80 protein-coding genes and 21 pseudogenes are annotated in these 92,110 nt (G+C 41.1%); 45 read left to right on the top strand and 56 right to left on the bottom strand.

Annotation, left to right across the window (positions count from 1 at the left end; genetic code table 11):
- A pseudogene (locus AB3Y94_RS12835) lies at nucleotides 1-447 on the bottom strand (RepA); the annotation flags it as partial.
- A gap of 118 nt (nucleotides 448-565) precedes the next feature.
- On the opposite strand from AB3Y94_RS12835, the gene AB3Y94_RS12830 reads away from it, so the two are divergent.
- Both AB3Y94_RS12830 and AB3Y94_RS12825 read left to right on the top strand, forming a co-directional pair.
- Nucleotides 566-1,741 (top strand): IS256-like element IS1310 family transposase, encoded by a 1,176-nt coding sequence (locus AB3Y94_RS12830; protein WP_003561746.1) that lies wholly within the window; start codon nucleotides 566-568, stop codon nucleotides 1,739-1,741.
- Between the two features lie 819 nt (nucleotides 1,742-2,560).
- Entirely contained in the window at nucleotides 2,561-2,842 is a 282-nt protein-coding gene (locus tag AB3Y94_RS12825; protein WP_060463346.1) for a putative quinol monooxygenase, read from the top strand.
- Nucleotides 2,843-3,162: 320 nt separating this feature from the next.
- Here the strand turns inward: AB3Y94_RS12825 and AB3Y94_RS12820 are convergent, their stop codons facing one another.
- From AB3Y94_RS12820 to AB3Y94_RS12810, 3 genes are all read right to left on the bottom strand, one after another.
- Entirely contained in the window at nucleotides 3,163-3,429 is a 267-nt protein-coding gene (locus AB3Y94_RS12820) for a hypothetical protein (protein WP_024855818.1), read from the bottom strand.
- A 527-nt stretch (nucleotides 3,430-3,956) separates the two neighbouring features.
- Complete coding sequence (locus AB3Y94_RS12815; protein ID WP_011373852.1) at nucleotides 3,957-4,877, bottom strand: IS30-like element ISLsa1 family transposase; 921 nt, start codon at nucleotides 4,875-4,877, stop codon at nucleotides 3,957-3,959.
- An 80-nt stretch (nucleotides 4,878-4,957) separates the two neighbouring features.
- Nucleotides 4,958-5,131: a hypothetical protein gene (locus AB3Y94_RS12810; protein ID WP_367296553.1), complete on the bottom strand. Its 174-nt coding sequence runs from the start codon at nucleotides 5,129-5,131 to the stop codon at nucleotides 4,958-4,960.
- Between the two features lie 243 nt (nucleotides 5,132-5,374).
- On the opposite strand from AB3Y94_RS12810, the pseudogene AB3Y94_RS12805 reads away from it, so the two are divergent.
- Nucleotides 5,375-5,617: pseudogene (locus AB3Y94_RS12805) on the top strand (transporter); the annotation flags it as partial.
- 48 nt (nucleotides 5,618-5,665) lie between these two features.
- On the opposite strand, the gene AB3Y94_RS12800 reads toward AB3Y94_RS12805, so the two are convergent.
- Together AB3Y94_RS12800 and AB3Y94_RS12795 are read right to left on the bottom strand one after the other, a co-directional pair.
- Entirely contained in the window at nucleotides 5,666-5,851 is a 186-nt protein-coding gene (locus AB3Y94_RS12800; protein ID WP_042253819.1) for a hypothetical protein, read from the bottom strand.
- 36 nt (nucleotides 5,852-5,887) lie between these two features.
- On the bottom strand, nucleotides 5,888-6,571 hold the full coding sequence (locus AB3Y94_RS12795) for a type II toxin-antitoxin system death-on-curing family toxin (RefSeq protein WP_052415599.1): 684 nt from the start codon (nucleotides 6,569-6,571) through the stop codon (nucleotides 5,888-5,890).
- Nucleotides 6,572-7,818: 1,247 nt separating this feature from the next.
- Between AB3Y94_RS12795 and AB3Y94_RS12790 the strand changes: the two genes are divergently transcribed.
- The gene (locus tag AB3Y94_RS12790; RefSeq protein WP_042253662.1) at nucleotides 7,819-8,604 is read left to right on the top strand and encodes a ParA family protein; all 786 of its coding nucleotides are present in this window, start codon (nucleotides 7,819-7,821) and stop codon (nucleotides 8,602-8,604) included.
- Between the two features lie 3 nt (nucleotides 8,605-8,607).
- The gene (locus tag AB3Y94_RS12785; RefSeq protein WP_011669001.1) at nucleotides 8,608-8,847 is read left to right on the top strand and encodes a hypothetical protein; all 240 of its coding nucleotides are present in this window, start codon (nucleotides 8,608-8,610) and stop codon (nucleotides 8,845-8,847) included.
- A gap of 226 nt (nucleotides 8,848-9,073) precedes the next feature.
- Here AB3Y94_RS12785 and AB3Y94_RS12780 read toward each other — a convergent pair whose 3' ends face one another.
- Together AB3Y94_RS12780 and AB3Y94_RS12775 are read right to left on the bottom strand one after the other, a co-directional pair.
- Nucleotides 9,074-10,003, bottom strand: coding sequence for an IS30-like element ISLpl1 family transposase (locus tag AB3Y94_RS12780; RefSeq protein ID WP_003561810.1), 930 nt, complete (start codon nucleotides 10,001-10,003; stop codon nucleotides 9,074-9,076).
- Nucleotides 10,004-10,317: 314 nt separating this feature from the next.
- On the bottom strand, nucleotides 10,318-11,694 hold the full coding sequence (locus tag AB3Y94_RS12775) for an FAD-dependent oxidoreductase (RefSeq protein ID WP_024855732.1): 1,377 nt from the start codon (nucleotides 11,692-11,694) through the stop codon (nucleotides 10,318-10,320).
- A 274-nt stretch (nucleotides 11,695-11,968) separates the two neighbouring features.
- On the opposite strand from AB3Y94_RS12775, the pseudogene AB3Y94_RS12770 reads away from it, so the two are divergent.
- The 3 genes and pseudogenes from AB3Y94_RS12770 (at nucleotide 11,969) to AB3Y94_RS12760 (ending at nucleotide 14,686) form a co-directional block, all read left to right on the top strand.
- Nucleotides 11,969-12,403, top strand: a pseudogene (locus tag AB3Y94_RS12770) (DDE-type integrase/transposase/recombinase).
- 882 nt (nucleotides 12,404-13,285) lie between these two features.
- Nucleotides 13,286-13,777, top strand: a complete 492-nt coding sequence (locus AB3Y94_RS12765) for a helix-turn-helix domain-containing protein (protein ID WP_141639496.1) — start codon at nucleotides 13,286-13,288, stop codon at nucleotides 13,775-13,777.
- Nucleotides 13,778-14,257: 480 nt separating this feature from the next.
- Nucleotides 14,258-14,686 carry an IS3 family transposase gene (locus AB3Y94_RS12760; protein ID WP_225350461.1) on the top strand — a complete coding sequence of 143 codons (429 nt, stop codon included), beginning with the start codon at nucleotides 14,258-14,260 and terminating at the stop codon, nucleotides 14,684-14,686.
- 159 nt (nucleotides 14,687-14,845) lie between these two features.
- Here the strand turns inward: AB3Y94_RS12760 and AB3Y94_RS12755 are convergent, their stop codons facing one another.
- From AB3Y94_RS12755 to AB3Y94_RS12740, 4 genes and pseudogenes are all read right to left on the bottom strand, one after another.
- Complete coding sequence (locus tag AB3Y94_RS12755) at nucleotides 14,846-16,051, bottom strand: NAD(P)/FAD-dependent oxidoreductase (protein WP_002825823.1); 1,206 nt, start codon at nucleotides 16,049-16,051, stop codon at nucleotides 14,846-14,848.
- A gap of 359 nt (nucleotides 16,052-16,410) precedes the next feature.
- Nucleotides 16,411-16,995 (bottom strand): annotated as a pseudogene (locus AB3Y94_RS12750) (recombinase family protein).
- Between the two features lie 90 nt (nucleotides 16,996-17,085).
- Nucleotides 17,086-18,015 carry an IS30-like element ISLpl1 family transposase gene (locus AB3Y94_RS12745; RefSeq protein ID WP_114894114.1) on the bottom strand — a complete coding sequence of 310 codons (930 nt, stop codon included), beginning with the start codon at nucleotides 18,013-18,015 and terminating at the stop codon, nucleotides 17,086-17,088.
- Between the two features lie 326 nt (nucleotides 18,016-18,341).
- Nucleotides 18,342-18,995: a metal-dependent transcriptional regulator gene (locus AB3Y94_RS12740; protein ID WP_367296552.1), complete on the bottom strand. Its 654-nt coding sequence runs from the start codon at nucleotides 18,993-18,995 to the stop codon at nucleotides 18,342-18,344.
- A 123-nt stretch (nucleotides 18,996-19,118) separates the two neighbouring features.
- Between AB3Y94_RS12740 and AB3Y94_RS12735 the strand changes: the two genes are divergently transcribed.
- The 3 genes from AB3Y94_RS12735 to AB3Y94_RS12725 all read left to right on the top strand — a co-directional run bounded on the left by AB3Y94_RS12735 (nucleotide 19,119) and on the right by AB3Y94_RS12725 (nucleotide 22,069).
- Nucleotides 19,119-20,714, top strand: a complete 1,596-nt coding sequence (locus AB3Y94_RS12735; protein WP_215680417.1) for an Nramp family divalent metal transporter — start codon at nucleotides 19,119-19,121, stop codon at nucleotides 20,712-20,714.
- Nucleotides 20,711-21,142, top strand: a complete 432-nt coding sequence (locus AB3Y94_RS12730; protein ID WP_045353756.1) for a universal stress protein — start codon at nucleotides 20,711-20,713, stop codon at nucleotides 21,140-21,142. Before AB3Y94_RS12735 ends, AB3Y94_RS12730 begins: the two co-directional genes overlap by 4 nt.
- A gap of 151 nt (nucleotides 21,143-21,293) precedes the next feature.
- Nucleotides 21,294-22,069 (top strand): IS5-like element ISLpl3 family transposase gene (locus AB3Y94_RS12725; RefSeq protein ID WP_367295374.1). Its coding sequence is split into 2 segments (ribosomal slippage): nucleotides 21,294-21,618 and nucleotides 21,618-22,069, totalling 777 coding nucleotides; the frame shifts between segments, so codons are not numbered across the junction.
- 415 nt (nucleotides 22,070-22,484) lie between these two features.
- On the opposite strand, the gene AB3Y94_RS12720 is transcribed toward AB3Y94_RS12725, so the two are convergent.
- A complete protein-coding gene (locus AB3Y94_RS12720; protein WP_024305871.1) occupies nucleotides 22,485-23,054 on the bottom strand; it encodes a recombinase family protein in 570 nt (189 codons plus the stop codon).
- A gap of 207 nt (nucleotides 23,055-23,261) precedes the next feature.
- Nucleotides 23,262-24,138: pseudogene (locus AB3Y94_RS12715) on the bottom strand (IS30 family transposase).
- A 70-nt stretch (nucleotides 24,139-24,208) separates the two neighbouring features.
- Here AB3Y94_RS12715 and AB3Y94_RS12710 point away from each other — a divergent pair.
- Nucleotides 24,209-25,261: an IS30 family transposase gene (locus AB3Y94_RS12710; RefSeq protein ID WP_367294742.1), complete on the top strand. Its 1,053-nt coding sequence runs from the start codon at nucleotides 24,209-24,211 to the stop codon at nucleotides 25,259-25,261.
- Nucleotides 25,262-25,434: 173 nt separating this feature from the next.
- Here the strand turns inward: AB3Y94_RS12710 and AB3Y94_RS12705 are convergent, their stop codons facing one another.
- Nucleotides 25,435-25,944, bottom strand: coding sequence for a restriction endonuclease subunit S (locus AB3Y94_RS12705; RefSeq protein WP_367296551.1), 510 nt, complete (start codon nucleotides 25,942-25,944; stop codon nucleotides 25,435-25,437).
- A 93-nt stretch (nucleotides 25,945-26,037) separates the two neighbouring features.
- Here AB3Y94_RS12705 and AB3Y94_RS12700 point away from each other — a divergent pair, with 93 nt between their 5' ends.
- The 3 genes from AB3Y94_RS12700 (at nucleotide 26,038) to AB3Y94_RS12690 (ending at nucleotide 27,633) form a co-directional block, all read left to right on the top strand.
- Nucleotides 26,038-26,958, top strand: coding sequence for an IS30-like element ISLsa1 family transposase (locus tag AB3Y94_RS12700; protein WP_367296550.1), 921 nt, complete (start codon nucleotides 26,038-26,040; stop codon nucleotides 26,956-26,958).
- Nucleotides 26,930-27,358 (top strand): restriction endonuclease subunit S, encoded by a 429-nt coding sequence (locus AB3Y94_RS12695; protein ID WP_367296549.1) that lies wholly within the window; start codon nucleotides 26,930-26,932, stop codon nucleotides 27,356-27,358. Before AB3Y94_RS12700 ends, AB3Y94_RS12695 begins: the two co-directional genes overlap by 29 nt.
- A 185-nt stretch (nucleotides 27,359-27,543) precedes the next feature.
- Nucleotides 27,544-27,633: a putative holin-like toxin gene (locus AB3Y94_RS12690; RefSeq protein ID WP_021353390.1), complete on the top strand. Its 90-nt coding sequence runs from the start codon at nucleotides 27,544-27,546 to the stop codon at nucleotides 27,631-27,633.
- A 157-nt stretch (nucleotides 27,634-27,790) separates the two neighbouring features.
- Here the strand turns inward: AB3Y94_RS12690 and AB3Y94_RS12685 are convergent, their stop codons facing one another.
- The 4 genes and pseudogenes from AB3Y94_RS12685 to mobQ (AB3Y94_RS12670) form a co-directional block, all read right to left on the bottom strand.
- On the bottom strand, nucleotides 27,791-28,915 hold the full coding sequence (locus tag AB3Y94_RS12685; RefSeq protein WP_367296548.1) for an ArdC-like ssDNA-binding domain-containing protein: 1,125 nt from the start codon (nucleotides 28,913-28,915) through the stop codon (nucleotides 27,791-27,793).
- Between the two features lie 3 nt (nucleotides 28,916-28,918).
- Nucleotides 28,919-29,134, bottom strand: a complete 216-nt coding sequence (locus AB3Y94_RS12680; RefSeq protein ID WP_367296547.1) for a hypothetical protein — start codon at nucleotides 29,132-29,134, stop codon at nucleotides 28,919-28,921.
- 122 nt (nucleotides 29,135-29,256) lie between these two features.
- Nucleotides 29,257-31,390, bottom strand: a pseudogene (topB, locus tag AB3Y94_RS12675) (DNA topoisomerase III).
- A 96-nt stretch (nucleotides 31,391-31,486) separates the two neighbouring features.
- On the bottom strand, nucleotides 31,487-33,550 hold the full coding sequence (gene mobQ / locus AB3Y94_RS12670) for a MobQ family relaxase (RefSeq protein ID WP_367296546.1): 2,064 nt from the start codon (nucleotides 33,548-33,550) through the stop codon (nucleotides 31,487-31,489).
- A gap of 252 nt (nucleotides 33,551-33,802) precedes the next feature.
- Here mobQ (AB3Y94_RS12670) and AB3Y94_RS12665 point away from each other — a divergent pair, with 252 nt between their 5' ends.
- A complete protein-coding gene (locus tag AB3Y94_RS12665; protein WP_083478081.1) occupies nucleotides 33,803-34,030 on the top strand; it encodes a hypothetical protein in 228 nt (75 codons plus the stop codon).
- A gap of 21 nt (nucleotides 34,031-34,051) precedes the next feature.
- Nucleotides 34,052-34,330, top strand: coding sequence for a hypothetical protein (locus AB3Y94_RS12660; RefSeq protein WP_367296545.1), 279 nt, complete (start codon nucleotides 34,052-34,054; stop codon nucleotides 34,328-34,330).
- Here the strand turns inward: AB3Y94_RS12660 and AB3Y94_RS12655 are convergent.
- The 3 genes and pseudogenes from AB3Y94_RS12655 to AB3Y94_RS12645 form a co-directional block, all read right to left on the bottom strand.
- Nucleotides 34,320-34,532, bottom strand: a pseudogene (locus tag AB3Y94_RS12655) (hypothetical protein); the annotation flags it as partial. The gene AB3Y94_RS12660 and the pseudogene AB3Y94_RS12655 sit on opposite strands and share 11 nt — an antisense overlap.
- 668 nt (nucleotides 34,533-35,200) lie before the next feature.
- A complete protein-coding gene (locus AB3Y94_RS12650) occupies nucleotides 35,201-35,503 on the bottom strand; it encodes a hypothetical protein (RefSeq protein WP_125584105.1) in 303 nt (100 codons plus the stop codon).
- A 257-nt stretch (nucleotides 35,504-35,760) separates the two neighbouring features.
- Nucleotides 35,761-36,099, bottom strand: a complete 339-nt coding sequence (locus AB3Y94_RS12645; protein WP_367296544.1) for a hypothetical protein — start codon at nucleotides 36,097-36,099, stop codon at nucleotides 35,761-35,763.
- Nucleotides 36,100-37,046: 947 nt separating this feature from the next.
- Here AB3Y94_RS12645 and AB3Y94_RS12640 point away from each other — a divergent pair.
- Both AB3Y94_RS12640 and AB3Y94_RS12635 read left to right on the top strand, forming a co-directional pair.
- Nucleotides 37,047-37,907, top strand: coding sequence for a ParA family protein (locus AB3Y94_RS12640; protein WP_013356270.1), 861 nt, complete (start codon nucleotides 37,047-37,049; stop codon nucleotides 37,905-37,907).
- Between the two features lies 1 nt (nucleotide 37,908).
- Nucleotides 37,909-38,208, top strand: a complete 300-nt coding sequence (locus AB3Y94_RS12635; RefSeq protein WP_048481076.1) for a hypothetical protein — start codon at nucleotides 37,909-37,911, stop codon at nucleotides 38,206-38,208.
- 48 nt (nucleotides 38,209-38,256) lie between these two features.
- Here the strand turns inward: AB3Y94_RS12635 and AB3Y94_RS12630 are convergent, their stop codons facing one another.
- From AB3Y94_RS12630 to AB3Y94_RS12620, 3 genes and pseudogenes are all read right to left on the bottom strand, one after another.
- On the bottom strand, nucleotides 38,257-39,186 hold the full coding sequence (locus AB3Y94_RS12630; RefSeq protein ID WP_063493484.1) for an IS30 family transposase: 930 nt from the start codon (nucleotides 39,184-39,186) through the stop codon (nucleotides 38,257-38,259).
- Nucleotides 39,187-39,283: 97 nt separating this feature from the next.
- Nucleotides 39,284-39,863, bottom strand: a pseudogene (locus AB3Y94_RS12625) (transposase); the annotation flags it as partial.
- Between the two features lie 207 nt (nucleotides 39,864-40,070).
- Nucleotides 40,071-40,870 (bottom strand): IS5 family transposase gene (locus tag AB3Y94_RS12620; protein ID WP_088899809.1). Its coding sequence is split into 2 segments (ribosomal slippage): nucleotides 40,071-40,600 and nucleotides 40,600-40,870, totalling 801 coding nucleotides; the frame shifts between segments, so codons are not numbered across the junction.
- Between the two features lie 43 nt (nucleotides 40,871-40,913).
- On the opposite strand from AB3Y94_RS12620, the pseudogene AB3Y94_RS12615 reads away from it, so the two are divergent.
- The 5 genes and pseudogenes from AB3Y94_RS12615 (at nucleotide 40,914) to AB3Y94_RS12595 (ending at nucleotide 43,891) form a co-directional block, all read left to right on the top strand.
- Nucleotides 40,914-41,981, top strand: a pseudogene (locus tag AB3Y94_RS12615) (alcohol dehydrogenase catalytic domain-containing protein).
- 36 nt (nucleotides 41,982-42,017) lie between these two features.
- Nucleotides 42,018-42,182, top strand: a pseudogene (locus AB3Y94_RS12610) (IS30 family transposase); the annotation flags it as partial.
- A gap of 84 nt (nucleotides 42,183-42,266) precedes the next feature.
- On the top strand, nucleotides 42,267-42,926 hold the full coding sequence (locus AB3Y94_RS12605) for a restriction endonuclease subunit S (RefSeq protein ID WP_225366315.1): 660 nt from the start codon (nucleotides 42,267-42,269) through the stop codon (nucleotides 42,924-42,926).
- A 170-nt stretch (nucleotides 42,927-43,096) separates the two neighbouring features.
- Complete coding sequence (locus AB3Y94_RS12600; protein ID WP_222844221.1) at nucleotides 43,097-43,186, top strand: putative holin-like toxin; 90 nt, start codon at nucleotides 43,097-43,099, stop codon at nucleotides 43,184-43,186.
- A 480-nt stretch (nucleotides 43,187-43,666) separates the two neighbouring features.
- Nucleotides 43,667-43,891, top strand: a complete 225-nt coding sequence (locus tag AB3Y94_RS12595; RefSeq protein WP_225420561.1) for a transposase — start codon at nucleotides 43,667-43,669, stop codon at nucleotides 43,889-43,891.
- A 119-nt stretch (nucleotides 43,892-44,010) separates the two neighbouring features.
- Here AB3Y94_RS12595 and AB3Y94_RS12590 read toward each other — a convergent pair whose 3' ends face one another.
- Genes AB3Y94_RS12590 through AB3Y94_RS12580 form a run of 3 tightly spaced genes read right to left on the bottom strand, consistent with a single transcriptional unit; the run spans nucleotide 44,011 to nucleotide 46,968 of the window.
- The gene (locus tag AB3Y94_RS12590; RefSeq protein WP_367296543.1) at nucleotides 44,011-44,928 is read right to left on the bottom strand and encodes a glycine betaine ABC transporter substrate-binding protein; all 918 of its coding nucleotides are present in this window, start codon (nucleotides 44,926-44,928) and stop codon (nucleotides 44,011-44,013) included.
- A 7-nt stretch (nucleotides 44,929-44,935) separates the two neighbouring features.
- Entirely contained in the window at nucleotides 44,936-45,775 is an 840-nt protein-coding gene (locus tag AB3Y94_RS12585; RefSeq protein WP_056986426.1) for a proline/glycine betaine ABC transporter permease, read from the bottom strand.
- On the bottom strand, nucleotides 45,775-46,968 hold the full coding sequence (locus AB3Y94_RS12580) for a glycine betaine/L-proline ABC transporter ATP-binding protein (protein WP_027822877.1): 1,194 nt from the start codon (nucleotides 46,966-46,968) through the stop codon (nucleotides 45,775-45,777). The genes AB3Y94_RS12585 and AB3Y94_RS12580 overlap by 1 nt, the downstream gene beginning before the upstream one ends.
- Before the next feature lie 419 nt (nucleotides 46,969-47,387).
- Between AB3Y94_RS12580 and AB3Y94_RS12575 the strand changes: the two genes are divergently transcribed.
- The 4 genes and pseudogenes from AB3Y94_RS12575 to AB3Y94_RS12560 all read left to right on the top strand — a co-directional run.
- On the top strand, nucleotides 47,388-48,374 hold the full coding sequence (locus AB3Y94_RS12575) for an IS30 family transposase (protein WP_191982033.1): 987 nt from the start codon (nucleotides 47,388-47,390) through the stop codon (nucleotides 48,372-48,374).
- A gap of 382 nt (nucleotides 48,375-48,756) precedes the next feature.
- On the top strand, nucleotides 48,757-49,473 hold the full coding sequence (locus tag AB3Y94_RS12570) for a LysM domain-containing protein (protein WP_367296542.1): 717 nt from the start codon (nucleotides 48,757-48,759) through the stop codon (nucleotides 49,471-49,473).
- Nucleotides 49,474-49,776: 303 nt separating this feature from the next.
- Nucleotides 49,777-50,157, top strand: a pseudogene (locus AB3Y94_RS12565) (transposase); the annotation flags it as partial.
- Between the two features lie 243 nt (nucleotides 50,158-50,400).
- A pseudogene (locus tag AB3Y94_RS12560) lies at nucleotides 50,401-50,688 on the top strand (transposase); the annotation flags it as partial.
- A gap of 148 nt (nucleotides 50,689-50,836) precedes the next feature.
- Here AB3Y94_RS12560 and AB3Y94_RS12555 read toward each other — a convergent pair.
- Nucleotides 50,837-51,757, bottom strand: coding sequence for an IS30-like element ISLsa1 family transposase (locus AB3Y94_RS12555; RefSeq protein WP_056986401.1), 921 nt, complete (start codon nucleotides 51,755-51,757; stop codon nucleotides 50,837-50,839).
- A gap of 95 nt (nucleotides 51,758-51,852) precedes the next feature.
- Here AB3Y94_RS12555 and AB3Y94_RS12550 point away from each other — a divergent pair.
- Together AB3Y94_RS12550 and AB3Y94_RS12545 are read left to right on the top strand one after the other, a co-directional pair.
- Nucleotides 51,853-51,954: pseudogene (locus AB3Y94_RS12550) on the top strand (restriction endonuclease subunit S); the annotation flags it as partial.
- A 185-nt stretch (nucleotides 51,955-52,139) separates the two neighbouring features.
- Nucleotides 52,140-52,229 carry a putative holin-like toxin gene (locus AB3Y94_RS12545; protein WP_107696660.1) on the top strand — a complete coding sequence of 30 codons (90 nt, stop codon included), beginning with the start codon at nucleotides 52,140-52,142 and terminating at the stop codon, nucleotides 52,227-52,229.
- Between the two features lie 336 nt (nucleotides 52,230-52,565).
- Here AB3Y94_RS12545 and AB3Y94_RS12540 read toward each other — a convergent pair whose 3' ends face one another.
- Entirely contained in the window at nucleotides 52,566-54,134 is a 1,569-nt protein-coding gene (locus tag AB3Y94_RS12540) for a ClC family H(+)/Cl(-) exchange transporter (RefSeq protein WP_087509189.1), read from the bottom strand.
- Nucleotides 54,135-54,256: 122 nt separating this feature from the next.
- Nucleotides 54,257-55,411, bottom strand: a complete 1,155-nt coding sequence (locus tag AB3Y94_RS12535) for a cation:proton antiporter (RefSeq protein ID WP_137631916.1) — start codon at nucleotides 55,409-55,411, stop codon at nucleotides 54,257-54,259.
- A gap of 468 nt (nucleotides 55,412-55,879) precedes the next feature.
- Here AB3Y94_RS12535 and AB3Y94_RS12530 point away from each other — a divergent pair.
- Nucleotides 55,880-56,667, top strand: a protein-coding gene (locus tag AB3Y94_RS12530) for an IS5 family transposase (protein WP_094339152.1) whose coding sequence is annotated in 2 segments (ribosomal slippage) — nucleotides 55,880-56,138 and nucleotides 56,138-56,667 — 789 coding nt in all. Because the reading frame shifts where the segments join, the coding sequence is not laid out codon by codon here.
- A 59-nt stretch (nucleotides 56,668-56,726) separates the two neighbouring features.
- On the opposite strand, the gene AB3Y94_RS12525 is transcribed toward AB3Y94_RS12530, so the two are convergent.
- The 4 genes from AB3Y94_RS12525 to AB3Y94_RS12510 form a co-directional block, all read right to left on the bottom strand.
- Nucleotides 56,727-57,020, bottom strand: a complete 294-nt coding sequence (locus AB3Y94_RS12525) for a hypothetical protein (RefSeq protein ID WP_122036936.1) — start codon at nucleotides 57,018-57,020, stop codon at nucleotides 56,727-56,729.
- A 115-nt stretch (nucleotides 57,021-57,135) separates the two neighbouring features.
- Nucleotides 57,136-58,194 carry a hypothetical protein gene (locus AB3Y94_RS12520; RefSeq protein WP_104796098.1) on the bottom strand — a complete coding sequence of 353 codons (1,059 nt, stop codon included), beginning with the start codon at nucleotides 58,192-58,194 and terminating at the stop codon, nucleotides 57,136-57,138.
- Nucleotides 58,195-58,290: 96 nt separating this feature from the next.
- A complete protein-coding gene (locus tag AB3Y94_RS12515; protein WP_057738135.1) occupies nucleotides 58,291-58,620 on the bottom strand; it encodes a MazG nucleotide pyrophosphohydrolase domain-containing protein in 330 nt (109 codons plus the stop codon).
- A gap of 173 nt (nucleotides 58,621-58,793) precedes the next feature.
- Nucleotides 58,794-59,294 (bottom strand): IS3 family transposase, encoded by a 501-nt coding sequence (locus AB3Y94_RS12510; protein WP_343546678.1) that lies wholly within the window; start codon nucleotides 59,292-59,294, stop codon nucleotides 58,794-58,796.
- A gap of 75 nt (nucleotides 59,295-59,369) precedes the next feature.
- On the opposite strand from AB3Y94_RS12510, the pseudogene AB3Y94_RS12505 reads away from it, so the two are divergent.
- Nucleotides 59,370-60,050 (top strand): annotated as a pseudogene (locus tag AB3Y94_RS12505) (ISL3-like element IS1165 family transposase); the annotation flags it as partial.
- A gap of 253 nt (nucleotides 60,051-60,303) precedes the next feature.
- Here the strand turns inward: AB3Y94_RS12505 and AB3Y94_RS12500 are convergent.
- On the bottom strand, nucleotides 60,304-61,644 hold the full coding sequence (locus tag AB3Y94_RS12500; protein ID WP_015825582.1) for an amino acid permease: 1,341 nt from the start codon (nucleotides 61,642-61,644) through the stop codon (nucleotides 60,304-60,306).
- Nucleotides 61,645-61,917: 273 nt separating this feature from the next.
- Between AB3Y94_RS12500 and AB3Y94_RS12495 the strand changes: the two genes are divergently transcribed.
- The 5 genes and pseudogenes from AB3Y94_RS12495 to AB3Y94_RS12475 form a co-directional block, all read left to right on the top strand.
- Nucleotides 61,918-62,847 (top strand): IS30-like element ISLpl1 family transposase, encoded by a 930-nt coding sequence (locus AB3Y94_RS12495; RefSeq protein WP_367296541.1) that lies wholly within the window; start codon nucleotides 61,918-61,920, stop codon nucleotides 62,845-62,847.
- Nucleotides 62,848-63,181: 334 nt separating this feature from the next.
- Nucleotides 63,182-64,267 (top strand): Ldh family oxidoreductase, encoded by a 1,086-nt coding sequence (locus AB3Y94_RS12490; protein ID WP_367296540.1) that lies wholly within the window; start codon nucleotides 63,182-63,184, stop codon nucleotides 64,265-64,267.
- A 104-nt stretch (nucleotides 64,268-64,371) separates the two neighbouring features.
- Entirely contained in the window at nucleotides 64,372-65,013 is a 642-nt protein-coding gene (locus tag AB3Y94_RS12485) for an NAD(P)H-binding protein (RefSeq protein ID WP_367296539.1), read from the top strand.
- Nucleotides 65,014-65,208: 195 nt separating this feature from the next.
- Nucleotides 65,209-65,882: pseudogene (locus AB3Y94_RS12480) on the top strand (IS5 family transposase); the annotation flags it as partial.
- A pseudogene (locus AB3Y94_RS12475) lies at nucleotides 65,882-66,244 on the top strand (nitroreductase family protein); the annotation flags it as partial. The pseudogenes AB3Y94_RS12480 and AB3Y94_RS12475, both read left to right, overlap by 1 nt.
- A 132-nt stretch (nucleotides 66,245-66,376) precedes the next feature.
- Here the strand turns inward: AB3Y94_RS12475 and AB3Y94_RS12470 are convergent.
- The 5 genes and pseudogenes from AB3Y94_RS12470 to AB3Y94_RS12450 form a co-directional block, all read right to left on the bottom strand.
- Nucleotides 66,377-66,856, bottom strand: a complete 480-nt coding sequence (locus AB3Y94_RS12470; RefSeq protein ID WP_367296538.1) for a PTS glucose transporter subunit IIA — start codon at nucleotides 66,854-66,856, stop codon at nucleotides 66,377-66,379.
- A 36-nt stretch (nucleotides 66,857-66,892) separates the two neighbouring features.
- Nucleotides 66,893-68,341, bottom strand: coding sequence for a glycoside-pentoside-hexuronide (GPH):cation symporter (locus AB3Y94_RS12465; RefSeq protein WP_367296537.1), 1,449 nt, complete (start codon nucleotides 68,339-68,341; stop codon nucleotides 66,893-66,895).
- A gap of 198 nt (nucleotides 68,342-68,539) precedes the next feature.
- On the bottom strand, nucleotides 68,540-69,382 hold the full coding sequence (locus AB3Y94_RS12460; RefSeq protein WP_367296536.1) for an IS3 family transposase: 843 nt from the start codon (nucleotides 69,380-69,382) through the stop codon (nucleotides 68,540-68,542).
- A 40-nt stretch (nucleotides 69,383-69,422) separates the two neighbouring features.
- Nucleotides 69,423-69,686, bottom strand: a complete 264-nt coding sequence (locus tag AB3Y94_RS12455) for a transposase (protein WP_367296535.1) — start codon at nucleotides 69,684-69,686, stop codon at nucleotides 69,423-69,425.
- Nucleotides 69,687-69,768: 82 nt separating this feature from the next.
- Nucleotides 69,769-71,064, bottom strand: a pseudogene (locus AB3Y94_RS12450) (beta-galactosidase); the annotation flags it as partial.
- A 312-nt stretch (nucleotides 71,065-71,376) separates the two neighbouring features.
- Between AB3Y94_RS12450 and AB3Y94_RS12445 the strand changes: the two are divergent.
- On the top strand, nucleotides 71,377-72,711 hold the full coding sequence (locus tag AB3Y94_RS12445) for an IS256 family transposase (protein ID WP_367296534.1): 1,335 nt from the start codon (nucleotides 71,377-71,379) through the stop codon (nucleotides 72,709-72,711).
- A gap of 133 nt (nucleotides 72,712-72,844) precedes the next feature.
- On the opposite strand, the gene AB3Y94_RS12440 is transcribed toward AB3Y94_RS12445, so the two are convergent.
- The 6 genes from AB3Y94_RS12440 to AB3Y94_RS12415 form a co-directional block, all read right to left on the bottom strand.
- The gene (locus AB3Y94_RS12440; protein ID WP_060463222.1) at nucleotides 72,845-73,441 is read right to left on the bottom strand and encodes a Fic family protein; all 597 of its coding nucleotides are present in this window, start codon (nucleotides 73,439-73,441) and stop codon (nucleotides 72,845-72,847) included.
- The gene (locus tag AB3Y94_RS12435; RefSeq protein WP_060463221.1) at nucleotides 73,438-73,884 is read right to left on the bottom strand and encodes a helix-turn-helix domain-containing protein; all 447 of its coding nucleotides are present in this window, start codon (nucleotides 73,882-73,884) and stop codon (nucleotides 73,438-73,440) included. Before AB3Y94_RS12435 ends, AB3Y94_RS12440 begins: the two co-directional genes overlap by 4 nt.
- 239 nt (nucleotides 73,885-74,123) lie before the next feature.
- Nucleotides 74,124-75,131: a LacI family DNA-binding transcriptional regulator gene (locus AB3Y94_RS12430; RefSeq protein ID WP_215660433.1), complete on the bottom strand. Its 1,008-nt coding sequence runs from the start codon at nucleotides 75,129-75,131 to the stop codon at nucleotides 74,124-74,126.
- Nucleotides 75,132-75,264: 133 nt separating this feature from the next.
- Nucleotides 75,265-76,728: a UDP-glucose--hexose-1-phosphate uridylyltransferase gene (locus tag AB3Y94_RS12425; RefSeq protein WP_215660430.1), complete on the bottom strand. Its 1,464-nt coding sequence runs from the start codon at nucleotides 76,726-76,728 to the stop codon at nucleotides 75,265-75,267.
- Nucleotides 76,728-77,732, bottom strand: a complete 1,005-nt coding sequence (gene galE, locus AB3Y94_RS12420; RefSeq protein WP_367296533.1) for a UDP-glucose 4-epimerase GalE — start codon at nucleotides 77,730-77,732, stop codon at nucleotides 76,728-76,730. The genes AB3Y94_RS12425 and galE overlap by 1 nt, the downstream gene beginning before the upstream one ends.
- Before the next feature lie 64 nt (nucleotides 77,733-77,796).
- On the bottom strand, nucleotides 77,797-78,960 hold the full coding sequence (locus tag AB3Y94_RS12415; protein WP_060463217.1) for a galactokinase: 1,164 nt from the start codon (nucleotides 78,958-78,960) through the stop codon (nucleotides 77,797-77,799).
- 285 nt (nucleotides 78,961-79,245) lie between these two features.
- Here AB3Y94_RS12415 and AB3Y94_RS12410 point away from each other — a divergent pair, with 285 nt between their 5' ends.
- Both AB3Y94_RS12410 and AB3Y94_RS12405 read left to right on the top strand, forming a co-directional pair.
- On the top strand, nucleotides 79,246-81,126 hold the full coding sequence (locus AB3Y94_RS12410) for a glycoside hydrolase family 2 TIM barrel-domain containing protein (RefSeq protein WP_215660427.1): 1,881 nt from the start codon (nucleotides 79,246-79,248) through the stop codon (nucleotides 81,124-81,126).
- Nucleotides 81,110-82,069 (top strand): beta-galactosidase small subunit, encoded by a 960-nt coding sequence (locus tag AB3Y94_RS12405; protein WP_367296532.1) that lies wholly within the window; start codon nucleotides 81,110-81,112, stop codon nucleotides 82,067-82,069. The genes AB3Y94_RS12410 and AB3Y94_RS12405 overlap by 17 nt, the downstream gene beginning before the upstream one ends.
- A gap of 99 nt (nucleotides 82,070-82,168) precedes the next feature.
- Here AB3Y94_RS12405 and AB3Y94_RS12400 read toward each other — a convergent pair.
- Both AB3Y94_RS12400 and AB3Y94_RS12395 read right to left on the bottom strand, forming a co-directional pair.
- A pseudogene (locus tag AB3Y94_RS12400) lies at nucleotides 82,169-84,007 on the bottom strand (alpha-galactosidase); the annotation flags it as partial.
- Between the two features lie 13 nt (nucleotides 84,008-84,020).
- Nucleotides 84,021-84,548 (bottom strand): annotated as a pseudogene (locus tag AB3Y94_RS12395) (family 1 glycosylhydrolase); the annotation flags it as partial.
- 19 nt (nucleotides 84,549-84,567) lie between these two features.
- On the opposite strand from AB3Y94_RS12395, the gene AB3Y94_RS12390 reads away from it, so the two are divergent.
- Complete coding sequence (locus tag AB3Y94_RS12390) at nucleotides 84,568-84,921, top strand: Cna B-type domain-containing protein (protein WP_367296531.1); 354 nt, start codon at nucleotides 84,568-84,570, stop codon at nucleotides 84,919-84,921.
- 153 nt (nucleotides 84,922-85,074) lie between these two features.
- Nucleotides 85,075-85,200, top strand: a complete 126-nt coding sequence (locus AB3Y94_RS12385; RefSeq protein ID WP_225364003.1) for an LPXTG cell wall anchor domain-containing protein — start codon at nucleotides 85,075-85,077, stop codon at nucleotides 85,198-85,200.
- 303 nt (nucleotides 85,201-85,503) lie between these two features.
- Here the strand turns inward: AB3Y94_RS12385 and AB3Y94_RS12380 are convergent, their stop codons facing one another.
- Both AB3Y94_RS12380 and AB3Y94_RS12375 read right to left on the bottom strand, forming a co-directional pair.
- On the bottom strand, nucleotides 85,504-85,698 hold the full coding sequence (locus AB3Y94_RS12380; protein ID WP_114684423.1) for a transposase: 195 nt from the start codon (nucleotides 85,696-85,698) through the stop codon (nucleotides 85,504-85,506).
- Nucleotides 85,699-85,709: 11 nt separating this feature from the next.
- Entirely contained in the window at nucleotides 85,710-87,089 is a 1,380-nt protein-coding gene (locus AB3Y94_RS12375) for an FAD-dependent oxidoreductase (protein ID WP_070446795.1), read from the bottom strand.
- Nucleotides 87,090-87,555: 466 nt separating this feature from the next.
- On the opposite strand from AB3Y94_RS12375, the gene AB3Y94_RS12370 reads away from it, so the two are divergent.
- Nucleotides 87,556-87,645, top strand: coding sequence for a putative holin-like toxin (locus AB3Y94_RS12370; protein WP_107504371.1), 90 nt, complete (start codon nucleotides 87,556-87,558; stop codon nucleotides 87,643-87,645).
- A 155-nt stretch (nucleotides 87,646-87,800) separates the two neighbouring features.
- On the opposite strand, the pseudogene AB3Y94_RS12365 reads toward AB3Y94_RS12370, so the two are convergent.
- Both AB3Y94_RS12365 and mobQ (AB3Y94_RS12360) read right to left on the bottom strand, forming a co-directional pair.
- A pseudogene (locus tag AB3Y94_RS12365) lies at nucleotides 87,801-88,025 on the bottom strand (LtrC-like protein); the annotation flags it as partial.
- Between the two features lie 12 nt (nucleotides 88,026-88,037).
- Nucleotides 88,038-90,098, bottom strand: a complete 2,061-nt coding sequence (gene mobQ, locus AB3Y94_RS12360; RefSeq protein WP_367296530.1) for a MobQ family relaxase — start codon at nucleotides 90,096-90,098, stop codon at nucleotides 88,038-88,040.
- A gap of 251 nt (nucleotides 90,099-90,349) precedes the next feature.
- Here mobQ (AB3Y94_RS12360) and AB3Y94_RS12355 point away from each other — a divergent pair, with 251 nt between their 5' ends.
- Nucleotides 90,350-90,577: a hypothetical protein gene (locus AB3Y94_RS12355; protein ID WP_003555660.1), complete on the top strand. Its 228-nt coding sequence runs from the start codon at nucleotides 90,350-90,352 to the stop codon at nucleotides 90,575-90,577.
- Nucleotides 90,578-90,599: 22 nt separating this feature from the next.
- Nucleotides 90,600-90,878, top strand: a complete 279-nt coding sequence (locus tag AB3Y94_RS12350) for a hypothetical protein (RefSeq protein WP_003646133.1) — start codon at nucleotides 90,600-90,602, stop codon at nucleotides 90,876-90,878.
- On the opposite strand, the gene AB3Y94_RS12345 is transcribed toward AB3Y94_RS12350, so the two are convergent.
- The 3 genes and pseudogenes from AB3Y94_RS12345 to AB3Y94_RS12335 all read right to left on the bottom strand — a co-directional run.
- A complete protein-coding gene (locus tag AB3Y94_RS12345; protein ID WP_024748204.1) occupies nucleotides 90,868-91,374 on the bottom strand; it encodes a hypothetical protein in 507 nt (168 codons plus the stop codon). The genes AB3Y94_RS12350 and AB3Y94_RS12345 overlap by 11 nt on opposite strands.
- Entirely contained in the window at nucleotides 91,364-91,645 is a 282-nt protein-coding gene (locus AB3Y94_RS12340; protein WP_003646131.1) for a type II toxin-antitoxin system RelB/DinJ family antitoxin, read from the bottom strand. Before AB3Y94_RS12340 ends, AB3Y94_RS12345 begins: the two co-directional genes overlap by 11 nt.
- A gap of 252 nt (nucleotides 91,646-91,897) precedes the next feature.
- Nucleotides 91,898-92,110: pseudogene (locus AB3Y94_RS12335) on the bottom strand (plasmid replication initiation protein); the annotation flags it as partial.

The raw sequence follows: 92,110 nt of genomic DNA, 5'->3' as shown, positions 1-92,110 counted from the left end.
TTCTTCGCCGTCCAGTGGGATTATGACGCCAATATCTTTATGATCCTTCTCAACTCGGTACTTAGCATTTAAGATAATACCAACGAAGCGACGCATCTGTTGCGGGTTACGGCACCAAAAACTAAGTAGTTGTACAGCTTCTGGTTCTAAGAAAACCGGTAAGCCACTATCTTCGTCAGTTAAGAAATCATTAGCATGGTTCACCAAATCCTGGTTTTGCTTTTGAATTTCTGCTGGTGAGAAATTGGCTGTGGAAAAGTCCAACTTTTGAGTATCTATATTGTATCTATTAGTATCTAAATTATTAGTATAGTCTAGATCTTGTCTCTTTTTGAGAAGTCCGCTTGTACCAAGGGGTTCAGGCGATTTTAATGGCTCTCGCTTAATATAAACGTCTTTTGCTGTTACTTCCAAATCTGCCAAATATAATCTATTTGGTTCGTTTTTGGAGAGCGTAAAATATCTTGTGTAAATGCATAAAAGATTTCTGAATTGTATAGAAATAGGGAATGCCTTCCCTTATGATATTTAGTAACCACAGAAAATATCACAGGAGGCATTCCCCATGAATGAACTTACCACAGAAATTATCGCTGCACTAGCCCAAAAGCAAGATTTGGACGAAGTTTTTCGTCACCACCTCGAAATTGCGATTAACCAGCTGCTTCAAACCGAATTGGCAGAGTTTTTGGGTTACGAACGCTACTCATACGCTGGGATTAACACTGGTAATAACCGCAACGGCAGTTATGAGCGCTCGTTTGATACGAAGTACGGCCAACTTAACTTAACCATTCCTCGAGATCGCAATGGCCGGTTTGAAAATCACACCTTGCCAGCCTACGGTCGGCACAGTGATAATTTAGAAACAACGGTCATTCAGTTGTATACCAAGGGAATTACCACTGCTGAAATTGCCGAACTCATTGAGAAAATGTACGGTGCTCACTACTCCAAAGCCACGGTTTCCAACATGACTAAAGCCGTCAATGAACAGGTTCAAGCTTTCCAGCAACGTCGACTGGCTTCACAATATGCGGCCATCTTCTTAGATGCCACTTACTTGCCGTTAAAGCGGGATACCGTTCAAAAAGAAGCCGTTCATATTGCGATTGGCATTCGTCCAGATGGTACGAAAGAAGTGCTGAACTACCAAGTGGCGCCAACGGAATCGACTGGAATCTGGACTGAACTGCTGGGAACCTTGATCAAGCAGGGCGTTAAAGATGTGCTGTTGTTTGTGGCCGATGGGTTAGTTGGTTTGGATGAAGGCTTGAATCGGCATTTCCCTAAAGCCAAACGACAACGTTGCCTGGTTCATGTTGGGCGGAATCTGATGAACAAAGTTCGCGTAAAAGACCGCAAGGCCGTGATCAGTGACTTTAAACAAGTTCATCGGGCCGCCAACCGTGAAGCAGCCGAACTGAAACTGAATGAGTTCGCCAACAACTGGCATCAGACCTATCCCAAATTAATCAAAGATCTGCTTAAAATGCCGAATTTACTCACTTTCATGGACTTTCCACCAGCTATCCGGCAATCACTATACTCCACTAACCTGATTGAGAACTTTAATAAGCATCTCAAGCGCACCACCCACCACAAAGAACAATTTCCAACGGAAGATTCACTGGATCGCTTCCTGGTTTCTCAGTTTAATGTTTATAACGAGAAGTCTCTGAAGCGGATCCACCGAGGGTTCAAAGGACTCCAGGACACCTTGGAAGCATCATTTATTTAAGTTAGATACATATTATATGTACGAAGGCATTTCATTTACACAAGATTCTTGACGCTACCAATTCATTATCAGCATTCGTAATAAAATTAGTGCATCTATGGGATCTGCTCAACGTAAACACCGTGCTAACTGGATAAATTATATTGAAAAGCATGAAATCATTTACAGATTAGAAAAATCTATGACTGATATGGTGTTTGAAGGTTAATTATTATCATTCATGATGTGCACAATGATATATAAAAGAGGCCGCCTAGGCTATTTTTAGGTGGCCTCTTTTATGTTCGGATTAATTAGGGAATCTGCAATTTAGCTCTTTTATAAGATACCAACATCAATTGGACTTTTATAAAAAACTTAAATCAATTTAATTAGGAATTCTTCATACTTAGCAAGATCATGAGCCGTTATGTGTGCGTTGTTAACTAGTCTTTCTTTGTTAATGCAAAAATTCATGTGTGGGCTATTAAAAAATTTAAAGTGCACAACATCTGAATGCCTGCCTCTATACATATCAGATATATAGATAGTTGAACCATCAGGTAGCTTAGTTGACTGCTCGCTTAGTTTAAGATCGACTTTTACTGTGGTCATTATTATCACCTCCAAAAGTATTTTAACACGTTTTTTATGTGCGCCAAACAAATAAAGTCAATTTTGCCTAAATAATAACCATAGTGTTATTATTGCATGAAATCAGATTATTGTTTAACAGGCCGCTCTAGACCTTAACCCTGTATAATTCGGTTATTTTAACAATAATACCGCTAGTCCTCAGGATTAGCGGTATTATTATATTAATCAATAGGAGGTAATTTCATGAAAATTATTAACGTTGCTTTGCATGTAAAACCCGAAATGACGTCACAGTATGAAACGTTTGTAAACAAATTGGTTGTCTGTTCTTCAAAGGAAGCTGGTAATGAATTCTACGGTCACTTTAAATCATTGTTCAACGACAACGATTACGAAATAATCGAACATTGGAAGGATCAAGAAGCAGTCGAATCTCACAACGAAACTCCCCACTTTCAGAATTTCTTAGATCACATTAATGATTATTTGACGTCAGCTCCTGAAATCACGCGAATGGACTACTAATGATCGAAGTTATCTGTTACAGGAGGCACTCACAATGTTTTTACTGCTAACACTCATAGTTATATGGGCAGGATACAAGTTCTTCACACAGTGGATATGGTGGATCATAGGCATCATGCTACTGATCGACGTCTGGAAGATTGTTACGTCATGGCCCGCGTTGCTGATCATTGCTGGTACATGCTTCTACTTGCTGTATAAACGTCACAAGGAAAATATGCCACGCAAGAAAGTTAAACCTACATTGTCGGGGCCAATTAATATGCAAGGCAAAAAATACTAAGCAAAAAGCCACTGAAAATTATCTTTTCAATGGCCCTTTATTTAGTATTTATCTTATTTAACAGCTTCTTTAAATCTCTATAAGAACAATTAAAAAAATCAAAGTCGCCCTTTTTCTCAGTGATCGTATATGGCAATTTATTAGCAAGCTTATTTAAATCACCAGCAGATAAGCCAAGCTTTTTCGCCTTGATCGCAATTTTTTTCTGTAGTTTTACTCTAGGAAGTCCAAAAAGCAAGTCTGGAATTGAAAAAGATATAGCATCAATTATAAAACCAAACACGAATTCAATAAAATTTACCATCATATTGCCACCTAGCATACTGTTTAATTATCAACAGAATTTAAAAAAGCGCAATACCAATACCATTTGTTATTGTTCAGCGATCGACACAGTGTTACTATTAGTTTCGTTCCTACATTCCATTGGAATTTTCAGGTAAAAAAGCCAACTAAGAAGATACCCTCATAATAACTTCTTAGATGGCTTTTTTGTAGTTATCTTCCAATATCTTTGAAGCTGTCCTTGTGGTAAGAATAATTATGTTTAATTTTATTTTTAGTAAACACATTATAATGATCCATGTGGTGATAATTCTTTAAAACTCTGCGATTCGAAATCTTTTCTTTCGATAACCAAAACTCTCCAAACGTTTGATACTCATATTTATAATGACCATTTAGAATGTAACTAACCCCAGAGCCGTGAGTAACTTTCTTACTTAAGCTCTGGATAAAAATTTTATTTGCTCCACTTTTCTTAGTGCTATACGTCAACTTACTATTTACATACACATTATTTTTCGTAATTTTTATTGGCAAATTACAAGTTTAATCCGAACAAGCCCGGAATCTTTCAATGGCAGTCTGTTGATGATGTATTTTTAATGGTCGTTGATTAATTAGTTCAAGTGCTGCTAGGATCTCATCAGTCGTTACTTGGCTAAAATTGGTCTTTTTCGGGAAGAACCAGCGTAACCGTCTATTAAAATATTCATTGGAACCTCGCTCCCATGGTGAATATGGATGGCAAAAATAAACTTTGATCTGATAATCCTGTTCTAAGGCCTGATAATTGGCAAACTCTTTACCATGATCAACAGTAATGGATTTTACTTGGGGACCGAAGGCCCCCATAAACTTGCCAAAGGCGGTGTTTAGAGCCTTAGCCGTTCTATTAGGGGCTTTGATGGCCCATAGAAGTCGGGTCTTACGTTCTACGAATGTAACCAGACATGATCGTGACTCACTTCGACTAGAAAGCACCGTATCTACTTCCCAATGACCAAAAGCTAACCGTTGATTAACAGTTGTTGGCCGTTGTTCGATGGAAGTCCCACTTGTAAATTTCCCACGATTTTCGCTCACTCGGTGCTGGCGGACATTCCGATTGGGTAGATCAGTCAATTTGAAGGGGAGCCAGCCACGATTAAGCCAATTATAAATTGACGCAGTGCTCAAGTTATAAGCGGCCGCAATGGTTTCTGGTGACCAGGTTAATCGTAAGTGATTGGTAATTAAAGTCGCTAATGCTGCCGTCAGCATCGAACGACGGCCGCAATTCCGCCTTTTGCGATCTGCATCTTGCTGAGCTAATTCTGGATCATAAGGTTTAACCCGGTCCAACTCATAGCTAATCGTAGCTTTGGCGACGCCTAAGGCGTCAGCCATTACTTGGTAAGATTTATTCCCCTCATTGACCAGTTGTGCTAGTGCGCCACGTTGAAAACGTGATAAAGTAGATGTACCCAAAGTAATCACTCCCTATATTGGTTGGAATTAGCTACTACCATTGTAAGTGATTGCTTTGGGCTTTTTAATTTCTGTTCGGATTAATTATAGAATTTGCCTATTACAAAGAATTTATTTTTACCTCTATACTGATACCAGGTGCCTCGTATAGATTTAGGTGTAGATTGTGCTTTAGCTTGAGCTGTTACCCCTACAGTAGTTATAAATCCAAGTGGCACCAACAACATAACCATAATCTTCATTATTTTCGCCATATTTACTTCTCCATTCCGCAATAACCATGCACCAGAACACTAACCCTTAGCCTAAGTGAAAAATTCTCATTACCTAATTTAACACAACCGGAACGATGTATCCAATTACACACAAGATAATACCGGTTTTTTGAATGACCGTTAAGTCTTTAAAATCATGCCAGAACCCCACAACTAGACAAATAACCCCAATTAAAATTAAGAATGGAATTAAAACTGCAATCTACTGACTCAGTAGCAACATTCTTCTATGTTATGGCTTGGATCGGCATTGTACTAAACATAATCGCTCTAATTCAGTCACACAAACATGGAATTTCATTAGTTGGATCCGTTCTAGGAATTATTGGAAGCGCACTATTTGGATTTACAGCGGCAATGGCCTTTCCAGCAATAGTTGTTCTAATTGTCGCAGCAGTATTCATCATGTTACAGCACCCAAGTAAAAGCTACGAAGATAAAAACATTCATCCTCAAAATATGTAACCTATAAAAAAGGCCTCCAGTGTTAAACCGGGAGCCTTTTTAGTATTGCTAAACTTTTGATAGCTTCTCAACAGCTCGCCTAACTTCTTTGTTGCTGAGAATATCATTCAAATTCTTTTTAATTGTCTCCGTATCATTTAATGAGTTATATATGGCCGTCTTGAAATTAGCTTTCTGAACATCCTTATTACTACGTCCATTCTCAATATTGTTTGCTGGCATACGCATCATCATGAGATAACTCCCTTCCTTTTGAGTAGTATACTACACCTATTTCGTATTATTGAAAACAATTGGGATTGAAAAGTCGATGTTGCCATTTTCCAAAGCATTAGCCATATTTTCATAATTCAAAGAAACGTGCTTGTTGATAAAACGTTCGATATATTTAGCATTAATTTCCTGATTAGCAGCTTGCAAAGATAAGTCATACATATAATTACCATCAAATACATCAAACGAATAAAAATTAATGTTCAATAAATAAATGGCCGCTAACATTGCAGTACGCTTATTACCATTGTTAAAAAATTGACTAGTAGCTAGCTTATACCATAACCCCGCAGCTTTAGATGTAATCGTGGGATAAGGCTCATAATTTCCAAAACCACCATATATCGAATTGTTTGCACGATCCAACCCAGCTAAATCTTTAATTCCATATACGCTTTCTTCACGAAACATTTTTTCCGATTGCTCATTGATTGTACTATAAATTTTTTCAGTGAGTTTAGCTGGCTCCGAAATTTTAACATAGAAATGGCCGACTTTTTCCTTTTTATAGAAAATATCTAACGAATATGAATCCTCTGAACCCGAAATTTTCCTCATTTGTAAATATCTATCTGACTTATTAACGGCTGGTAAGTTATCCTTAGCGATCATTCTTTTAAACTGATTTATTTGCTTTTTTGAATTTCCCGGACAAAATAAGTTTCCATCGAACTTTTCCAACCTGATTTCCTCCCGCTTTCTACTAGACCAATTTCTACTTTACATAAGGCGGCTTATCCCAAGTAACCCACATTCACCGCGGTACTTCCACATTCCGTTATTTTTTGATTGTGAACTTGTCCAAAAAAGAAGTGGTATAGGTCGCAGATTGGCTTTAATTGGGGAAAATGAGTTTGTGAAATTCACTGAAATTACATCTAGGCCATTCCCTTGAATTCAACTGTCTCATTCTTTGTATTAACCAAAAATTTGCCAACACTTCCCCGATACTTCACGGATACTTTAAAGGAATACTTGTAATTTACTCGAGTGTATCGAATACTACTAATTCTTCCCTGATACCCTTGACTACGCAAAACTCTCTTCACTTGGTTCCTTTGTCGCTCAGTAATTCTTGCAGAACTCCGATAGATTGTCTTCTTAACGATCACATCTGGATTCAATGGAACAATGTAATCCTTACATTCCAACAATTCCACCAACTTTCTTTTTTTCTTTGGAATTTGACTTGACGGGTTACGGTTTTCCATTCAGTTTAGAGGGAGTGACGTTTTGAGCGCAGAATTGTTCCCTGGAATCAGCTATTTGGAATAACTGAACCAGAGTACAATTCTACTACTAAAAGTTTCCCCTTAGTTCGTCGGTCGTTAACGCCCGTCGCTTGTCTGTACAATTGCGGTATTGCTACCACCACTCATTATAAACCTACGTTTTCGGTTTAACCTACTAAAAAACGCCCTAGCAGGCGTTGGTAATACGTATTTATTTTTGTTCGATCACCAACTAATCAGTGGCACCAAGCCGAAGCTTCGTTTTACCACCCGCGCCGTTAATGGTCGCGCTCACCATTCACCACCCAGCCGTACAGATGACCTTGTTGTGGTATAGCCAGACTTATTGAAGTCGCACTGGCAAACGTGTCCCCTTGGATTTAGACCCCAGCTTGTCCCCTAGGGCTTTAAAAATCGCACCGGCCATGATATAATAGTCATTAAATGATGATGACTTTTATGTGGCGCTCACCGATTACCGTCGGTGGGTGTTTTTTTATGTTCTATTTTATGAATTAACCATACCACTATTCAGCTTGTTTATAAACAAAAATCACAAAAATAACAAAAGTAATTTGTAACAAGTTTCATGTAATTTGATACTTGTAATTTGTATCTTTATATTTACGTTGAATTGCTATGCTCGTTGCATTACAATGACTATGAACTAATAAGTTCAAGTCTGGAGGATCCTGTATGACCACATCGATCACGATAGGAAACTTTAAAGGTGGAGTTGGAAAAACAACAACTTGTGTAACCTTTTCTTATCTATTAAATAAAGCCCATAGAAAAACCTTATTAATTGATTTTGATCCACAAGGAAATGCTAGTGAAATTATAGAAAAAACATTTCCTGTATTCAAACAAAAAAATTCCAAAAGTTTAACTGATGGTATTAAGAATCTGGATTTATCTGAGTCCATTGCACACGTCACAGATTACCTTGATCTGATGCCTAGTGATTGGAGCTTATCTTTGCTTCCTGATATGCTTGAAGAGTATAAGAAAAGTGACCGACCACTATTTTTAAAGACTTTGCTAACAAAAATTAGAAATGATTATGATTATATTTTAATAGACGTTCCGCCAACGCTATCAGCATATACAAATAATGCCGTTTTAGCCTCAGATTACGTAATTATGGTTATGCAGACTCAAGAGCAATCTTACTCAAGTTCTTTAAAATTTGTAAGCTATCTTCAAGGGCTTAGAAAAGACTATGACAAATCATTTGATTTGCTTGGCATTATTGCCTATCTGGTTAAAAAAGACGGACCTGTCGATCATGAAGTGTTGAAAGCCGCTAATCAAGCCTTTGGAAAAGCCCTATTTCATGGGAACGTATTTCAAAGAGAACGTGTTAAACGTTTCGGAAAAAGTGGAATTAAAGATGAGGATATGTGGGACAAAAGGGCTTTATATATGTATCAAGTAGTGTTAGATGAAGCTCTATCACGAATTAACCTGTTGGAGGAGTAGAATATGCCGGAAAAGAAAAGTCTTTTAGATCAGATTGATGCAGAGAGTCAATTAAAAGATGGCGACTCTCCTTTTAAACGAAAAGAAAAAACAAAACCATTACGAGTTAGAGAATCATTTTACAATGATATTCGAAAAATTGCCTTCGAAGAAAATACAAAAATGGTTGAGATTTTAGATGACATAATAAAGCGTGGGCTTCGAAGCTATAAAAAGAGTCACCCAGATACAGATTACAAGTAACTTGTAACTTGTAACTTGTAACTTGTACCTTGTAATAAGTAACTTGCAATTTTAATTTAACCTGAACAAAATACGCTTACGACTCAAATGCAGGCTTTGGAATCCAGCGATGCTAACAAAGAAAAAAGTAAATAATTACGCGCTCTCAGACAACACGTTCACCTTTTAGATGTATACTTTGCCCGTTTAAATTAAGCGGAATGCGTTTATATGGTAGATTGCAAATTTAATCCGAATTTTTGGACAAATTTGTCAGCATAACCTGATACGGTGTTTGCCAGTCGAGTATTTTAAGCGGTCGCTGGTTAATTTGGAGTAACGTCGTCGTTAAATCTTGAGCACTAATGTGCTCAAAACGAGTCCCTTTAGGATAAAAATAACGTAAATTCCGATTAAAGCGTTCATTACTACCACGTTCAGCTGGAGTATAAGCATGGCAGTAATAGGTCTTAATACCATATTGTGATTCAAGTGATACTAGCCCACTAAACTCAGTGCCACGGTCCACAGTAAAGCTGTGCACCGGACCATTAAAAGTGGTTAGGAACTTAGTTAGTGCTTCATTAACAGTCGCTGTCGTCCGATCTTTTAACCGGTATGCCCAAAGGAACCGTGATTTGCGATCGATTAAAGTTAATAAAACTGCCTTACTATGCCCACGAGGACCAACGACTGTATCTAGTTCAAAATCGCCGATGCGATTACGTTGATTAATCATCATGGGACGCTGTTCAATTGATCGCCCCAAAGATTGATTATATTTGGATCGTTGGTCAACGTTACGCCGTTGGCGTACGCCATGTTCAGGTAGATCATTCAAGGAGAAACCAATTCTCCCCTGATTTAGCCAATTATAAATAGATTTAGTAGCTAGTTTAAATTCGTGAGCAATCATTCCTGGTGACCAGCTTAGACGTAAATGGTTGAGAATTTTTTGCTTTAACTCATCGCTCAGCTTAGTTTTCCGACCACATCGTGATCGCTTGTATTCGGCATCTGTTTGTGCTAATTCAGCCTGATAAGGTTGACATCGAGATAATTCATAAGAAATTGTTGACGGTGATCGGTTCAGCCGAACGCCCATTTGGATATTGGACAGCCCTAGTTCACAAAAGGTTTCGATTTTAATTCGTTCGGAATAGGTTATACTAGACAAAAGATCAGCTCCTAAAAGATGGGTTTGTGGTAAACACCATTTTAAAGGAAGCTGATCTTTTTTGTCCGAACAGCGTTCGGATTAATTTTACAATCTACCATAATAGTCTTGCATATTTAGATGTCCTTTCGGGGATAATCTGTGGGTATCGGGTGTGACCGATGCCTTTTTTATTTTCCATTATATCAAAAGGCGGTCTAGTGAGAATCCGAAGATTCTCACTAGACCGTCTTATTTGTGGAGACTTATGTCACAGCCTCTTTTTGATTTATTCGTGATCCTAAACAGCAAGTTATAAGTGGTCGTTACAATTTCTATTTTGTAAACTCAAGTTCACCAAGAGCACGTTGGGCTGCTAAGTTCAATAGGCTCCACTGTCGGTCAAAGCCTGGCTGGAAGAAAAAGTCAGCTTCGGCTAAATCTTCCAGTTTTAATCCTTGTTGGATGGCTAATGAAATAACATTACCTTGGGCAGTGATATCATAAGTTGACAATACAGCACCACCTAATAGTTGATGAGTGTTTGGATTGTAATCCAGCTCTACGTAGACCTCTGTATTTCCCTTCTCCATAGGGACATAAGCTGGACGTAAAGTGTCTTTGTAAAAAGATGTGTTAATCTTAATATCGGCCTTTTGGGCTGTGGTCATATTCAGACCTGATGTGGCAAAGTGATAGTCGAAAACACTTAATGCTGATGAGCCGACTACTCCTGAAAATGGCATAGACGGTGTGTTCTCAAAGATGTGTTCCACTACATAACGGGCTTCACGTCGGGCAACTGTGGCTAAAGCTATCGGCATGTTCCTCTGAGCAGGAATTGAATAGGCCAACACCGCATCACCTATGGCATAGACATCAGGCAGATTAGTTCTCAAATATTTGTCAGTTTTAATCCACCCGCGCTTATCTAGTTCAACCGTTCCCTTTAACCAATCAGTATTAGGTTTAACTCCAACAGCTTGAATGATCAAGTCACTAGGATATTCTGCATCGTTGGTCTTAACAGCAGAAACCGATTCAGTCCCTTCATAGCATTCAATCTTAGCGCCAGTGACAACTTGAACGCCTTTGCTAGTCAATTCTTTTGATAAAATATCTGTTAATTCGGTATCTAGGTAGTTGCCCAGAGGCCGATTAATCATGTCGATTAATGTAACATTCTTTCCAGCTTTGATGCTGGCTTCAGCAGCTTCAACACCAATGTAACCAGCACCAATAACAGTAATATTTTTAACATCTGGGTCAGATAATTTTGCTTTGATCTTTTCTGCCCAATCCTTGCCGCGCATTGAATAAACGTTTTTTAGCTCATGACCAGGAACGGGTAAATCGTTTGGAGTTACGCCTGAGCTTAAGATTAATTTATCGTAATCATAGCTCTGTATCTTACCGGATCTTAAATCTTTCACGGTAACTTGCTTATTTTCTGGATTTATTTTGGTCACTTCATGATTGGCATATACTTCTGTCCCAAATTTTTCGAGATCTGCAGGTTTAAAATTACGGACATCATTAATACTCGTTACACTGTTTTCTAAATATAATTCCATACCACAGGACATAAAAGAAATAAAATCTCCCGCTTCGAATAGTTTAATATCTAGGTTTGAGTATTTGTGAGTAAGTTCCAAAACCGACTGATGGCCGCCGTGCGAGGCACCAACAACAATAACTTTTGTCTTCGACATAAAAAATATAGCCTCCTAATAGATGGGTGACAAATAATAAGATGAATCTACTTACAAAAAAGGTCCAAATATAGTTTAGAATCATTCTAAAAATAAGTCAATCAAATTCAACTAAAAATACTCCTTTTAGGAACTAATGAAATTTGTTGAGAAAGAAATTTACTATTTTAACAATCTAGATCGCCCACCAACAAGAAACGGTTCTGGTGCAAAGCTTTAGTAGCACCCATAATTTGGTAGAATGAAAGAAATTTCTTGAGAGTTGATGACATGAATTGGGTTTAAAGGTCGTCATTTTAATCGAGATATCATCACATTAGCCGTTGGCTATTATTTTAGATTTAATTTAAGCTATCGTGATATCGTTGAAATTATGGCTGATCGGGGTGTTTCGGTAAACCATACAACGATCATGCGCTGAGTTCACCACTATGGCGCAACGCTCAGAGCAATTAAACCTGTGGCTAAAGACGGTTTGATGGACCTAAAGGCCCATCAATGTTCCAAATAGCGCAACAATTTAATTGAACAAGATCATCGATTTATCAAAAGACATCGTCAGTCAGCAGGATTTCAAAACATACGCACGGCAGCAAGTACCCTGGCTGGAGTTGAAGTTATTCACGCAATGAGGAAAGAAAACCGAAGAAACGGAAGTCTCCTTGGTTTTTCAGTGATCAATGAATTAAAACAAATGCTGGCAGCGTAAACTGCCTATAGCCCAGAACGATCAATTCATGTGAGCCCATTTATAATTTTGCACCAGAACCATAAGAAGAAAGTAATAGAAATATTTCGAGATATTTTTAAGATTGCGTCAATGTCCAGATGGTATCATCATGAAAATCGGGTACAGAGATCCAAACGTAGAAAAGAGGAATGTAAGTCACAACTTAGTTATGCCGACTTGAAAACGCTACGGAAATCCTGCTTTTGGATATTTCTGGTATCCACTTTTCTCAACTGGGGATTCATTGGTGCTGTATGTGCCATTGACTGGATTGGGTTATGGATTGTTGCAATCCTGTACTAGTTGGTGGTAGTATATAAGTGCGTGGAGAGGTATCTCTGTGTACGTGCATGTGTGTTGATTGATTGAAGGAGTCCCTATCCCCCATGGGTAAGGGCTTTTTTATTACTTTCATCTGTGATATCATATTGTTTGCATGAGGATGCTCTTTCATTTACGTTTTGTGAGTACTTGCTGTCAGTCTGGTAGGGGGCTTTTCTTGTTCTGAAGAAGTGTTATACTCTGAGTGTCCCAGAGTTAATCTACCTCTTGCTTAGATTTTATTCCAGAAAATCTTTGCCTTAAAAAAGCTCGCTAGTTCCTTTCTAGAGTGCTTTTTTATTACGTAAAAAAGTGTTAATATTTAAGTGCATGAAAATGCCCTTTCATGTATGATTCGTTGGCCCTTACTCTTGGTCTTGTAGGGGCTTTTCTTATGCCTTAATCCGTGTTATTATATTGCTTGTACCAATCACCTCAGATACTACCTTCATCAATTTGTGCAGAGTTAAAAATGCCCTTTAGTGAAGTGCTTCATAATTGTTAGACAAAGAAGTCTAACGATTGTGAGGTACTTTTTTCATGGTTAAATATAGTTCTGTTTTAAAAGCTCAAATTATAAATGAACATCTCAGCGACGGTACTTCCGGAGCGGAACTAGCAAGAAATCATCAATTACCCAAGCGACAAGTTAATCGATGGCTTCAACAATATCATCTGAACGGCATTGAAACACTTAAGCGGTACAAAACTCGGCGTAAGTTCTCGGCAGAATTTAAATGGTATGTGATAAACTACTACCAAACTCATGATGAGTCTTTAGCCGAGGTTGCCGGAAAATACAACGTTTTAGCCTGTCAGATTAGTGTTTGGCGAAAAACGCTTATTCGAGACGGCTATTCTAGCTTAGAGCCTCATCCCAAAGGTAGGTCAACCAAAACGAAACGTTCTAAAAAACAGATTCGTCAATTAGAAAAACAGAGTGAAATCGAGCGTTTACGAAGCGAGATCGCTCAAAAGAATCAGGAATTCTATGACACAAAGTTGGAGAATGACATCCTAAAAAATCAATGACCCTGTTCGGACCTTCAAAGGGCATCAAAAAAAAGAAATAGTTGATCAGATCAGGGCGGATCAAGTCAAGTTACCCAAGAAACAACGTTATAGAATTGGCGATATACTTAGTGCCATTGGGCTTAAGAAGGCCACGCATCATGATGAACGTAAAAGGATCAAAAATCATAATGATAAATATGCTGAAAATGGTAAGTATCGTGGTCGGTTAACCTACGGTTACCGGTGGGTTCAAGATGAACTAATTAAGCTTGATGTTCATATCGCAGATGCGGTTGTACGCCGACTAATAGATGAATTGGGCGTACAAGTGAGTCTTTATAACCGGAACAAGAACAGTAGTAAATATTCCTCTTATAAGGGTACCGTCGGTAAGATCGCCGAAAATCTCTTGGAACAAGACTTTAAACAGGCTAAGCCTTATATAGTACTCCATACAGATATTACGCAAATTCGCTTAGCGAACCACGATGGGCTTATATCTCAGCTATTACCGACGAGGCCAGCAAGGAAATTTTAGCATTTCAAATCAGTAATAGTCCCAATTGCATTCTAATAACCAAGACCGTTGATGAATTAATCAATAAGTTACCAAGTAATGTTCAACCCATCACTCATTCCGATCAAGGATGGCATTACCAACTAGATTCCTATACAAAAAAATTATCTGAACATGAATTTATCCAAAGTATGTCCCGCAAGGGAAATTGTCATGATAATGCCCCGATTGAAAGCTTTTTTCACCTTTATAAGACCGAATGTTTGGCTGGATTCCCACCGTGTAAAGGCTTAGCCGAATTAAAAGCAGTTTCTTTAGAATATGTTAATTGGTTCAATTACCGACGAATCTCATCAAAAACAAAGGGTATGTCCCCGTGTGAATATCGAGAACATACCTTAGCGGCATAATAATATTTACTTTTGTCTAACTTTTGTGTTGCACTTCATGCACTTTAAAATGACTCAAGGCTAGTTTTTATTTGCTACTGAGCCATCGTTAATGATGGCCATTTTGTTCTAAAGTACATTCGTGATGACGCAATGATTCACCGATATCTCATCCAGATACTAAGCCTTCTTCTCTCGAATGGAGCCCACCAGATCATCTGTAGCTGGAGCGTTCGCAAGCAATGCGCGAACATCATCAAGATTCACCTTAACATTCCAAACTAAAACACCAACTAACTTATCGGTATCTATGAAATAGACAAGCGATCCATGCGTTCGCCGATCAAAAATCAATTGCAATTTAGGATCAATATTACCGATTGCTTGCCAGGAAATATCAAAAATCATGGAATAGAAGTATGGGGTATGCTGATAGCTCATGTGAGCACCTGCCATATTACGGCCAACTAATTCACCAGAAAGTCGGGCATGGTCCACGTGCTCAATCCGTTGCCGACCCAAGATGTGATCTGGATAAGAGGCAATATCTCCAGCAGACCAGATGGCTGGGTCACTAGTATTGAGATACTCATTAACTTTCACACCACCATCAGCTAAATCCAAACAACTGTCTTCAGCTAAACTAATCCGCGGCGTAACGCCTAACCCAACAATGATCGTATCGGCTGCGATCACCGTACCATCCTTTGTCAATAGAGTCAAGTGGTCACCTTGGCGTTGATATGATTGGACAAACTGACCACTCATCAGTGTGACACCATTGCGTTTGAACGTGGCTTCATACTCAGTCCGAATAGACTCAGGAAATTTACCCTCACCCAGCGCTTTTTCTGGAAAAATCATCGTAACTTCAGTCTCATTTTGGGTCAGTGACGATGCGAGCTCTGTACCAACATATCCACCACCAATGATCACAACTCGCTTGTTCGGACCACTAAATTTACGTAACTTGCGATAATCTGACCACTGTCTAAAGACTAGCACATGTGGATCAGAAGGTCCCTGGATTTGTCTAGGTTCTCCGCCAGTTGCTAGCAATAGCTGTTCATACTTGATTTGCTCACTATCGGCCAATGTAATGACCTTATCTTGCCGATTAATAGCCGTAACCGTTGTCTTGAACTTAAAAGTCACATTGGGATAATTTTCAGCACCAATCTGAATGTTCTCTTCAGTAAATTCATCATCTAGCCATAGTTTTTTACTCAGTGCCGGTCGTTCATATGGGACATCCGCCTCTTGCGAAATAATTAAGATCTCACCCTCTGAATCTTCCTGTCGAATTCCCTTGATGGCATAGCCAGCAACCACTCCGCCACCAACAATGACGTATCGATAGCTGTTTGTCTGATCCAAATCACTCATCTAATCGCCTCCATAACTTTACTTTTTCTAGGATCATTGTAATATAAAAACGCCATGATTCGAAAAATAACGATCAGAATTGTCAATCGTTGCTTGCTTTTATCAGAATAATAATTTTATTTACATACTGCTACAAAGCTATCAAATATCACTATGATCCAGATTTAGAATTGCGGATAACACAGCATAAAATAATATTATTTTAATTAAAAAACCTCAATTTTTAAGGTAATCATTTTTGATTTTAATTTGAAGTAACAATATTCGAAGAGTTGTCACTTTTCTTGGTCATTTCTCGGATTTTAGTGGAGTTAGAAGTTTCAAGTGGTCCGCTCTGCTATGATTCTATCATGTAAACATCATCTTTGTATATTGAATTTCTTTCGATATCTGATAAAGGTCGTCCGTTTAATCCCTGTATTACGGGCAACATCTACATCACTCATACCCGTTTGATAAAGCTTAAAAGCGTGTTATAAGTAGGGATCATCTTCGGCATATTGAGGTTTCCGCCCATGATATTTACCTTGCTGTTTGGCTAGGGCAATCCCTTGTTGCTGGCGCTCAATGATCCGCTTACGTTCACTTTCAGCCTGGTACTTATACAGTTCAATGATGAGGTTATTCATGAGTTGACGCAAATTAGGATCAACATTCCCTGCCATGGATGGCAAATTTAGGACGTCCAAGGTGGCACCCTTGTTTTGAATGGTGTTCATGATCTTAGTTAAATCCTGATTATTTCTACCTAAGCGATCTAATTCAGTGACTAATACCACATCACCTTCCCGAATATAGGTCAACATATTCTGAAGCTCCGGCCGATTGGTATTGGTTCCACTTAATTTATCCGTAAATAATTTATCAACACCTTTTAAGGCTGCTAACTGTCGATCTAAATGTTGTTCCTTGGAACTCACGCGCGCATAACCGATTCTAGCCATTGCCAGCACTTAATTTTGGACAGTTCTAATGAACATTTTAATTATTAGTATATCACATAATTAAAAATAGCCACTAGGTAGATTGCAAATTTAATCCGAATTTTTGGACAAATTTGTCAGCATAACCTGATACGGTGTTTGCCAGTCGAGTATTTTAAGCGGTCGCTGGTTAATTTGGAGTAACGTCGTCGTTAAATTTTGAGCACTAATGTGCTCAAAACGAGTCCCTTTAGGATAAAAATAACGTAAATTCCGATTAAAGCGTTCATTACTACCACGTTCAGCTGGAGTATAAGCATGGCAGTAATAGGTCTTAATACCATATTGTGATTCAAGTGATACTAGCCCACTAAACTCAGTGCCACGGTCCACAGTAAAGCTGTGCACCGGACCATTAAAAGTGGTTAGGAACTTAGTTAGTGCTTCATTAACAGTCGCTGTCGTCCGATCTTTTAACCGGTATGCCCAAAGGAACCGTGATTTTCGATCGATTAAAGTTAATAAAACTGCCTTACTATGCCCACGAGGACCAACGACTGTATCTAGTTCAAAATCGCCGATGCGATTACGTTGATTAATCATCATGGGACGCTGTTCAATTGATCGCCCCAAAGATTGATTATATTTGGATCGTTGGTCAACGTTACGCCGTTGGCGTACGCCATGTTCAGGTAGATCATTCAAGGAGAAACCAATTCTCCCCTGATTTAGCCAATTATAAATAGATTTAGTAGCTAGTTTAAATTCGTGAGCAATCATTCCTGGTGACCAGCTTAGACGTAAATGGTTGAGAATTTTTTGCTTTAACTCATCGCTCAGCTTAGTTTTCCGACCACATCGTGATCGCTTGTATTCGGCATCTGTTTGTGCTAATTCAGCCTGATAAGGTTGACATCGAGATAATTCATAAGAAATTGTTGACGGTGATCGGTTCAGCCGAACGCCCATTTGGATATTGGACAGCCCTAGTTCACAAAAGGTTTCGATTTTAATTCGTTCGGAATAGGTTATACTAGACAAAAGATCAGCTCCTAAAAGATGGGTTTGTGGTAAACACCATTTTAAAGGAAGCTGATCTTTTTTGTCCGAACAGCGTTCGGATTAATTTTACAATCTACCCTGTATCTATAATTTTAATTTAAGACTCGAAAAGTATGTCTTTGTTTGTTCTTCAGCATACGTTGTTCTGCCTTGATAGTGTGTTGGTGTTTCCATTGATGTTGATAAATCAATTTTGACCTTTGTTTAGGATGATTAATCATTATTATCTCCTATTTCTCATTTTAGTGTTCTTCATAAATACCATTATTTATAAAGATTTGACTACTATAGAACTTTAAAAGCTTTTAACTTAAGAGCTCACAATATATATAAACAGCCATCGAATTATCAATCAGATACTCATTATCCTTAACATCAGTTATTGAAATATTTGGTAATACTGTATTCTTACTATTAATGGTCAATACTTGCCCGAGATGCAAGCCAGAATGCTGAAAATAATGAATTGTAGCGGGTGTTTCTAAAAAACTAATAATTTTAACTTCTTTCCCGACTGGTATTGATAATAAGGATAGCAAAGTTGGGTGCTGATATTTGGAAAAAGATTCTAACTTTAAAGCACCTCCAAATGGGCTCGTTTTGGGATAAGCCATTTGTTGATTTAACTTAGCCATTACTACAGAACTATCGATAGCTGACATTAGCCATGCTTGTCTAGGAACCTCTGGTAGTGATAATTGAATATTATCCGCGAGCCAAATCTCGCATAGACGGTAACGATACATCAAATCTGCAACTAGCTGATAGCCCCGTTTCGTTAACCTAATCTGGCCTTTATTTTTAACAACTAATTTTTGTGAAATTAATCGATTAACTGCCTCAGTAACTGATCCAGGCAACACGCCTAACATTGTTGCAAGTTGCTTGTTACAGGTCCATCTTTGCGTATAGCTAGTCTCGTATATAGTCTTTAAATAATTACTTGTTCTTGATTTCATTTTATTCACCCACAAGCGGAATAATTTTAAGCATGCCTAAAAAAATGTTTAAATTTTCTGACTTTTATTGTACAATAACAAAGGCTTAAATGTTAGCCTATTTGTAGAAAGGTGGAGATTTAGTTGAGCAAGGAAGAAAAGGGGAGCGTCAAAAAGCATAAGTTAATAGAATATGCTAACGGTCCTTCGCTAGAAGAAATTAATAGCACAATTGAAGTTCCCAAAAATATGAGCTTTTGGAAAACTTTATTTGCATATTCAGGGCCTGGTGCATTGGTCGCCGTGGGCTACATGGATCCCGGTAATTGGTCAACTTCAATCACCGGTGGGCAAAATTTCCAGTACCTACTAATGTCTGTCATCTTGATGTCAAGTTTGATTGCGATGCTTTTACAATACATGGCAGCTAAACTTGGTATCGTGAGTCAGATGGATTTGGCCCAAGCCATTCGTGCCCGGACTAGCAAGTCATTAGGGGTTGTCCTATGGATTTTAACCGAATTGGCCATTATGGCTACGGATATTGCCGAAGTTATCGGGGCCGCAATTGCCTTATATCTCCTGTTCAATATTCCATTGGTTATTGCAGTTTTCATAACTGTTTTAGATGTTCTAGTTTTGCTATTATTAACTAAAATTGGTTTCCGCAAAATCGAAGCTATTGTTGTTTGCTTAATTATTGTGATCTTAGCAGTTTTCGTCTATCAAGTGGCTTTATCAAATCCAGATTGGGGCGGCGTAATTAAGGGCCTCGTCCCTACTGCCGATACTTTTTCAGGTTCTAAATCAGTTGCTGGTATGACACCCTTATCAGGTGCTTTAGGTATCATTGGAGCAACCGTTATGCCCCATAACCTGTACTTGCATTCGGCCGTATCACAAACACGAAAAGTTGACCATGATGATGAGGACGATATTGCTCGAACAGTCAAGTTTTCCGCTTGGGATTCAAACATTCAACTATCCTTTGCTTTTGTTGTTAACTCATTGTTATTAATCATGGGGGTTGCTGTTTTCAAGACCGGAGCTGTCAAGGATCCTTCATTCTTCGGATTGTATCAAGCGCTATCTAATACTTCTATGTTAAGTAACGGCGTTTTGATTGCAGTTGCTAAATCTGGGGTCTTATCGGTCCTATTTGCAGTGGCATTATTAGCTTCTGGGCAAAACTCCACTATCACGGGTACTCTAACAGGGCAAGTAATCATGGAAGGCTTTGTACACATGCGTATGCCGCTCTGGTTACGTCGTCTAGTAACCCGGTTAATTTCAGTTATTCCTGTTTTGATCTGTGTTGCCCTTACCAGCGGAAAAAGTGCTATTGCTGAACATACTGCCTTAAATAATTTAATGAATAACTCCCAAGTATTCTTGGCATTTGCCCTTCCATTCTCCATGTTGCCGTTACTAATGATGACAAATAGTGAGGTAGAAATGGGCCAACGTTTTAAAAACTCACTATGGGTCAAGGTTTTAGGGTGGTTCTCAGTTATTGCGCTAACTGTTTTGAACCTTAAAGGATTACCGGACTCAATTCTAGGTTTCTTCGGAGATAATCCGTCAACAGCTGAACAGAACCTATCTTCAATTATTGCCAATATTTTGATTGTTGGAATTTTAGCCTTATTGGCATGGACCATTTATGATTTATATCGCGGCAATAAACGTTACGCTGCTAAGCTGGCAGCTCATCAAACTGAGAGTGAGGCTAAACAATGAGTACAGCTTTTAAGAGAATCCTAGTAGGTGTCGATGATTCTGCTGATGCTAAATTAGCTTTTAAGCATGCCATTAATCAAGCCATTCAAGATGAAGCAGAATTAGTTATTGTTTCTGTCTTGGAAAAAGATGACATGAACGTGTATCAAGCTTTAAGTAAAGGCTTCGTTCACGGCGAGCGAACTGAGCTGGAAAAGCATATCTTAGAATACCAAAAAGAAGCTCAAACCGCTGGTGTCAAGAATGTACGAGCCTTAGTAGCTGAAGGTGAACCTGGTGAAGTCATTGTGAAAGATATTATTCCACACGTAGAACCAGATGTTTTAATCATTGGCTCTGAAGCCAAGCGGGGCATTCGACGTCACTTTGGTAGTCAAGCAGCTTACATGGCTAAATATTCACCAATTTCGGTATTAGTTATCCGATAATGTATAAAAGCCGGCGTATTATTAGAGTTTGTAGACTCTAATAATACGCCGGCTTTTATACAGCTAAGAAAATTTTATAATGAAGACTAGGGACTGTCTGAAAACTAAAAATTCAGGTATAATCTGAGGAAAAACGAATCGAGGCATTCCGATGACAACACCTAAACGATACGAACTGGAAGATGCTCAGTGGGACCGAATCAAAGGATACTTCCCACCATACCGGACTGGCCGTCCATCAAGCCTAGACAACCGTACCGCCCTCAATGCTATCCTCTGGCTCATGCGCAGCGGGGCTCCTTGGCGTGATCTACCTGAACGCTATGGCTCTTGGAAAACGGTGTATAGCCGCTTCCGAGCCTGGGTAAGTTCAGGCTTGTTCGAACAGGTTTTTCTCGAATTGATTGAAGATCCCGACATGGAAAACTTGAGCTTAGATTCAACGATCGTTCGAGCGCATCAAAAGGCCACTGGGGTAAAAAAAACGCCGAATGTATGGTCGAAAATCAAGCTATTGGACTAAGTCGAGGTGGCCGAACGACCAAGATTCACGCACTCGTTGACGGATTAGGGAATCCCTTGGGTTTTCGCCTAACAGGTGGTCAAGTACATGATAGCCAAGTTGCCAGTGAGTTGCTGGAAGGCTTCGATATTTCTCAATCAAATATTATCGCGGATAAAGCCTATGGCACCGCGAAACTTCGCCAGTATATTGAAGATAAAGCAGGCGTCTATACCATTCCGCCAAAGGAAAATACCAAAGACAAGTGGACCTGTGATTACCACGTTTATTGTGAGCGCCATTTGATTGAGAACTTCTTCAATCAGTTGAAGAACTTTCGTAGGATTGCAACGCGTTATGATAAGCTCGCTCATGTTTATCTGGCTACGGTCTACATTGCCTCAATTTGCATCTTACTTAAGTAGTTTTCAGACGGACCCTAGTAAAATTTGCATTTCTTATTAATTGTTGCATACGGTTTTTAACCGTAACTATCAACTGCTATGAAACACATTGTAGAGACTAACATCCATCGTATAAACTGTATTATTTTGATAAATATGTTTCTATTTGGAAACTAAGACTTATAATTAGCATAGAGTGACTAACCCTTTATCAAAATACCCACAAAGGGCCTGCTCAACTAACAATTGAGCGGGCCTCTTGTAGTTCATATCGAACCCTATCACAACTAATATTATATAGAAAGCTAGTATAATTTAATGCCTCCAATTTCAAAATGAATATTTCTCAAGACTACTTAAACCAAGCAGTAATCTTTTTAGTAAGCGATTATTTAAGTATTCATGTTTAGGCTAATTTAAGCCATCTTAAATAAATTTAGAAGCTATCTTTTTCAATTAACTTAAACCGACGCTGCTGCGTGCGTTTACTAATCCCCGTCTTTCGTTCAATCATCTTATAAGTCATGCCTTGTTTTCGCAACTCATAAGCAAATCTGATCTGTTCATCAGAATACGTTTTCGGTCGTCCTTCCCGAAATGACGGATCATGTTGCTTGGCATACAATTTACCTTCTTGTGTGCGCGTGACAATCATATCGCGTTCAAACTGCGCAAAGGCACTAAATATTGTAAAGACTAATTGGCCAGTCGGCGTATTGTCAATTAAGCCCATATTCAAAATGTTAACTTTGACATTTTCTTTAAACAACTCTTGGATAATGGCTAACGCCTCGCGCGTGTTCCGCGCAAACCGATCCAACTTAGTGACAATCAAAGTATCGCCTGTTTTTAGAACGCGCAACAGTTTTTGAAACTCCGGTCGTTCAGTAGTTGTGCCGGTAAACTTTTCCTGAAAGATTTTTTCTGCTCCTGCCAATTTTAGTAACTCAATTTGATTTGCTAATTTTTGATCAGTGGTACTGACCCGCGCATAGCCATATTTCATCTTTTTATCTCCTTACTTATGTCATTAAGTAATGACACGGTTCTAACCCTTTAATTATACAGTATCAAAAAAGAGGCCACAACTGTTAAGTTGTGACCTGGCTTGTTCTATCTAAACATTTTAATCATTATGGATGTAAGCTGATTTCTGAGACAACTTTTAGAGAGCGTATAATGAATAAATCGTCTCTCAAGGTAGATTGCAAATTTAATCCGAATTTTTGGACAAATTGGTCAGCATAACCTGATACGGTGTTTGCCAGTTAAGTATTTTAAGCGGTCGCTGGTTAATTTGGAGTAACGTCGTCGTTAAATCTTGAGCACTAATGTGCTCAAAACGAGTCCCCTTAGGATAAAAATAACGTAAATTCCGATTAAAGCGTTCATTACTACCACGTTCAGCTGGCGTATAAGCATGACAGTAATAGGTCTTAATACCGTATTGTGCTTCAAGTGATACTAGACCGCTAAACTCAGTGCCACGGTCCAACGTAAAACTATGCACCGGGCCATTAAAAGTTGCTAGAAACTTAGTTAGGGTTTCATTAACAGTTACTGCTGTCCGTTTTTTTAATCGGTAGGCCCAAAGGAACCGTGATTTGCGATCGATTAAAGTTAATAAAACTGCCTTACTATGCCCACGAGGGCCAACGACTGTATCTAGTTCAAAATCACCGATGCGATTACGTTGATTAATCATCATGGGACGCTGTTCAATTGATCGCCCCAAAGATTGATTATATTTGGATCGTTGGTCAACGTTACGCCGTTGGCGTACGCCATGTTCAGGTAGATCATTCAAGGAGAAACCAATTCTCCCCTGATTTAGCCAATTATAAATAGATTTAGTCGCTAGTTTAAATTCGTGAGCAATCATTCCTGGTGACCAGCTTAGTTTTCCGACCACATCGTGATCGCTTGTATTCGGCATCTGTTTGTGCTAATTCAGCCTGATAAGGTTGACATCGAGATAATTCATAAGAAATTGTTGACGGTGATCGGTTCAGCCGAACGCCCATTTGGATATTGGACAGCCCTAGTTCACAAAAGGTTTCGATGGCGAATTTTATAATCAAGTTAGCCACTTGAAATTTAGGACAAAATAAATACACCAAGACGTAAATCTCAGGTATCATTGGAGTTCTCACACAAACAATGAAAGAGGTCTTCGTCTTGATGCAAGAACAGCTTACCATGAATCGTCCCAAGGGTCACCATCTAACTTTGAAAGAGCGTGGAAACATTGAGGTCTACTTTAACCACGACAAGCTTTCTCGGCGGAAGATTGCTGAGTTACTTGGCGTTAGCCCGCAAACCATAAACAACGAAATCAAGCGAGGCTTGGTAACCAATAAGAAAATCGTTAACGGTAACGTAGTCTTCTATGAGGTCTACGTGGCGGAACTAGCCGACCAGCGGTACCACGAGAACCGCAAGGCCTGCCACAGGCCTTGTAAGTTCTTCCAGGCGGCTGACTTTATAGCCTTCTTTGTAGAACACTTTAAGACTGATGGCTGGGCTCCAGATGCTGCTGTAGGCCGCGCCAAGGTGTTAAACCTTTTTCGGCCTGACGAGATGGTCTGTACCCAAACGTTGTACAAGTACATCGACGAACAACTTTTAGAGGTCTGTAACTTAGATCTTACCGAGAAAATGCGGCGGCGACTACCCAAGCACGTTAATCACAAAAATAAGCGTGTAATGGGACGGAGTATTGAAGAACGTCCGGCTGAAGTTGACTCTCGCAAGACGTTTGGTCATTTCGAGATTGATACTATCGTTGGTAAACGTGATGGCCATGAGAGTGTGATTATGACCCTGATTGAGCGTCAAACTCGCTTCCAATTTATCCGTCTGATTGACGGGCGTGACGCCGATTCGGTTGAGTACGCCCTGCGAGAAATCCTCGCAGAGTATGGACCAGTTATCAAGTCGATCACCGCTGATAACGGACCTGAGTTTGCCTTGCTGAGCGAGGCATTGCGTTCAGTGGCACCAGTCTTTCATACGCACCCGTTCACCTCTAGTGAACGGGGAACCAATGAGGTCCATAACCGGATGGTCCGCTATGACTTTCCCAAAGGCATGTCCTTAGACGCCGTAAGTCCTCGGGCTGTTGCTAGAACAGCGGACAAGTTGAATAACACACCTCGTCGTCTGCTAGGCTTCCAGACTCCCGCCGAACTCTTCGCCGCCGCCTGCGGCTAGGCTCCTCGCGCCACCAACTTCAACCCCTGAGAATCCCTTGGTATCAGTATTTGGTCCTAGTGACTAACTTGTTCTTGCAATTTGCGAAAAGGTTTCGATTTTAATTCGTTCGGAATAGGTTATACTAGACAAAAGATCAGTTCCTAAAAGATGGGTTTGTGGTAAACACCATTTTAAAGGAAGCTGATCTTTTTTGTCCGAACAGCGTTCGGATTAATTTTACAATCTACTACAACCTTGTAATTTGATTTATCTGAGCTGGAATTATCCTTACGGTCGAGGCTGTTTGCTAACACAACACCGTTAGCAATCGTGACGGATAACATTTCACCATCACCTGAGCGGTCTACTCTTTCAGCGAAGCGTTCACCCAACCTACGCTGTTCCCAAGGGTTAGTGAAACCTTTAAATCTTAATTGCGGGAACTTACTAGCATTTTGGGGGAACATTTTTTGCAAATAGCCCTGTTTAAGTTCCTTAAGCTTAGCTAACTTACGCTGATGAAGAGCGATAGTGTTATCTATTTGTTTGAAGAAGGTGCTGATTAACTTAATCTCGTCATGATTTTTCGGTAAATACATCTGGAAATTTTTAACTTTATCTGCGTTTAGATTAGCCTGTGTTCCAGTTGAAATAAGTTTATTCCACTCTGATAATTCATTCGCCTTATTTAAACGTGGCAAATTCTATAATTAATCCGAACAGAAATTAAAAAGCCCAAAGCAATCACTTACAATGGTAGTAGCTAATTCCAACCAATATAGGGAGTGATTACTTTGGGTACATCTACTTTATCACGTTTTCAACGTGGCGCACTAGCACAACTGGTCAATGAGGGGAATAAATCTTACCAAGTAATGGCTGACGCCTTAGGCGTCGCCAAAGCTACGATTAGCTATGAGTTGGACCGGGTTAAACCTTATGATCCAGAATTAGCTCAGCAAGATGCAGATCGCAAAAGGCGGAATTGCGGCCGTCGTTCGATGCTGACGGCAGCATTAGCGACTTTAATTACCAATCACTTACGATTAACCTGGTCACCAGAAACCATTGCGGCCGCTTATAACTTGAGCACTGCGTCAATTTATAATTGGCTTAATCGTGGCTGGCTCCCCTTCAAATTGACTGATCTACCCAATCGGAATGTCCGCCAGCACCGAGTGAGCGAAAATCGTGGGAAATTTACAAGTGGGACTTCCATCGAACAACGGCCAACAACTGTTAATCAACGGTTAGCTTTTGGTCATTGGGAAGTAGATACGGTGCTTTCTAGTCGAAGTGAGTCACGATCATGTCTGGTTACATTCGTAGAACGTAAGACCCGACTTCTATGGGCCATCAAAGCCCCTAATAGAACGGCTAAGGCTCTAAACACCGCCTTTAGCAAGTTTATGGGGGCCTTCGGTCCCCAAGTAAAATCCATTACTGTTGATCATGGTAAAGAGTTTGCCAATTATCAGGCCTTAGAACAGGATTATCAGATCAAAGTTTATTTTTGCCATCCATATTCACCATGGGAGCGAGGTTCCAATGAATATTTTAATAGACGGTTACGCTGGTTCTTCCCGAAAAAGACCAATTTTAGCCAAGTAACGACTGATGAGATCCTAGCAGCACTTGAACTAATTAATCAACGACCATTAAAAATACATCATCAACAGACTGCCATTGAAAGATTCCGGGCTTGTTCGGATTAAACTTGTAATTTGCCTTGTAAAGAAAGACGATATTGCATATAATTCTATGCGTATGTGGCAGGCTGCCAGCGGCGTTTCCAAATATGATGGCATTGTGAGCCCTGCGTATACGGTCCTTGTTCCGGCCAATGGGGAGAGTTCAACATTCTTCGGTTATCAATTCAAGCAAACAGAGATGAAACAAATATTTCAACGAAATTCACAAGGGCTTACGTCTGATACGTGGAATTTGAAATATCCTTTACTGAGCAGAATCAAAACATCGGCACCAGAGAGAACAGAGCAAATCAAGATTGGGGAATTTTTAACTAAGCTCGATAACCTCATCGCAGTCAACCAGCGTAAGCTTGAAAAACTCCAGGAACTCAAAAAAGGGTATCTACAAAAGATGTTTTGCTGATTCTTAATTTGATCAAATTTAGGATCCTATGAAACTCCATGATCTATTTTTATTGTGCTTGGTCAATACTTAATTCACCTGTATAATAGATTACGCAGGAAGTTTTAAGGGCGGTGGCTGTCTTTTCCCTTGTGAGGTGAGGCCCATGGGAACATGGAATAATCTTCAGGAAGGTTTCACAGTCAATGAGCGTCTTCCAGACACTCTCGTTGATGTTGCTGTTTGGCACGTTTTTAATCGCGCTCCTCAGCTATATCGACAAGCACCACAAATAAAAAAGCCGCCCCGATTATAACTTTGGCGAGTTACGGGACGACATTAATATAGTTTTGTAATTATGCCACCGCCTTTGAAGCGGCTTGCGTGGGAAGTCCTGTTTTCGGCGGGGCTTCCTTTTTCTGTCTCCATTATAGCATGCCCTTTAAAAACTGGCTAACGTTTTAGACTTTGATCGGGTTCAGAATCTGGTTGTTTAATTTCTGGATTCTTTTTAGCAAATGCTTGTAGCTGCTTTTGCGTTCGCTCACTGATTTCTTCGTGTATCTCATGTAACTGGTTTTTAAATTGTGCTTTTTGTTGTGAATTAGTTGCTTGCTGAACTTGTTGTTGTAAGCCTTGATAGGACTTATTAAGATCATGGGCTGATAGCTTTTTTAAATCATGCTCAGGCTCTTTTTGGGCTTCTTGTAAGCCTAATTGTTTGGTTAAGCCATCGCTAAGCTCAATCACTTTGTTGCTCACTTGCTGGATCTCACTTAAAGCGCTATGGATTACGGCTTTATCTTTGGCCCAGGTGGCCACGTAACCGAGTGAGTAGTTGCTGGTATCAACGCCAATATTTTGCATGGCAACATACGCGATCGCTTCGGCTTGGGTTTCCTGATAGACTCGTGGCCGATCTTTAAAGGCTGATTTTAATCCGTGTAGCTGGCTATGCGCATATTCGTGATATAACGTCTTCAATTTTAAAGCATTATCGGATTCATCACTACCAATAACAATTTCATTAGTGCTGGGTTGAAAATACCCCTTAGCCCCATTTAGCGTCGCTAAAGGAACTTCACTGACTTTAAGGTCGGGTTGCTGGTTGAGATAGTCTTTGAACGCGTTATACAAGCTCGTTACATTCTGATGATCGGCCAAATTTTCTTTGACAAAGTCTTTAGCACTTAACACTGGTTCACCGCTAGTTTGTGACACATCGAAGACGGGTAGATAACGATAACCGACAATGGCCCGTTCGTCGGTAGTATCAAGACGCTGTTGCTCGGCTGGTGTTAACTTCTTAATAATCGGGGCCGCAATCCGAATCGCTTTTGCGCCCCGGTTGACGGTGCGGTTAAAAGCCGTCTGCCATTGCTTAAAACCGGCGACTTGAGTGGCTTGCGGATTTTGCGCATAAATTAAATCAATGTTTCTAGTGCTATAATGATGGAATTTAGCCAGGGTATTGAGATACTTTTTAAATTGGCTACTATCGGTTAATTTTAGGATTTGTTGTTCAGCCTGAGCGACTAATTGTGCTTTCCAGGCTTTAACGTCTGCTTTACTCGGCATTGTCTACCCCTCCTCATCTTCAAAAATATCATTCAGTATGGGGGCCACTTTCGTTTGAATTGAGGCCGTGCCATAAAGGGCAACGTAACCGTCAGACAATTTTTGCCAGGCTACTTGATAATAAGCGCCGTTACCAGTGATTTCTTTTAAATACTTGTAGGTTCCTTTAGCCTGCAAAACTGGTAATTCACTCCCAATGACTGCTAATTTATTATCCATTTTATGATCTCCTTTGCTTTGCTAATCTTACCTATTGTTTAGGTTTACTTTTGATTTTAAAAAAGTAAACCTAAATGACGGGTTCACCAACTGGAACAACGTGAAGGGCGGTAGGGTAAGGTCTAATCAAAATCAAAACTTAATTTATGGCCGTCAAGCTTTAACTTGGCGTCAAACGACTTTCCTTTTTTGCTCTTGAATCCCTTTAGTTTGCTGGTTTCACCCTTGGTGACTAAGGCTTTGATTGCAGTTTTACCGAGGGTTTTGCTGCTCCATTTCTTGGGTAAGGTAAAGTCTTCGCCTTGCTTAGGCTTCACAATGTAAAACTTCTGTTTATTTAAAACGGTCGCTTGCGGTGTTTCTAAGAAGACTTCGGCGGCTTTTTGCGCTTGCTGTTGGTGATTGATTTGTTGCTTAATGGCTGAACTGCCAGTCAATTGCGCGGGGACCTCAGCAATCAACTTGGCCACAAATTTCTTGATCTGGCTCAAAAAGTTATCCGGGGTGCGTTCTTCGGTACTGATTTGTTGTAACGCTTGCTCCCATTTAGCCGTCATTTCTGGGCTAGTTAGCAAGGGTTCGAGTTCGACCGCTTTACATAAAGTAATTCCCGCTTCACTGACGTGGAGCTTGTTCTTTTCAGTAACCAAATAGCCGCGTTTTTTTAACACTTCCAGCACATTGGCCCGGGTCGCACTTGTCCCAATGCCTTGCACATCTTTGAGAATCGCCTGGGCTTCTTCGTCATCAAGCGTTTTGCCGGCTGTCTTCATTGCCGTAATCAGGGTACCTTCGGTAAAGGGTACCGGTGGTGTCGTTTCTTTTTGCGGCGTTTGCAGATTTGCTTGAACTTGGTCGCCTTGGTGAACGAGCGGTAGGGTGGTTGCCTCTTGATGGTCGGCTTTGTGATCATCAAATAAAGCTTGCCAACCTTGCTTAGTTGGCACCTTACCGGTTGCTTTAAAATTGGCGTCGCCAACCTGGGTGATAATGGTGGTTTCTTCGTACTCGTACGGATCAGCAAACATCGCTAACGTCGTTCTTAAAACCAAGTCATAGACCTGTTGCTGTAATTTAGGTAAGGCCGCTAATTGATTTTTCGTCGGCACAACTTTAGTCATGATAATAGCGTAGTGTTCTTCAACCTTTTTCCCATTGACGTAACGTTTATTCGGGGTGGTATTGGTTAAAGTGACTTGCCTAGAGACTAACCCCAGATACTTCGTCAGATTAGCCACTAAATACTCAAATTCTTCATCAGTGATATAAGCACAATCGGTTCGGGGATAGCTAAGAAACTTGGCTTCGTATAAACTCTGAATGGCCGCTAAGGTTTGGCTGGCACTGGCATGATACCGTTTATTCATGGCACTTTGCAGACTGGATAGCGAGAATAGTTGGGGACTAGCACGCTTTTTACCTTGTTTTTGGACGTCCTTGATTAAACCGTCCTGTGAGCCTTTCTGAACGTGTTTAGCTTGCATGAATGTCATTAGCCCTGCTTCGTCTTTAAACCGTTGATAGGGGTCTAATTTTGCGGCGAATTTTTGCTGATTAGCTAAAATTTCCGCACTTAGTTCAAAATAGGGTTCCGGCTTAAAGTTTTTGATTGTCTGGTCTCTTTGATAGACCATATACAAGGTTGGCGTCTGCACGCGACCAATTGAATACACCCCGCGCACCCCATTTTGTCTCAACAACAAAGTATATAAGGGACTACCATTCATACCGATCAACCAATCGCTAATTTGACGAGTTTGGGCTTCTTTATAAGCCAGATAGTCTTTGTGCCAATCACCAAGATTTTTGAATCCGGTAATAATCGCGTCTTTTTCTAGGCTATTCAACCAAAGGCGCTTAATCTTTTTCGACTTAACATCAATATGCGCTTGGTTCATGATCGACCACGCGATATTTGACCCTTCTCGACCACTATCAGTGGCCACAATAATGGTATCGGCTTTTGTTAACAGGTCTTTAACGACCTTGAATTGGGCTTTTTACTAGCTGGCACTTCAAACTTGTATTGGTCGGGGAAAATCGGTAAATTAGATAAGGCCCATTGCTGATATTTCTGATCATATTTATCCGGTGTGGCTAGTTCAACTAAATGTCCGAGACCATACGTCACAAGCGTATTTGCGGGCAAAACAGGGTCGCTAACCGTATAGTAACCCTGTTTTTTTTGCTCTTTTGAAAGGCTTGGACGTATGAACGGGCTTGACTGGGTTTTTCAGCTAAGATAACAGTGGTCATGTTCGTTCACTCCTTATGATTGAGCTTCTGTTCTAATTCTGTTCTGCCTTGTTCAGCCGCTTTTAACCAGGTTTAACGGTGCATTTTTTATTCCGATTACAAGTGCATGCCCCCATCTTCATGCCGATTTCGAGTTTGGTGTTGCCGTTGCTTTTTCGCCATTTCCCACTCAGTCTCTTTTAAACCTTGCGCCTGTCTTTGCCGTTGGTAATCTTCATCACGAGCATATAGAACAGTCATGATTGCGTCACTAAAGGCCGTTTTTAAGTAGTAGTTTGGACTAACTGGCTTATAATTTAGCGGTTGATAATGCCCCATATTTGCTTTTCTATACTGGTCGTCCTTGGCTTGTTGCTCTTTTAACTGCTTTTGGATTTTCTCAATCTGACTGTTTTTAATCATCGGATCGGCTTTGCATTCACCCAAAAAGAGTTGTTTAGTGCCGTCATGCTTTAAAACCCGTTGTAAGTGATGATTCTCTAGCTGATCTAAGCTAAGCTGTCCCGATAAATAAGCTAGTCCTTGTTGATGTTCTTGGGTACTGAAAACCCTCGGTGGGTTTTCCTGCCACTGTGCGATTGTTTCAACCTTGCACGGCTTTAAAGCTGGATCATAGTACATCACGGCTGTATAGGCCTGTTCCTGTTTAATCAATGGCAATCCATCTAAATCGCCTTTGGGAAAGGCCCTTTTCAATACTTCATGGTATTGCGTTTTAATGACTTGCTTAACGGCCATGATTGCCCGTAGGTCTTTGACTGCTCGAGTAATCTTTTGCTGCTCGGTTGGTGAATACTTTTCTAGTAGACCTTGATCAACGTGTTCTAGACTTTCTAAGCTATCATCATGAATCATCAGCGTATATTTAAGCTCGATTTTGACTTCCTTTTCTTGTTGCATTAATAACTTCCAGCCAACGTATGGCCGTTTGGTAAAGGTCAATAATTGTCGGGCAGATAAATCATCACGAATATTCATTAAACGTTCGTTTAATTCACTGCCTTTGAAAACTGTTTGCTCGCTTTCGGTTTCCTTAATTAATTCTCGTCTTTCAGCTTGTGTGGTCTGTTCAAAATTAAGCTCTGGATAAAGTTTTTTCGTAGTGCGATCGACCACTTTATTTAAGAGTTCATCTGCCTTTTTTAATGAGCTTTCTTGTTGGTTAATTGTCAATAATTCTTTAGTCACATCTTCACCAACTGCATGTTTAATTAAGGTGCTGTTTTTCCAATTAAATAGCATGCGCCGTTTATCATCTAAACTCTCCAAACTGATATAAGTTTTCAGTTCATGGCTTAACTCATTGACCACCCGTTTTTCATTAAACGAGAAGTGTTTACTTAGGCTATCTAAGTGACCTCTATTGATTGCTTTTTCTTGGTTGTTTTTATAACTGGCTTTGGCTTTGCGATAGTTCTTTACTTGTTGGTTAAATTCTTTTCTTTCATACCGCTTACTATTAATTCCCTCGTGTTGGGTTGGTGTATCATCTATTCCCTGCTCAGTAAATGATTTTTCACTGATCCGATCCGGAATATTTTTTTGCTCTAAAACCTGATTGACACTAACTGCCCAATTATGACGCCATTCAATTATTTTTTCTTTCTTATCCCAATTGACCATCAGTATCTTTCTACTCTTAGGGTACTTGCTAGTTCCGGTATATGTTTTATTGCCATTCTCATCTAAAATATATTGCTTTTTGCTCTTAATTCCCCATGTTCCGTCTGGGTTAAATGGGCGGTTAGTTAACATCACATGGGCATGCGGATTATCTAGGTGATCGCGATGAATTGCCACATCGGCTACCATGCCCTCATCAACAAAATTTTCTTGCACATATTTTGTCAATAACTCTTTCTGTTCGGATTCACTTAATTCTACCGGTAAAGCCACGTTAAACTCTTTTGCATACCGTGAGTTTGATTTACGATCTTTCTTTTCAACTTCATTCCACAACTGTTCTCGATCACTCGCCCATTCCGGTGAATTTTTTGGCGTCAAAATAAAGCTTTCTGGCATGATCGATCGGGCATAGAAATAGTGGCGACCTTCCTTATCATCAAATAGCTTTTCACCACTTCGATAAGCAGCACTGGCAATCGCACTTCGTCCTTTACCAGCACTAATATTACTAAAACTCATATGAAAGATTGCCATGTCAGTCACCGCCTTCCTTTGATTCTATGGATTTTGACTTTGTTGTCGCCATCGGCGACTTCTAATACAGGATTTTATCACGATTTACCCCACAAGAATTTAGTGGGGTGTAAGTGCGCATTAACCTCGTTTCACTCGGTCTTCTGATTCTCTTAACTTTAATTTAGTGTATGCCTTCCGCTTCGCTATTTCAAATTTTATACTTTGACTTAACGTTTCCTATATGATATAGTTTCGGTGATTATTTCTAATATGATTGGAGGGATCGTTATGTCTCAAAGTAACTTAGAAAAACAAGAAGCTAAATTAAAAGCCCTTAATCAAAAAATTAAGGACGAAAAAAATAAGATTGAACAACGGCTAGGTAAACAAATCATCAGTCAAGCCAATTTAGATTATGCTAATTTATCTAATGACAATATCAAGTCCTTATCCAAAAAAGTATCCGAGTTTTTAATGGAAAAGTCCGTAGATCATTAGTCATAGGAGATGGGGAATTCCATGCCTAATCAATATGAAAAACTAATTGAACAACAAGCGCGTTTAAAACAAAAAATTGAGCGGGAAGATTTTAAGTTACGCCAATTTAAGTATTATGAAAATCGACAAGCACGAAAAGCCCGTTTTCGCCGATTAATTCAAAAAGGGGCTTTATTAGAAAAGTACTTTCAAGCTAATAACCTCTCGGTCGAACAAACCGAAGAACTTTTAAAAACATTCGCTGACTATGTCAACGCCCATAAACCGGATAAATTAAAAAACGATCAACCTAATAACTAGGCCAATCGTTTTTATTTTCAGGATTGTTTTTTGGCTTAACTTCTGGATTGTGTTTAGCAAAGTCTTTTAACTGTTTTTGAATTTTTTGTGTAAGCTCTGCTTTACTTTCTTTGTGCTTCCTTTTACTTGATCGCTGTTGAATTATCTTTTGACCCTTACCTCTTCTTTTTGATTTTAGGTCAAGCGTAAAATCTAAAATTTTAGGTAGCGTCAAGAATCTTGTGTAAATGAAATGCCTTAAATTTTAATCTAGTTTTGTCACTCGGTTCATATCATTAAGCTGGTACGTCTTACTCAACGATAAGCCAAATCATGATTGCTAACCCAACAATCCCAATTAAGAACAACGCAACTATAAACATTATCATTGGAATAATGCCAAAAATTTTTAACCACATGTTATCATTTCTTTCTGTAATCAATTCTAAGCTCTTTTAAGCCATTCTATCTTACTCACGTATATTTATATTCAAGTTGTTATAAAACGTCTTAGAACGTATCTCATAGCTTTAAATTAACATGAAATCAATGAGGATAGAAATGCAATTAAGATTATCCCAACTGATAACAAAACTAATCCTAAAAATATTGAAAAAAACATATATTTTCCCTTCCAGCTCATTTTGTTTAACTTAGGCCTACCCTAATGTAATCACTGAAAACGACTAATTTTATTAGTTACAATTAAGTGTTCCAGTGGCGTTCTTAGGTTACCCTTCTTATCTATATCATTGAGAAGTTTCTGTAATTTCTGATACTCCCGTGTTACGCTTATTCTCGTTCCTACATTCCATTGGAATATTCCTATACAAAAAAAAGATCATCAAAGAAGATACCCTCATAATACCTTCCTAGATGGTCTTTTTTGTATCACCATTTAAATAATAAACCCAAAGCTAAGGTAATTATCCCAAATACGATGAAGGAAACTAGGGCTCCTATCAAAATGCTAAGGATAAAATTGATATTTTTCTGTGCCAATTTAACAGACAAGTAGTCCGCAAACATAAAAAAATCCAACCCAATTAGGCTAAATCCCCAAGACGCACGACCAGCTAACATCAAAGCGATACATATTAATAAAACAATTATCATGACGTATGGAATCTTTTTCATGGTTGCTAAACTATATTGCTTAGCCAAAGCTACTGTCCACCGCGAATTAGACTGCATTTAAATCAATCCCCCTTATAATGGGCCTAAATTTGAGGAACAAGCCGTAAACTCAAGACTTCTCAGCGCACACGTTTCCTACTTTTAAGCTAGACCAATCTCTAGTTAACATAATCACGATTATATCAAGTAACCTTATCCGGTACCGTTGGAACAACACTCTGATATTTTTCCTTTGTGAAAATTTCTGATAACCAATTGGTCTAGCTATTCAATCCCTGATTTACCGGGAAGGTACTTTGTGAAATTTCTTGAGATTACTCCTGTACCATTCCCTTAAATTCAACTGTATCATTCTTTGTATTAACCAAAAATTTTCCAACACTTCCCTGATACTTCACTGATACTTTAAATGAATACTTGTAATTTACCCGAGTGTATCGAATACTACTAATTCTTCCCTGATACCCTTGACTACGCAAAACTCTCTTCACTTGGTTCCTTTGTCGCTCAGTAATTCTTGCAGAACTCCGGTAGATTGTCTTCTTAATGGGAACATCTGGATTCAATGGAACAATGTAATCCTTACCTTCCAACAATTCCACCAACTTTCTTTTTTTCTTTGTAATTTGTCTTGACGGGTTACGGTTTTCCATTCAGTTTAGAGGGAGTGACGTTTTGAGCGCAGAATTGTTCCCTGGAAACAGCTATTTGGAATAACTGAACCAGAGTACAATTCTACTACTAAAAGTTTCCCCTTAGTTCGTCGGTCGTTAACGCCCGTCGCTTGTCTGTACAATTGCGGTATTGCTACCACCACTCATTATAAACCTACGTTTTCGGTTTAACCTACTAAAAAACGCCCTAGTAGGCGTTGACGATACGTATTTATGTTTGTTCGATCACCAACTAATCAGTGGCACCAAGCCGAAGCTTCGTTTTACCACCCGCGCCGTTAATGGTCGCGCTCACCATTCACCACCCAGCCGTACAGATAACCTTGTTGTGGTATAGCCAGACTTATTGAAGTCGCACTGGCAAACGTGTCCCCTTGGATTTAGACCCCAGCTTGTCCCCTAGGGCTTTAAAAATCGCACCGGCCATGATATAATAGTCATTAAATGATGATGACTTTTATGTGGCGCTCACCGATGCCAGTCGGTGGGTGTTTTTTTTATGCAGTTTTTTAGGTATTACTTCTTTTGAACTACTGACAGTGTCCCCCATGATTCACAGTTAGTACAGCAAACGGTGGAAATAATGTTAAAAGCACATCATATAATAGGACTGTCAATACCAATTATTATAGCCCTTTCATAGGATATCTGTCAACAATTATATTTAATTTCCCTTTTTCCCTTTATCTATTTTTCCCCAAATAGAATTATCCCTAAATAGAATTATCCCTATATCCCTTTTTCTATTTAGGGATATTTTTAATTCCCATTCTAACAGTGTTCTCAGTCGATAAGTATCCCTTTTTCCCTTTATCCCAATTTCTATATATCCCTAATTCTATATATCTAAATAACTATTTAGGGAAATTTCCCTTTTGCTATTAAATTGTGGTATACTAACTAAAAATCAATTGGAGGTCGTTGTTATGGATATTCCAGACGTAGTAAAGGCTATACAGTCTCGTGATGAGGCATTAACCATTGTGATTGGTAATCAAAAGGGTGGCGTGGGAAAAACAACTAACACGTATCTCATCGCTTATACCTTAGCTAAAATGGGAATACATACGTTGGTTGCAGACTTAGACCCACAAGCCAACGCCACTAAAACACTAATGTTAACGAAAAGTCAGCAGGAAGATACCGTGTACTCAATTAAAAAAACTCTGATGGTAGGCGTACAGGAGAAAGATCTAACAGACTTACCAGTTAAGATAATGGATAACCTTGACCTAATTCCTTCATATATTGATTTCCAAGATTTCACGAAATATTTATATCAGAATACGAATAATGAGTACGAAGAAACACATCTGTTGGAACCCTTGTTTAATCCATTGAAGAAGAAATATGATGTAATTCTGTTGGATGTGCCACCATTTAGTATTGAGATTACCCGTAATGCTGTTATCTTCTCAGACTTTGCACTTATCAGCTTGCAAACACACGATGATAGTCTATCCGGTGCAGAAGAGTATGTGAATACCCTTTCCAAACTTCAGCAAGAGTATCAGCTAGATATAGAGGTAATTGGTATCTTGCCAATGCTTCACGATGCCCGTAACGGCGTCGATCAGACAATCATACAATCTGCTAAGGATGAGTTTGGAGAAGAAAATGTATTCACAAATATTGTTACTCAAATGGCCCGGATTAAACGATTCCCAATTAATGGAATTACCGATAAGGACCGCTTCGATAAGCGAGTGTTAGACAAGTACCAGCAAGTTACCGATGAGTTATTAAGCCGGATTGGCTTATTTATAGATGATAAGGAGGCCAAGTAAGATGCCAAGTAAAAAGCCTAATATTCTTCAACGAAGGGTTACCGGAGCGGTAAAGCCATCAGAAGAGTACCATGCAACAGATAATGCTACGAAAAAAGAGAATAAATCTTCCTCTATACCAAAAAATCAGAAAAAATCCCTTAAGGTATCCGCAGAGACTTACAAGGATATGAAAGTCCTGAAGACAATTGAACATGTTAGCTTCGACTACGAGATTATCCAGCTTCTTATTGACCAGTATTACAAGGATATGACCGAGGAACAACAGCGCAGGTATACCGTATTGCGGGAGAATATGTAAGCAGTGCTACATTAAAATAAAAGAAAGAAGTAATGGTAGATTGCAAATTTAATCCGAATTTTTTGACAAATTGGTCAGCATGACCTGATAAGGTGTTTGCCAGTCAAGTATTTTAAGTGGTCTCTGATTAATTTCGAGTAAGGTGGTTTTCAAGCCTTGAGCACTAATGTGCTCAAAATAAGTCCCCTTAGGATAAAAATAGCGTAAGTTCCGATTAAATCGTTCATTACTGCCGCGCTCAGCTGGCGTATAAGCATGGCAGTAATAGGTCTTAATACCGTATTGTGCTTCAAGTGATACTAGCCCACTAAACTCAGTGCCACGGTCCACCGTAAAACTATGCACCGGGCCATTAAAAGTTGCTAGAAACTTATTTAGGGCTTCATTAACAGTTACTGCTGTCCGGTTTTTTAATCGGTAGGCCCAAAGGAACCGTGATTTGCGATCGATTAAGGTTAATAAAACTGCCTTACTATGCCCACGGGGGCCAACAATTGTATCTAATTCAAAATCACCGATGCGATTACGTCGATTAACCACGATGGGTCGCTGTTCAATTGACCGTCCTAATGATTGATTATATTTAGAACGTTGGTCAAGGTTACGCCGTTGGCGCACGCCATGTTCAGGCAAATCATTTAAAGAAAACTCAATTTTCCCTTGATTTAACCAATTATAAATTGATTTAGTCGCTAGTTTAAATTCGTGAGCAATCATTCCTGGTGACCAACTTAGCCGTAAATGGTTTAAAATTATTTGCCTTAATTTGTCATTCAATTTAGTCTTTCGGCCACATCGTGACCGCTTGTATTCGGCATCTGTTTGGGCCACTTCGGCCTGGTAAGGTTCACATCGAGCTAATTCATAAGAAATTGTGGCAGGTGATCGTTTTAGGCGATCGCTCATTTGGATATTGGACAGCCCTAGTTCACAAAAGGTTTCGATTTTAATTCGTTCAGAATAGGTTATACTAGACAAAAGATCAGCTCCTAAAAGATGTGTTTGTGGTAAACACCATTTTAAGGGAAGCTGATCTTTTTGTCCGAACAGCGTCGGATTAATTTTACAATCTACCGTTCAGCACTTCTTTCGTACCATCTGGACGAATGCCAATCGCAATATGAACGGCTTCTTTTTGAACGGTATCCCGCTTTAACGGCAAGTAAGTAGCATCTAAGAAGATGGCCACATATTGTGAAGCCAGTCGACGTTGCTGGAAAGCTTGAACCTGTTCATTGACGGCTTTAGTCATGTTGGAAACCGTGGCTTGGGAGTAGTGAGCACCGTACATTTTTTCAATGAGTTCGGCAATTTCAGCAGTGGTAATTCCCTTGGTATACAACTAAATGACCGTTGTTTCTAAATTATCACTGTGCCGCCCGTAGGCTGGCAAGGTATGATTTTCAAACCGGCCATTGCGATCTCGAGGAATGGTTAAGTTGGCCGTACTTCGTATCAAACGAGCGCTCATAACTGCCGTTGCGGTTATTACCAGTGTTAATCCCAGCGTATGAGTAGCGTTCGTAACCCAAAAACTCTGCCAATTCGGTTTGAAGCAGCTGGTTAATCGCAATTTCGAGGTGGTGACGAAAAACTTCGTCCAAATCTTGCTTTTGGGCTAGTGCAGCGATAATTTCTGTGGTAAGTTCATTCATGGGGAATGCCTCCTGTGATATTTTCTGTGGTTACTAAATATCATAAGGGAAGGCATTCCCTATTTCTATACAATTCAGAAATCTTTTATGCATTTACACAAGATTCTTGACGCTACCCTTTTATAATTGTGCTATATTGAACATGAAGGAAGCGAAGCACTATGACTATGGTGAAAGCAGCTGTTATTTACGGTCCTAAGAACGTGTTTAGAATCTTTTCAAGAGTATTCGCAGGAAGGCTAAGCTAATCATCATCTTACTGGTGTTCAGCTTTCGCTCACAATTGCGCCAGAGGCGCCGATATTTTCCTAGCCAGCTAAAACTGCGTTCGATAACCCAGCGTTGCGGGGTCACTTGACCGTGCCTAAGGTCACTCTGTTTAGCAATAATGACTTCAGCGTTAATCATTGCCTGAACTGATTGAGCAAAGTTGTTACCAGTATAACCACCATCGGCCATTACTCGTTGAACCAGGTCAAACTGTGATTTGTTTAACGCCAGTAGCGCATTGGCGCCATCACGCTCAGAAACATTGGCGGTTGTCACATGGACTGCCATCGGCAGCCCATTGATATCTACAGCAAGATGGCGCTTAATCCCACTCACCTTTTTACCACCATCGTAGCCGCTACTTTCAGCAGGATCGGTATTCTTGACACTTTGAGCATCTAGAATGATGAACGATGTATAAACTGAACGCTTCTGAGCCAACCGATGTTGGCTGACAATTTTTTTAAAACCTTATCCAGAGGAGTGATACCAGCAGGAGATGGCGTTTTAGTCCAAAGTAACCAGTAATAATAGACGGTTTCCCATTTAGGAAAATCGCTGGGTAAATCGCGCCAAACGCACCCATTTTTCAAGGTATAAAGCAGGGCACAAAAGATATCATATAAATCAACCTTTCTTGGCTTAGTCCGCTTACGTATGCCTTCTAGATCTGTCCGGATTAGTTCAAATTGTTCACGAGAGATGTCGCTACTATAATGGTGTGCAAAGCTTTTCATGGATTAAAAACTCCTGTTTTTGATCTAATTTAACTAAAATCAAATCGAATGTCAAAGTATCCAAACACGTTCTAAGGATATCCGCTTTGAAAAAAGAAATATTCCTGATCCGGCACCAGATGAAGTTCAAATTGAGGTTGCATTTAATGGTATTTGTGGTAGTGATATTCATGAATATTTAGAGGGTATGGATTTGGCGACAATGCCTCATCCGCTAACCCATATGCAGGCTCCGCTGATTCCTGGTCATGAATTCTCTGGGACGATTTCTAAAATTGGAAAACAAGTATCTAAATTAAGAATTGGAGATAAAGTTGCAGTCGAGCCAATGATTGCTTGTGGAAAATGTCCGGAATGTCTTTCTGGTCATTATAATTAGTGTGAGCATGCTATAGGTAGTGATCAATCAGCAGGATTCTTAGGATTTTCGGCTAACGGTGGCTTAGCTGAAAAGTGCAATGTAAAAAGTACCTTTGCACATCTCTTGCCAACTAACTTTCCGCTTGATTTAGGGGCTTTAGTTGAGCCAGTTTCAGTTGCTGCACAAGCAGTTATGGCAAGCCGAGTGTCTCCTGGAGATGATGTCTTAATTCAGGGTGCTGGTCCAATTGGATTGTTCACGGCCTTAATAGCACAAATTTCTGGTGCCCATCACGTCATAATAAATGACATGTCAGAGGAACGTTTGGATTTAGCAAATGAATTAGGGGTTCAATACCCAATACGTGCTGATAGCCAAAAGTCATTAGCTCACGCTATCAGCACTATCACGGAAAATCAGGGAGTAGATGTTGCATTTGATTGTGCCGGTGTACAACCCACACTTACTGGTGCCATTCAGGCTCTTAAAAACGGTGGCAAGGTTACCGTGATTGCATTATTTCAACATCCACCAGTTGTAGATGTTAGAGCTCTTCTTAAAAAGGGTGGTAGTTTATTAACATCTTATGGATATGCCAATATCTTCGATCGAGTAATTAAGATTATAGATACCCATCGGTCACTATTCAAACGTGTCATTACAAAAAAGATTGAATTAAATGAATTAGTTTCAGAAGGAATTGAATCCTTAGAAAAGGATAAAAAACAAGCAAAGATTTTAGTTCGGTAGATTGTAAAATTAATCCGAACAGCGTTCGGATTAATTTTACAATCTACCTATTTTTATCCTAAAGGGACTCGTTTTGAGCACATTAGTGCTCAAGATTTAACGACGACGTTACTCCAAATTAACCAGCGACCGCTTAAAATACTCGACTGGCAAACACCGTATCAGGTTATGCTGACAAATTTGTCCAAAAATTCGGATTAAATTTGCAATCTACCACACCTCGACACCCTCATCGCAGTCAACCAGCGTAAGTTAGCTAAGCTTAAGGCACTTAAACAGGGCTATTTGCAGAAATTGTTCCCCAAAAATGGGAGCAAGTTCCCAGAATTAAGATTTTTAGGGTTTGCTGACGCTTGGGAACAGCGTAAGTTCTTCGACAACATTAGACGTACAGTAGATTTTCGTGGACGTACTCCCAAAAAACTGGATATGGATTGGAGCGAGTCTGGATATCTTGCCCTTTCAGCTCTTAATGTAAAAAATGGTTATATTGATCCATCTGCTGATGCACATTATGGAAATCAAAAACTATATGATAAGTGGATGACTGGAAAAGAACTTTATAAGGGCCAAGTATTATTTACCACAGAGGCACCAATGGGAAATGTGGCACAAATACCGGACAACAACAAATATATTCTCAGTCAACGAACAATCGCTTTTGATGTTGCTTCAGATAAAATCACAAATGATTTCTTGGCTGTCTTGTTACGTTCGCCGAAATCATTTAATGAATTATCATCCTTATCAAGCGGCGGTACTGCGAAAGGTGTTAGTCAAAGATCTTTATCACAGTTCAAAGTAACACTACCTAAAAGTTTACAAGAACAAAAGAAAATTGGCATTTTTTTCAAACAACTCGACAAGACTATCGCTCTTTATCAGCGTAAACTTGAAAAACTCCAGGAACTCAAAAAAGGATATCTACAAAAGATGTTTTGCTGATACTTAATGCAATCAAATTGGGCTTCTAGGAAGCTTGATACCTTAATGTTTATTGTGGCTTGGTCAATCCATCATTTCTTTGTATGCTTGACTAAGCAATTTTAAGGGCAGTGACTGTCTTTTCCCTTGCGAGTTGACATGGAATAATCTTCAAGAAGGTTTCACAGTCAATGAGCGTCTTCCAGACAGTCTCGCTGATATTGCTGTTTGGCACATTTTTAATCGTGCTACTCAACTATATCAACAAGCACTACCAATAAAAAAGCCTCCCTACATAACTTTGAACGGTTATGGGGCGCCTTGATATCGTTCTTTAGCTAAGGCCACCGCCTTTGAAGCGGCTTGCGCGGGAAGCCCTGTTTTCGATGGTACTTCCTTTTGCTGTTTTTATTATAACGTGGTTATAACTGACTTTCGATCATTTTTAAGCATGACTCCTACGGTGGTGTAATGTACCGAACAATTTGTCCGTCATTACATCATAGGAACCCCTTTATCTTGGCCTTCCAAAAGAGCTAAATCTTGATACGTTCATCTGCGGTAAGTAAGTATAGGTCCTTTGTGGTCGTCTTTTCTTTTGATTTTGACACGCAAAATTATTACCGAGGAAGTCACCGAATGTCTCAAATTTGGGGCAAGACTTCAAAACAACTTATGAGATTTATCAAGACATCATAAAGTCTTTGCGCATTCATAATACAAACCTATTTCATTAGTTCCTATGCCAATATCATCAACTAATTAAACAAATGGGCACAACCATCAAAAGCTTTAAGAAGTACCGGAAACAGGCCCTGAACGCCGTTGAATCACCATATTCAAACGGTTATTTAGAGGGCAACATCGGCCGAATTAAGAAGATTAAAAACACTGCTTTTGGCTTCCGTAATTGGGAGAACTTTGTCAACCGTATTAAGATTCAACGCCAATGGCTTCACCCAGCACGTCAAACTGTGACGGTATAAAAAAGTACCTAGACCAATTAAGCTCCAGATACTTCATAAGGATTCCATCAACTTCACATGACAAATAACAAAAAAACTGGCATTGGTGTGGTCCAATGCCAGAAATTTTACAGCCAATATCATTTGTTTTTTAGATCATCAACAGTATTAATATTCTTCATATATTTGGGAACTGCCAACCCTGTTTGAGCACCCTTCAAATTTTTGCGCAATTGAACATACTTACCTTTGTACTTCTTGGCATACAAGCCATGGGTAACTGGTAACTCAGCAGTCAAGGAAGCGTCAGAACTACCATTAGCTATCGAATTCCACATAACTCCCACGTCTAACTGTTGCATTGTAGCTTTATATCCTTTTTGCTTCAACAAAGTCGTTACTAAAGTGGTTACCGCAATTTCATAGTCATATGGTGTATAAACTAATTTAATTTTTTTGCCATGACCGTTTGGCACCCCCGCTGTCCATGCTTTGACTTGTTTAGGATGGTTTTTAATAAACTGATTGACAGCTTTTTGCTTATTCATGCCACCGTTTATGTTCAGCATTACTGGATTTGACATTGAAATTGTCCAATGGAAATTCTTTAGTAACTTAGTAGCACCTAGATTATCTTTTTCCAACCCTTTACGTGTAATGGTGCGCATTGATTCACCATTACCATAAACATGTTTTGGATCTTTTAAAAATTTCAACGAATATTTAGCAACCATCCAGTGTGGCTGCCAGCCAGTAACAACGATAGGCTGTTTATTTTTAACTGCCTTGGATAACGTGCTAATCATCGCAGCTGTAGAACTTGGCATGATCTGCCAGTTAGCCTGTTTCAACTTATATTTTGACAACAATGTTTGTGTATTAGCCATTTCACCCGCACCAGCTTCGATCCCTGTAATCGTATAATTGATTTGCGGTCCTAACTTTTTATGTGAGTCGTATTCAGCTGGTTTAGCACAAGCACTAACTATGGCTGTCAAACATATAATCACTGTGGCCATTTGCAAATAACGGAGAATTCTTTTCTTCAAACTAATCATTCCCCCTTTATTTGGATGTTTTGTTGAACGATTGTGTGATTCGATCCAAAATAATAGCTACAATAACCACAGCAATTCCTGCGGCAAATCCTGCCCCGGCATCATTACGCCCCACAGCAAAGTAAACCTGAGTTCCTAAACCAAGGGCGCCAATCATTGATGCAATCACGACCATTGAAAGTCCAAGCATCATCGTTTGATTAATTCCGGACATTATTGTTGTTTTTGCTAGTGGTAACTGTAATTTGATTAGCTTTTGCCAGCTGGTCGAGCCAAAGGAATCCGCTACCTCGATCAAGTCACTTGGCACCTGCCGGATTCCCAAGTTTGTCATTCGCACTGTCGGTGGCGTCGCAAAAATCACTGAAGCCAACACCCCCGGTACCATCCCGATACCAAAAAATGAAACGGCCGGTATTAGATAAACAAACGCTGGCAAGGTCTGCATGAAGTCAAGAATTGGTTTGATTACGATCTCAGCTCTTGAACTTTTTGCCATCCAAATTCCAAGTGGAATCCCAACAACGATTGCAATCAAACTAGACGACAAAACTAACGTCAAGGTCTGGGTCATATCACGCCAGTATCCTAAGTTCCAGATCAATAACAGCCCCAAAACTTCAAACACCATGAAACTAATTTTCTTTTGTCCTCGTTTAACCCAGTACGTGAGTGCTAAGACCACCAAGATAAAGACCCATTGCGGCAAGAAGTCAAAAGCCCATTGAATACCGTCAATGATTACCTGGAAAAAGATCGTCACACTATAAAAAAATCCGGTAAATTGACTCAGCCAGTCAACACCTGAGTTGATCCATTCCGCTAAAGGTATTTGTCCAATATTCATTAAGCACTCACCTCTTCCCCAGCGATAGCCGCCAAAACAGAACTCCGTAGAATGATGCCTAGTAGATGATCGTCATCATCCAACACGACATAAGGAATTGCTGCCTTCGAAATATCGTTAATCAATGCATTGATTGGCATATCCACACTTGTCTTAGGCACGTCTGTCCTAAGGACTGACTTCAGGTCTTCACTGCCCTTCTTAATCAGATCCGAAACATCATGCGCATCGGCAAAACCCACGAATTTGTTGTCATTATCAACCACGTATATTGAAGAGATATCGTTGGCTCGCATTCTCCGCAAAGCCACCCGTGGTCCAGCCTTTCCAATATTAACCACCTGGGCCTGCGTCATTACACTACTTGCCGTCAGGACCTTTGTCCGGTCGACCCCTTCGATGAAGCGTTCTACGTAATCATTAGCCGGGTGAGTCAAAATATCTTCCGGATTATCAATTTGTTCGATATGGCCATCACGCATGATCATAATCCTATCCCCTAATTTCAAAGCTTCGTTCAGGTCATGGCCAATAAAAATGATCGTTTTATGCATTTTTTCTTGAATTTGCAATAACAAATCCTGCATTTCTTTCCGATATAACGGATCCAAGGCCGAAAATGCCTCGTCCATCAACAGAATCTCGGCATCATTGGCCAAAGCGCGCGCGAGACCAACCCGCTGCTGCATCCCGCCTGATAACTGATCTGGATATTGGTCGTCATACCCGGTCAAGCCGACTAGTGTCAATGCTTCATGAGCTTTCCTGTTTCGTACATCTAACGGAAACTTTTTAAGCTCCAATCCATAAGCCGCATTTTGTAATACGGACTTATGCGGAAACAAGGCAAAATTTTGAAAAACCATGCCGATCTTATCTTGGCGCAAGTGACGTAATTCTTCCTTACTGAGGCCCATCACACCTTGTTCATCGATTTCAATATCCCCATCAGTCGAATTTATCAAGCGGTTGATCATTCGGATAATCGTAGACTTTCCACTTCCAGACAGCCCCATGATTACAAACAGTTCACCTTCATTAACAGCAAAACTAGCTTGATTAACTCCAACAGTACAACCTGTCTGCGAAAGGATCTCTGCTTTAGACTTTCCCTCACGCAACAATTTTTTTGCTAGAGATATTTGCTTTCCAAAAATCTTAGTTACATTTTTAACTTTAACTTTTTCTACCAACATACACCTCCATGTATTAGCATGTTACCCAGATTATTATTCATAAGGAATAATAATCTGGGTAACATGCGCCACGCGCTTGGGTAGACATGGTGTATAACGCTATGAATGAGTCAAAATAAAATTTACATTTTTTATATTCACCAATTTGTTCTAAACCAAGAAATTAGCACCATATCCAACCAATTTCATCATACTCAACCTTCATAAGGCGTTCAAAAACTTCTTGGTTACCTAAAAGTACTATAATCCACTATATCAAAATTTTGATTTTTTTAAAAGTCTCCAGCTTTAGAACGTGATTAGAATTTTTTTAATAGGGCGAATTTACAATTGAAATGCAACACAAAGTAAAAAAATAAACCCATACCGGGTAGAATATGTTTAACGACCAAATCAAACAATTCGAGGTATCCGGTATGAGCTATAAACATCTTACTATAAAAGAACGTGAAATACTTATGTTTTTACGAACTAAGGGGTTATCTATCCGGGCTGTTGCGTTACGGCTGGGGCGAAATCCAAGCACTATTTCACGGGAGTTAAAACGTTGTGCAGGTAATTATTCCCCAAGCAAAGCAGATAATGACTATCATCAAAAGCGGCAGAATTGTCACAAGAAGCGGCTATTAGACAGCCATCCACAATTACGCCGTCAAATTGTTCATTACATCTTAGATCTGCACTGGTTACCAGAGCAGATTACCGCTCGCTTTAATAAGGAACATCAATGGTGTGTTAGCTACAACACAATTTACCGTCATATCTATCAACACAATTTAGGTGAGAAGTACTCCTCACGTGGTGATACCGGTATTCAGCGCCATCTCAGACATAAACATCGGACTCGGCATTCAAAGAATACTAGACGACATCGAGAAGTACAGACCGACTATATCTCGATCCATGAGCGCCCTGGTTTTATCAACCAGCGTCAACGTATAGGTGACTGGGAAATTGATACTGTGATTGGTCGAACGGGTCACGCCATCCTTTTAACGGTTGTCGATCGGCTTAGTCGGCTTACGCTTATCAAAAAGGTTGTGCAAAAGGACTCGCAGGAGATAAATAAAGGCTTAGTTGAACTGTTAGGGGCCATTCCTAAAGAATTTGTTCATTCTATTACACCAGATCATGGGACCGAATTTCTTCATCTTGATGAAATCAGCGAAAGGTTAGGTGTTACTGTCTATTGGCCCGATCCATATTCGCCTGAACAGCGTGGAACAAATGAGAATACAAATGGATTAATCCGGGAATATTTTCCCAAGCGAACAGATATTGATAATTATACAGAACAGGACGTTGAACACTGCCAAAAGCAGTTAAATCAACGTCCTCGCAAAGTGTTAAACTATGAAACCCCATATGAAGTATTTTTTGACAAACCGTTGCACTTAGTTTGACAATTCGCCATATATAATTAAGCAATGCACCTTAAAATCGCTTAGAAGACGTTTTAAAGGGTCTATACGGTGTGCTGTGTTGTGGTGTGTGATTGCTTGGTGTTGAACGTATAGATTTAGATACTATTTGGTCGTGAAATATTTATCCCGCTACTTTTATTCTAGTAATGTTGATACAATCTACCAAATATTACAATTCATTACAAAAACGGCCTTATATTACAAGCACCCCCTAAAAACGTAATGTTCTGATTATTGCACTGCAACACTCACTAGTTATACTAGTCACTGTTGATTGGTTGAGACATCAACTGCTTGACCAATAGAAAATATATGTAAATAATCGAACACACGCAAATTATAGGAGAGCGTATTAATTATTATGAAGATCAAAAACCTTGTATTATCATCAACTGCTGCATTAGCTTTATTCGCTATCTCAACAACGGTTGCCAACGCTGATACTTATACTGTTAAGGCCGGCGATACTGTTTCAGCAATTGCCCAAGCTCACAACACTTCAGTTTCAGCCATTGAAAAGGCAAACAAGTTAGCTAATGTTAACTTAATCTTCATTGGTGATAAGCTTGAAGTCAATGGTACTACTACAACAACCACGACTTCTGCTGCTACAAGTGCTGCACCACAATCAGCAACTAGCCAAGCTACGTCTTCAGCTGCTTCAACAACCTCAACGACTTCAACACAGACGACTCAACAAACGACCACGACACAATCATCAGCTCAGACTAGTCAAACTCAAGCTCAACCGAGCCAAGCTAGCCAGACCCAATCAAGTCAAACACAAACTAGCAAACCTGCTGCTCAGACGACGACTCAAACGTCTAGTTCAACATCAAACTATAGCAACAATGGTTCTGATAGTGCTACTAAGGCTTGGATTGCTGGTAAAGAATCTGGTGGTTCATATTCTGCTCGTAACGGTCAATACATCGGTAAGTACCAATTAAGTGCTTCATACTTAAACGGTGACTACTCCGCTGCCAACCAAGAACGTGTTGCTAACAGTTATGTTGCTTCACGTTATGGTTCATGGAGCAACGCCAAGAGTCACTGGCTTGCTAATGGCTGGTACTAAAAAGCCACTCTAAATTAATAAACAAATGCAAAGATTGCGGATCATTTCTGATTCGCAATCTTTTTTCTACTATATTAAATCTGTGCTGAAGCACGTGTGTCCCCCCACCAATACCCATTATAAAGTTACTCAGTTGCTAAGTGACTTTATAATGGGCCTTAGCACTTAGCATGCTGACAACCCGTTATTTAGATATGCGATATGCTTATTCTAGCAACCGCTTTAAGACGGACACGATCCAGACCTGCTAGTTGTCTCCCCCAATCGACGACCCACTCTCCCAACCAAAATACCACATGTTTTTATTTGGCGGTTGATATTAATGGTTTACCACAAGCCATTCTCGTGACACGAGCTAATGTATCAGATCGTTCAGGTGCATTGACTATGTTTAGTTTGGTTAGCCAAAATTTAGAGCTGGTTCAGCATGTCATGGTTGATGGTGGCTACACTGGCAATGACTTTGCGGATCAGGTGAAGCTCATTTTGAATGCTAAGACGACGGTAGCTAAACGCAACGAGTTGCATATGTTCACGGTGTTACCGCAACGATGGATCGTTGAACGTTCATGGAGTTGGCTAGACAAATGTCGGCGACTTTGGAAAAACTGTGAACGTGCCCTTAACAGCAGTCTTCAAATGGTTGTATTGGCCTTCCTGAAGATAGTTCTTAAAAGATACTAGACAGGTTCTTAATAAGGCAGCTACGGGTGTAATAATCAGCCGACGAATCTTAAGCGGTGCACACGCATTGATAGAGCTACATCACCATTGAGTTACGCCCATTGCAACACTAAAAACCGGTTGTTTATGACCAGAATGTGAATAATCTTGCTCAGGTGTAGTAAATGGCGCTAACCCTTGTCGCAACTGGCATAATTAATGTGGAGTAAATCAAAGATCACTACACGTTAGTGTTAAACTCTGCCCAAGTTCAAGCAAACCTACGAGACCTACTTAGCGCCTCATGATGCCTTGATGGTGAGGAAACATCCCGCGGAACTGGCAATCCTGTTAGCTACTTACGAGCTAAACGGTACGGCAATGGACATGACGATCGTGACGCTTAAGCGACACGAAGTCGCTGTCACCAGCCCTTATTCCAACGGTCCGATCGAAGGGGTTAACCACCTCATCAAGTCACTCAAACGATCCTGTTTTGGCTTCAAGAATCAGCTGAACTTCTTCAAACGAATCTACCAAATCACGGCATAACATGACAAAGACGGCTCCCCAAATGGAGAACCGCCTCAAATGATAAATTTATTCTTCAACACCAGTTGACGTAGAGCCATAATTATAGGGCACTTGGGTTGAGAAAACTGATGTTAACTAAGAATGCAAACGAAGGCAAATTACAAGTTTAATCCGAACAAGCCCGGAATCTTTCAATGGCAGTCTGTTGATGATGTATTTTTAATGGTCGTTGATTAATTAGTTCAAGTGCTGCTAGGATCTCATCAGTCGTTACTTGGCTAAAATTGGTCTTTTTCGGGAAGAACCAGCGTAACCGTCTATTAAAATATTCATTGGAACCTCGCTCCCATGGTGAATATGGATGGCAAAAATAAACTTTGATCTGATAATCCTGTTCTAAGGCCTGATAATTGGCAAACTCTTTACCATGATCAACAGTAATGGATTTTACTTGGGGACCGAAGGCCCCCATAAACTTGCCAAAGGCGGTGTTTAGAGCCTTAGCCGTTCTATTAGGGGCTTTGATGGCCCATAGAAGTCGGGTCTTACGTTCTACGAATGTAACCAGACATGATCGTGGCTCACTTCGACTAGAAAGCACCGTATCTACTTCCCAATGACCAAAAGCTAACCGTTGATTAACAGTTGTTGGCCGTTGTTCGATGGAAGTCCCACTTGTAAATTTCCCACGATTTTCGCTCACTCGGTGCTGGCGGACATTCCGATTGGGTAGATCAGTCAATTTGAAGGGGAGCCAGCCACGATTAAGCCAATTATAAATTGACGCAGTGCTCAAGTTATAAGCGGCCGCAATGGTTTCTGGTGACCAGGTTAATCGTAAGTGATTGGTAATTAAAGTCGCTAATGCTGCCGTCAGCATCGAACGACGGCCGCAATTCCGCCTTTTGCGATCTGCATCTTGCTGAGCTAATTCTGGATCATAAGGTTTAACCCGGTCCAACTCATAGCTAATCGTAGCTTTGGCGACGCCTAAGGCGTCAGCCATTACTTGGTAAGATTTATTCCCCTCATTGACCAGTTGTGCTAGTGCGCCACGTTGAAAACGTGATAAAGTAGATGTACCCAAAGTAATCACTCCCTATATTGGTTGGAATTAGCTACTACCATTGTAAGTGATTGCTTTGGGCTTTTTAATTTCTGTTCGGATTAATTATAGAATTTGCCTTTTTCAAACAGCTAGACGATACTATAGCTCTTCATCAGCGTAAGCTTGAAAAACTCCAGGAACTCAAAAAAGGGTATCTACAAAAGATGTTTTGCTGATTCTTAATTTGATCAAATTTAGGATCCCATGAAACTCCATGATCTATTTTTATTGTGCTTGGTCAATACTTAATTCACCTGTATAATAGATTACGCAGGAAGGTTTAAGGGCGGTGGCTGTCTTTTCCCTTGTGAGGTGAGGCCCATGGGAACATGGAATAATCTTCAGGAAGGTTTCACAGTCAATGAGCGTCTTCCAGGCACTCTCGTTGATGTTGCTGTTTGGCACGTTTTTAATCGCGCTACTCAGCTATATCGACAAGCACCACAAATAAAAAAGCCGCCCTGCGTAACTTTGGTAGGTTACAGGGTAGCTTAATGCTGTCTTATTAACTTCGCCACCGCCTTTGAAGCGGCTTGCGTAGGAAGTCTTGTTAGCGCAAGGCTTCCTTTTCTGTCTACATTATAGCATGACTATGAAAAATTGGGTAGCAAGGCATTTTCGGCATATTATTTATCTTTGTATTTTTCAAAATAGGTTCAACTAATTCTGTTTCAGCGTTTTTCGTACTTCACCGTATTTGTATATAGTTTTCCAATATGTTTATGTCTGCCAACGGACCCACTTAATCTGATACCTACCATTATGATAAACCAATTTACCTATTAACTTAGTCTTGGTGCTTTTTTTCTAAGGTTGCTAATAATGCATCAATCCGTTGTTTAACTTGGGGTCGTTGGGTTGTATCAGTTAACAGTACTAACGTATCACCTTCATGAATCAAGGTGTCACCATGTGGAATCACTTCTTGTTCGCCACGCCGGATTCCAATGAGCAGTGCTTCTTTAGGCCATGGCATGTCTCGGACCATTTTGCCGTTTAAGGGACTGCCAAAGAAAACCGGTATTTCCAAATGATCAGGTCGATGAAGTTGCTGAACAGTTTTAGGCATTGTCATCTGCTTAAGCAATGCTTCATAGATTGGTGCACCGCCTAATAAATCAACAACAAGGTAAGCAGTTAACGATATGACTGCTAATGGCATTAAATGTGTTAAATTGCCAACCATTTCTGTTACCAGCAAGATAGCTGTGAAGGGAGCTTTTCCGATTCCAGCAAAGTAACCGGCCATGGAAAAAATGATTAGGTTCATGATATAGACATGCGATAATAATCCTAATTGATTCATTAAGACGCCATAAACCGCACCAATCACAGCACCTAAAGAAAGAATCGGCAAGAAAATACCGCCAGGTAATCCGGAACCATATGAAATCATTGAAAAGACGAATCGTATAATAAAAATTGCAATTAGTACAAACAAAGGTGGAACATGCTGGCCAAATCCCAAAATTAAGCCATTACCACCACCGAGTAAATTTGGCGAAAAGTAACCAACTAAAATTACCAGCAGAAATGGTACGATACCTTGTATTGGGCGTGGCAAATGTGTCAATTGATGATACCACCTAGGCATAACTAACAAGACCCGTTGATATAAGTAACCAAATAATCCCAAAACAATGCCGAGTAAAATTAAGTGCCAATAATTTGATACTGGTAAACTACGTGAATAACTTAAATGTAACACGGGAACAAGTCCGAAAACATTCAGCGAAATAAAATTTGAACCAATTGCTCCGGCTAATGCTGTTAACCAAACCAGCGGTGAAAAATTATGGTAAATCTCTTCTAAGACAAATAGAGTTCCAGCAATGGGGGCATTAAACGCTGCTGCTAATCCAGCAGCGGCGCCTGATGCAATTAGTAGTCGGCGATCAGTTCCTGATAACTTAAACTCAGAAGCGAAACCTTGACCAACTGACGCACTTAATTGAATCGCTGGTCCTTCTCGTCCGAGAAATAATCCAGGTCCCAATGCCAGAATACCACCGATAAATTTTCGCCAAAGAATTGACCACCAGTGCATTTCCAATTCACCAGCCAATTGACCTTCAACTTGCGGAATTCCAGAACCAGCGATATAAGGTTCTCTCTTGAGAAGTCGAGCCACAATTAACGCTAAACCAAGGTTGATGCCTATCAACAATGCCCATTCCCACCAAACAAACGGCGCGATTCGTAAGTATCTATATACCAATCGACTATAGTGCAGCCCAATCTCAATACAATAGCGAAATAAGCTAACAACGGTGCCACTCATTAAACCCACAAGCAGGCCGAGTAAAACAAATCGCAAACGAGTAACGTCAAATTTTTCTTTTACAAGCTGTATCAAATAACTAATCCTCCATTATAACCAATATTATATAATTTAGTGCTTAATTAAACTAGGCAATATCTCGATGAAATCTAGTAGTTACTTTTCACAGAGAAGGGGTGTCATACCGCTAAGATGTTTTAGTAGTTTATATGACGAGCCGCATGTTTGAGTAGTAATGGTGCTAATAACGTTGTTAGGATAATGGCAGTGATAATTGCCGAATAGTAATCATCACTGATTAGTTTGGATTGGTAGCCTATTTGAGCGATAATCAAGGCCATTTCCCCACGCGAGACCATCCCCGCACCAACGAGGTAAGCTTCATTCGAACTGAATCCGGCCCATTTAGCCCCACTTCCCGCTCCTAATAGTTTTGTCAGTGTTGCCACAATCGTCAATACGATAATTAATAACAAATCGTGTTCTATGCCAGCTAGTGACATATTTAAACCAATTGAAACGAAGAATACAGGAATGAAAATCGCATAACCGATTGGTTCGATACTTTGATCAACTTCATGAGCTACATGAGTTTGTGCAATCGCAATTCCTGCAAAAAAGGCCCCAATCACTGCACTCAGTCCAATCAGATCTGCAATATATGCCATACCAAAACACAAAATCATCGCCATTATAGTAGGTCCCACTGGATTCAATAATTTGGTGCCTAGTCTAGCGAGGAGAGGGGCGATAAAACGCATCACGAAATAAATTGCGGCAAAGTAAATTAGCTGCTCTAAAAAAGTCAGAGCTAGCGGTATCTGGGTATCCGTACCAGCCTTTGTACCTATTAAACTGACCATAATGCTAAGTAAAACGACAGCTAGCACATCGTCAACCACCGCGGCACCGAGGACTGTTGAACCGCTCTTACTATCAAGTAAATTTAGTTCTTTCATGACAGCAACTGAAATTGAAACCGACGTTGCGGCAAAAATAACGCTCAAAAACAAGCTTTCAAATTGTGTCAAGCCAAAAACAATACCAACTGGATAGATCAGTACCATCGGAATCAAAACTCCTAACAACGCGACAATTATGCTAGGACGCAAATATTTTTTAAGCAATGTAAGATCACTCTCAAGTCCGGCGATAAACATTAAGATGATAACCCCAATCTCTGAAAAAATATGGATGAAATCATTGGCGTGAACCCAATTCAACAACACAGGGCCAAGAATAATTCCAACAAATAATTGACCGATCACTGCTGGGATACCAACCCTAGAGGCTAGATGGCCAAATAGACTAGTTGTAATCAAGATGATCACCAAGGTACCTAAAAATTCCAAACAAAAACCTCCTCATACAAAAAACGTAAACCCAGATACCTCTTACACACCCCTGAAAGAGAACACCTTGAGCTTACGTCAACTGATTTATTTATTCATGTTTTAATAATACTTCTTATATGCTAGCAAACTAATCAAAAATATTCAAGTAACGATAAGTTGTCACATTTAGTTACTTATTCGAAACACAGACACCGCCAACTTTAAAAGTGATTTCTGAATTTTCTTTATCTATTTTAAATATCTGGATCGTTTTCTCCAGCTATAAATCATGCTGGATACATAACCGAGCTAAAAAGACACCGTAGGTATATTATCAGGTCCAAGGAATCCAAACTAGCAGCGACCAAAACATCATTGATTTCTTGTTTGAGGCTGGTGTAATTCTTCTTTTCTATGATGAACCTTAGAAGCTGTCCAAGATCTATGATTTTTGATATACTTCTATGTAAAAAGCGAGTTTAAGCTATGAAAAATTATCCCAGCAATATTACTCGGCAACAATTTGAATTAATTCGACCAGCTTTAGAAAATTTTCGTAAGCGAACTAAGCCTCGAAAATATGACCTCTACGAGGTCTTCTGTGCGGTCCTATATGTCTTGAAAACCGGTTGCCAATGGCGTCAAGTCCCCGGTGATTTCCCAGAATGGCGGTCAGTTTACAACTATTACAAAATTTGGTCAACTAAAGCTGAGCCTACGGCTGATTCTTTATTGGAACAAGTTTTAAAAAAATTGTCATTGCTCGGCGAACTTACCAAGGACGTTCAGCTTTAACTTCCTTTATTATCGTTGACGCTCAGAGCGTCAAAAACACCGCTACTGCTGAAAACAAAGGTTACGACGCTGGTAAGAAAATCTCGGGGATTAAACGGCACTTAGCCGTCGACATTAATGGATTCCCGCAAGCTATCCATATTACCCGGGCTAACATCACTGATCGTGACGGGGCGATTGCACTCGTTACCCTTAATTTAGAGCAGTTTAAATTGGTTCGAACCATGATGGTTGATGGTGGTTATTCAGGCGTTAATTTTCAGCTCGATGTAGCCAGTAATTTAAACGCAACCGTGCAGGTTGCGAAGCGCAATGAGTTGCATCGATTCGAAGTCATGCCCCAACGTTGGGTAGTCGAACGATCTTTTAGTTGGCTAGAGAATTGTCGGCGACTTTGGAAAAATTGTGAGCGTCAATTAACCACCAGTCTGCAAATGGTCGTTTTAGCGTTTTTAGCACTATTACTTAAGAGATTTTAGACAGCTTCTAAGACTCCCTGACCGCCTTTAGGATTAAAACTTTCGTTGATAAAGAAATTTCAAATTGAATCTGGTTTTGTTGAGACACGTTTACCAGTCTGGCGTTTGATCCCAGCAAGTAAATAGAACTTCTGGTGATGTCTGACTACTTTGCCAACATAGACGATTCGAGTTTGCTTTGCCTCGCGTTTTGTTAATGCTTTATCTGCGATATTGATTAGCTTGGTTTGAGTTTGGGGTGCTAATTGTTGGTTAGACTGAGTGTCGGAATTTGTTTTACTTGCGAGTACAGTTAGGGTACCTGCGATGATTAACAGGGCAATTGCCCAGATTGAAAATATCAGCTTTTTCATTATCGACTCTCCAAAAAATAATAGACCCTTAGTTTATTATTTTTTGGTGGTTTTCGCAAGTCATCAAAAAGCTCACAGAACAGCCCCGTTTAGGCGTGCTCTGTGAGCTTTTTGATTAATAAGTTGTTGCTTCCAATAAGGCTGGTGATTGTGGTTCTTCTTGTTTAAGAACAACCACCTGACTGTTAATCTTTAAGGCACGAGAGATAATTCGGTTGATGTCATTGTATAGGTGGTCATCGACGCTATTGGATAGGTTACCAACGTTAACAATCAGCTTGTTTAGTTGGTTTGTATCAATTGCTTGGTCAATTTCAGCTGTGTCAGTTAATACCCGCTTGTTATTAATGGCAGCAACATCGTCAGTGATTGTTTCAACCTCTTGTTCACTGATTTCGTTGCTAGTGGTCTTTTCAATTTGGGCATTTGTTAAGTCCGTTGGGGATTTGCTAATTTGAATTTCAGATAGAGACAGCTTTTCTGAAATTCGTTTGAATAATGCCAGATTTTTAGGTAATCCCATTAAGACGATTGGAACAGTTAAGTCAATAGTTTCAACCAGATACTTATTGATTTCGCGGTAGTAACGCTCTAAATCAATCTGTTTTTCCTTGCTTGTTTCATTGTGGCCATGGAAAGTTGTTGAACCACCTTGACCAATAAAGTTAAGTTCACCACCACGTTTTTCTGATCCTAATGTTTCCACTAGGTCGGTTGGGGCGTCTGCATCTAATTTCACGGGTGCAACTGTTTTATCAACAATTTTGAATAGTCTGAATGATGTTCCCTCTAACGCTAACAAGTAATACATCTTGTTTGGTTGCTCACGTAAAATAGATAGTAAGTCGGGAGATTTGCTAATTGTTAACTTTACTTCGTCAACAGTTGTCCGTGGTAAAACGAACAACTCTAAAGTATTACCTTGAATGAATAACGTTATCCCTTGGTATGGTAGGTTCTGATCAATCAAGTTGTCTACCTGACGTTCAAGCTCTTTATAGTTTAATTCAGGGTGTTCCATAGAATATTTTTTAATTTCTGTAAGCGCACTCTTTAAGTGCAGACGCTCATCTTGTTGGTATTTTAATTTATTTAAATTAATACTCAAGGTGAGTACATCTTCATTCGGAGTCAGTGTCTTCGGCAAATTTTTCAGTGTAATTAGTTTTGTCATTTATGTCACGCTCCCTTTGTTTGTATAACTTTATTATAACAAAAAAGTGAGTAGGGAGGGTCAAATGAGTCTGATGCCTACCGTAGCAACTTTCCATTAAGCACCTTGATTTGATTCGAAACGTTTATTTAGCTTCCGCTCGCTATATTCCATTAAGGATGTGGGGTCAATGTCGTATTGACTACAAATTATCAGTACTTGGTCAATGACGTCTGCAAGTTCTTCGTTTAAGTTATCAAACTTTTCATAGGTTGATAGCTTGCGCTCACCTGGATGATCGCGACCGAATTCAATTGAACGGATTGCTCTTGACAGTTCACCAACCTCTTCGGTCAAATAATTTAGCCTAACTGGAGGAGTGTACTTATACCAATCTCGTTGTTTGTAAAAGTCTACTAACCAATTTTCATGATCTTTTAAATTCATCCACAATTCCTCCGTGATATTATTATCGTAGTGCTTTTAATTATATGATTGTGGATTGAAGTCAATATTTGAGACAGATTTTAAGAGACATTCAGAACCGCGTTTACCTTCCACAGCTCAAATAAATCATTAATCGCGATTAATAACTTATTTGAACCCTGGAAAGCATTAAATCAGGCGGCCATTTGGCTCGTAAGTGTTGCGATTTCAACTTGTAAGGGGGTCTGGTAGCCCAGTGAACTATGAATTCTCTTCCTATTGTAGAAAGCATGCACATATTCAAAAAGGACAGCAGCGGCAGTTTCATAATTCTCAAAGACCGGCACTGGATAAACACATTCCTTTTTGAGGGAAGCATGAAAAGATTCCATTGGTGCATTATCGTATGGACACCCCTTACGGCTGTAAGAGTGGCGGATATGTAGTTCTGTTAACCGTTGGTTGTAATCATCGCTGGTGTACTGTGATCCTAAGTCTGTGTGGATAATCAGGTCCCCAGTAATGGTTCGATTTTTAACCGCGCTTTCCAGGGTCTTTAAGACTAAATCAATATCCATCTTTTTTGAGAATGAATAGCCGATAATTCGTCTTGAGTGCAGATCCATGATGGTTGATAAGTAACACCAGCCATTACGCTTCGTTTGAATATACCCTATTGGCCGTTTTTGATCCATTATCAATGGCTTTTTAAATTAGGGCCTAGTACTTTTGGAATGGAAATACTTTCCAACACTAAAAATTCTAGACCCGTTAAAGTACTTAGCGACCGCCTTAATAGAACCATCAAACAGTTCTTTCTTAGTCCGTACAGCACCGCAGAACGGGCCGCGGTTCAACGCGTCATCATGGACATGAACGCCTCCTATCAGGCATTCGTGCACGAACTATTCCCTAACGCCGAACTCATTATTGATCGGTTCCACATTATTCAATTAATGGGCCGGACGATGGATACCATTCGCACTCAATGTTTAAAGCAACTCGACAAGCATTCGCGGGAATATAAAGTACTGAAATCACTATGGCGCCTATTCCACAAGGCCAACCCTGACGCACAAAAGAGCCGCTACCTCTTCGGCCTGAATGAGTACTCGACCGAACAGAACGCTATTGATATTGGAACCGATACGTTTCCGGCCTTCAAAACAGCTTATGAAACCTACATCGATCTCCACGATGCTTTGATGGGGCGTCACGCTGATGAACTCAAGAATATCATCACTAACTATCAGCCTAACGGCACGCCCCTAGATACGGCCATGCATACCCTACGAAAGAATCTTAATGGCGTAATTAACGCCGCCAAATCGTCCTACTCTAACGGACCGATAGAGGGCATCAACCGTAAGATCAAGGAGCTCAAACGTGCTTGTTATGGCTTCTCCAATCAGGCCAATATGTTCACACGCGTCTACCAGCTGATTGCCTAGATTATCTACCACAATAACGTCACGATGGTAGGCTTATTTGTTATGCCTTCAAGTACGATATTCAGACAACACACCAGATTAAACGCCGCAACTAATAAAACAACAAAAAAGATCTCCCACACGAGGAGATCTCCAAAGGATAGAAACTATCCTTCAACACCATTTGACAAACTTCCACAAAAATCGCCGGCCATTAGCTGGTAAACTAATTGGTTTTACCAAGACTGATGACCAGTGATTACAATTATCGTTTTTAAACGGTGCGATGCATACTTCGTTCGATGACTAATAAAATGACGAACCAAACGACTGAACCGATGACTGCCCAACGGTTGACTTGATCAAAGCACAAGACGACCGTCACCGCGATAAAGAAGGCCAAGGTCGCGATGTTGGAAACAGGGAACAGTGGCAGTTTAAACGGATTATGCGTACTGTCAGTGGTTCGTTTGTAAACGTAATGGCACACCAACAAGGCACACCAAACAATGATGAAGTTGGTCGTTGCCACGTTAGAGATCAACGTGAAGACGGTACTTGGAATCACGTAATTCAACGCCACGATCACCAGTAAGATCAATGATGAGAATAACAATGAGCGGGCGGGAACGTTGTAACGATTGACCTTTCCCATCCATTTCGGCGCGTTGTCACCGTGCGCAAGTGTAAATAGTGTTCGACTCGTACTGAAGATGGCACTATTACAAGCCGAGAGCGCCGCGGTCAAAACCACGAAGTTGATAATGCTGGCCGCGGCTTTGATCCCAACGTCGCTGAAAACTTGCACAAAGGGTGACTGACTGGTCGTGATCTGATCCCAAGGATAAATTGCCATGATCACGAATAAAGCGCCCACGTAGAAGAATGAGATTCGAATAGGTAAGCTATTGATGGCCCGTGGTAATTCTTTTTCTGGGTTTTCGGCTTCCCCAGCTGTAATTCCAACCATTTCGATGCCCGTAAACGCAAAGATAACGAGCGAAAACGACATCAAGAAGCCCTGGACACCTGTTGGGAAGAAGCCTCCGTGACTGACCAAATTTGTCACCGAGACCGTTTGCCCACCGACATGGGCCGATGAACCAATCAAGATAGCCCCCGTCACGATCAAAGCAATGATAGCCACCACTTTAATCATCGAAAACCAATATTCTAGTTCGCCAAACGCACTGACGGAGAGCATATTGAATACTAATAAAATCAAAATAATTATTAAGGGTGTCACCCACTGCGGGATCCACGGAAACCAGTAACGAATGTAGATACCACTCGCAGTCAAGTCAGCCATAGCTAAACTGATCCAGCAGAGCCAATAGGTCCACCCAATGGCAAACTCGAAACGTTTACCTAAATATCGATTAATGAATTCTAGAAACGAATGTAAGCGCGTATCCGACAATAATAGCTCGCCCAGTGCTCGCATCATCAAGTAACAGAAGAAACCGCCAATGGCATAAGCCAACAAGATCGACGGCCCCGCCTGTTTGATTGCTGAACCGGATCCTAAAAAGAGCCCGGTTCCAATCGCGCCACCAAGCGCAATCATCTGCACGTGACGGCGTTTTAGTTTACGGGCAAGTTGCTGATTTTCCATATGACCTCAACTTTCCTTTAATCCAATTTGATAATAATTTTCATAAAAATACAGATTTTTTCACGTTCATTCATTTTATGATAAAATAATCCACCGTGCAACTTTTGCCACCGAAGGAAACCGTAAAAAACGGGTTTTAATTGCCATGCAGGATTTTTTCTGGTATCTTTAATTGGTAGATTGTAAAATTAATCCGAACGCTGTTCGGACAAAAAAGATCAGCTTCCTTTAAAATGGTGTTTACCACAAACCCATCTTTTAGGAGCTGATCTTTTGTCTAGTATAACCTATTCCGAACGAATTAAAATCGAAACCTTTTGTGAACTAGGGCTGTCCAATATCCAAATGGGCGTTCGGCTGAACCGATCACCGTCAACAATTTCTTATGAATTATCTCGATGTCAATCTTATCAGGCTGAATTAGCACAAACAGATGCCGAATACAAGCGATCACGATGTGGTCGGAAAACTAAGCTGAGCGATGAGTTAAAGCAAAAAATTCTCAACCATTTACGTCTAAGCTGGTCACCAGGAATGATTGCTCACGAATTTAAACTAGCTACTAAATCTATTTATAATTGGCTAAATCAGGGGAGAATTGGTTTCTCCTTGAATGATCTACCTGAACATGGCGTACGCCAACGGCGTAACGTTGACCAACGATCCAAATATAATCAATCTTTGGGGCGATCAATTGAACAGCGTCCCATGATGATTAATCAACGTAATCGCATCGGCGATTTTGAACTAGATACAGTCGTTGGTCCTCGTGGGCATAGTAAGGCAGTTTTATTAACTTTAATCGATCGCAAATCACGGTTCCTTTGGGCATACCGGTTAAAAGATCGGACGACAGCGACTGTTAATGAAGCACTAACTAAGTTCCTAACCACTTTTAATGGTCCGGTGCACAGCTTTACTGTGGACCGTGGCACTGAGTTTAGTGGGCTAGTATCACTTGAATCACAATATGGTATTAAGACCTATTACTGCCATGCTTATACGCCAGCTGAACGTGGTAGTAATGAACGCTTTAATCGGAATTTACGTTATTTTTATCCTAAAGGGACTCGTTTTGAGCACATTAGTGCTCAAAATTTAACGACGACGTTACTCCAAATTAACCAGCGACCGCTTAAAATACTCGACTGGCAAACACCGTATCAGGTTATGCTGACAAATTTGTCCAAAAATTCGGATTAAATTTGCAATCTACCAATTAAACATGAGACGTTAATGAGAAGAGTAACTGGTTGGCTTACCAAACAGAGACTGCTGAATGCTGAAAATGCAGGCTAAACCAATCGGTGAAGATGAGCTCGGAGTCTTGTCGAAAGTGAAAGCTTTAGACACGTTGAGGGGTCGATATCCCCCAGAATATGATCTTTTTGATTGTATTTTTGAGGTGATTCAGCGTAAGTTGAATCACAAACTTTGGGTGGCATTACGACTAAATTCGTCCCTGGACAATTATTTTTGTTCAGGGATTTTTTGCGTCTAATGAAAATCAATCTTCATTTGAAAGGGAGCGGATCTGATGAGAATAAGTTCATCAGCAGAAAAAACATTTTTAGAAAAGGTATTTGCAACAGACGGGTTTTCAGAACATGATGGCGCCCTACTTGCCGACACATTAGTTGATGCGGATTTACGGGGCATTTCGTCCCATGGGATTCAACGGTTGGCTTGGTACACCAGCATGATCAAAGAACACATTATTGAACCCAAAAACAAAGTGAAAGTCCTAAAGGAAACGCCGACCAGCCTACTGATCGATGCCAATAAAAACATGGGTCAGATTGCCTCAGCATTTGCAATGAACAGCTTAATCGACAAAACCAAGAAATTGGGGATTTCGCTGGCTGTTATCCGCAACTCCAATCATTTCGGAACGGCCGGCTACTATGCCCGCTTAGCCGCTAAGCAAGGATTAATTGGGATTGCCTTGACCAACACGCGCCCATTAGTTGTTCCAACCAACGCGACTGAGGCCTTCTTGGGTTCCAATGCCTTCGCCTTTACTTTCCCGGCTGACCCCCATCCCTTTGTCTTCGATGGGGCGACCTCGATTGTTTCCAGTGGAAAGATTCAAGTGCTCGCCAAAAACAATCAACCCATTCCCGGCGACTGGGCGGTTGATGACCAACGACACGTGGTCACCGATGCGCAAAAAGTGGAATACAATTTGGCCAAAGTTGCCTTCACGGAAGATGAGCCTGGCGGCGGAGTCCTAACCCTTGGTGGCTTACTTGAACAAAATTCCAACTATAAGGGATTTGGTAATTCCTTAGTGGTTGAATTATTAACGGGCATCTTAGCTCAGGGCTCAATTTCGGCTGATACCAACAAACCGGGTCGCCACGACTTCAGTCAGTTCTTCTTAACCATCAATCCGGTATTGTTTGGCGAGCTTGATGATCTCAAACAACGAGCTACTAAGATGTTTGATCGGATTCGCCACCTCAAGCACGTTCCCGGGACTCATATCATGATCCCCGGCGATCGTGAGTATAAACATTATGACGAGAATCTTAAGCAAGGCGTTGTGATTGATGATAAGACCGCTCAGGAGCTGGAGACAATTGGCAAGCAAGCCGGTGTCGTCGTTCCCCAGGCAATCTAATTTTGATTGGTATCTCCATTAATGACTAATTCTACAAAATGCTTTTCTGCAACCAAAAGCGTTATAGTAGTGGTGGTAACAAAATGATTTGAGGAGGTATTCAATTGAAAACTGTATTAATTTTAGGAGCCGCAGGTCAAATTTCCAGTTATTTGATTCCAGCCCTCTTACAACAAACTGATTTTAACTTAAAACTGTATGCTCGCAATGCCAACAATCGTATTAAAGTGACTGATCCAAGCCGAGAAACCGTCATTGATGGCGACTTCAACGACAAGGATACCTTGAATCAGGCCATGGATGGCGTTGACGCGGTGTATTTGAATGAAATGCGTGATCTCGATTCCGTTAAAAATATTGTGGCAGCAATGGATGCCAACCACGTCCGCCAATTTATCGGAGCCACCGTCCTTGGAATTGAAGATGAGGTCAAGGGCGCCTTTGGTCAGTGGAATACCAGTATGATTGAAAGCTCAATCACCAAGCGGATTAAAACCGCCAAAGTCATCAAGGATTCTGATCTCACTTACACGTTGCTGCGGTTAGCTTGGCTTTATAATAAAGACGGTAACACCAACTATGAGTTAACTGACAGCGACCAGCCATTTGGTGGGACCCAAGTGACCCGTCAAGCCGTTGCCCAACTGATTGTCAACATCTTGCTGGATGAGTCCCGGAAGTACGCCCGCAAGAGCTTAGGCGTTAACGAGCCAAATACGAATTGGGATAAACCGTCGTTTTATTAATTTGACAAGATTGGGACGAAAGGCGATTTGATCCCAGAATTTAAGTAAAAAAGTAGCGCATTCAAAACCAGAATGCGTTACTTTTTTTGGCTTAAATGGCCGAGATCAGCCGTTTGCCGCAAGTTTTATCAATCTAAAAATGGCAAGCCAAGTTGCATTGATAAGCACCTTGCTAACTAATGTCTCATCCACTTCTGTGCGGTCCTATATGTCTTGAAAACCGGTTGCCAATGGCGTCAAGTCCCCGGTGATTTCCCAGAATGGCGGTCAGTTTACAACTATTACAAAATTTGGTCAACTAAAGCTGAGCCTACGGCTGATTCTTTATTGGAACAAGTTTTAAAAAAATTGTCATTGCTCGGCGAACTTACCAAGGACGTTCAGCTTTAACCTCCTTTATTATCGTTGACGCTCAGAGCGTCAAAAACACCGCTACTGCTGAAAACAAAGGTTACGACGCTGGTAAGAAAATCTCGGGAATTAAGCGCCATCTGGCAGTTGATATCCATGGCTTTCCGCAGGCCATTCACATGACGCGAGCGAACGTCTCTGATCGAGACGGGGCCAGTGCAATGATCGCTTTACATGCCATGCATTTACGCCAGGTTCAAAATGTCTTAGTTGATGGTGGTTATTCAGGCGTTAATTTTCAGCTCGATGTAGCCAGTAATTTAAACGCAACCGTGCAGGTTGCGAAGCGCAATGAGTTGCATCGATTCGAAGTCATGCCCCAACGTTGGGTAGTCGAACGATCTTTTAGTTGGCTAGAGAATTGTCGGCGACTTTGGAAAAATTGTGAGCGTCAATTAACCACCAGTCTGCAAATGGTCGTTTTAGCGTTTTTAGCACTATTACTTAAGAGATTTTAGACAGCTTCTTAGAGAAGATTAACGCCTTCAAGTCAGCATTTGGGACTGTGATGTACTACACTGACATGGACGTTGTTCACCGCTTTGAAAACGACTTCGCACTGTATGCGGACAACTTCGCCGACTGGGCAGAACAAGCCCAAGGCAACGCCCAATTTGCCGTTTGGACATCCCTTGCCGAAAATGGTATTGGCGCTAACTTGCAACATTACAACCCACTAATCGATGACGAAGTTAAGGAAGCATTTGGCATCCCTGACAGCTGGAAATTGCGTGCTCAAATGGACTTCGGTTCAATTGAAGCTCCAGCTGATGAAAAAGAATTTATGAGTGATGAAGATCGCTTCAAGGTTTTGAAGTAATTTAATTCCAATAAAAATCGGGGCCATCATTAGTCGATTCTGTGTGTCAAATCGTGACAGCTACGGTTTCCCCCCTTATATTGACAAAACTTGGTACAAATGGCCGGGATCAAAACGCCTTTCGTCCCAATCTTATTTCTTCAATTGAGCCTTCACAAGTTCATCACCGTGACTAACGACCTCTTGCTGCGTGTAATCAGTCTGAACAACCTTGTCACCCTGTGTCAGCAAGACAACCACGGTATCTTTGTAGCCTGCCTGCTGAATCTTGTCACGGTTAAATTCCAGCAGTAAGTCACCCTTCTTGAAGGACTGGCCAGAATCAACATGGTTAATGAAGCCTTCGCCACGCATATTCACGGTACCAAGTCCCACATGAATCAAGACTTCCAAACCATCATTCGAGCGTAAACCAATGACGTGCTTGGTGGTAAACAGCATCAGCACTTGGCCATCAAACGGCGCGTATATCTTGCCTTCCGTCGGTTGAATACCGATTCCGTTACCTGGCAAGCCTTTATGGTCATGCTCGTCAACCACATCTGCCAAGTTAACGCTCACACCACTAACTGGTGCGGCAACGGCAATTGTAGCAGCCTTGGCGCCAGGCATGGTAACTTCCGTTTGAGCTGTGGTGTTGTCTGCAGCTTAAGCTCCGTAAATTCCTTCAGTCGCTAATTTCTTCTGCAATTCATCAACAATCTCAGCATGCTTCTTTTCAGAAATCTTTACCTTAAAGACGTAAATGAACAATGCAGCAACGAGCAGGAACAATGAAATCCAGAAAGCAACCAGTTTGAATAATGAAATGCCTCCGGGTGTCATTGAAGCAGCGGTTGCGGTACCGGTCATCCCGGCAGCAACGGCAACCCAACCAACAATGGCGTTTGAAATCGCACTGGACATCTTGTCCAGCATTGGACGGATGGCCAAGGTAACAGCTTCGTTACGGGTCCCATTTTTAAGTTGACCATATTCAATCGTATCAGTCAACGTCAGAATAACGGCCATGAAAATGAAGCCTTGTGGCACGTAATAAAGGATCATGGCTGTGATAACCATCGGTAAGTTATCACCTGACACAATCAGCAAAATGTAGGCTAAAATCATGCTGCACATGCTGACAGCGTAGATGGTCTTTCTGGTAACCCACTTATTGATGATGGGATACAACGGCGAGGTAAAGAAACCGGCAATTGTCGGGATAAGACCGGCAATCCAGAATAACCCAGGCTTATCCATGACGTACTTGAACATGTAGAACATCAGGCCGGCAGTGGAGGCGTTACCAAATCCATAAATTAGGTATGGAAATGCGGTCCACAGCATTTGATCGTTATGAGCCAAAGCCCAGAACATGTCTTTCAAACTTGTCTTTTGTTTAGTAACGGCACGCAAAGCATTATGTTTTTCATGCGTTCCCAAACCAACCACGAACGAGCAAATGATGCCGACAACGGCGATTAAAATGCCAAATGCCGTCCAGCCGGGTTGCCCTTCGTTGTGTGACCCGGTAAAGACAAACGTAACGTATGTGACAACAGGAACAATAATGATGGTCACAATGTTTTGACCAAATGCACTGAAGTTAGCAGCGGCAGTAAATAATGACCGTTCATGACTATCTTCAGTCAAAGCGGGCACCATGCCCCAATATGAAACATCTCTGAATGAATAAAAGATATCAAAGGTGATAAAGATCAGGATAAACATGATGGTGAACCAAGTTGCACTTATCCGCGATAAGCCAAAGATCCCGGAAAACAGTAATGCCAGTAATAGACTGGATATCGTCCCGGCACCAATCAGCCACGGCTTAAATTTTCCCCAGCGGGTATTGGTATTATCAACAATATTACCAATAATCGGGTCAATGAAAACTTCCACAAGCCGAATAATGAAAATCAATCCGGTAATCATTGCAATGAGCTTGTTGGCTTGTGCTTTTGGAACGCCGGTAAACATGGCCGAGGTAACATAGACCATAAAGTAGGTCCCGAAGGTCATATAAACCGCTGATCCACCTATATTCGCAAACGCAAAGTTGAAAATCGACCAGAATTTTTTCCGGCGATCTTTCTTTTGTACAGCATCCAATTTATAAAACGCCTCCCAGCGTGCCGATATCCGCCAAATAAATGCGGGTTTCGGTATGAAATATTTGAGAAATATTTGGATTGAAGTCAATATTTGAGACAGGTTTTAAGAGACATTCAGAACCGCGTTTACCTGCCACAGCTCAAATAAATCATTAATCGTGATTAATAACTTATTTGAACCATGGAAAGCATTAAATCAGGCGGCCATTTGGCTCGTAAGTGTTGCGATTTCAACTTGTAAGGGGGTCTGGTAGCCCAGTGAACTATGAATTCTCTTCCTATTGTAGAAAGCATGCACATATTCAAAAAGGACAGCAGCGGCAGTTTCATAATTCTCAAAGACCGGCACTGGATAAACACATTCCTTTTTGAGGGAAGCATGAAAAGATTCCATTGGTGCATTATCGTATGGACACCCCTTACGGCTGTAAGAGTGGCGGATATGTAGTTCTGTTAACCGTTGGTTGTAATCATCGCTGGTGTACTGTGATCCTAAGTCTGTGTGGATAATCAGGTCCCCAGTAATGGTTCGATTTTTAACCGCGCTTTCCAGGGTCTTTAAGACTAAATCAATATCCATCTTTTTTGAGAATGAATAGCCGATAATTCGTCTTGAGTGCAGATCCATGATGGTTGATAAGTAACACCAGCCATTACGCTTCGTTTGAATATAGGTCATATCAGCGGTCCATTTTTGATTTAAACCAGTGGTCGAGAAATCCTGCTTAAGCAAGTTGGGACGCTGTTCAACCTTGGTTTTGGAAGCCGAAGCCGCTTTCCACTTATTGACGGTAACGGAGTGGATATCCAGTTCCTTCATGAGCCGGGAAATCCGTCGTGTACTGCACCGAAGCTGCAGTGGTTGAAGTTCCAGATTCAATTCATGGTGGATCTTCATAACACCGTATCGCTGCTTAAATTCCGCAAAGATCCGCAGAATCCGTTGTTTCAAGTCCGCATCTTCGGCCCGGCGTTTTGAAGGTTTGGGGGATCGATAACGATAATACTGAGCTCTGGAAACACCGAGGATTCGGCACATCTTGGTTACCTGGTGGTGATGGCTTTCTTGGTGAATGTAATCAAAAATATTGGTTACTTCTGCGCAAGGAAGCCCAGGGCTTTTTTAGGATTTCGTTCTTCTCAGACAGGGAAGCCAGCCGCTTTTCCATCGCTTTAATTTCGTCTGGCGATTTACCGGATTGAGTTTTGGCTTGGCCCTGGATCCACTTATGAACGGTTGAATAGCCAATTCCATATTCTCTGGCCAGTTGGGCGGCTGATTCGCCTTGTTTATATAGGTTGATGATGTTTTGTTTGAATTCTTTGTCGTAACGAGTTGGCATGTAAAAATTCCTTCCTTTTGAGAGACGATTTATTCATTATACCCTCTCTTAAAAGTTGTCTCAGGAATCAGCTTACATCCATTTTAGTTTCGTTAGCGTAGTTGCGGGCATCATCCAAGCCCCACATGTTGTCATAATCAAAGACAATAGCGACTTTAGCTGCAGTTCTGGTCGTTCCATGCGCGGCCTGTAAGCTTTGTAAGTCCTGACCAACTTTTTGAACGTCCTTAAATGCCCGCGTATTTGAGCCACGATGGTTGGCAATGACGGCGCTATGAAACATTTCAGAAACTCCTAATGATTGATGTAGTTGGAAATACAAAACTGAGTCGGCGCCATGGGCAACCTGTTGCAAGATCCCCATTTCGTGCATGCCTGGTCGTTTGGCACGATTATATGGGTGCCAATTAACCTGTGACGGTGTACTTTCCATAATCAAGTAGTTATCATGCTTGAGGCTCCGCATCACGTCATTCATCAAAGCAGTTTTCATGGCCAAGTGGGCCGTACTTTCGTAACCATTACTCCAATTAGGATATGAATCCCAACTCACAATATCGACATGCTTCGCAAACTTCTGATAATCTAAATCATAAAAGACGTGTGATTCTGATGGGTTGCCACCCATAAAATTGGCTGTCACAGGGATATTAGGTGTCAGCGCTCGTAACGGTTTGATATCATTATCAAAAAAGTCAATCGTCCGGTCTGTTACAAAACGATGCCAATCCAGGTTAAGTCCCATTACATTCGTATCACCCAGCGGCGACGGTGCCTGAATCTGATCCCAACTTGCATAATCGTGGCTCCAAAAAGCACCACAGTAAGCATGGTTCAAATTGGCTAACGTTTGATACTTTTTTTGAACTCAATGACGAAAGGCTTGCTGGCACAAATCACAGTAACAAGCACCGCCATATTCATTAGAGATATGCCATAGCAGCAAGCTTGGTCGTTGACCGTAACGTTCCGCCAACTTCTGGTTAATCATTTGAACCTTTTCTCGGTAAACTGGCGATGTGTAACAGTGATTATGTCGCTCGCCGAATTGATTTCGCTGTCCGTGTTCATTGACACGTAACACTTCTGGATATTTCTCAGCTAACCAGCGTGGACGAACCCCGCTTGGCGTCGACAAAATGATCTTAGTCCCTTGGGCTTCGGCACAATCGAAAATTTGATCTAACCAGCTAAAATCATACTGCCCCTCAGCAGGCTCTAACTTGTCTCAAGCAAAGATTCCCAATGTCACCGTATTTAACTTAGCAGCCTTAAACGCTTTAAAATCCTGCTTAATCACCTCGGGTTGGTAAAGCCACTGGTCTGGATTATAATCACCACCATGCAAAAATTCTGTTGTCTTTGATGGATTGGACATTCAAACGCACCCTCACTTCTATCAACTTAATTACGCTTTAACAGATCTTTATGATAGCACTTTCATTTACGAATGTAACCCGTTTTACTAAAATAATTACTAAATACAAGTAAACATTATTTACGTTTTGTTTATATTCATTACTGCTTTTATTAGCGCTAATGAAAGCGTATTATTATAAGTGAAGCTTTTTAAGAGAGCGTAAAATATCTTGTGTAAATGCATAAAAGATTTCTGAATTGTATAGAAATAGGGAATGCCTTCCCTTATGATATTTAGTAACCACAGAAAACATCACAGGAGGCATTCCCCATGAATGAACTTACCACAGAAATTATCGCTGCACTAGCCCAAAAGCAAGATTTGGACGAAGTTTTTCGTCACCACCTCGAAATTGCGATTAACCAGCTGCTTCAAACCGAATTGGCAGAGTTTTTGGGTTACGAACGCTACTCATACGCTGGGATTAACACTGGTAATAACCGCAACGGCAGTTATGAGCGCTCGTTTGATACGAAGTACGGCCAACTTAACTTAACCATTCCTCGAGATCGCAATGGCCGGTTTGAAAATCACACCTTGCCAGCCTACGGTCGGCACAGTGATAATTTAGAAACAACGGTCATTCAGTTGTATACCAAGGGAATTACCACTGCTGAAATTGCCGAACTCATTGAGAAAATGTACGGTGCTCACTACTCCAAAGCCACGGTTTCCAACATGACTAAAGCCGTCAATGAACAGGTTCAAGCTTTCCAGCAACGTCGACTGGCTTCACAATATGCGGCCATCTTCTTAGATGCCACTTACTTGCCGTTAAAGCGGGATACCGTTCAAAAAGAAGCCGTTCATATTGCGATTGGCATTCGTCCAGATGGTACGAAAGAAGTGCTGAACTACCAAGTGGCGCCAACGGAATCGACTGGAATCTGGACTGAACTGCTGGGAACCTTGATCAAGCAGGGCGTTAAAGATGTGCTGTTGTTTGTGGCCGATGGGTTAGTTGGTTTGGATGAAGGCTTGAATCGGCATTTCCCTAAAGCCAAACGACAACGTTGCCTGGTTCATGTTGGGCGGAATCTGATGAACAAGGTTCGCGTAAAAGACCGCAAGGCCGTGATCAGTGACTTTAAACAAGTTCATCGGGCCGCCAACCGTGAAGCAGCCGAACTGAAACTGAATGAGTTCGCCAACAACTGGCATCAGACCTATCCCAAATTAATCAAAGATCTGCTTAAAATGCCGAATTTACTCACTTTCATGGACTTTCCACCAGCTATCCGGCAGTCACTATACTCCACTAACCTGATTGAGAACTTTAATAAGTATCTCAAGCGCACCGCCCACCACAAAGAACAATTTCCAAGCGTGACATTACGTGATGTCAGCGCCAAGTTCTCTTATAATACGAATTATCTGGGTAACAAATTAAAAGAAGCGACGGGCAAGACCTTTAAAGAACTTGTTGACCGCCGCCGAATTTCTGCTGCCCAAAATCTGATGATCAAGACTAACTGTACACTCGCTGACATTTGCGACATCATCGGATATCAAAACACCTCATCACTCTTTCGTCTGTTTAAAAAATACCTAAAGACCACCCCATCCGAATATAAACGAAAAGTTAGTGGCCCACTCAAGCAGTAAAATTGACCGCTGCGACAAACGTCATATATCTCACTAAACTAAAACAACAAGTGCACTCAGATTAGAAATTTCCGAGTGCACTTGTTGTTTTACTTTAAGACCATTCTTAGTATTACGACTAACAATAATTGATCTATTTGGTTAGTACTTCCAGGAACACCTGTGCCATCATCTCAGCATCATCTTGAATTGACGCTTGCATGTAAGCATCCTGCTGTGCCTGGGTATAGTTGATGTCAAAACCATGCTGCCAAGCCAAAACCTCAGTAAACAGCCGCGTCGTGCGGCCATTACCTTCCCGAAACGGATGAAACATGTTGATTTCGGTGACAACTTGTCCCAACGCCTGTGCAAGCTGTTCCCGGTCATTCGGTAACATCGCAAAATTATCGAGTTGACGTTGAATATCCATTTCAGCATTACCAAATAAAGCCACCGGGTGGAAAAACGTCACCACGCCATTCGCAGTCTTGTTGAAATCAACTTCGCGATAGTGACCCGCCCAGTCGTAAACTTTTCCAAACAGATAACCATTAATCAACTTTAACCCTCCTACCTGCTGTCCAGTTAATTGTTGCCCATCTGGCAACTTATACTTGGCTAGAATTAACTTCTGCGACCGATCAACAGTGTAATCATATTCTAGTTGATGAAGTTCCTCATCATCCATAATTCCTAATAAGTTACGTAAGGTACCATTTGGTTGAAGGTAATCTTCCCATTGTTTCATTTGCTAGTTGTCGACTTAGCAGCCCGAATCTGAGCCAACATTTCTTCAGCAGTCGGTGACCCCTCAACATATGAGCGTTGCGCCATTTCAATATCGAACTTAGTCGGTTCAAAGCCCTCATACATGTTGCTAATCACAGAGTTCATGGTCGCCCGGTATTCCTCTTGATTTCGAAACTGCACACCCATGATGGTGAACTTCTGATCATCGTGTTCTAAATACATAATCGTATTCTCCTCCTCGAGGTTTGTCAGTGCGGTATACACCTCATCGTCCTTAGCCAAAATCTGAATCAAACGTACCGCGGTGCCACTTGGTTGGTAGTCCGCTTGTTCCCAGTGCTGCACCGTTCTAACCGAGGTGTTGAGTAACTTTGCCAGCTTTGCCTGACTAATTTGGTAATGTTGCCGAATCTCCTTAAGGATTGTGGCAGTTGTTTTCATCTTCATCACCTCACTCACAATTATACCCTTGAAGGGTACAATTGTCGTTATTATGGCCTCATACCTTAGCAAAACAGACCAACTAATTAGAAAGCAGTAGCATGACCAATCAACCCATTCACGCGCGCTATTCAATACCAACCAGTGCCCCATCAAAGTCATGCACCACTTTTTAGCAATCTGGTGACACATTAATTAATTACGATATTTCTGCCAAATTTCACGAACACTCGATGATTTCATTTGGTGCTTTCACGTTCTACCAACGTCGTTCCCAGTTCAATGCGCTGGGCTGCTTGACGATCATCTTGGAATCGGCTCACCAACAAATCGATGGCCGTCTTTCCCATCAGTTCAGTCTCAACATTGACCGAGCTAATCTCTGGATACACATATTCGGCCAGCGTCGTGTTATTGAAACTAAACAACTTGACCCGCTGTGGCACAGCAATATCAGCTTGCTGTAGCGCTTTGAGCGCACCGGCTGCCATCTGATCATTAGCGATAAAGAAGGCGTGTGGTAAGCGGTCACCTAACATTGCAATGGCCCGTTTCATCATCAGATAACCAGATTCACTAGTGTAATCACCAGCTAATACATACTCAGCATGATAGGCATGATGCCGCTGCAACGCCTGTTCAAAGCTTTGCTGACGTTGATTGGGAATCTCCACCTGCTGATCAGTGGACCACTCTTTGCCATAAATCATGCCGATATCTTGGACACCACGCCGCCAAAAATAATCAACGACGCGGTTAGTAGCAAACGTAAAATCAGTCACCACACTGCTGAATCCCTGAGCAAAGTGATCGTCATCAACAAAAACAAGCTGGTTTGACAAACGACTCAACTGTTGTACTTGGACAGGGCTAAATTTCCCCACCGCCACGATTGCGTCAATATCATCGCCAACCTGATCTAAATTATTCTGGAAGATACTAGTCGTCGTAAAACCACACACTTGAGCTTGATGCTCAATTCCTTTACGAATCGCTAAATAATATAAGTCATCATGTTCTTGAATCTTAGAGTACCACTGAATCACAGCGATATTTTTCCGCATTAGCGCCTTTATATGCTGACGTTTACGCTTACTGTACCGCAGCTCGCCAGCAATCGTAAACACGCGCTTGCGTGTCTGCTCGCTCACTGATAGTGTCTTGTCATAATTTAAGACCCGCGATACCGTCGCCAATGAGACATCTGCTCGTTGCGCAATATCTTTTAACGTTACGGCCATCGTCATTCCTCTTTTCTCTTAATTAGCACTGAATAACAAACGTGGGGCAACTGGGCGTGACACTATTCACCAATCATGACTCATCGGTAAATCGCGTCTACAACACCCCGTTGCCCCACGTCTTCATTTGATTAACAACTTAATCGTGCATTGCTGCGACAAAACGATCAAAGGCTGCCTCACCAGCGTCATCCCACTTAAAGACCCCAGCATCGGCCAGAACCCGGGCAAAGACGTTGCCGACCGCCGTATCAATGACAGTCGTCACATTGTCAGCGGTGATGGTATTAGTGGCCTTCAATTGATCAGCCCATGCTTGATGCATCGCGACCATTTGATTAGGCTGATCCAACAAGTATTTGCCGACTTCAGCTAATTCGGTCTTCAACCGGGCTGGTAAAATGGCCCGGCCCATCACTTCAATCAAGCCAATATTTTCCTTTTTGATATGTTGAACATCCTGATGTGGATGAAAGATGCCATCTGGAAATTCAGCAGATGTCTGATTATCACGCAAAACGATATCTAATACGTAGTCATCACCAACTTTGCGCGCAATCGGTGTCGTTGTGTGATGACGTGTGCCATCCGTATAAGCACGAACATCCACACTCTCGTCCGAATAATTCTTCCACGTCTCATGAATCTTCACAGCGGCATCCGTTAATGCAACCAAGTCCTGACTCGTCAGCCGAATCGTCGACATTGGCCATTTAACAATCCCAGTCTTAACACCCGCGATACCTAAGTCAATCGTGCGTGCAATTGGCGCTTTCATCATTGGAAATTCGTGCCGACCACCTTGGTAATGCTCGTGTGACAGCATTGAACCACCAACAATTGGCAAGTCCGCATTACTGCCCACAAAGTAATGTGGAAATTGCTGAACAATTTCAAGTAAGTTGGTAAAAGTTTGCCGGTTAATGACCATTGGCCGGTGCTCTTGATCCAAGAAAATCGAGTGTTCATTAAAGTAAGCATATGGAGAATATTGGAAACCCCAAGTATTGCCGCCAAGTGTTAACCGAATAATTCGGTGATTGCTCCGTGCTGGGTAACCGAGCCGGCCTAGATAGCCTTCATTCTGCATACATAGTTGGCAAAGTGGATAGCCATCTTGCCGTTGGTTACGCGCTGCCGCAATCGCTTTAGGATCCTTTTCAGGCTTTGATAAGTTGATGGTAATCTCTAAGTCACCAAATGGCGTTTTTGCTGGAAAGACCACGTTTTTCGCAATGGCCCGCGTCTTGATATAATCATTAGCTTTGCTTAAGTTAAAGAAATAGTCGGTTGCCGTTTGCGGACTAACCTGATACTTATCCCAAAAACGTTGGTTTAATACGGATGGTAACGGGGTCACAAGATCCATCAATTGATCCGCTAAGATATCTTCATCCGATTGAGTCGCTTCTATCTTGCCATTTTGAATCGCCGTTTTAACCAAGGCATCGGTTAAACTTGTTGATTGGTCATCGCTTGCCGCAATCGGATCACCCTCACCGACCAAACCAAGAACCCGGTTATGCACATAGATTCGATCTAATTCAGTATATTGCGAAGGCGACGCGATCACCGCCGTGACAAATTGATCCAAACTCGTCATTATGCTTGGCCTCCCCGATCATCATAGCCGGCCGGATGACTTTCTTTCCAAGTCCAAGCCGTCTTGATAATTTCTTTCACATCATCATACTTAGGTGTCCAACCTAAAACGGTACGTGCCTTGTCGCTAGCTGCAACCAATGTGCTTGGATCACCAGCGCGGCGTGGTGCCATGACTGCTGAAATTGGCTTACCAGTGACTTCACGAGCAGCGTCCAACATTTGTTTGTTGGAGAAGCCCGTTGAAGAACCCAAGTTAAACGCATCGCTATCGTGCCCCTGCTTTAGGTATTCCAAGGCTAAGATATGTGCATCAGCTAAATCGACAACGTGAACATAGTCCCGAACATTGGTTCCGTCTGGAGTTGGATAGTCGTCACCGAAGATTTGTAATTGATCCCGTTCACCAGCAGCTACTTGTAAAATAATTGGGACGAGATGCGTTTCTGGTGCGTGATCTTCGCCGATGCTGCCGTCAGGCTTAGCCCCCGCCACGTTAAAGTAACGTAAGGCCACGAACTTAATCCCGTAAGCCACATCTGACCAGTGCATGATCTTTTCCATCGCTAATTTACTTTCGCCGTATGGGTTAGTTGGCACTTGTGGGTCCGATTCCTTGATTGGCACCTGCTTAGGTTCACCATAAGTTGCTGCGGTCGATGAGAAGACGATTTTCTTCACATCGTGCTTAGCCATCACTTCGAGCAACTTAACCATCCCTGCCGTGTTGTTATCAAAGTACTTGAGCGGATCCTTCATCGATTCAGGAACAACTGAGAAAGCTGCAAAATGAATGACACCTTCAACGTTTTCTTGGTCAAACACGGTATTCATGAACGCCGTATCCCGGACATCACCTTCATAAAAACGCGCGTTTTCATTGACTGCTGCCCGGTGCCCCGTGACCAAGTTATCAACAACCGCCACGTCATACCCCTTTGCAACCAACCGATCAACTGCGTGTGAACCAATGTAGCCGGCACCACCTAAAACTAAAACTGCCATTCTAATTCCTCCTCAATATTTCTCAATGCTTACTGCTAATTTGTATTTTAAATCAATTCTTTTATTAAAGTTCCTTAGGGCCGTCTGCGATTTCAGCAATGTAGAAATCAGCGTCGTAACCAATCGTGTCGCGATAAACTTTACCGACGTTTTCCTTAAAGGCATCAACTTGGTCCTTATCAACGATGGCAATACCACAGCCACCAAAGCCAGCACCAGTCATCCGCGCACCAAGCACGCCTGGTTGTTTCCAAGCTGTTTCGGCCAACGTATCCAATTCTTTCCCAGTCACTTCATAGTCAAAGTGTAGTGAAACGTGGGAAGCCGTCACTAATTCACCAAAGGTCGTTAAATCATCGTCAGCCAAGGCCTTAGTTGCGCGAATGGCCCGTTGATTTTCGAAAACGGCATGCCGGGCACGTTTGATTAAGGTTTCATCATTGATTAAGTAGGCCGCTTCGTCAAACTGGTCGTTAGTTAAATCGCCAAGTGATTTGATGTCTAACTTAGTTTGTAATCGGCGTAATGCTTCTTCACATTCGGAGCGGCGTTCATTATATTTTGAATCCGCCAATTCGCGCCGTTTGTTCGTATTCATGATAACGATTACGTTGTTACCTAACTTTACGGGTGCATAAGAATAGTCCATGGTGTTGGTATCAAGTAAAATTGCTTGGTCCTTTTTACCCATTCCAACAGCAAATTGATCCATGATCCCGGAGTTAACACCAACATAGTTGTTTTCGCACTTTTGACCAATTTTAACAAGATCTAATTGGCTAATACCGAGATTAAAACCGGTGTTTAACATGATTCCAGTTAATAACTCAATTGACGCAGATGATGATAATCCAGCACCATCAGGCATGTTGCCATGGACGTAGAAATCAAAACCATGATCGAATTTAACGCCGGTCTTCGCGATTTCGTCCATCATTCCCTTAGGATAATTTGTCCAACCAGCGGCTTTGTCATATGAAAGGTCGTTGACATCAAACGTGACGATCCCAGCATCTGGAATATTAGCTGAGTACATCCGCACTGTCGTATCTGTCCGGGGTGCATAAACACCATATGTCCCGATTGTAATCGCACATGGGAAAACATGGCCCCCGTTATAATCAGTATGTTCACCGATCAAGTTGATTCGACCAGGTGAGAAAAAGACCCGTTCTGGCTTGGTATCAAAGGCTTTGGTAAACTCCTGTTTTAAGTCGCTAGTATTCATGAAAAATCCCTCCGTAAATAGTTTTACTAAAATTTTATTAGGTTTGACTATAATGATTTTTTTGATTGTTGTCAACACCCCACAAGACCTTTAGAACAAGATTTGGTAACGCTTTACAAATTTATCACGTTATCGATTCAAATTCTTCTTATCGCCCGTTGTCGTTGCCAGTAGTCGTTGTCATTTAGTTAAAATTTAACTAAAATGACATATATAAATTTAATATTTTGTTTTATGATAATTGTAAGCGTTTTTTATTTATGTAACTTTGAAAGGAGCTTCCTCATGCAAGCTAATCTTCAATGGTTAGATGACCCAGAAGTCTTCCGGGTCAACCAATTACCTGCACATAGTGATCACCATTATTATCACGACACAGCAGAATTCAAAACGGGTAGTCGCTTCATCAAGAGTCTCAATGGCGCTTGGCGTTTTAACTTCGCCAAGACACCGGCTGAACGCCCAGTTGATTTTTATCAACCCGATTTCGATGCAACCGACTTTGATACGATTCAAGTTCCCGGTCATATTGAACTAGCCGGCTATGGTCAAATTCAATACATTAACACGCTATACCCATGGGAAGGTAAAATTTACCGTCGCCCACCGTATACCCTCAATCAAGATCAATTAACACCAGGCCTATTCAGCGACGCTGCGGACAACACCGTCGGCTCGTACCTCAAAACCTTCGATCTCGACGATGCTTTTAAAGGGCAACGTATTATCATTCAGTTCCAAGGGGCAGAAGAAGCCCTGTACGTCTGGTTAAATGGCCATTTTATTGGCTACGCTGAAGATAGTTTCACCCCTTCAGAATTTGATTTGACGCCGTATATTCAGGACCAAGGTAACGTTTTAGCGGTTCGGGTCTACAAGCGCAGTACTGCTGCCTTTATTGAAGACCAAGATATGTTCCGTTTCTCTGGTATTTTCCGTGACGTCAATATACTGGCGGAGCCTGCTAGCCATATTACTGATTTGGACATCCGACCAGTTCCAAATGCCAATCTCAAAAGTGGTGAGCTCAACATCACTACTAAAGTAACCGGCGAACCAGCCACTTTAGCGCTGACCGTTAAAGACCATGACGGGCGAGTACTGACGAGTCAAACGCAAACCGGTAGTGGCAGTGTAACCTTTGATACTATGTTATTCGACCAACTGCACTTGTGGTCACCACAAACGCCGTATCTCTATCAATTGACAATTGAAGTTTACGATGCTGATCACCAACTCTTGGAAGTCGTCCCATATCAGTTTGGGTTCCGGACGGTCGAGCTGCGCGATGACAAAGTCATTTACGTCAACAATAAACGGTTGGTGATCAACGGGGTTAACCGGCACGAATGGAACGCCCACACCGGTCGCGTTATCAGTATGGCTGATATGCGCGCTGATATCCAAACCATGTTAGCTAACAATATCAATGCCGATCGGACCTGCCATTATCCTGATCAATTACCTTGGTATCAATTATGTGACGAGGCCGGTATCTACCTAATGGCCGAAAACAACCTCGAATCGCACGGGTCATGGCAAAAGATGGGGGCTATCGAGCCTTCTTACAATGTTCCTGGCGATAATCCACACTGGTTAGCAGCGGTGATCGACCGGGCCCGTTCAAACTACGAATGGTTTAAAAACCACCCATCGATCATTTTTTGGTCACTTGGCAATGAATCGTATGCTGGCGAAGATATCGCGGCGATGCAGGCTTTTTATAAAGAACACGATGATTCACGACTCGTCCACTACGAAGGCGTTGTCTACACACCAGAATTAAAAGATCGCATTTCTGATGTTGAAAGTCGGATGTACGAAAAGCCCCAAAATATTGTAGCTTACTTGGAAGATAACCCAACCAAACCTTTCCTAGATTGTGAATATATGCATGACATGGGGAATTCTCTGGGCGGTATGCAATCATATAATGATTTGATCGACAAGTATCCAATGTATCAAGGTGGCTTTATTTGGGACTTTATTGATCAAGCACTCTTCGTTCATGACCCAATCACCGACCAAGACGTGCTCCGGTATGGCGGTGATTTCGACGAACGCCACTCCGATTATGAATTCTCCGGTGACGGCTTAATGTTTGCCGACCGGACACCAAAACCAGCAATGCAAGAGGTGAAATATTATTATGGCTTACACAAATAATCAACTACACGTTATTTACGGCGACGGGAGTTTAGGACTACAGGGGGCTAATTTCCACTACCTCTTTAGCTACGAACGTGGCGGACTTGAATCACTCGTCGTCAATGATAAAGAGTGGCTCTATCGTACACCCACGCCCATCTTTTGGCGGGCGACAACCGATAATGATCACGGTAGCGGCTTTTCAGTCAAATCCGCACAGTGGTATGCGGCCGATAAGTTCTCAACTTGTCAAGATATCGAATTGACGGTTGACGACCAACCAGTCACACCGTTACCAATCGCGCCACTCAATAACAAATACACGGACCACGAAATCGCCACGAAAGTCTCTCTGGCTTACCACTTCGTTACCACGACCGTTCCTAGTACCATCGTCACAGTGACTTATACGGTGACAGCAGACGGTCAGATCAATATCGCCACCCATTATAGCGGTCAGTCTGATTTGCCAGAGCTACCCGCATTTGGTCTGCGGTTTATCATGCCAACTACCGCGACCGGCTTCGACTATACCGGTTTGTCCGGTGAGACTTATCCTGACCGGCTGGCTGGCGCAACACACGGACAATTCCACGTTGACATTCTGCCAGTCACACCATACTTGGTCCCACAAGAATGCGGCATGCACATGCAAACTGAACAAGTGACAGTAACGCGATCAACAACACAAAATAACGCTGACCACGACAACACACCATTCAGTTTGACATTTAGCCAAGCCGATGCACCATTCGCCTTCAGCTGCCTTCCCTATACCGCTGCTGAACTAGAAAACGCGACACACATGGAAGAATTACCATTAGCACGGCGAACGGTCTTATCAATCTACGGTGCCGTTCGTGGGGTCGGTGGCATTGATAGTTGGGGAACGGACGTAGAAGCCCCATATCATATCCCCGCTGATCAAGACATTGACTTCAGCTTTAACATTCATTTCTAAAAATTAATTTGATTTTAAAAGAACGCTCCGGCAGGTTATTTGCCAGAGCGTTCTTTTAGATTAACGATGATTAAGTTTTAATATGTTTAATGGCTGAGCTTAGTCCTTAGCCTTGAAGTAATGTACCTGCGCCGTAAAGTCACTAGTTTGAACGGGAGTCGTGTAGAGTCCTAGTTGCATCAATTCATCGCCACCGTACATTTTGTTTGTGTCGGTCTCAACGTAGGTCTGCTGAGGGTCTAATCCCGCTAACTTCGTAATATGCGGTTCTGGTTGAACTGCACCTAAAATAACGAAGGTGAACAGCAAAGCTTCTTTCTGATCCGGACTAACAAACATCCACGCCACCGTATTAGATTCAAACGGGCTCTCTAATCGATAAAAGGTCCCGTATTGAACTAACTCACGGTGCTGCTTATAGAAGGCAACCTGTCTTATAACGGTCTGCTTGTCCGCATCACTTAGTTGGGCCGCGTCCAGTTCATAGTCCAAGGTACCACTCATTGCCACAGCACCACGCATCTTCATCGACGTCGACCGTCCTAACAATTCATCCGGGCTCGTCCCAACATGGGCGGTAATTGCAGAAATTGGATAAACGAGTGAAGTCCCATATTGAATTTTGAGCCGTTCAATCGGGTCATTATTATCAGATGGCCAACTCTGTGGCATATAATACATTAAACCAGCATCGAAGCGGCCACCACCGCCAGAGCAGCCTTCAAATAAAATCTGTGGATAGCGTTTCGTTAAACGCTCCATCAAGTCATATACACCTAAGATAAAGCGGTGGCTAGTCTCACCTTCATGAGCTGAACCGCTATGTGGCGAATAGACTTCCGTTAAATTGCGGTTCATATCCCACTTGATATAATCAATGGGCACCTTATCAAGAACTGCGGTCATTTGTTCAAAAATATTGTCGACAACATCCGGTTGGCTGAAATCAAGCACGTATTCGTTCCGCGATAACGTTCGGCCACGATCTGGTACGCCTAACACCCAGTCAGGATGGGCCCGATAAAGTTCGGAATCGGCTGAAATATTTTCTGGCTCGAACCAAAGTCCGAACCGCATCCCTTTATCATGGGTCCGTTTACTAATATCCGCTAAGCCCTCTGGTAACTTGTTCCGATTAACAAACCAGTCACCTAGCGAACTATTATCATCATTTCGATGACCGAACCAACCGTCATCCAGCACAAACATTTCGATACCCAATGGTGCTGCAGCATCCAAGATTGATTGAATCTTGTCCGCATCAAAGTCAAAGTAAGTAGCTTCCCAATTGTTGATCAAGATCGGCCGGAGATCGTGCTTGTAACGACTGCGCGCCACGCGATCACGCAATAAATCATGGTAGGTTTGCGACATACCATTAAGCCCCGTCGTCGAGTATACCATTGCAACCTCGGGCGTTTGGAAACTATCACCGGCCGCCAATCGCCAGTCGAAGTTATATTCATTGATTCCCATAGTCAAGCGCGTCTGACCAATTGGGTCCCGTTCTAAACTAACCTGGTGGTTACCTGAATAAATTAGCAATGCACCAAGGACATTGCCTTGAAATTCATTAGTATTCGGATCAGCTAGCGCCACAAAAGGATTCATATGATGAGAACTAGCACCCCGGCGACTTTCAAACTGAGTTACACCTCGATGGAGCCGTTCACGACTAAGCTGGCGCTCACGCGCATAGCTTCCAGGTAACGAAATGGCATCTAATGGTTGGGTTGGCAGGTCCATCTGCATCGAAGCCACTTTTTCTAAGTCGACAGCTTGCTCACTGTGATTAATCAACCGGGCGCTACGCGTGATAACTGGCCGATCCCGATAAATCGTGTAGGCTAATTCGAGTGTCACGCCTAATGTGGCATCTCGCAACGTCACAATCAAAGTTTGGGCTTCATCCTCATCTTCGACATAAGTTTGTGGCAAGCTTCTTTTTGACATTAGCACCCGTCGATGGCACTAATCCTTGGCCCATCACCGGAAAATGTGCCGCACTGTTGATTTCGTTGAAGGTCATCCAGTACTTAACCTTTGAAGCATAACGCGTTAAGATGGTCCGCGCGAAAGTTTCGTAGAATTCAATCAAATACCGGTTCTTCCAGCCACCATACCGTTTGGCCAAGTTCAATGGCAATTCATAATGTGAGATTGTAATCACTGATTCAATATTATTGGCCAAGCATTCGTCAATCACATCATCATAAAACTTTAATCCGGCTTCGTTAGGTTGCGTTTCATCACCATTTGGAAAAATTCGTGACCATGCAATTGAGAAACGGTAACACTTGAAACCCATTTCGGCAAACAGTGCAATATCTTCTTTGTAATGATGATAGAAATCAATACCTTCATGGTTTGGATAGGTGTACTTATCTGTATCGATCGTCCAGTCAAAATCTGATTGACTAACGATTTTAAATCGGTCTTTGCCACCTGGTAACGCATCCGCAATCGATAAGCCACGACCACCTTGCACTATCTATGGGTTGTTACGTGATAGTTACCAATTGAAAGAGGTCAGTGCACCTAAGGGATATCAATTAGCAGATACGGTAATCGTAACTTCTACAAATTTTGATTCAAAAGGGGCCGTTATTAAAATTATCGATAAGATTGAGAAAACCTCAGTTTCAGGGACGAAGACTTGGAGGGATAACAACAATCAAGATGGAATCCGTCCAAGTTCAATCACGGTAAACTTATTGGCCAATGGTCAACAAGTTGCAAGCAAGAAAGTTAGTGCCAGTGATAACTGGCAGTACAGTTTCGACAACTTAGCTGCTTATGCTAATGGTCAGAAGATTACCTACACAGTTACGGAAGATGCAGTTGCGGGGTAAACCAGTACTGTTGATGGTTACAATATTACTAATACCCATAATCCGACAACGCCTAAGAAGCCCCAGGTTCCTAATAACCCGACAACGCCTAAGGAACCTCAAGTTCCTAATAATGGGAATAAGGTAACACCAAAGGATTTCACTCAAGGTAAAATGTACGATAAAACAAGTAGATTACCTCAAACAGGTGATGGATCATCAATGGGTATGATGTTAATTGGACTAGTGACATTATTGCTAAGCTTAGGTTTAGTAGTTATAAGTAGATTTACTATTTGATCATGATTGAATGATCGTAAGCACTCCACAACGAACCGGGTTAAATCTTAACCATTGATGGTATCTCAGATCCCTGGGTTCAAACAAAAATAGCGGGCGACCAACGCAGTTTTCTGCGTTAGTCGCCCGCTTTGGTTTCTCTATTAAGCACGACACGTGGCCTGAATTTCTGGAGCCCCCGGTAAATAAGCCTCAATATCTGGCGTGTTACGTTGCGTGTAAACCGTTAGTAATGGTTAAAAATACTTAAAGACGTCCAGTTTATTTAATTTTTCCATTTGTACAATACCAAACCAGATCGTATTAGCCTTTGCGCCTGCCGTTGGTTTTGTGAACAGACTTATTCTTTCGCACCAGCGTGGTAGAGTTGATCTGTTGCTCATCGTGGTTATTGTGTAAAGGTAGATCACAATGCTCAAAGATCTGGTAAACCCGGTCCTTTAGATTAAGGGCATTGTTAATCACATTGCGTAATAATTTTAACGGTGATTTCTTGATTGTTTCCTCGATTAACTAGTCGGCTTTGTGTTTCTAGGGCGTTGGCTTTTCACAACCGGGGTCTTAAAAAGATCATTCAAGGCTTCAGACATTGTTGGATGAGTATAGATCATGTCGCGTAATCTTTCGTAAGGTAATTTGGCCTTCATTGCCAATGCAATTAGATTGATGGTTTCATGAGCCTCAGCGGCATACAATGTTGCCCCTAAAATAAGGTGTGTTTTTTGATCAACGATTACCTTATAAAGCCCGCGTTGATCCTCCAAGACACGGGCCTTTGGAATCGCCTTGACTGATAGCTTGAAGGTTTGTAAATCATAACCTGCACTCTTAGCTTGACGTTCATTTAAGCCGACGTTAGCCAGTGGTGGATTTAGGAACGAAGCAGTCGGTATCACCATTCGATCGGCCGTTGAGCGATCCCCCTTATCAAACAATTGATCTACAATAATACGAAAATCATCCAATGAGACATAAGTGAACATAGGACCGCCATTAACGTCACCTAAAGCCCAAATGTTTTGTACTGTAGTTCTTAAATGATCATCGACCTGAATAGCACCGCGATTGGTTAAAGCAATATCAGTATTTTCTAGTCCTAAACTACTTATATTAGGCCGCCGACCGACTGCAACTAATACCGCATCAAATTCCGCAGTGTTACTTTGATCACCTTGTTGATAATATAATGTAACCTTCTCACCATTATCTTTTACTTGAGTTAGTTGAGTCTCCGGTTTAATCTCGATCCCTGCGTCAGTCAGATCTGCTACGACCTCGGTCGCAATATCAGGATCTTCGCGCTCTAACAATCTGGTATGTTGGTCGAAAATCGTTACATGCGTACCAAAGGAATTAAACATTCCAGCAAATTCAAGGCCAATATAACCGCCACCAATAATTGCTAGTCGTTTCGGTTGTTTCTCCAATTCCATAGCTTCTTTAGACGTAAAAATCCGCTGACCGAATTCTAACCCTGGGATTGATGGCCAATTTGGAACCGCTCCAGTATTAATGAAGATGCGTTCACCTCTCACCTTCTTAGTTGTTCCATCACTCATTACGACTGCCAAAACATAATTGTCGATAAAACGTGCTGACCCATCCCAAATTGTTGCTAGTGGCTCATCAGCCACCATGTGATAGTTTTTGTCTCGCAACTGTCTAGTCATCTCACCACGCTTATTAACTGCCGTAGTAAAGTCTAAGCCACGTTGACCATTTAAAATTAAATTTTTAGATGGTAGGCAGCCAACATTGATGCAGGTCCCTCCATACATTTGTTTTGACCGTTCGATCAGAAGCACGGTCTCATCATGCTGCGCCAAGTACTTAGCTAATGTCTTACCCGCCTTACCAAATCCAATAATAATATTTTTAAATTTATCCATTGTTTTACCCGCCTTTTACTAGTCATTTGTTATTGAACTTATTATAAGTAAGTAAAGCGTCAAAAGCAATTTATATGCTCATCTACCTATTTATCTGACTTGACTTTATAGTCATCATTTCACCATCTTATTTGTCTTTTACCACAGTTTTCCCTCTAGTAGCTGATTTTATGACCTTCTTTACTTTTATAATCGTACTGTCTGGTAGGGTTTGCGCCCGCTCTTGGACCGCCCTACTGGACGCTTGTTATTTCCCATTGCAGCAGTATTATTAGCCTTGCTTGCTGACCTTGCTAGTGTTGTAGCTTTCCTTTGCTGTCAAGAGCGGTTTTATTGCTCTTGGTTGATTTTTAATTTCCCTGTATAATGGATTGAGCAAGAAGTTTTAAGGGCGGTGGCTGTCTTTTCCCTTGTGAGGTGAGGCCCATGGGAACATGGAATAATCTTCAGTAAGGTTTCACAGTCAATGAGCGTCTTCCAGACACTCTCGTTGATGTTGCTGTTTGGCACGTTTTTAATCGCGCTACTCAGCTATATCGACAAAAGGAACAAATAAAAAAGCCGCCCTGCTCAACTTTGGTAGGTTGCAGGACGACAAAATTATCGTTTGAACAACTTGCCACCGCCTTTGAAGCGGCTTGCACGGGAAGTCCTGTTTTCGGCGGGACTTCCTTTTTCTGTTTATATTATAGCATGACCTTTAAAAACTGGCTAACGCTTTAATCTTTGATCAAATTCGGATTTGGGTTGTTTGATTGATGAATTTTCTTCAGTAAATGCTTGCAGCTGTTTTTGTGTTCGATTACTGATTTCATGGTGTATATCATTTAGTTTATTTTTTAGTTCTGATTTTTGTTGTGGGTTCCTTGCTTGCTGAACTTGTTGTTGCAAGCTTTGATATGACTGATTAAGCGCTCGGGCTGATAGCTTTTTTATTTTACATTTAAATTACAAGTGCATACCCCCATCTTCATGCCGATTACGGGTTTGGTGTTGCCGCTGCTTTTTCGTCATTTCCCACTCGGTCTCCTTTAGCCCACGTAGTTGTTGCTTTCTTAGATAGTCCGTATTTTTCGCATATAAAATGGTCATTAAGGCTTCGTCCAAAATATTCATCAGGTAATTTTTCGGGCTGGTTGGGTGGTAATTAATAGCCTGATAGTCTTTAACTTGAGCTTGCTTATATTGATCAAACCGCGTTGCCTGTTGTTTCAAACGGGTTTGTACCATTTCAATTTGTTTTTGATTAAGCTTAGGATCTTGGCCACATTCGCCGATAAACAGTTGCCGGGTGCCATCGTGTTTTAAGACCCGTTGCAGTCGATGATCCTGAATATCTTTTAATTCAATTTTTCCTGACAGGTAATTCAAACCGGCTTGGTGTTGCTGACTAGTAAAGACGACGGGCGGCTGCTGTTGTAATTGACTAAGATCATTTGCGCTTAATGGCTTTAATTCTGGATCATAGTAAACCACGGCGGTATAGATTTGCTCCTTATCAATCGTCTCTAGCTTATCCAGGTCACTGTCCGGAAAAGCAGTCGTTAGAATGCTGTTGTATTGGGTTTGCACCACGGCTTTAACTTCCCGAATGACCCGTAAATCTTTGACCGCTTTAGAAATGAATTCGAGTTCGCTTGGTTGATAAGCGGCTAGTATGCCCCGATCAGTATGCTTCAAATCGTCTAACTGGTGACCATGTTTGACTAGTACCGTGGTTAATTGTTTCTCAATTGTTTGGGCCTGCTGATTAACTAACTGCCAGCTGGTATATGGCCGCTTGGTAAACGTCAATAATTGCTGGGTTAATAAGTCGTTTCGAATATTCATTAAACGTTCGTTTAATTCACTGCCTTTGAAAATCGTTTGTTCACTATTAGTTTCTTTAATCAGTTCCCGTCGTTCAGCTGCGGTTGTCTGTTCAAAATTAAGTTCCGGATAAAGCTTTTTCGTTGCTCGTTCCACCACTTTATTTAACAACTGGTTAGCTTGTGCTAGTGATGTCGTTTGCTGGTCAATAGTCAGCAGTTGTTTAGTTACATCTTCACCAATGGCATGTTTGATTAATAAGCTGTTTTTCCAATTAAACATCATGCGCTGTTTATCATCTAAATGTTCTAAATCGACATAGGCTTTCAATTGCTGACTTAGATGACTAATTGTGTGTTTTTCAGAGAACGATAGCTCGTCAGTTAACGCGTCAAAATGTTCATGATTTCTTATCTTTTCGTCAAGATTATGATATTTAGCTTGAGCATTTCTTTGCGCTCTAACTTGTTGATTAAATGCTTTTCGATTTTTTCTTTGGCTGTTAATGCCTTCGTGTTGGGTAGGTGTCTCTTGAATCCCTTGATCGACAAATGATTTTTCACTAATCCGATCCGGAATATTTTTTTGTGCTAAAGACTGATTAACACTTGTTGCCCAATTATGCCGCCACTCATTAATTTTTTCCTTTTTATCCCAATCAACCAACCAAATTTTTCTTTGTTTTGGAAACCCGCTTTTGGTTAAAAGTTGCTTGCCATTTTCATCTTTAATGTACTGCGTCTTTGCTTTTAATCCCCAACTACCATCGGGGTTAAATGGGCGATTGGTTAACATCACATGTGCATGCGGATTGTCTGGGTGATCGCGATGAATTGCTACGTCAGCTACCATACCTTGATCGACAAAATTTTCTTGCACATATTTTGTCAGTAATTCTTTCTGTTCGGATTCACTTAATTCTACCGGTAAAGCTACGTTAAATTCTTTTGCATACCGTGAGTTTGATTTACGATCGTTCTTTTCAACTTCATTCCATAATTTTTCTCGATCACTGGCCCATTCTGGTGCATTTTTGGGGGTTAAAATAAAGCTTTCTGGAATTACCGATCGGGCATAGAAATATCGGCGACCTTCTTTATCATCAAATAATTTTTCACCACTTCGATAAGCCGAACTGGCAATCGCACTGCGTCCTTTTCCAGCACTAATATTACTAAAACTAATATGAAATATTGCCATGTTAGTCACCTCTTTACTTTGATTATATGGGCTTGACTTTGTTGTCGCCATCGGCGACTTCTAATACAGGATTTTGGGGGTTAGCACAACATAGAATTTATTCTATGTGTAAGTGCGCATTGACCTCGTTTCACTCGGTCTTCTGATTCTCTTAACTTTAATTTAGTGTATGCCTTCCGCTTCGCTATTTCAAATTTTATCCTTTGACTTAACGTTGCCTACATGATATAGTTTCGGTGATTATTTCTAATATGATTGGAGGGATCGTTATGTCTCAAAGTAACTTAGAAAAACAAGAAGCTAAATTAAAAGCCCTTAATCAAAAAATTAAGGACGAAAAAAATAAGATTGAACAACGGCTAGGTAAACAAATCATCAGTCAAGCCAATTTAGATTATGCTAATTTGTCTAACGATCAGATTAAGCTTTTAGCCAAGCAATTTTCTGAATTTTTAAAGGTAAAGTCCGTAGATCATTAGCCATACGAGATGGGGAAATTCCATGTCTAATCAATATGAAAAACTAGTCGAGCAGCAAGCGCGTTTAAAACAAAAAATTGAGCGGGAAGATTTTAAATTACGGCAATCTAAATACTATGAAAATCGGCAAGCCCGCAAAGCCCGTTCTCGCCGATTAATTCAAAAAGGGGCTTTATTAGAAAAGTACTTTCAAGCTAATAACCTCTCGGTCGAACAAACCGAAGAACTTTTAAAAACATTCGCTGACTATGTCAACGCCCATAAACCGGATAAATTAAAAAACGATCAACCTAATAACTAGGCCGATCGTTTTTATTTTCAGGATTGTTTTTTGGCTTAATTTCTGGATTGTGTTTAGCAAAGTCTTTTAACTGTTTTTGAATTCTTTGTGTAAGCTCTGCTTTACTTTCTTTGTGCTTCCTTTTACTTGATCGCTGTTGAATTATCTTTTGACCCTTACCTCTTCTTTTTGATTTTAGGTCAAGCGTAAAATCTGAAATTTTATTTTGATCTAGCTTACTTAAATGACCGATTTCTTTAAAGTTTAAACCGGCTTTGGGAAAGCGATAAATATTACCAAGATCGACCCAGGAAGGTTTCTTCAACCCAGCGGATTGCCAATCTTGAATCGGATAATATTGTTGCTTGATATAAGCCGACTTCTTTTCATACTGACTAGTAATTTTAAAAGCCTCGACCTTCTGTTCTGATACCCGACGAATTAAAACTGGTCGAGACTTGCCACCGTTAGTTTCTACAAAACTAACGTATAGGCTGACTAAGTCATTAGTCCTCATCTGGATCGTTGAGCCAATCAGCGACCTCTTTAGCGTCTTTGAACTCGGTGACTGGTGTCCCTTCGGTCGCCTTTAAAAAGCGTAAATTAGCTCTTTCTTCTTCGCTTAAAGACACATTAAAAGGTAAAGCACCATTAGCAACAATCCGCTTGTAAAACATGTTAATGGCCGTGGTTGGATTTAAGCCCAATTCGCTTAAAACTGCTTCGGTATCATCGGCCAAATCTTTATCAATCTTGACTTGGACCCGTTTCTTTTCCTTAACTGCCATGATTGTCTCATCTCCTTTCTTTTACTACTACCATTATACTACCTTTTGAGTATCTGATCAACGGATAAAACCCTGGCCTCAGACCACTTGAGGTTGGCATTGATCTAAAGGCTGAACTTTTGAGCTAGTTAGCTCTGACACTTATTTAAAAGCCCCTGTTCTTCTGTTTAAGCCAGTTAAATCTAGCTTAAGCATAAAGGGAGGTGAGTAAGTCTCAAAACCGTTTAGAAAGGATTTTGCAGCCTTTTAGGACTAGTAGTACAACCCACTGTTGTCGTTGTCGGCCGGCTTTTCTTCTTCGGGGTGTTTGGCCGCGTATTCTCTAGCCGCTTGTTTATTCCACCAAACACCAAATAGATTTTGCATGGTGCCGTACAGGTAGTTTTCCACGTTCTTGATGTGCTTCTCATTGCTTCTTAGGGCGTTAAAGTAACGTCTCAAGGCTTTAGTCATTAAAAATTTAAG

Origin of the sequence: Levilactobacillus yonginensis, from assembly GCF_964065165.1 — a bacterium.
Taxonomy (GTDB): domain Bacteria; phylum Bacillota; class Bacilli; order Lactobacillales; family Lactobacillaceae; genus Levilactobacillus; species Levilactobacillus yonginensis_A.
Note: the sequence above shows the minus strand (reverse complement) of the source record. Positions and strands in the feature narration are given on the sequence as shown.

Bases quoted from the DNA above. Each gene is read 5' to 3' on its own strand.
- AB3Y94_RS12830 (WP_003561746.1), top strand. From the start codon at position 566: ATGAATGAACTTACCACAGAAATTATCGCTGCACTAGCCCAAAAGCAA.
- AB3Y94_RS12825 (WP_060463346.1), top strand. From the start codon at position 2,561: ATGAAAATTATTAACGTTGCTTTGCATGTAAAACCCGAAATGACGTCA.
- AB3Y94_RS12820 (WP_024855818.1), bottom strand. From the start codon at position 3,429: ATGGTAAATTTTATTGAATTCGTGTTTGGTTTTATAATTGATGCTATA.
- AB3Y94_RS12810 (WP_367296553.1), bottom strand. From the start codon at position 5,131: ATGGCGAAAATAATGAAGATTATGGTTATGTTGTTGGTGCCACTTGGA.
- AB3Y94_RS12800 (WP_042253819.1), bottom strand. From the start codon at position 5,851: ATGATGATGCGTATGCCAGCAAACAATATTGAGAATGGACGTAGTAAT.
- AB3Y94_RS12790 (WP_042253662.1), top strand. From the start codon at position 7,819: ATGACCACATCGATCACGATAGGAAACTTTAAAGGTGGAGTTGGAAAA.
- AB3Y94_RS12785 (WP_011669001.1), top strand. From the start codon at position 8,608: ATGCCGGAAAAGAAAAGTCTTTTAGATCAGATTGATGCAGAGAGTCAA.
- AB3Y94_RS12775 (WP_024855732.1), bottom strand. From the start codon at position 11,694: ATGTCGAAGACAAAAGTTATTGTTGTTGGTGCCTCGCACGGCGGCCAT.
- AB3Y94_RS12765 (WP_141639496.1), top strand. From the start codon at position 13,286: ATGGTTAAATATAGTTCTGTTTTAAAAGCTCAAATTATAAATGAACAT.
- AB3Y94_RS12755 (WP_002825823.1), bottom strand. From the start codon at position 16,051: ATGAGTGATTTGGATCAGACAAACAGCTATCGATACGTCATTGTTGGT.
- AB3Y94_RS12740 (WP_367296552.1), bottom strand. From the start codon at position 18,995: ATGAAATCAAGAACAAGTAATTATTTAAAGACTATATACGAGACTAGC.
- AB3Y94_RS12730 (WP_045353756.1), top strand. From the start codon at position 20,711: ATGAGTACAGCTTTTAAGAGAATCCTAGTAGGTGTCGATGATTCTGCT.
- AB3Y94_RS12720 (WP_024305871.1), bottom strand. From the start codon at position 23,054: ATGAAATATGGCTATGCGCGGGTCAGTACCACTGATCAAAAATTAGCA.
- AB3Y94_RS12710 (WP_367294742.1), top strand. From the start codon at position 24,209: ATGAAAGAGGTCTTCGTCTTGATGCAAGAACAGCTTACCATGAATCGT.
- AB3Y94_RS12690 (WP_021353390.1), top strand. From the start codon at position 27,544: ATGAGCGTCTTCCAGACACTCTCGTTGATGTTGCTGTTTGGCACGTTT.
- AB3Y94_RS12685 (WP_367296548.1), bottom strand. From the start codon at position 28,915: ATGCCGAGTAAAGCAGACGTTAAAGCCTGGAAAGCACAATTAGTCGCT.
- AB3Y94_RS12680 (WP_367296547.1), bottom strand. From the start codon at position 29,134: ATGGATAATAAATTAGCAGTCATTGGGAGTGAATTACCAGTTTTGCAG.
- mobQ (WP_367296546.1), bottom strand. From the start codon at position 33,550: ATGGCAATCTTTCATATGAGTTTTAGTAATATTAGTGCTGGTAAAGGA.
- AB3Y94_RS12665 (WP_083478081.1), top strand. From the start codon at position 33,803: ATGATTGGAGGGATCGTTATGTCTCAAAGTAACTTAGAAAAACAAGAA.
- AB3Y94_RS12660 (WP_367296545.1), top strand. From the start codon at position 34,052: ATGCCTAATCAATATGAAAAACTAATTGAACAACAAGCGCGTTTAAAA.
- AB3Y94_RS12650 (WP_125584105.1), bottom strand. From the start codon at position 35,503: ATGCAGTCTAATTCGCGGTGGACAGTAGCTTTGGCTAAGCAATATAGT.
- AB3Y94_RS12645 (WP_367296544.1), bottom strand. From the start codon at position 36,099: ATGGAAAACCGTAACCCGTCAAGACAAATTACAAAGAAAAAAAGAAAG.
- AB3Y94_RS12640 (WP_013356270.1), top strand. From the start codon at position 37,047: ATGGATATTCCAGACGTAGTAAAGGCTATACAGTCTCGTGATGAGGCA.
- AB3Y94_RS12635 (WP_048481076.1), top strand. From the start codon at position 37,909: ATGCCAAGTAAAAAGCCTAATATTCTTCAACGAAGGGTTACCGGAGCG.
- AB3Y94_RS12600 (WP_222844221.1), top strand. From the start codon at position 43,097: ATGAGCGTCTTCCAGACAGTCTCGCTGATATTGCTGTTTGGCACATTT.
- AB3Y94_RS12590 (WP_367296543.1), bottom strand. From the start codon at position 44,928: ATGATTAGTTTGAAGAAAAGAATTCTCCGTTATTTGCAAATGGCCACA.
- AB3Y94_RS12585 (WP_056986426.1), bottom strand. From the start codon at position 45,775: ATGAATATTGGACAAATACCTTTAGCGGAATGGATCAACTCAGGTGTT.
- AB3Y94_RS12575 (WP_191982033.1), top strand. From the start codon at position 47,388: ATGAGCTATAAACATCTTACTATAAAAGAACGTGAAATACTTATGTTT.
- AB3Y94_RS12570 (WP_367296542.1), top strand. From the start codon at position 48,757: ATGAAGATCAAAAACCTTGTATTATCATCAACTGCTGCATTAGCTTTA.
- AB3Y94_RS12545 (WP_107696660.1), top strand. From the start codon at position 52,140: ATGAGCGTCTTCCAGGCACTCTCGTTGATGTTGCTGTTTGGCACGTTT.
- AB3Y94_RS12525 (WP_122036936.1), bottom strand. From the start codon at position 57,020: ATGAAAAAGCTGATATTTTCAATCTGGGCAATTGCCCTGTTAATCATC.
- AB3Y94_RS12520 (WP_104796098.1), bottom strand. From the start codon at position 58,194: ATGACAAAACTAATTACACTGAAAAATTTGCCGAAGACACTGACTCCG.
- AB3Y94_RS12515 (WP_057738135.1), bottom strand. From the start codon at position 58,620: ATGAATTTAAAAGATCATGAAAATTGGTTAGTAGACTTTTACAAACAA.
- AB3Y94_RS12510 (WP_343546678.1), bottom strand. From the start codon at position 59,294: ATGGATCAAAAACGGCCAATAGGGTATATTCAAACGAAGCGTAATGGC.
- AB3Y94_RS12500 (WP_015825582.1), bottom strand. From the start codon at position 61,644: ATGGAAAATCAGCAACTTGCCCGTAAACTAAAACGCCGTCACGTGCAG.
- AB3Y94_RS12490 (WP_367296540.1), top strand. From the start codon at position 63,182: ATGAGAATAAGTTCATCAGCAGAAAAAACATTTTTAGAAAAGGTATTT.
- AB3Y94_RS12470 (WP_367296538.1), bottom strand. From the start codon at position 66,856: ATGCCTGGCGCCAAGGCTGCTACAATTGCCGTTGCCGCACCAGTTAGT.
- AB3Y94_RS12460 (WP_367296536.1), bottom strand. From the start codon at position 69,382: ATGTGCCGAATCCTCGGTGTTTCCAGAGCTCAGTATTATCGTTATCGA.
- AB3Y94_RS12455 (WP_367296535.1), bottom strand. From the start codon at position 69,686: ATGCCAACTCGTTACGACAAAGAATTCAAACAAAACATCATCAACCTA.
- AB3Y94_RS12445 (WP_367296534.1), top strand. From the start codon at position 71,377: ATGAATGAACTTACCACAGAAATTATCGCTGCACTAGCCCAAAAGCAA.
- AB3Y94_RS12440 (WP_060463222.1), bottom strand. From the start codon at position 73,441: ATGAAACAATGGGAAGATTACCTTCAACCAAATGGTACCTTACGTAAC.
- AB3Y94_RS12435 (WP_060463221.1), bottom strand. From the start codon at position 73,884: ATGAAAACAACTGCCACAATCCTTAAGGAGATTCGGCAACATTACCAA.
- AB3Y94_RS12430 (WP_215660433.1), bottom strand. From the start codon at position 75,131: ATGACGATGGCCGTAACGTTAAAAGATATTGCGCAACGAGCAGATGTC.
- AB3Y94_RS12425 (WP_215660430.1), bottom strand. From the start codon at position 76,728: ATGACGAGTTTGGATCAATTTGTCACGGCGGTGATCGCGTCGCCTTCG.
- galE (WP_367296533.1), bottom strand. From the start codon at position 77,732: ATGGCAGTTTTAGTTTTAGGTGGTGCCGGCTACATTGGTTCACACGCA.
- AB3Y94_RS12415 (WP_060463217.1), bottom strand. From the start codon at position 78,960: ATGAATACTAGCGACTTAAAACAGGAGTTTACCAAAGCCTTTGATACC.
- AB3Y94_RS12410 (WP_215660427.1), top strand. From the start codon at position 79,246: ATGCAAGCTAATCTTCAATGGTTAGATGACCCAGAAGTCTTCCGGGTC.
- AB3Y94_RS12405 (WP_367296532.1), top strand. From the start codon at position 81,110: ATGGCTTACACAAATAATCAACTACACGTTATTTACGGCGACGGGAGT.
- AB3Y94_RS12385 (WP_225364003.1), top strand. From the start codon at position 85,075: ATGTACGATAAAACAAGTAGATTACCTCAAACAGGTGATGGATCATCA.
- AB3Y94_RS12375 (WP_070446795.1), bottom strand. From the start codon at position 87,089: ATGGATAAATTTAAAAATATTATTATTGGATTTGGTAAGGCGGGTAAG.
- AB3Y94_RS12370 (WP_107504371.1), top strand. From the start codon at position 87,556: ATGAGCGTCTTCCAGACACTCTCGTTGATGTTGCTGTTTGGCACGTTT.
- mobQ (WP_367296530.1), bottom strand. From the start codon at position 90,098: ATGGCAATATTTCATATTAGTTTTAGTAATATTAGTGCTGGAAAAGGA.
- AB3Y94_RS12355 (WP_003555660.1), top strand. From the start codon at position 90,350: ATGATTGGAGGGATCGTTATGTCTCAAAGTAACTTAGAAAAACAAGAA.
- AB3Y94_RS12350 (WP_003646133.1), top strand. From the start codon at position 90,600: ATGTCTAATCAATATGAAAAACTAGTCGAGCAGCAAGCGCGTTTAAAA.
- AB3Y94_RS12345 (WP_024748204.1), bottom strand. From the start codon at position 91,374: ATGAGGACTAATGACTTAGTCAGCCTATACGTTAGTTTTGTAGAAACT.
- AB3Y94_RS12340 (WP_003646131.1), bottom strand. From the start codon at position 91,645: ATGGCAGTTAAGGAAAAGAAACGGGTCCAAGTCAAGATTGATAAAGAT.